Source organism: Bacteroidetes bacterium endosymbiont of Geopemphigus sp., from assembly GCF_002904345.1.
GTDB lineage: Bacteria > Bacteroidota > Bacteroidia > Flavobacteriales > Blattabacteriaceae > GSPS2-BC2016.
Genome location: NZ_PEIH01000005.1, coordinates 593,551 through 708,893 on the forward strand (window position 1 = coordinate 593,551; position 115,343 = coordinate 708,893).

Sequence of the window (115,343 nt, forward strand, 5' to 3'; positions counted from 1 at the left end):
TGTAAAAGGCGGCTCGCTCGAGGTAGGCAAAGCCAGCACACAGGCCGTGGTATGGACCTGCGTTCTTATAATCGTTTTGGATTTGGTTATCACTCAAATGATGCTAAGCTGATGATTAAAGTATGTGATTTAAAGAAATCTTTCCAAGATATAGAAATTCTTAAGGGTATATCAATAGACCTTGAGGAAGGAAAAACCAATCTTATCATCGGACAAAGCGGATCGGGTAAAACGGTATTTGTCAAATGTTTACTTGGACTACTCATTCCCGATTTTGGACAAATCTTTTATAAAGGAATCGATAGCAACGCTATGAATCTTGAAGAGCGGAGGAAACTCCGAGCAAAAATAGGAGTGGTTTTTCAAGGAAGTGCTCTCTTTGATTCGATGAGCGTAGAGGAAAACGTGATGTTTCCTTTAAAGATGTTCACAGAGCAAAGCCCAAAAGAAATGAAAGAAAATGTTAACCGAGTACTTGAGCGAGTGAAACTTGAGAGCGCTCATCAAAAATATCCTTCTGAGCTCTCAGGAGGCATGCAAAAACGCGTAGCTATAGCGCGAGCCATTGTGAACAATCCAGATTTTTTATTCTGTGATGAGCCCAATTCAGGACTGGACCCTAAAACAGCCATCGTTATCGATCAACTTATTCAGGAGCTTACAAAGGAATACAGCACCACCACGGTTATCAACACCCATGATATGAACTCAGTAATGGAGATCGGAGAGAAAATTATCTTTCTTAAAAACGGCTTTAAACAATGGGAAGGTAGTTCTAATAAAATTTTAACAACTACTAATGAATCTGTGTTAGATTTTGTGTACTCTTCTAACTTATTTAAAAAAATTCGTTCAAATATTATTAAAAATAATTAAAATCAATTCTTATGAAAGAAATTAAATGGGGATTGCTCGTCATCTTTATAAGTTTATCAGTGAGCGCGCAGAGGATCTCTTATGGTCTTAAAGGCGGAACGCTTTATAATTTTAAAGGAAAATTAAAAGAAATCGGAAAGCTTTACAGCGATAAAGGCAGCGGTAACATCGGCTGGCAAATCGGAGGTTATGCGCGCATTTCACTACCCTTGCTTCATCTGCAACCGGAACTCTCATTCACAAAATTTTCCCGTAACTACCAAACTTCTTCCAATGAAGCTTTCGAAGAGAAAATTTCCAAACTGGACTTGCCCATGCTTGTAGGTTTTTATCCATTTGTTATGACACGCCTTTATATCGGTCCAGTACTCTCATTCAACTTAAACTCTAAAGCTACTCTTAAAAACATAAGCAATTATAAGGGAAGCGATTTCAATATGGGTTTGCAAGTCGGCGTAGGCATAGATTTCTCAAGATTGAGTTTTTATTTTCGTTGGGAAACGAGCGTGAGTCCTTCAGAAATCAAATTTGTTCAGGAAAGTCTCAATACAAGATTATCTATTGATAATCGACCTTCGATGCTCTTACTTACGGAAAGCTATCGCTTATAGAAAACAAAGCGGCCCACCAGCCGCTTTTATAATCCTATGTCAACAGGTGCTTTTCCTTCTCCTGAGTTAACAGGTTTAAATTCTACTTTTTTAATTTTTCCACCCATGTTATAAAAAAATCCTACAAATATTTCCGGAAACTGCGGAGGACTAAATTTAATTATTTGTCTGTAAGTATGGTCAACTTTAGATCTAAAGCGAAATGTATTAAGTATATAGATTAAACGAAGAGTAAAGTCGCTTTTCCCCTGAAAAACAGAGGCGCGCAGAGTTATATTGACTTGAAAAATAGATTTAAAATAACCCTGCAAAGAAAAGTTTAAATCTGTTTCCAGTATTTAAATCCCATTGGTTAAGCCTTTGAGAGCTTAAGTCGTGAAATCCATCAATATATGAATTATAAAGTTCAAAACCTCCGCTAACAGACTACCATGAAAACGGTTTATAAGTGCCATGATTTTTATACCATAAGACTGCTGCTTTCCATAATTACCCCAACCGATGATAGTCAATATGCCAGGATCAGGTCCAGCAGCACTAGAATTCGCTTTAAATATACGATGCATAGCATGTTTGTATGGCGATAAAATAAGCCAGAGTTAAGATCTCCTTTTTTAAATCGACGCATATAATTCCACTCTATCGAACTTGCATATTGCGACTTAAGATCGGAATTTCCTATAAGTATAATATTTCGTCGGGAAGAGTCCGGTGATGGATTTAACATATCATTATTAGGACGACTCACTCTTCGGGTGTAATTTAAAGAAAACTGGTCTTTATCATTGATATCGTAGATAAGATGCACCGATGGATAAAGAGAAAAAGATTTTTAGCTTTGAAAGATGATTCAAATAATGTATGTTCCTTTGAACTTACTCTTCTCTAAGGCCTAACTGCAATCCCAAGTGCTCCCACTTAGAAGCATAGGTAAGGTATCCCGAATAAATATCCCTGGAGAAATCTAATAAGAAAATAGAGTGTGACGATCATTACTAAAACTATTTCGTCTGTATTGCAAGCCGTTTTCAAGCTTAGCGCCTTTTGAGAGCGGTAAAGTATAATCAAGTTGAGCCTTCCGGTGGTGCGCATTTATTCCCTTGAAATTTCGATTTTCTTTCAGCCAATCGGTAGCTTGTAAATAAATAACGTCGAAAATCAACTCGTGCTCTTCTTTCTCAAAACTATGCTTAAAATTTAAACTGTAGTTCTGATTGTAAGAGTTGTTCTTTTCCGAAAAAGAATGATCTTTTAGCCTACTACCATCTCTGTAAAAAGTAAAAGATTTTTTCTCAGTTCCATCATAAGGCAAAATAGTATGCATACTAGAAAAAGTGAGTTCATTTTTTTCATCTTAATATAATCAAAACCGGCTTTAATAAAATGAAATTCATTTATCAAGGTCGAAAGACTTTCATAAAATTAGTTTCGATCCAGACGCTCACCGGTCATCTTATAATGACGTCGAGCTTTGTTATAGCCGTAATTAGTGAAAAAATTGAATTTTCCTATGTTAAGATTAGTACTTACAGAGGTGTTGTACGACATATGTTTTGAAAGGTCAACCCACTGTTCAAATTAATATGATAGCCTTTTCGTTTGCTCTTTTTTAAGATAATATTAATTATACCATGACACGCCTTCAAAATTATATTTGCTCGAAGGAGAAGTGATAAGCGCTACTTTATTATAGCATCCGAGGAGAGAGGAGAGTTGCTTTAAAAGTTGCTCGGCAGGGTATATTCGAAGGCTTTCTATCAACGAGAACCATAGCATTAGAATCCCCCTGGAGGCTTAAAGCACCAGTTTGTTGGTACTACGTTTACCGAGATGTGTGATATTGTTAAGCACATCAGTTGCTGAAGAACCTGCCGATATAAAGTCTTTTCCAACGTTCACCTACTTTACGGTCTATTTTATTAACTATGGTAGTACGCTCTTCCATCTTAACGACTTCATCAGAGGCGTAGGCCTTTAGAAAAATATCTTTTAAAACAATGGGTTTATTAAAAATCTCTATCTTCTGGCTGTACGACTGAAATCCAGACATTCCAACTTGCAAAACATACGTTCCGTTTGAGAGGTTCTTCAAATGAAAAATGTCCTTTTCATCGCTGAGCGTTTCAGCTGTGATTCGACCATTTAGATCTTTAAGCTCTATGCGAATATATGGAAAGGGATCTGAAAGGGGCTCATCTAATATACGCCCGCTGACTTCTGTCGCGGACTCTTGCGCATAAAAATATAAAAAAGGTAAAAAAATAAAAAGACAAATAATCGCATATAACTTAATAATAAGGTTTTAATGAAACATTGGTGATAATATGCTTTATGATGTCATACCATTACTTAATGAAGAGGCCGTTTTTTTACCATACCCCCACGAATATCTTTGATGCTTTGTGTAATTATAAAAGCTTCGACATCTATGGAGGACACTTCACTTTTAAGCTTAGCGATTTCCAAACGTGTAATAATGGTGGATAAAATTTCCAATTCTTTAAGATTATAACCGCTTTTACCACTGTAAATGGTCACTCCCCAACCGAGTTTTTCAGTAATCATATTGCGTACCTCAACAGGAGAGGCGGTTATAATGGTTACCTCGGTATATTCTTCTATACCGTTAATAATAAAATCTATGGTCTTTGAGGCGATCAGATAAGTAAGAATCGAGTATAGAGCTGATTCAACCGAGAGTATCATGGCAGCTACAAGGAAAATAACTACGTTGATAAGCATGATCACATCGCTTACCGAAAGACTTATGTTACGACTGACATAAACGGCAAATACTTCTGTTCCATCAAGAACACCTCCACCACGTATAGCCAACCCTATACCCGCTCCTAAGAAAAAGCCGCCAAATACCGAGGCCAATAATTTATCCTTTGTTACTAAAGGAAAATCGATAAAAGTCAATACCAGGGCGAGAGCTAGAATGGCAAATAAGGTTCTCAGAGCAAAGCCTTTTCCGATTTGCCTGAGCGCAAGGATAATAAATGGAATATTAAGAATAACTAAAAAAAATTGTAAAGACCAAAAAGGAGGAGTAATTTTATCGAGTAGTAATGAGATTCCGGTAATGCCCCCATCTATAAAGGAATTTGGCAGTAAAAAGCTTTCCATACCGAAAGCCGCACTTACCACACCCAAAGCAATACTGATATATTGTCTTGTAAATTTCATCCCAAGCACCATAATATATTTTTCTTGTAAACGAACAAAATAATTTACGCCAAATTTACATCTACGTTATATAAAAAACTTAGATTTGTGTTCTCTAAACATTATTTATTTTAAGGGGCTGAAACGGATTTGACAGCAAGGTCAATAAATAAGTAAGCATACTGTGCCATGTGAAGCAAGCACGTAAATCTGGCATCACAAAACACAAACGGCAACGAAAACTATGCTCTCGCTGCTTAGTTCTGAAGTTTAGCAAGAATTAAAGCCATGTTGACATTAGATGTCGAGGTGAGATATTCCTCAGAAGCCCTGCCTATCGGCGTCTGATCAAGGAGTACCGTAAAAGAAAGGCTAGGAAAGTTAATTCCTCTGAAACTTTCCAAAATTTTACGAGGATAAGGCCTCTATAGAATGCTCTTCTTCAGTAGATGGTTGAAAATCAATGAAGAGATAAGTATGTAGAAAGCTTGTTAAGTTGCTTGTATGGACGCGGGTTCGAATCCCGCCAGCTCCACCAAATTTAGCCGGGGCAATGAAAAATATAAAGGCTTTTAAAGTACTTTTGGCTGAATTTTCTGATATTTCAGAGCTTGAAATAATATAAAAATATAGGCAAAAAGCTGCTTCTAAGCTCTGAAATAAAATTTACAACATTTTTTAATGATTCTCCTGCTTAAATTAAGTCTCAATATATAGGGTTTACAAGAAGCTTAACGGGAAAAAGACAGATTACCTGCCGTTAAAAAGAAAAAATTCAGGCGTTTTTGAGTAAATCTGCAAAAATATTATATATACTAATCTAGTATTTATTTAGAGTCGTGTTTGAATAAACAAAATTTATTAATCGCGCATACGATTCTTAATCTCTGAAAAATTGAAATAAGAACCCATCAAATAGGCCAGGAACCTAAAACATCTTAATTAAAGGGATAAAAAATTCTAATAGATATCTATATATATAATAATTATTATTTTTAATTTGTTTTTTTATTACTAATTTACTGTGGTAATAATTAAAATGTATTTTTGATGAAACTATTTACTTTTTTACTTCTTCTAGCTACGCTTACGCAGGCACATAGATAGGAATCGGCACCTAAGACTCCAGAGAGCAAGATGGATATCATCGGAGATATCAGAATTGGCAATCAAAGCAGGGAAAATGATCAGTTCAAGCCATAAACTTTGAGATGGAATACAGGTAAAGATTGTTTTGAAGGGGGATCCATGGAAAAGAATAAAAAATACCTTAGAATAAAAGAAAATTACTTCTTCTTCGTAATTTTCTCAGCAAAATATCATGCTTTACATACTTATGGAAAAGGTGGTTGGGAAGACGGAAAATCAATACGCGTTAAATTTACTCCTATAAGAGGGAAATAGTGATATAACGAAAATATCGGAGATTTTACCATACCTGAAGACGACTTTTATAGAATTAACGGAAGAATACGTTTACATGTCACCAATAAGAATAAAGGTTCTTTTAATGAAGACTTTAGTGATTTTATAGTAAGTATAGAAGACAGAAGTACACTATTTGCGCATAAAGTATTTAATATATTATAAAAGAGACTGGGAGAGTATTACCTGTTCCTTGTGAACAAGGAGAGGCTGCCCCTGGAGAGTTTTGTACGCCCTATCTTAGAAAAGGGAAAAAGCTTGGACTATCAATACAGATAAAATGTCTTTGAACCCTAAAAAAAATATTTCGATATAATGAAATTAATTTGAAGCTCAAATTCAATAAAGGCATTATCTCTTTTATAAAGTACATATTTTTGGAAATCTTAAGAGACAAGGCAAAGGCCTTGTCTTAATTATTCAAAATTAGCATGTATCAATTGCAGAATATCATCTCTATGGCAGGTATAATTACAGACTAAGGAGGGATTTAACTTTACAAGGTGTATAAAGAAAAGCTTAGGTTTGTCTTTCTTTAAAAAGAACTCTTTTTTGTGAAGCGGTTATTGAATATCGAGCTAATGTAACTTCTTCGAGCTCCTTAGCCAGACTGTGCAATCCCTCCGTAATTTTCTTTACGCGCTGATCCGATATAGGAACGAGACTCTTGGTGTATTGCCTGAAAAGAATCGGATTGATACCTATATAACGCGCAAAGGCACTTTTATTAATCATTTTGTAGTAACCGAAAAACTGCTCGATATCTATCACAAAGTTCAGTTTTGCTTTTTTCCAGCGACTTACATCCTTACCTGCAGCCTGTAAAGACAAAATATGGTCATTCAAAACTTCCTGAAAACTTGCCTTTATCTGACTTATATTTTGCGCAGCTGTAATGAGATGATCGATTTCTCTAAAATAACCTGTAAATCCCTCAGAGGTCTTTTCTATAATGGCAGTGAGTTTCATATAATAAATAGTTTTTTTTTTAATTTTTTATTGACAAGAAATGCATTTTACATTTTAAGTAAGTCTGTTATTGTCATTTGCGATATCATAATATTACTTTAGGTTATTTACCATCATATCTCATTTTCGTGTGCTTCACATCTCCTCTTAAAAGAGGGCTGTTCTTTGATTGTTTTTAGATTTAGGTCTTTTACATTCCCATTTCTTTTGGATGAGTTTCTCGAAAGAACTGTTAGAAACAGAAGTCATGAGAGGATTTTGATGTCTAAAAGACAAATTTGATAATAACGCTCTTCAATGAAAAAGAACGGTATTTCGAAAGTTGCATTAGCGGACTTCGAAGATCGTAATAGATGGGATATTTTATCATCAGATATTCCGAGCTTTTCTGATAAGTTATGCTCACTTGGACGTATGTCTTCATCCTCTTTATAAACCAAACAGGAAACATCGACATCTGGAACGATCTCATCATAACGTTCTTGAAGAGAGCAATAGGTCCTAAAACCCGGAAGTTCTTTTTTAGCCGTAAAACGCTCTTTAATTTTCCTAATTCCATAAGGAAGAAAGCTTATCCATGAAAAAAAATAAATTTTCTTTTTCTGAGTTCGCCCTGTCCCCTGCGGTGTAAAAACAGGTACGATACTTTTATACCTGATTTGCTTAATTCTAGGTAAAGAAATTTTTGCTTTAAAACGCGAATATTTATCAAGAAAAACTTTCTCTATTAAGAGATATTTTATTTTACTAATTTTATTCATAATATTTTAAAAATAAAAGTTAACAAATATTAAATTAAATCAAAGATACAACTTTAATGAAAATTTTAAAAATAATCTTAAAATTTAATATAAAATACTGATATTCAGAAATTTTAAAACACTATGGTAGGTATAAAAATTAATGTATATTGAAAATATATATTACAAGCAAATATATTTAATAACTATTAATTAATATAAAAAATTATATATAAGATAAATCAAATTGACTTATGAAAGTCTCCTGATAATAAGTTGTTAAAGTTAAAAAACTTATTTTATAGGTTTAAAATTTTTATTTTTAATAATATTCATCGGAATATATTTACTAAAATTTGATAAAAAATTTATTCCCTTTTCTATAAAAGAAGTTTTTTGCATAAAAAGCAATAGTAAAATTCATGAACAAATAGCATTTTAATCAAAAAAAACTTATAAATAAAGTAAATAATATTTATTATATGCAATATAAAATACCATAATTTTTATAAAAAATTTTTTTATACAATAATAAAAAAATGAAACATTATATTTAAATAAATGTTAAAATTTAAATTTTATGAAAAAATGGATATTTTTCTTACTACTCGTTATATCCTTATCATGTGATAATAATTTAACATCAAAACACTTATTCCATTCAGAAAATAAAAGATCTTTGGAGGGATTTATAGAAGAAAACACAGATAAAGAAAATTAAGATTCTCTCCTAAAAAGGACGATACGAATACAGAAGCTGAACTATATGAGGCATGGTTTGAAAGAGAGTATCGATGGTAAAGGGTAAACTTAAGTTATTTCTATTTCGGTTTTAACAAGCGTTAACGCTTGTTACCACTATCATATCATTCTTATAAACTTTCTTATTTTTATTGGTAAAAATAAAAAACTAGAAGCTAAGTTTATCAAACTTCTAAGTTTACGATTATTTTACTTGCGGTAAATTTCTGAGAAATCAGAGATTTCACCCCTGACTATAGATAATTTTTGATATTTTACACAATAAAAAAATATAAATGAAAATTTCTCGCTTTATCAACTTTATAAAAAGATTCAATAATTCTTCTTTAATTTTCTAATACGTTACTTCTAGATCCTATATGGGTCTCTATAATTTTGCAAATATTCACCCGGCGGTATTTAGTCTGGATCAACATTTCTCCCAGAAAACCCGCTAAAAAAAGCTGTGTGCCTATAATCATGCATGCCAATGAAATATAAAACCATGGATTTTCAGTAACTGAAGTTACTTGCTTCCGTAATGAAAGTTTATAAAGATTATGAGTGCCAATATAAAAAGAAGAAAAAAAACCCAGCAGAAAAACAAAGCTTCCTGCTATGCCGAAAAAATGCATAGGACGTTTTCCAAAATGAGAAATGAACCATAAGGTCAAAAGATCTAAAAAACCTTTCAAAAAGCGATCATTACCGAATTTTGACTGGCCATACTTTCTGGGTTGATGCTGAACAATTTTCTCGGTGATTCGTAAAAATCCTGCTTGCTTTACCAAAATCGGAAGATAGCGATGTTGCTCGCCATACACATCGATATGCTTAATCACATTAGACTTATAAGCTTTTATACCGCAGTTAAAGTCATGTAGAGGTAATCCGGAAGTCTTTCGAGCTACCCAATTGAAAAATAAAGAGGGAAGAATTTTAATCAACCATGGATCTTTACGTATTTTTTTCCAGCCGCAGATCAAATCATAATCTTCTCGAGTAATTTTCTCATAAAGCTCAGGAATCTCTTCTGGAAAATCTTGTAAATCAGTATCCATAGTAATTACTACTTGTCCGCGCGCCTCTTGAAAGGCCAATTGTAAGGCATAAGACTTGCCAATATTCTTGCGCAAACGTATAGCGCGCACCTGCTGATCCTGCAAACTCAAGGTCTGGATCTTACACCAGGAACTATCTGTGCTGCCATCATCGATAAAAAGAAGTTCATAGGTGTAATCATGCGCGGAGACTACCTTCTTAAGACGCTCATAGAGCTCCTCTATAGAAGATTCTTCATTAAATAAAGGAAGGATGACCGAGAGATTCATGTGGAATGCTTTCTAAAGAACAGGCCAATCAATAATGAAAGTACAAAGTAATAGAAAAAACAGAAAATCACGTAAAGAAAAAAGCTCCAGATATTAAAAAGAGTATTCCTATCGATGGCTTTAACGCGCTGCTTATACGCTTGCAAACCGTAGGTCTGGACCATTTCGGCTTTATTTCGTTCAAACCAATAGGAAAAAATCCCTTTTTTAAGTAAGTTTTCTGCCTGAGGGTCTATAAAATTGAAAAACAAAAATATAGCAGCTAAAGAAAGTATTCCTCCGGTGCAAAGAGTCAAAAAGGGCCATCCAAAAGACTGCAACAAGGATAATTCTTGATGTTTTGTACTTTGTACATAAGCAACCATTACCGCAAAAATCGCATAGAGCAAAGGCATAATAAAAGCGCTAGAAAGCACCGAGGAATAAAAATAATCCGCTTGCTTGAAAAATGCGTAAGTGACTAAAAAAATGAGGATACTCATGAATGCCAAAACCGCACCGGCCCTTAAGGGAGATGAAATGAATTTATTACCTACAGACATAAAAGACCTTTACTAAAATTACAGATAAAATGACTACCTTTGGACCTGGCAAGTCCCGCACAACCAGCTCCTTTTGAATCCTCCAGGGTGGGAACACAGCAAAGGTAGAAGGTTGTAGCGGTGTGATGCGGGTCGCTTGCCTTTTTCATTTCAATTTTATCCTTTTGATTATTCCCATTCTATGGTAGCCGGAGGTTTGGGGCTGATATCGTAAGTCAGACGATTGATACCTTCTACTTCATTAAGTATCCTGGAGGAGACCTTTTCTAAAAATTCATAAGGCAAATACGACCAACGCGCTGTCATAAAATCACTTGTGTCCACAGAACGCAACACAGCCGTATAAGCATAGGTACGCTCATCACCCATTACCCCTACGGATTTCACCGGTAGTAAAACCACAAAAGCTTGCCCTAGTTGATCGTAGAGCTCATGTGCTTGCAATTCATAGATAAAAATTTGATCAGCTTGTTGTAAAATATTAAGTTTTTCCTGTGTGATCTCACCTAAAATACGCACTGCCAAGCCAGGTCCGGGAAAAGGATGACGATATACCATCTCTTTGGGTATCCCCAAGCTCATTCCTAATTTTCTTACTTCATCTTTAAATAAATCACGTAAAGGCTCGATGAGCTGTAAAGACATCTTCTCAGGTAGACCGCCGACATTGTGATGGGATTTAATGGTTGATGAAGGACCTTTTACGGAAATCGATTCGATCACATCTGGGTAAATGGTTCCCTGGGCTAAAAACTCAACTCCTTTGATCTTCACGGCCTCTTCGTTAAAAATCTCCACAAATTCCTTGCCGATGATCTTGCGTTTGGTCTCAGGATCGGAAATTCCAGCTAAAGCAGATAAAAAGCGCTTGCTCGCATCTATCATATGAATATCCATGTGGAAATGTTTTCCATAGGTATCCATAACTTTTTGCGCTTCATCCTTGCGGAGCAAACCCGTATCAACAAAAATACAGCTTAGTTTTTCACCGATAGCTCGATGGATCAATACAGCTGCTACAGAAGAATCCACACCACCTGACAGGCCTAAAACCACTTTTTTATTCCCCACCTTCGTCCTGATCTGCTCAATAGCAGTTTGAGAAAAATCCCCGATTTTCCAGTTTTTCTCGCAATGACAAATTGCGAAAATAAAATTTTGCAAAATTTCTCCACCATAGGTGGTATGGGCTACTTCGGGATGAAATTGTACCGCATAAATTTTATCGTGCTCATTAGCCAAAGCGGCACTGCAGACAGCGGTATGTCCGATGACATTAAAATTTCCAGGCACATGGTTTACCTCATCGAAATGACTCATCCAAACATTAGATTTCTCAGGCAAGCCTTTTAATAAAGGGCTTTGAGGGTCATCCACAATAAAATCAACCGGGCCATATTCAGCTTGCCTGCCACGCGATACTTCCCCTTTAAAAACGTGTGCTATAAGCTGCATTCCGTAACAAATACCTAAAACAGGTATACCCTGCTTAAACAGGTTTTGAGAGAGTATACAGGCATTTTCTTCATTAATCGAGGAAGGACCTCCCGATAGTATAATTCCACGTGGCGAGTGAGCAAGAATTTCTTCTAGTGGAATATCATAAGGTAATAATTCGGCATATACTCCCATCTCGCGGATACGGCGGGCGATAAGCTGGTTGTATTGTGAACCAAAATCTAGTATCAGTATGGATTTGTGTTTCATAAAATATTTTAAGACAGACCTATGCCCTTTCTATAGAAGGTGTCTGTAAAAGAAATTTTCTTTACTGCTTCGTAGGCGTTTTTATAAACCTCCTGAGCAGAGGTGCCTATACCTATAATATTCAATACACGTCCTGCAGAGGTGATCCAACGATCGTTCTCTTTCTCAGCCCCGGCGATATAATAGGATGTATGTAGTGTCTCGAGACCGGTGATCTCATATTCCTTTCTGTAAGGTCTTGGATAGCCTCCAGAATCCATAACCGCAACACAAGAGTGGGCGGGCTTCGAGGAAATTTCTATGGATTCTCGTTTTATAGCCTTTTGTATCGTCTCCAAAAAATCACTCTCCATAAGAGTAAAAATAGACTGTTTCTCTGGATCTCCCGTACGTAGATTATCTTCCAAAAGATATACCCCTATTTCGGTAATCATCAGTCCAACAAAGATCACACTGGCAAAAGAAAGATTTTCAGCAGATAAACCTTGCAGGATGGGGGTCAAAATATTTTCATCAAAATCCTGCCAGATGGCCTCACTTATATGAGGATTGGTCGCAACTACCCCAATACCTCCTGTATTAGAACCGGTTTCTCCTTCACCGATTTTTTTATGATCTTTAGCAGAGAGAAAAGGGGAAATTTCCTTACCATTAAATACTGATAAAACCGAAGCTTCCTTGCCTTGCAAGCATTCCTCGATAATTACTTCATCCGCGGCACCGGGGCTAAAGATTTTATCTTTCATCATCAACTCTAGAGCTTTAAAAGAAAATTCTTTATCTTGAGTTATAATCACTCCCTTTCCCGAGGCTAAACCACTGGCTTTAATCACTACTGGATAATTCAACTCATCGAGGTAAGCTACGGCATCGGAAAAATAGGCATAAGCTGCCGTGCGCACTCCATATTTTTTCATAAAATCTTTGCAAACACCTTACTGCCTTTAAGCTTCGCTGCCTGTTTATGTGGTCCGCATATGGGCAAACCTCGCTGTAGAAAAACATCTACAATGCCCTCTACCAAAAGCACTTCCGATCTCACTATGGTGAGATCTATACCTTTTTCAAGAGAAAAATCAGCTAATGCCTCAGAATCGCTCAGGAAAACATTTTCACCCATTTGAGCTGTTTCTCCATTGCCGGGAGCAAAATAGAGTCGCTCTAATTGAGGGTTTTCTAGTAATTTTTTCCCGATGGCATGTTCTCGTCCACCACCGCCTATAACAAATACCTTCATGAATAAAAATTGGCAAAAGCGCTCAAATATAAGTAATTCCAAAAGGGAAAATTGCAAGTCACAACAGCTCTTTTTTTATCTTGGTTCTTAATGTTTAAAATGCCGCATGCCACTCATAATCATAGGAAGACCGTAGGCATCACAGGCAGCTATCGAATCGGCATCGCGCAGAGACCCTCCTGGTTGAATAAAAGCTGTAATACCTTTAGAAGCTGCTTGATCTATCACATCCCTGAAAGGGAAAAAAGCATCTGAAGCCAGCACCAGATTTTCAGATGATTTTTCCAAGGCTCGCCCTATCGCCTGAGAGCTTGCCCAAATGCGATTGGTTTGACCACCGGCAATCCCCAGAGCTTGGGTGGAACGAGCTACCACTATAGCATTAGATTTGACATGCTTAACCACTCTCTGCGCAAAACACAAAGCCTTTATCTGATCAACTGTAGGCTTGGCTTTTGTCACTACCGTATAATCGGTAAAAAAGTGCTCATCACGCTCTTGAACGAGAATGCCACCGTCTGTTTTAAAGTATTCGAGCTTATCTGATATGGGGGTTTTTATACGGATAAGACGTAAATTCTTTTTTATCTTAAGTATTTTTAATGCTTCTGCGCTAAACTCAGGCGCTAATATGATCTCTAAAAAAATATCCTTCATCAGCTCAGCGGCAGCTTTATCCAAAGGGCGATTTACCGCTATGATACCTCCAAAAATAGATATCGGATCGCATGCATAAGCTTTTTGATAAGCCTTTGAAATATCTTTACCTAGAGCTACACCGCAAGGTGTAGCATGCTTTAGAGCGCAAGCGGCTGGATCAGAAAATTCCGACATCAGTTTCCAGGCGGCATCCATATCGCGAAGATTATTAAAAGACAATTCCTTACCCTGTATTTGTTCAAAATCACAAAAAGCGCCTGATCCGGTGGTACTGGTATAATAAGCTGCTTTTTGATGAGGATTCTCCCCGTATCGCAAATCAAAACGCTTTTTATAAGAAGCATTGATAAAGACAGGGAAATTCTCTTGTAAAAGCCATTGGGAAACAGCTGCGTCATAGGCAGCGGTAAGATTAAAGACTTTTCCGGCAAGCTTCTTTCGCAGATCTGAAGAGAACTCCTTTTTTTGAGAGAGTTCATCCTGAACGATTTGATAATCTGCTATGTCGGTAATCACTAGCACATCAGAAAAATTCTTTGCCGCGGCGCGCAACATGGTCGGGCCGCCGATATCGATAAATTCAAGCTTTCCATGAAAGGGAAGATTTTCATTAGCTTTCTCAAAAAAAGGATACAAATTGACCACAACCATATCCACAGGAGCGATATGATGCTCAGAGAGCGTATGCATATGATCCTTATTCTTACGCTTAGCCAGAATTCCTGCATGGATAACAGGGTGTAAGCTTTTGACGCGTCCCTCTAAGATTTCCGGAAATTGAGTAAGCTCAGCGATCTCCAAAGGCCGTAATCCAGATTCCTGAAGATATCGAAAAGTTCCGCCTGTAGAGAGGATTTCATACCCCTGGGTCTCTAAAAATCGAGCAAATACAAGTAAACCGGTTTTATCAAATACGCTGATAAGGGCTCTTTTTTTCATATATCTGATGTCTTTTACGAATCATTTTTGCAATGGGCCTTGATTTACCGAAACCTATTCAAGATCTTTGATAAGAAGCTTATGCTCGAGTTAATGGATTTTTTTGGCCAAAGACTCAGGAGTTTCTACGGGATCTATGGTGCAAGATTTTTGAAGAATGATCTCGCTGGCATCGACCTCAGGAATCACATAATGCACTGTAGCTGCTGATTGAGTTTCCTTGTTTTTCAAAACAGCTCGGTAAACTTTCATGTCATACATGTCCATACCTCCGTATTTAGACAAAAGAGACGGATGCAAATTTATGAGCTTTCCGGCCCATTTTTGACAAAAGTCGCCATCTAAAATGGAAAGAAAGCCAGCCATAAGGATCAAGTCAGTATCCTTTTGAAGAATACTATCGATATTTTTACAAAATTCAAGGCTTCGATCAAGACAAAAGTTTGGTATTTCTTCTTTTACATAATGCGCTAAGGCAAAACAATCTCTATCGGAAATCATCTTATAAATATTCAGATATGGAAGACGTCCATCTTCTATAGCCTGCAAAAGATTTAGTAGATTACTCCCTTTTCCCGAAACCAAAACAGCTGTTTTAATCATTTTAAAGTGGATGTTTTTTTGAATAAAGTCTATTTAAATAATCTATAGCCTCTGACCTAGCTTGTTTCCCTGCAATAAGCGTCGGTTTTTTTTCATACTCGGCGTAATGAGCAAAAGCATACAAGTTCCCCCTTGCTTTTTTATCCATTCTATAAACCAGTACGCTTGATAGTAGCCGCTCTACCGGTCTTTACATAGAACTCCCATGCATCGGACAATTCCTCAGAAAAGAGAATATTTTGAGTATGCCTATGAGCCTCTTTGGAAACGTGCAACTGATTCTGTAATAATTTGCTAAGAAAATCCACTTGTTCCATTACAGATATCTGAAGGTTGCTTACAAGCCAGGAACGAGTAAGACCATCATTTTTTCCGGGATTTCGCGAAAGATCGCGATTTCCATAATTCCATTGATTGACATAATTCTGAAATTTCTCCCGGCCAAGCTTTTTAATGATTTCCTGCGAATACCATACGGTACTACGATGCGTCCAAATACCAGGATAAGCCTTCACATGCCACATAGGAAATCTCGCTTTATATTCTTTTTTATAAGACCACTCAGGATGAAATTCATCATAAAGGATACCGTTGTCAAAGCCCATATAAGGCAATAGGAATTTTAAAAATAGAACAAAGCGAATGGAGTATTTGTATATCACCTTTTTCAGTAAGCAATCGCCCGTTTTGATCTTGTAAAAGGAAAGCGCTCCTTTGAGCGAAAAGAACTTCGCTTAATAAGATAACGAGCCAAAGGAAGATGAAATTTTTAATTATAGTTTTTAAATAGTACATCATTTTTTTAAAACTAATCTTCTCAGGACCTTTTTCAATAGATCCTATTACAAAAAACTTCTCACCAAGCGATCTCATATATTGAAAAACACCATTCCGATCCTCAGGAGAAACCACTACAACCATACCTATGCCCATATTAAATGGACCACACATCTCCTCTTGAGGTATTTTACCTATGGATTGAATAAGCTCAAAAACAGGCTGTACCGGAATTTTCAACACATCGATAAGTGCATATAAACCCTCTAGTATAATTCTGGGAATATTTTCAAGAATCCAGCCACCGGTAATATGCGCCAAACCATGAATAGTAAAACGCTCTAAAAGCCTATGGACAATATCGTTATAAAGTCGTGTAGATTTTAGTAGCGCTTCATAAAGAGAATACCCATGAAAATCTTTTAAAAGATCTTCACGTGAAAAAATCTTGCGAATAAGTGAATAGACATTGCTGTGTACCCCTGAGAAAAGCAAGCCTATGAGAATATCCCCTTGCTGAACACTCGCTGTGTCATCAATAATCTTTTCGCGCTCAACCACGGCTACGCAAAAACGGGCCACATCGTAATCGACCGATTAGTACATGCTCGGCTCTCTGAAGTTTCCCCTCCGATAAGGGCTGTACCGGTAGCCTTGCAAGCGCCCGCCATTCCGGAGATGATCTGCACAAGGCGATATCCGCGTTGAGCTTGCTACAAACGGTATAATCCAAAAAAAACAAAGTCTTGGATCCATTACATAAAATATCATTAGCACACATAGCAAAACAGTCAATACCGATAGAGGAGTATTTTTTATAATCCAGAGCAAGACGCAATTTAGTACTTACTCCATCGGCTCCCAAGACCAATACAAGATTTTTGTATCCCGAGAGTTGATAAAAAGCACCAAATCCTCCCAAGCCATTGAGAACATTTACATTGTGTGTCTTTTCTACGGCTTTTTTTTATTTTCGCTACTGTTCGATAGCCTTCTTCTTTATCTACACCGTCCTGCTTGTAAGTACTCATAAAGCCATATTTTCTTTAATAGAATTATTTTTTTGAACAGGATAATTTTCTATAAAAAATCCAAAATAATAATCAGTACCCTGCAATATCTTCTTAAGATTCTTCACGCTCAAAAAAACCAAACTATCTACACCTAATATCTTAGCGATTTGTTTATCGGTTAAACGAGCTGAGATTAAGTGTTTCTTATCAGGGGTGTCTATCCCAAGAAAACAAGGAACTACAATAGGGGGCGAGGCGCTGCGGAAATGGATCTCCAGAGCGCCGGATTTTCGGAAAAAATCCACTAGTCGACAACTGGTAGTAACGAGTACTATGGAATCATCAATGATCACTATGCGTTTACCTTTGACTTCGCTCATTATGGAATTGAGCTTCAAATGTACACTGACAGTTCCCGAAGCTCTTGAGCAGGCGCTATAAAGGAGCGGTTGATAAACTTCTGCCACATGGGTAGTGGCCAGACGAATCTGGTTGTCACAGGTACTATAACCACGGGCGGCCTCGGTGGTTATTTTTCTCTGAGGTAGCTTTCCTGGCAAGGTCTGCTCTAGGGGTTCATTAGGATCAGCCGATCCGATTAATCGCATTGCCTGATAGACAAAAGTCCGTCCTGAAAGTGGATCACATATAGCTCCTCCAAGGCAAGTGGAGGCTCCGCCAAAAGGTTTGATTTCAGTAGGATGGTTATGTATTTCGTTTTTAAAAAGCAGTTGCCATTGCTGGATTTCGTCATCCACCTTGATATCGATATCTAGCGTGCAAGCATTGATCTCATCAGAAATAACCCAGTCTCTCTAGATATCCTTCAGCACGAAGAGTTTTGGAGGTGATAATGACGAGATCCATAAGTGTCACAGGTTTTTCTTCCCTTTTTAATAACGCTTGGGTGTTTTGATAGTTTTGAAAGATATTTTGCAGCGTCTCCTGAAAAATTCCCTCAAAAGCAATATTTTTTAAACAAGTAATAAAGCTCGTATGTCTACAATGGTCGGACCAGTATGTATCGAATACCCGCAATTCTGTCTCAAAAGGATCGCGTCTTTGTTGCTGAAAATAATTTTGGATAAAAGAAAGATCTTCATAGCTCATCACAAAGCAATGGACTTTATAAAAACGCTCCAGTTCATCAGATGAAAATTGCCGAATTTTATCTATAATAGGAATTTTCATAGGAGCCGAATGGACGGGAAGCTCGAGCAATCTCAAGCCCTTCTCACGAGCCTCAACGGCGTTTATACAATATTTTTTGACTTTATCTAAATCTTTATGGAGGTAAGTCTATCAATTCGATAAGGCGTCCGCTACGTACAATAGCATCTGCTTCTGGAGCGATGATTTTGATATATTGCGTAGCGGAATCAGCTCGTTGACCATACTGACCAGGAAGATATTCAATAGTGAAGTAAGGATACGTTGAATAAAAATTTTCATGTACCGTATCGGTGACCTTATCGGAAAAAACGCGATAAAGCACCTTATCATAGTGCGCCTCATCAAGCTGAAAAATATCGTATATGTCGTATATACGAAGATCTTCAAAGTGTTTTCGTGAAGAGACATCAAAAGAAGTTTTTTTTTGAATATAAATTCTTTGATTCATGATGTTTTCGAGAAAATAAGAGGAAGTGTAAATAAAAATCCAAAAATATAGTTCATATCAATATATTAAAAAATAAATTCTTAAAAATTTCAAACACTGAGGTCTTCATTAGGTGTATCGATTAAATCTTTATGTCTTTCCAAGAGCGGATCTACCTGTTCCTCAATAAAATTCACCGTCTGCTCAGAAGCAAAGCCTGTAAAATTTTTTGGATAAAGCAAATCCATTAGTTGCTTTTTATCGATGTTGATTTTGTTATCGTTTACTATTCGCCCAATCAAATCATTTTCTTTCCCCCGAATTTTCACTACCTGAGCAGCTTGCATGGAATGAAGACGAATACGCTCGTGCAGCCATTGACGGTCCCCTCCATTTTTTACGCCTTCCATAATAATATATTCGGTAGCCATGAAAGGAAACTCTTCCTTTATATGTTTTTCAATCATTTTAGGGTAAACCACCAGGCCGTCCATAATATTATTCCAGATTAGCAAAATAGCATCTATAGCGAGAAAAGCTTGAGGTATCACCAAACGTTTATTGGCCGAATCGTCCAGTGTGCGCTCTAACCATTGGCTAGCAGCTACCATAGCCGGGCTCGAAGAAAGCGATATGGCAAATTTCGCCAAAGCTGCGATGCGTTCACTGCGCATGGGATTGCGCTTATAGGCCATAGCACTTGAACCAATCTGATCTTTCTCAAAAGGTTCTTCGATTTCTTTAAGATTTTGCAATAGTCGCAAATCATTGGTAAACTTATGGGCCGATTGAGCGATATTGGATAGTAAATACAATACTTGAGCATCGAGCTTACGGTCATAGGTCTGACCGGTGACGGCAAAACGTTTTTGAAAACCAAAGCGTTTTGAGAGTTGATCATCCAGCTTTTTTACTTTCTCAAAATCGCCATTAAAAAGCTCCTTAAAGCTGGCTGCAGTTCCTGTAGTACCTTTCACACCTCGAAAACGTAAGTTTTCAAAGCAAAACTCACATTCCTCAATATCCAGTAAAAGGCTTTGTAGCCAAAGGCTAGCGCGCTTGCCTACCGTGGTAAGCTGAGCCGGCTGGTAGTGTGTAAAACCCAAAGTGGGAAGTTCTTTATACTCCAAAGCAAAGTCGCGAAGGCGCTTAACAAGTCGTACCATTCTTTTAAAAAGAATCTGCATACCATCACGAATCTGAATCAAATCGGTATTATCTCCTACAAAGGCACTGGTAGCACCCAGGTGAATAACAGGCCGGGCCATGGGAGCCGCATCAGCAAGAGTATGTACATGAGCCATTACATCATGACGAAACTTTTTCTCATAATTCCTTGCTTTTTCAAAATCAATATCCTCAAGATGTGCTCTTAACTCTTGAAGCTGTTCCTCGGAAATATCCAAGCCAAGGGTCTTTTGTATCTCAGCTAAAGCCAGCCAAAGCTTGCGCCAGGTGGTGAATTTTTTGTGTGGGGAAAAATTGTAAAGCATATCTAAACTTGCATAACGCTCTACTAAAGGATTTTCATATCGATTCACAAAGAATGATTTTTGATTTTTGAATTAAAACAAGTCTAATTTTTTGATGATGTTTTGCCGACGCTCTGGCCCTACAGAGATGATGTCTAATTCTATTCCCATAAACTTTTCTATAAATCTCAGGTACTCCTTACAATTTTCAGGAAGCGCTTCATAAGAGGTCACCCGTGAAATGTTCTCTTGCCATCCCGGTAGGTCGATATATACAGGTCGCATCTTTTCAAGGGCCTCGCTTGAAGCAGGAAATTGATCTGTTCGGGAGTGATCTGTTTTTTCATAGGCGATAGCTATGCGAAGTCTTTCAAATCCAGTAAGTACATCGAGCTTGGTCATTACCAGGTGGTTAATACCGTTAATCATACAAGCATAACGCAAGGCCACCAAATCGAGCCATCCGCAACGTCTTGGTCTTTTAGTAGTAGCTCCATACTCATGACCCTTATCTCGAAGTTCCTCTGCTGTACTATCTTTTAATTCAGTAGGAAAAGGACCTGAACCAACACGTGTACAATAGGCCTTAGTTACGCCGATAAAATTTTTTAAAGCCGTAGGCGGTATCCCCGCCCCTGTACATACCCCACCGGTGGAGGGCGAAGAAGTAGTCACATATGGATAAGTGCCATAGGCTATATCTAATAATATAGCCTGTGCGCCCTCAAAAAGAAGTTTCTTCCCACTCTTTAAAGCCTGATGAATCTCGTAAACACTATCAATAATACGGGGGCGTAATTTATCGGCATAGCCCATATATTCTTCATAAATGGGTTGAAAATCCATAGGAGATTTACCGTATACGCAATCTATGATTCGATTTTTATACTCAAGATTGATCTTGAGTTTTTCATAAAAAATTTTTTCATCAAGCAAATCAATAGCTCGGATTCCTATCCGAGCACTCTGGTCTTCATAAGTAGGACCTATACCTCTGCGGGTAGTTCCGATAGATCGTGCTCCACGTAATTCTTCTTTATAATCATCCAAAAGGCGGTGATAAGGCAAGGTAATATGCGCACGATTGGCTAAAAATACTCCCGAGGTATCCAGCCCGCGGCTTTCAAGCATTCCAAGCTCCTCGAGCAAAGCCCTTGGGTCCACTACCACTCCAGATGCAATAAGACATTTTTTTCCCGAATGTACTACCCCTGACGGAATGAGATGCAATACAAAAGATTCCCGATTGATATGTAAAGAATGGCCAGCATTATTGCCACCTTGATAACGAATGATGTAATCAGATTTTTCAGCCAGCAGATCGGTAATCTTTCCTTTACCTTCGTCTCCCCACTGCAGTCCTACGATGATGCTTGAGAACATTTTATTTAGATGCTTAATAAGTTTATTTTGTAAGGCAAAGGTAATTTTTATCGATAAGGGAAAACCACCTTTTATTAAAAAATCTTCCCCCTCTTTTTGAATGGCTTCCCAAAGCAGTAATTTCTTATCGAGTTGCTTGCGCAGATGATCATAAGTGCTCATTTGTTCTGCCTTTGGCGGAACGCAGAGAAAGTTTTTTTCACTCTCGGCAATACTTTTTTCCAGGACCTGAATTTCAACTTCTACTTTGTTGATTTTATTCTTAAGCTTTTTTACCTCTTTTTGATAATACCTCTCTTTGGTAAGGTCCTGCTCTTTGAATTTTGCAAAAACAGGAGTGACTTTTTCGATTTGACGGAAATTTTTCGCTTTTCTCATCTGAAGATACTCCTGGATGCCTCCTAAAAACTCATTGACTTTCCTTTCGCGGAATTCGTACACCTTAGATATAAGGCCTTGTAAAAAATCACGGTCATGGGAAACAAGGATCAGCGTGCCTTCATAATTTATCAAAGCCTTTTTCAGCACCTCTTTTGAAAGCATATCTAAGTGATTAGTCGGTTCGTCCATGATAAACACATTAAAGGGCTGAAATAACAATTTGCAAAGAGCCAAACGGCTGCGATCACCGCCTGATAACATCTTAACTTTCTTTTACACTTGATCACCACTAAATAAAAAAGCACCTAAAAAATCCCTGGTCCACTTGCGCGTTTCTTCCGTAGCAGCTTCCTCAAGCTCTTCCAAAACGGTTTTATTAGCTTCTAAAATATCCGACTGATTTTGAGAAAAATATCCCAGTTTTACATTATGTCCCAATTATACCTCACCGAGATGAGGAAGCTCCCGAACGATAATTTTTGCTAAGGTAGATTTACCTTGCCTGTTTTGTCCGACAAAAGCTATTTTTTCACCCCTTTCCACAGTGAAACTCACATTAGAAAAGATAGTCCTTGTGCCAAACGATTTGGAAACCTTTTTAATTTCAATTACCAACTTTCCAGGATTTAGAAAAGAATTAAAGCGAATGTTCATCAACTTATGATGAATATCTTGAGCTTCAATACGATCCATTTTCTCTAAGCGCTTGATCAGACTCTAAGCAAAAGCAGCCTTTGAAGGGGCTTATAACGAAATTTTTCGATCAACTCCTCTGTATACTTAATATGCTTTTCTTGATTCTTTTTTGATTGCAAGAGTTTTTCATGACGCTCTTGACGAAATTCTAGATACTGTGAATAGAAACATTTATAGTCCTCTATTCCTCCATGAATAATTTCTATAATACGGTTGGTGACTTGATTAAGAAACTGCTTATCGTGAGAAACTAAAACTATAGCACCTGGATAATTTTTTGAAAAATCCTCCAGCCATAAAATACTGTCGATATCCAGATGGTTGGTAGGCTCATCGAGCAATAGTTACCTCATATTTTTGCAATAAGAGCTTAGCGAGTTCTATACGCATGCGCCATCCGCCGGAGAATTACTCGGTGGAGCGCGAAAAATCTTCAGAAGAAAAACCCAATCCCAATAATATTTTCTCGATATTCTCAGCAATAGTATATCCTCCGAGGAGGTGATACTGCTTGGTAAGTTCAGAAAATTCTTCTATGATTTTTTGATAAGCTTTGCTTTCATAATCAGTACGCTCGCTAAGAATTTCATTGATCTCTTGCAAAGACTTCTCTATAGTTTTTATTCTCTCAAAGACGCTTTCGGCCTCCTGCCATACGGTACGATCCTTTTTAAAATCGATGTCCTGTCTCAAAAAACCCACATTAATTTCTCCTTCACGAGAAATTTGTCCCTTTTTAAGAGAGAGTTCCCCGGAAAGGATTTTTAACATAGTAGACTTTCCTGCTCCATTTTTACCAACCAACCCGATACGATCTCCGTAATTAATACGGTAAGAAACATGCTCAAATAAGGTGTCGCCGGCAAAGTCGAAAGAGGCGCGTTATGTAGGTGAATCATTTGTAAACTCTATTCAATTTATTCAGAAGAAACTAAAAACAACAATTTATAAATTTGAGCAATCAATGATCAATATTATTTTGACAGATAGCCTCACTGTGCAGGCGTACATCCCTTGAATTTCCACTTCAAAAGTACCATATTCGAAACTACAAGTGCATATATCGACTTAGAGACACAGGTTACTTAGCAAGTTTACCGTTATTAGAGAAAGCTTATTATCTGGATAATAGATTTCTCACTATAGAGCTTTCTCACAGGTTCTATAAAGTTGATCAAGATCTTAATCAAATTTCTTATCTCAACCTTTGATATCTCTTGATAAGAAGATTCTTATCCTAATTATAGCGTTAACCTTTCTGACGTTAAAAAAACCTAAGGAGATAGGTGAGAAGAATTTTATATACCCAAAATAAGGAAATAAACACTAGCCATAACAAATCAAGCACTGAACAACAAATATGTTGACAGTTTTGATAATATGAAAGCTCAAGAAAAAAATGAATTTTTTAATTTGAGTGTTATGAAACAATACAGAGCTAAGAAGAATTACAATGTGAGGTTCTACATGATAAAATCCCGGGAGAAAGACATTTCAAATAAATAAAAAGTTTTTTTTGAATTCTTAAGATTTAGTAATTAATGTTTATATATAAAATATATGGGTATATAAAAGCCCATAGCACTTAACGCTACGGGCCTCAAAGAAATGATTCATATTTAGAAAACATTACATCATACCTCCCATTCCACCTCCGGGCATCGGAGGCATAGCAGGCTCATCTTTTTTGATTTCGGTAACGACACACTCGGTGGTAAGTAGCATACCTGCCACTGAGGCGGCATTCTCTAAAGCCACACGAGCAACTTTAGTCGGATCAATAATACCAGCGGCGATCATATTTTTATATTCGTCCTCTTTAGCATCATATCCAAAGTCATCTTTACCTTCGGCTACTTTTGATACGATCACAGAGCCTTCTCCACCAGCATTAGCTACGATTTGACGCAATGGCTCCTCGAGGGATCTTCTGACAATCTGTATGCCGGTATCTTGATCAGGGTTATCTCCTTTGAGGTTTTCCAACGCATTAATACTACGTACTAATGCAACGCCCCCTCCGGCGACTATACCTTCTTCAACAGCAGCGCGTGTAGCATGCAAAGCGTCATCCACACGATCTTTTTTCTCTTTCATTTCTACCTCAGAGGCAGCTCCTACGTAAAGTACAGCTACACCTCCAGCTAGTTTAGCTAAACGCTCTTGAAGCTTCTCTTTATCATAATCTGAAGTAGTGTTGTCAATTTGAGACTTGATTTGATGAACACGTGCTTCGATAGATTTTTTATCTCCCGATCCATTAACAATAGTAGTATTGTCCTTATCGATACTTACTCTTTCAGCACGCCCCAATATGTCAATCTTAGCGTCCTCTAATTTTGTACCGGTTTCTTCAGAAATTACCGTACCCCCTGTAAGGATAGCAATATCTTCCAACATAGCTTTCCTTCTGTCTCCAAATCCTGGAGCTTTTACGGCTGCTACCTTCAAGGCGCCGCGAATTTTATTTACTACCAAAGTAGCCAAAGCTTCTCCATCCACTTCTTCAGCGATGATCAATAAAGGCTTGCCAGATTGCGCAACAGGCTCTAGCACCGCAAGCAAATCTTTCATCACGGAAATCTTTTTGTCGCAGAGTAAGATGTAAGGATTATCTAGCTCAGCGATCATCTTTTCAGTGTTAGTCACAAAATAAGGTGATTGATAACCGCGATCAAACTGCATACCCTCCACTACATCTACGTAAGTCTCCGTACCTTTAGCCTCTTCAACAGTGATAACACCCTCTTTACCTACTTTTCCGAAGGCTTCGGCGATAAGTGTACCGGTTATCTTATCATTATTAGCAGATATGGAAGCGACTTGCTCAATCTTCTGGCTGCCCACCTCTACCTGCTGAGATTGTTTCTTAAGATCTGAAACGATATTCTCAACGGCCTTGTCTATTCCTCTTTTGAGGTCCATAGGATTAGCGCCCGCAGCTACGTTTTTAAGTCCTTCACGGACAACCGCCTGAGCTAATACGGTAGCTGTGGTGGTACCGTCTCCGGCCACATCATTGGTCTTAGAGGCGACCTCTTTTACCATTTGCGCGCCAACATTCTCAATAGGATCTTCCAGCTCGATTTCCTTAGCTACGGAAACGCCATCTTTGGTGACATGTGGAGCGCCGAAAGATTTTTGCAATACCACATTGCGCCCTTTGGGCCCGAGAGTAACTCGAACAGCGTTCGCAAGGGCATCGACGCCTTTTTTTAACTTATCTCTTGCTTCGATATCAAATTTGATGTCCTTTGCCATAATTTTTATAATTTTTATTTTTTCTTAGATAATTGCTAATATGTCAGATTCGCGCATGATCAGATAGTCTTCTCCTTCATGCTTCATCTCTGTTCCTGAATATTTTCCGTACAATACTTTATCTCCGACTTTTACAGTCATGGGTTCGTCTTTCTTACCTGCCCCGAGAGCTATTACTGTGCCTTGTTGAGGTTTTTCTTTAGCCGTATCAGGGATAATGATTCCTGAGGCTGTCTTGGTTTCTGCCGCATCGGGCTGAACTAGTACCCTGTCTGCTAGTGGCTTGATTTTTACATTTGCCATAGTTAGTAATTTGATTAGTTGTTTTCTATTAGACTTCTAACGGTAGAGCGAAAAATATGCCAGGTTTTTACAAATTGTAAAACAAGACAAAATTACTTCAGTAAAAAGACAATTTGGCATAAAAAGCAAAAAGCCGAAGATCAGTCTCCAGCTTTTTCATTACAGAATATCGAAAAATTTGTGCACTAAAACTTAAGAAGATAATTGAATATCAAAATCAAAATAAATAAAAGGAAAGAAAGCGTCCAGGTGGCTTTTTCAAGAAAATCGCTGGTACGCTGTACACCAAACATTTGCGATCCCTGGTCCCCAAAAGTTTGCGAAAGACCCCCTCCTTTAGGATTTTGAATCATAATGACTGCCAAGAGCAGGAGTGAAATTACAATAAGAAATACAGCTAATAATACGTACATTCCCATGAATTCAATTTTTATCAATTTTATCCTCTAAAGAACGAATCTTATCGGCAAAGAAACCACTTTTTTCAGGATATTTCAAAATTAATACCTTATATTCTTTTAAAGTCTTGGTATATTTTTTCTGATCTATATAGAGTCGCGCCAAGGTTTCATCCATCAAATCATCCTCATTAACCCAATGAAAATTAAAATGAGTTTTAGAGATTAAAGCATGATCCTTTCAATTAAAAACAGATCCACTATAGTTTCGAAGAAATCGTTCTATAGTTTTAAATTTTTTATTTCCATTTTCAAAAGCTGTTTCTGCAGAGGCAAAGTGTTTTCCTAATGCAAGCCATTGATGAAAAGCATAACGATTTTTCGAAATATTTTTCATCGCTACGGGTTTTTTCCTGAGTTCTGGAAGATATATCAGTGGTAAGTGTCTTTATATCACTCACGAGTGATATAATTAAACAAAAGACTTCAATCTGCAGAATAGAGAGTAGTTATTTTTAGTTGTTCCGAAAAATCGGGCATCGCTTTTGTGAAGAATCTTCAGGTAAAGCATCCGTAAGGGTTGAAAATAAGGAAATTTTCAAAGCTCGCTGCAAAATCGTAGGTCTTTGACCTCTCCCTGAAAAAGTCTGCGGATGAGAAAATCCAGTCGTTCTGTCTCTTTTTTTTCATCACCAATCGTTAGCTACTTTGTTATAAACCTTATCAACAATTTGCTCCACAAGCATGGGTATCAATCTATCTTGAACCGCAACGGAAAAAAGCGTTTCATTTGCTGAATATTCCCCATGAGCTTCAAAATCTTGCTCAAAAGATCGCTTAATCTCTTTGTTATTGGTATAACATAATCGAATCTTTATCGTAAGACGTGTTTTCTGCGCTTTACCAACTTCAATATTTACAGGAATCTCGTTATATTTAAGAAATTCCCCTTCAAGTACGATATCTCCCGCATTTTCTAAGGACTTTAGATTTGTGCGGCTGTTAAAAATGTTTCTCAATTCATCCATAAATTTAGGCGCTAACCCTGTTCCAGGAAAACATGAATTGTCTTTCACCGGGTTAATCTGTATAGTTTTTACCTCTGAATTTAAAGAAGAAGCGCCTCCTGAAAAATTGTAACAACTTGATAAAAGTATCAGAGAAAAAATCGAAAGTCTATGTAAAATACACTTAAAGTCCATACTGTTTGATTTTTCTGTAAAGGGTGCGCTCGGATATACCTAATTCATGAGCAGCCATTTTACGCCTTCCCTCGTTGCGTTTTAAAGCTTTTCGAATAAATTCAATCTCCTTTTCTTGTAAGGAGAGAGATTCAGAAATCAGACGTTGCTCTTGTTCTTCATGAATCTCTTCATAGTCAAATTCTTCTTCCAAAAGATTAAATTCATGGGTATCTTCAATGCGGTAGAGTGGTTCGGAATCTAAAGGTTCAACACTACGTGCAGGTATATCGCCAAAGACTTTTTTCACCAATTTTGGATGGTCCTGTTCAAAGCGATGGGTATCTCCTGGATGGGTACGCATGAGTTCAAGGGTTAATGATTTCAAGTCGTTCAAATCCTTGCGCATATCAAACAAAACCTTGTAGAGCAGATCCCGTTCGTTGCCAAAATCTTGCCGAGGAATCTCTGAGGAAATAGCAGATGAAAGCAATGGAACATGTTCGGGGAGATATTCTTTAATTTTTTCAACTGAAATCTCCCTGTTAGTTTCCACTACGGAAAGCTGCTCGGCAAAATTCCTTAGCTGTCGAATATTTCCCGGCCACGGGTAATTTTCTATATAGGACATGGCCTCAGCGCTCAATCTTATTACAGGCATATGGTACTTTTCCGCAAAGTCCTGAGAAAATTTTCTAAAGAGAAGTGCGATATCACCTCGCCTTGCACGCAGAGAAGGCAAATCAATTTGAATGGTATTAAGTCGATAATAAAGATCCTCGCGAAAACGAGTCTTTTTAATCGCTGCGAGCATATTAACGTTAGTGGCAGCGACGATTCGAACATCTGTTTTCTGAATTTGTGAGGAACCCACCTTTAAAAATTCGCCTGATTCCAAAACACGTAAAAGCCGAACCTGAGTAGTTAAGGGCAATTCGCCTACCTCATCGAGGAATATCGTCCCTTTATCTGCAACCTCAAAATAGCCTTTGCGCAAAGCTGTAGCTCCGGTAAAAGCACCTTTTTCGTGACCAAAAAGCTCACTGTCGATGGTACCTTCAGGGATGGCGCCACAATTCACGGCGATATAAGAATGATGCTTGCGTGAAGAAAGCTGATGAATGATCTTCGGAATAAATTCCTTACCTACGCCACTCTCACCAATAACAAGCACCGAAATATCCGTAGGCGACACCTGTATAGACTTTTCTAAAGCTCGATTCAGCATTGGATCATTACCAATAATTCTAAAACGCTGCTTAATGCTTTGAATACTTTCCATGGTTTTTAAATTGAAACAGCTTTTCCGATAAGCGTAGCGGAGGTACAACGGTCCATATACACCTTTACTAGGTCTCCCATTTTATAAGATTCCTTGGGAAAAACTACTACAGCATTTTGCGAGTTTCTTCCATACCAATATTCAGAATTTTTCTTAGATACTCCTTCTATAAGAACTTCTTGCGTTTTTCCTATATGTCCCTGCATGCGCTCATAAGAATGTCGCTGTTGTAAGGAAACGATCTCTTGAAGACGTCTTTTCTTTTCACTCTCGGGCACATCATCCACTAATTGTCTTTCTGCGGGAGTTCCAGGCCTTACCGAATAAGCAAACATATAGCCGAAATCATAACGCACATATTCCATTAAACTAAGTGTTTGCAGGTGATTTTCTTGAGTCTCGCCGCAAAAACCCGCGATCATATCATAAGATATAGCACAATTGGGTATAAGCTGACGCACTTTGTCAATAAGTTCCATATATTGTTCGCGAGTGTGGCGACGATTCATTTTTTTGAGTATTCGTGTACTTCCAGACTGCACAGGTAAATGGATATATTTGCAAATATTTGAATGACGAGCAATAACTTTAAGTACTTTCTCGGACATATCGTAAGGATTAGAGGTAGAAAATCGAATGCGCATTTCAGGCAACGTGCAAGCCACCAAATCGAGTAAGCCGGCAAAACTAATAGCGGTAGCCTGCTGTATTGAGGAGGCTTTCGAAAAATCTTTTTTCATTCCACCTCCATACCACAGATAGGAATCAACATTTTGCCCTAATAAAGTGACTTCTTTATATCCTTGCTTCCAAAGCTCTTGACATTCATGTACTATACTGTGAGGATCTCGACTTCGTTCTCTGCCACGCGTGAAAGGCACTACACAAAAAGTGCACATATTATCACAACCTCGCATAATAGTTACAAAAGCCGTAATGGCGTTTCCACCGAGACGAACCGGATTAATATCAGCGTAAGTCTCCTCTTTGGAAAGGATCACATTAATGGCGCTTCGACCGTCTTCTACACTGTTAATTAGGTCCGGAAGATCACGATAGGCATCAGGGCCGACTACTAGATCCACTATTTTCTCTTGCTCGAGCCACTGAGATTTAAGGCGCTCGGCCATGCATCCTAAAATACCTATCATAAGACCGGATTTTTTTTTCTTAATCCAGCGAAACTGAATTAAACGTTTGCGAATGGTCTGCTCGGCTTTTTCCCTTATCGAGCAGGTATTGAGTAAAATAAGATCCGCCTGAGCCGGATCTGAGGTGGGCCCGAAACCCTCGTCAGCCAAAATAGAAGCGACAATTTCACTATCAGAAAAATTCATCTGACACCCATAACTCTCTAGATAGAGTTTGCGTTTAACCTCCACAGGAGACAAAGCGCGAATAATTTCTCCCTGACGATCTGTTGACATAGGTTTTTTCTTAAATAAAATCATAAACGGGTTTCAAAGGATTTTCGAAGAATACAAAAATATGAAAAACTGCCATCATGACAGCCTGAAAAAATTAATCTATCGTTTATAAAAAATATATATACTAACATTTTGTTGTATTTTTGAATACATTATGTTAAACAACATAAATGGAATATGAAAGCGACAACTATTTTATGGGATTGCGCAAATTTCTATAAAAAAACTTTTAGATACTTCTTGATTAACTGGACTATATTTTTATTAGGCACCGGAACTCTGGGATGGATCATGTATCAAACCGGACCACACATCCCACTTATGAGGAGATGATTATCGGAAAAAACAGCTGGACTGGCGAATATGAAGGGGCTTATAATCAATTCGGGATTATTATCTATCTCGCCACGGCCTTTGCAGTAGTCATGATCCTTGTTCTCTCCGCTTTTTGGAGGGTATTTTCTAACGCTTTATAAAGCAGATCATGACCAAAGATGCGGTGTAAATACCTTGTTTTCACTTTATTGGTCGAATAAAAAGTATTCTTCTTATCTTTTTAAGTATTATCAAGGCCATGATTATGTTCCTAAATCCTTCTAATCTTGGGAAGACGTTTTTTATGCAATTCCTTCAACCGTTCTGGATATCCTTTTTGACCATCTTTATGAAGATACATCCCAGGATGGGAAATTTCTGGAGAAAACTACTCATGAGGTGGTTTCTTATAATGGATATTTATTTAATGTTCTTATTAGTATGTTCACTTATAATAAGACTTCTTTACCTTATATTCAATGGTATTTCAGAATCTAATGAATGAAACCAGCTTTATGATTTTTATGTGGATATCTCTGATGATCGTAGTAGCTACTATGTATCTGCTAAATCATTTCTATTCTAGCAGAATCTATGTATTTTATGAACAATTCGTATTGGAGAATAAAAACAGACATTCTGCCAGAGCATTTACCGCTCCTTTATAAAAAACAAAAATTCGCACAGCTCATAAAACTGTGCGAATGATTGATTACCTTATTGTAGGTCAAGGTCTTTCGGGAAGTTGTTTCGCACTGGAATGTTTAGAGCATAGCAAATCCTTTCTGATTATCGACAATGACTATATGAGCGCTTCAAAAGTAGCCAGTGGGATTTTTAATCCCGTTGTGCTTAAGCGCTTTAGCCCTGTATGGCGAGCCAAAGAACATCTCAAGCAGATGAATACCACCTTTGCACGCTTTGAACTCTTGCTTAAGAGTAAATACCTAGAATACATGCCTTTGTTCCGGTTGATCCATGATAAGAACGAACTCCATACATGGATTCAAAAATCAAAACTAGAGCACCTTAAAGATTTTCTCGCTTCTGAGTTTTACCTTAACCCTTATCCTTTCGTAAAAACTTTAGAGCCTATGGGCAAGGTAAAGGATTGCGGCCGGATTTTATTAAAATCCCTGTTTAGGGGACTTCAGATCCTATCTTCAAGAGGGAAAGTTGCTTATAAAAGAATCTTTTGATTATACAAAGATTTCCTTTAAAAAGGATACACTTATTTACAAAGGTTTCCAATACAGAAGAATTGTTTTTTGCGAAGGTCATCAGCTTACAGGGAATCCCTATTTTAGAAAGCTTCCGCTAATAGCTAATAAAGGGGAAGTATTGCACATCAGGGCAGAAAAACTCAAATTAAAGGATATTATAAAATCGAAAATTTTTCTCTTACCGCAAGGTGGTGATCATTATCTAGTGGGAGCTACCTACAGCCAAGATTTCAAAACACCTTTACCTACTAAAGAAGGACGGGAATAACTTTTAAAGAAGCTTAAGGAATTTCTGAGATGCAAATTTACAATTATCGATCAACAGGCAGGTTTACGACCTACGGTACTTGATCGACGACCTTTACTTGGATGTCATCCAGAAAAGCCGAGTCTTACCCTTCTAATGGCATGGGTGCACGTGGTACACTCCTGGCGCCAAGCATGGCTATGCTTTTGTTTGAACATATTGAAAATAAACACCCATTACCTTCGGAGGTAAATCTTCAGCGTTTTTGGAATGAAAAGCAAGTAAGTTTTCAGTTTAACAGTAGCGATTAGATTTCAGTTCAAAACAATGGCTCATTGCTCAGATAAGTTATTTTGATTTTATTTCGTTCCGCATCAATATGCAAGTTTTTGTCCAGTCCAGCGTTTTATGTGAAGAAACTGTCCCCAATTAAGCATGCAAGGACTTATTCACCTGCCATAACAGGTCACGGTCTTTACTGAAATATCCGTATTCAACAAGCAAAACTGCTCGTTGTATGCAATGTTTATCATTCAATCAATTCAAAATTATATTTTTCAAATTCATTTCCGTTGACTAGCACAGCAACTTGGTGAAGCCCTAGATAAAATTTCCTTGTTTTCAGTACACGAAAAGAGTGTTTTTGGTTTTTTTGTTGTAAAGTTTTCAGTATATTCAAATCGCTGATTTTATGAACTTTTTTTTTGCCAACGTTCCATTCGCTTTTTGGTAACGAATTCCATATTCAAGTCGTATTTTGTTTTTTCTATCGCTATTATTCAATAGGTTAAAATTGAACTCTAATGAATTTCCAACTTTAACTTTGGGTATTGAAATTTGAAAATTTTCAATGCTGATATTTTTTACAACAGAATCAAATCCAAAAAAAAAACTCTATTACCTCCGAATTGTCTTGTTTTAAGAGTGTCCAAAAGCCGTGTTTAATAATCTAATCAACTTCTTTCGAATTATTTGGGACACAAAATCGCGAGTATCAAAATCGTTGATAACAAGTTTCAAGTCTTTCGTAAATCTATCGAAAAATTGCTCGTTGTATATATTTTAAAAGGTTCTGTTATATTTTTGTTCAATTTCTACTTTATTGTACGGTTACGCTATGATCCATATTGCGCCTAACATACATATTCTCGCAATAGATTATCTCAAAAACGTAATGTAATACGAAAGAAGAATAATCCATTAACCCAATAATTTCCGCCTGCGAGAGTAGCAAAATGATTTATAATTGCTATTTAAAATATACCATTACTATTCCACTAATCCCACACTAAAATATTTTCCGTTATTGCTTAACGCTTTTAAGGCGGTTATTATCTCATTAGGGTCATCGTATTTCAGTACATAGTTTGAAACACCTATTTTTAGCATCTGGTAGCGCTTTCATCATTATAATATGTACTCAAAATTAATACTTTTATAGGGTATTGTTCGAGCAACAGTTTAGCCGTTGCAAAACCTTCCTCTACGATATAGACATCGTGTAAATCATTGCCTGCTATTTTTCGAGGACTTGTTGTTCGTTGTCTTCCTGAAACAGCACCGTAAAACTAGAGCCTATAAGTTGCTTTACTGACATATCCGGAAGCTGCGTATTATTATCTATGACAGGATGTTTAAATTATATTATTACTACCCATAATTGCTATTACATTTTTTTTAAAACAATTCTTTCCAGAATTTACCTGAATTAGTAACAGGAGGTTCTTTCCAGAATTTACCTGAATTAGTAACAGGAGGTTCTTTCCAGAATTTACCTGAATTAGTAACAGGAGGTTCTTTTTTTTGTATGTCTCTCACCTTATAGATTTGTAGGTCAATTATAAAAGTCACCTACATTATCAGGTATGAAATGTATCAATTTTCCGTTTTTGACGGGAATAATAAAGGAGTCAATTCTTAAGGGTGTCGAAGAATATCTTTGCAAGAAAGTACGACTATTCTAAGTTGTTCATTTCTTTTAATGCTTTCATTGTATTGATTTTTTAAAAACGACCACCATTGTAGGCAGTTGTCTGTGATTAATTAAATTGAAAAACGTCTGCTCCGATTTTATAAAATATAATACATAGGACTAAGGTTTTTTGGATCTTTATCTATGCAGTACCACATATTACAATGCTCCGCAATTTGACTTCATTGTCTTTGTAATTTCTTAGGTCCTGAACCTAACCTGTAAAAACATTGTTACGCTCCGAACAATGTTCCTTTAGTAGTGTTCATCTATTGCGTGTCGCTCATCATTTGGTATGAAAAGGCATCATCTACGATATTTTAAACACTTTTGAAACCTTTATATTAAGCACCTTTTTTAAGTAGGTCAGAGGTATTCGCTAATCCCATAACCTTGTCAGCGTTGTCAAGGCGTTGTTTTGCGCCTTCAATGTGTGCCTTAATGTGTACAAAATTGCTCATGCGAAGTAATGCATTTAAGGTGTTTTGGCAAACGATACGGATAAGTATAAACGATGCGATCATACTTCCGCTACCGTCATGCGAAGTGAAACGAAAGATAAGTTGATCTGTAGGAACAGGCTCGTTAAAGTGGCGTATTACCGCCAATGGATATATGTTCTTATAGCTTTGAATGTGGTTTTTGTGGAGTGGAAGCTCAAAAGGTTTTTGAGTTTTTAGATCAGGCACGCCCATCCCCCTACTAGATCTGGTAAACCAAACCTTTAGAGACAAAATATATACTTAAAGAATGTCTTTTGTAATACGTTCGTCCCACAAAACTTTTTGTGAGACACTAAAACGTGAAATTTGGCACGCAAAGATCTCCTGTATGCCGCACACAAAAACACGTGTCCCAGAAATTCATTTTTATAAACAAATACTATAAAGCTCAACTTCAGAAAGCTGAACCATATTCTTAACTTGCTAAGAATAGAAAAAAAAGGAAATAGTAATTGCATGCAATTTGCAGATTAAATCTGTACATTATTTATTCATAATATACTGTAAATGAGTTTTATAAAACTATTACACTTTTTTCTGGGATAAGTAAAAACTTATTAAGAAGAAGTCTGTTCTTGAAAATATGCTTGAAGCATAGTAGCGCGATGGGCGCCTATCAGCTTTTCAAGTGCTTCTCCGGAGGTTTCTTTAACGACCTTTGCTGATTTAAAGTGCTTTAAAAGAAACATTAAGGTTTTTTTCCTATACCAGGGATATGCGCGAGTTCTGTATCAAAACTCTCTCGGCTGCGTCGAGTGCGATGATGTGAAAGTCCAAAACGATGCGCCTCATCTCGCATGTGTTAGATTACTTTTAAAGTTTCAGAATTCTTATCGAGATAAAGTGGCACGGGATCCTCAGGGAAATACAACTCTTCAAAACGTTTGGCTATACTCAATACAGCGATTTTTTCCGTAATCCCAAGATTTCCATACTTTTCAGGGTTGCGCTAAGTTGACCTTTTCCTCCATCAATAACGATAATCTGGGGAAAAGAGGCTCCTTCATCGAGAAGCCTTTGGTAGCGGCGGTATATGATTTCTTCCATGCTAGTAAAATCATCAGGTCCTTAAATGCCTCCGGCGAACTTATAGATTTTCTGTAAGACTGAGGGGCGTATTTTATAAAAATCCATCAATAAGAGTTGATTTTAAAATGATCCGGGAAGCATATGTATGCTTAAGTCTTAATTCTTCGAAATTAAATTCGCATTTTTATATGCCCGCCCGCATAAAAAGCGCTAAAGTGTCCTTTTTGTATCCTGAAGCGTCTTTTGTAGCTCTTTTTAAATCAAATCGATACATTGCATAATCTCTATCGACCTTATGATATTATTATCGTAAATAATATATCATTGATGATTTAAATCGAATTGAATAAAGAATAAATTTAAATAATATACACTATTCATAGTATACTGATCTATTCGTATACCTCCTACGATCATCAAAATCAATGTTAAAGCGCCTTTTCTTTTACTTACAAATTCCTGAAAGATTTTATTTTTTTCAAACAATTAAAAGAAAGCTCTTTTAAGCGAACTTAATTTTAAAAGAGCCCGAGCTTATCGGCACTTCATATGGCGATATATCTCGCACAGAATCTATAAGGTGGTTAAAGGCATTAACAGTTTTGTTTAAGATCCTGCCTTATTAATAACATAAGTGAAGACTTAAATGATTCATTATAATCTAGAGATAAAGAAAAGTTTAGTAAGAAGAAGAAACCTCTTAAGGATATAATAAATATTAATAAAATCTTATGGGGTGATAATCTGAGCAACTATATCAGATAAGAAAGAAATCCGAGGTTCTCAGATAAATACGAAAATTTAAACTACGATTTGCGAGAAAATATCTCACCTAGCTATGGAATCTCATTTGCCCTCTCATATCCCCTAATGTCATCATGTTTCTTGTATTTCTGTGACGGGTATTTCAGAGAGTTAAAATAAATTAGGTAAAAGGAAAGCTCAATTAAAATAAAACTTAAGGAAGAGATCAAACCAATCATGTTTGATTTATATTGATATGAAGGTTGAAAGTGGTTTGTAATTAAAGAGGAACCAAATAGAACGTATACTTATTAGATCTTAAAATAGAGAATTGAGATATCAAGAATATACTATATTGACGCCGTCAAGCAAATACTAAGTTAATTTTTCGGAAAAAAGTAATTTCTACTTGCTTAATATGCATGGATTTATTTACGATTTATAAATTGGTATTTATTAATAATACTCTTTGTAAATATATAATAAAGACTACAATTTCATCTTTTTATTATGTATTCATGAAATTATTTATCGTAAGAGACAAATTATGGAATCGGTACGCAATTGAAGTAAAAAACAAGACGCTGATATTTTACAGATCTATGTTGAAATATTATAAATAAAGTTAGAAATATATTTAAATTATAATGAAGAGAAAAATTTTGATCTATTCGTTACACTTAGGAGCAGGAGGAACAGAAAAAAGGCTTATTGACTTATTGAATAACCTGGATTACTCTAAGTATGAAGTAGATCCTGTTCTTTAGCAAGAAGAAATATTCCTTCTAATTTTCAGCAGTTGCCTAAAGAAGTAGAATTGCTCTATATATGCCATCCTATTTTTTTACATAAAAATGGCCAGGGATGAATTTTATCCACGCTCAAGAAGTTGGAACATTTCTTTTGAAAGATTTTATATAAAATTTATCGCCATTCGAATTACTTGCTTTACAAGGTATAAATTATAGAACATAAAATACGGTATCGAAATTTCTTTTTTTCACACTTTGGTTAGATATCTTGTAGGTGGTCCTCAGAAATCGAAAAAAATAGCATAGGTACATATGAATTTAAAATATGAAATGACTTTTAGTCTTTTAAAAAGATTTTATAAAAGATTGCATAGGTTAAAGAAGATGGACAAAATCATTTCGGTGTCTCATCGAACTAAAGATAGATTATTAACCACTCTTAACGGAAAAGGCATAGAAGAAAAGATTCAGGTAAATTATAACCGTATAAATGTAAATGAGATAATTCAAAAATCTCAGGAGAATATTCCGAAGAAAGTACAAATTTTTTACAGTTAGTATCCATGGGACGATTATGTAATGCAATTAGTTTTGACAGATTTATTAAGGTGTGTCGACGATTAAAACAAGAGAGACTTGACTTTCATCTCTGGATTTTGGATGAAGGGGAAAATTATAATCAACTCACTTTAGAAGTTAAGCAATTAAATCTGGAAGGCACTGTGAAATTTTTAGAACTTAAAAGAGAATCCTCACTATTTAAAGGCTGCCGATCTTTTTATGCTTTCTTCCCATCATGAAACCATGGTTTATGTAGTAGGCTTTGATTTTAAATAGGTCCATTGTTTCTACAAATATTACAGGACTTCGGTAGTTTTTAAAGGATGTCCTCTACGGTTTTTCTTGTAGAAAACTCTGAAGAACGAATTTACAAAGGCTTAAAAAAGATGATCACAGATAAAGAATTCAGGGAATCATTTACAAAAAAATAAAAATGATTTTAGTTCTTTTAATTCTAAAAGAATCGCTCGGCAAGTAGAAGAACTAATTGACGAATTATCCTTTAGCTCAGTGAGAAAGTGATCGTAGATCTTAACTACATCAGAACTAAAAGGGAGAGAGAAAAGATCCCTTTAAAAGCCGTAAGGTTACTGATTCCCACATTATTAACGAAAGCTCCTTAACCTTTGGATGAGAAAGAGAAGATTTACATACCTGTAAGATTATTTGCATTTTAAAAAAAAGGTTTTAGATCTGGAGCATACCGATATATCGAAGGAAGGAAAAATATCCAGAGTAAAAAAAAACGCTGAATGAGAGTTTGAATTTCTTAAATAAAACTCATCTTTCTACATTTTCAAAGTACAAAATAAAAAAAACAGTCTAAAATGGAATTTCTGGAAAGTATAAATAAGTTTTAAGATCAACAAATAACTGAAATAAAATCAAACAAGATTATACCTATGGACACTAGTAAATAGAAACGGAAGAGGTGGAAATATTTCGAAAAGCTTCTTCAACAAGAATTATAAGATAGTCGAATCTCATTTAAAAAAGCGTCCAAAATCAGCCTTCCTTTATCAAGCAATATTATACGATCACAAATATTTTCTACTTCCTGCAAAATATTAGTAGAAAAAATCAAAGTTTTTTACTTTGCAAAACATCGAATAATCGAATGCATTTCAAAGGAATGATAAGAATAAAGCCCCGTACTAAGTTCATCGAGAATCAAAAAGCAGGTTCATGTAGAAGCACTCGAGCAAGACTTACACGCTGTCGATAACTCTTAGAGAGGGAGCTGATTTTATGCCCCTGATCCGAAAGTGCAAGCTGCTCTACAAGCGGTAGTACTTTCTCAAGCGAATTATTATAAAGTAAAGACACGTATTCTAGGAATTCCAACACATATATCTCATCGTAAAGCAAATTATCTTAAGGAAGAAACCTATTCTATGTTGAGTTTCCTTACAAGAATGGATATGACATTCATCAAAAAATTTAATTTTTCCTCCTGATAGAGTATAATTGGTTATGATTTTAAGCAAGGTGGGATTCCCCTGGGGGAATCCCAGAAGATAGCTTATGAATGATATCTTTTCCAATCGTAGTATAAATATTGTAAGAACGAAAAACAATTCTTAGCTTTGTTGCTTACACAAAGCTTGATTGAAGCAATGTTAAGATATTCAATATACAACAATTTTATTTCTTTCTTTTTTAAAATTCGAATAAAGGGCTTTGTGTATTAACTTGATATTTTTTATCGAAATACTTATAAGCCCCGTGAAAAGGGCTTTGTGTATTAACTTGATATTTTTTATCAAAATACTTATAAGCCCCGTGAAAAGGGCTTTTTTATTTTTGAGAACCTAACTTATGAAAAAAATTGCTATCCAGGGTATTAAAGGATGTTTTCATCACATTGCCGCTCTAGAGTATTTTGATAAAGATCCTTTTGAAATCTTAGAGTGCAGCAGTTTTAAAAAATTGATAGAGGCGCTGATTTTAGATAAAGTCAAGCTAGGTATAATGGCTATAGAAAATTCTATAGCAGGCAGTATCCTCTCTAATTACAATTTACTCTCTGATTATAATATTAAGGTTTTAGGAGAGATTTATATGCCCATTGAACAGCATTTAATGGCGCTTCCTGGTCAAAAAATAAATACCATACATGAAGTGTTTTCACATCCTGTGGCGTTACAGCAATGTGCAGAGTTTCTTCACAAATACCCGCACATTAAAATATCCGAATATACAGACACAGCTGAAGCAGCTCATGATATCATGAAAAAACGCTTAACGTGCGTAGGTGCTATAGCATCCCTACAAGCTGCGCAAGAGTACGGTCTGGAAGTTTTAGCTGAAAACATTCATAGTATACCTAACAATTATACACGATTTTTCATCATCGGTCCTCCAAATTTCCGACAAATTACAAATGAATTCGATAAAGCTTCCTTTAAGTTCAATCTTCCAGATAAAACTGGAAGTCTTGCAGGGTTATTAAATATTATTACAGAAGAAAATATGAACATGACCAAAATACAATCGGTTCCCATTATAGAAAAACCTTGGGAGTATTCTTTTTATATAGATTTAATAATCAAAGATAGAGACGCTTATGAACGTATAAAATTCAGATTCAAAAAGCAGATGTGTGAATTTTCAATACTTGGCCAATACAAAAATGGACGCAGCCTATGAAAATTTCTCCAGCTATACGAACGCAATCCATAAGAGAATACTATTTCTCCAAAAAGCTCAGAGAAATCGCTCAGTTTAAATCTGAAGGAAAAGATATCATCAATCTGGGTATAGGCAGCCCAGATGGACTGCCTCCACACAAAGTAATTGAGAAAATGCAGCAAGCTGCGAAGAACGCAGAAGCGAACAGGTATCAAAGTTATATTGGCATAAAAGAACTTCGAGAAGCCTGGTCTCTCTGGTATAAGAAAAACTACCGAGTATCTCTGGATACTAACAAAGAAATCCTTCCACTTATGGGGTCCAAAGAAGGTATTATGCATATCAGCATGGCTTATCTTCAGAAAGGTGATCAAGCGCTGGTGCCTGATCCGGGATATCCTGCTTATACTTCCGTGACACGACTTACAGGAGCGGATGTAATTTATTACTCGCTCACAGAGAAAAACCATTGGATACCGGATTTGCCAAGGCTTGAAAAAGAAAATCTATCGGCGGTAAAAATGATGTGGATCAATTATCCACACATGCCTACTGGAGCCACGATAAGATTAAATGATTTAGAAAAAATTGTCTGTTTTGCTGAAAAACACAAGATATTGCTGGTACATGATAATCCTTATAGTTTTATTCTCAATGAACAACCACTAAGTGTTTTTCAAATAGAAGGCGCAAAAGAGATTTCCTTAGAGTTGCAGTCGCTAAGCAAAAGTCATAATATGGCCGGATGGCGACAAGGCATGCTTGGAGGAAAAAAAGAATATCTTCAGGAAGTACTTAAAGTAAAAAGTCAGATGGACTCAGGAATGTATCTCCCCCTTCAAATAGGGGCTATAGAGGCTTTGCAACATTCCAATGAGTGGTTTGAGTCGCTCAATATGGAATACCAAAAGCGAAGGAATATTATTTGGAATATCTGCAAAGCTCTGGAGCTTACTTATGATGCAAAAAGCACAGGATTATTCGTATGGGCAAAACTACCTCTAAAAGAAGAAGACAAAAGCTGGAGCGATAAACAACTTTATAATAAAAATGTATTCATCACCCCAGGAAGCTTATTCGGTAAAAACGGCCGTGGTTACGTACGCTTTTCTCTTTGCTGTCCACCTACATTGCTTGAAAAAGCTCAAATACAACTCCTGCAGTCATGACTATTGGAATTATAGGACTTGGATTAATCGGCGGATCCATTGCAATGGACCTAAGAATTTCCGATTTTGCTAAACATATAATAGGAAACGACTACAATTCCAAAAATATTCGATATGCCCTGCAGCGAGCGCTGATTGACGAGGTCATGGATATTAAAAACATGATTGAACATGTCGACCTCATCATTTTAGCCGTACCTGTAAATGTCATAAAAAAAATGCTCCCTGATTTGCTGCATCTTATTTATGATAAAACTGTCATACTCGATACCGGTTCAACGAAGCATGAAATATGTCAATCGGTAGTAAAACATCCCAAAAGAAATCAATTTGTAGCCACTCATCCTATAGCTGGCACAGAATATTCAGGACCACAAGCAGCCTTAACAGGGCTTTTTAATAAAAAAACGGTCGTTCTTTGCAATACAGAAGAAAGCGCGCCAGAGGCACTAAAAACTGTAAAAAAACTCTACCGTCAATTGAATGCAGAGTTTATAGAATTGCCTTCAGATGTACATGATAAGCACGCAGCCTATCTTTCTCATTTATCCCATATCATAGCGTTTTCTCTCGCAAAAGTGGCGCTGGGATTTCAAAAAAAGAGTACAGAAAATGTTTTCTATATGGCCGGAAGTGGATTTTCCTCAACCGCTCGGCTAGCCAAGAGTTCCCCAGAAACCTGGCTGCCTATTTTTCAGTCAAACAAAGCTTATCTTCTGGAAGCTATAGAAGGCTACCTACAAAAGTTTATGAAGATACAAAAAACCTTACAAGAAGATGACTTAGAAGCGCTCTGTCAGTATATGGCAGAGGCCAATGATATTAAAAAATATATAAACCCCAACTTAGCTTAAGAAAGTAAAATAAAAAATATGATGACAAAACTTAAAGACCTCTATCAAGAGTGGATTTTTCATTTTGATAAACCACTTATCATATCAGGCCCATGCAGTGCAGAAAGCGAAGAACAAGTGTTAGAAACGGCTAGACGAATGGATAAATCATACGTGCAGGTTTTTCGCGCCGGCATCTGGAAGCCCCGCACCAAGCCTGGGAGCTTTGAAGGAATAGGTGAAGTAGGGCTACAATGGCTTCAAAAAGCAAAAAAAGAAACAGGTATGCTCACTGCCACTGAAATAGCTAATGCCACACATGTAAAGGCCGCCCTTGCGCATGATATTGACATTGTCTGGATCGGCGCTCGAAGCACGGTGAATCCCTTTACGGTGCAAGAAATCGCTGAAGCGCTAAAAAACACCGAAAAAATTATCCTAGTAAAAAACCCTGTGCATCCGGATTTTGATCTCTGGGTGGGAGCCCTGGAGCGACTCGCAGCACAAGGGATAAAGAAATTAGGCGTGATACATCGAGGATTTTCAGCATATAAAAAATCGCAATACCGTAATCAACCCCATTGGCAAATCGCCCTGGATTTTAGGAATCACTATCCCAATATTCCGATCTTATGCGATCCTTCACATATTTGCGGCGAAAGAGAAGGCATTTCGGCGATTGCACAGCAAGCATTTAACTTCGAATACAACGGTTTGATGGTAGAGACACATCGTAAACCTGATGAAGCATGGAGTGACGCCAAGCAACAAATCACACCCGAGCGCCTCTTAGAAATTCTCAATAGAATAAAGCTACGAAAAGAAGATGATACGCAAGATATTGAATATCAAAAGAAATTATCCGGCATACGAACACAAATCGATGAGCTCGACCATAATATCCTTGCCTTACTGACTCAAAGATTACAATTGGCCGAAGAGGTGGGGATGCTCAAGAAAAATCACAACATAGCTATATTTCAACCTAAGCGCTGGGAAAAAATAACAGAAAGATTGGGACACTTTGGGAAAAACTTAGGACTGTCGGCAGAATTCACCGAGACTTTCTTGAAAATGGTTCATCAAGAATCCATAAATATTCAAAATCAGGTTATGCTAAAGGAAGCTAAAAAAGATTGATGAAAGGTACCGTCATTCGATCAACGGGCAGCTGGTATGAGGTACGAACGAATGAGGGAATACTGCAGGCACGCATCAAAGGTCAGTTACGTCTTGAAAATTCTAAAAGCACCAATCCTGTGGCTGTGGGTGATTATGTCGAAGTGCAGAAAAAATCAGACGACAGCATACTCATTGTTAAGATCTGCGAACGTAAAAACTATTTGTTGCGGCGGGCCGTAAATCTTTCAAAACGTACACATATTCTGGCAGCCAACATCGACCAATGCTTCCTGATAGTCACCTTAGAAAATCCCCATACCTCAAGAGAGTTCATAGACCGATTACTGGTCTGCACAGAAGCTTACCGAATCCCGACGATATTGCTTTTTAATAAGATTGATTTACACGATAAAATACAGATCGACAATAGGAAAGCAATGAAAACACTTTACAAAAGCATTGGTTACGAGTGTATGGAAATTTCTGTTAAAACAGGCCGGCAACTTGAAAAAGTAAAAGAAACAATGTTTGGTAAAACAAGCATATTAACAGGACATTCAGGGACAGGAAAAAGTAGCCTAATCAATGCACTGGTTCCCAAGTGGCATTTGCGTACCAATACCCTGTCGGGTTATCACCTAAAAGGACGTCATACTACCACTTTTTCGCAGATGCATCAATGGCCTTTTGGAGGCTATATAATCGATACTCCAGGGATTAAAGGCTTTGGTGTGGTGGATATGAAAAAAGATAAAATTCAAGATTATTTTCCAGAGATCTTCCATCTTCGATCCGAATGTCGCTTTAACAACTGCCTGCATACAGATGAACCGAATTGCAGAATAAAAAAGGCTGTGGAAGAAAAAAAAATAGCCTACTCACGTTATCAAAGTTATTGTGGCCTTCTAAAGATCGATAAGAGCCGTTATCGCATGGAAGATTGGGCTTAAAATAAATCTTCATAAGTCATATAACTTCATAAAAGCATTTATTAATGGTAACGAAATGTCTTTTAAAAGCTTGCCCATCTATAGAATCATTATATCTTTCGAGTCAATTCAATTTCCCTATGAATTTGACAATAAGAAAGAATAAATTAAAACAATTTATTAATTATTTGTTAAATTTTATTTAACAAACTGCATTAGCTACGCAGTAGCACAACATAAAGTCTCAGGTCTTACCTAAAGTTTTAAAATAAACTACCATCATACTTATTACAATAACCGTATAACTAAAAAAGTACTTTTTATCGGAGATAAGTTATAGATAAACAGTAGAATCTATCATGAAGGTACGCTCCGTAGTGGTCACTCCAGGTAAGCTTTATGGATTTTGAATTGCCCATAGATTAAAAATAATAGCTTATGAATGATAAATACCATTGGCTGCGCCAAGTTAAATAGCAACAAATTTATTAACTCAAATTAATATTCCCGGCGCCCATGACTCCGCTTCCTTTCATTCGAAAATTATAGGGCTTGGATTTATGCAAACCCAGTCATGGAATATTGAGTAACAATTAAATAATGACATTAGATTTTCAGATGTAAGATACCGTCTTATTAATGACGTGTTTGCCATGCGTAAAGGTCCGGTGTTTTTACATCAATTCTTCAGCGATATACTTAATACATGCCTGTCTTTTTTAAAGAAAAATGTCCATGAATTTATTATCATTTCTGTAAAAAAAAGAACATTCAACGGAAAATAGCAAAATGGACTTTCCAAAAGTCATGCGTGAGAAATATATTCGGCCCTACGAAAAGTATTTCCTTACATAAAATCGGATTCCGAAACTGGATGAAATCAAAGGGAAAATCGTACTTTTTCGTCGTTATGGAGGCAATTTTCTGGGAAAAAACACGCTACCATGGAAGGACAATGAAACATTTGTTGTAGAAAACGGTGAATTTAATATTCATGTTCAGGATGGATATGATATATATACAACTCTTACGATAATATCAAAAAGAAAACCAGTAGTTCATTTAGTAAAGACGTCGATAAATGGAAGATCCATCGATATGTATATCAACTTTACAAGCCTACCAGGAGCGATTAACCCCTTATAACAGGGCTCATGGAGATCTTTTTACGGATGGCATGAATTTTCTGGTTTCCCAAGCAATATAAACGAAGACATAGCGTAAATGTCATAGTATCTGAATATTAATATCAATAATTCAGCCATGGTAAATATAGTAATTAATTCAAGTTTTTACTGAATCTAAATAGTCGGATAATTTTATGTCCGGTTATTTTTTTTTATAAAATGTAAAATATTGGAATTGTATTTTATAAATAATTCCAGACCCCCTTTTTACAATTCAAGGTTACAAAATTTCAAGAGTTTGTGAAAAAATCGTTAAAGGGTCACCCATTCTTACTTACATTGATGCAAATCAGAAAAACGATATGTCAATCGTTATATTAACGACGAAATAACTATATTTGTCCCTAATAACAAACGAGGAAGGATTTGACTGATTGCAACCTCTTTAAAAATGCTAAAGCAGGATCCTGGGTTATTGCATTAGTATCTATCCTTCTTAAATGCATAAAAATCTCTTAAAGACCCATGTCTCACTTATTTACCAGTGAATCTGTATCTGAAGGACATCCAGATAAAATTGCTGATCAGATATCAGATGCTCTGCTCGATCAATTCCTTGCCTTTGATCCGCAGGCGCGTGTAGCTATCGAAACCCTAGTAACTACAGGTCAGGTGGTGCTTGCCGGAGAAGTATGCTCAAAAACTTGGGTAGACATAGAGCGCATTACTCGAGCGCTCATCAGAAAAATAGGTTATACCAAAAGTGAATATAAATTTGATGCCGATGCTTGTGGTATTTTTTCCGCTATTCATGAACAATCACCCGATATTTTTCAAGGTATAGTTAAACCAAAAAAGGAAGAGCAAGGTGCCGGCGATCAGGGCATGATGTTCGGATACGCTACGAAAGAAACAGAAAATTACATGCCTTTAGCGCTAGATCTTTCCCATAGATTACTGCGAAATCTGTCAGTTTTACGGCGGGAGGAAATCCAAATGCCTTATTTACGGCCGGATGCCAAAGCGCAAGTGACTCTGGAATATGCTGATGATAATATACCCACTGGTATAGATACCATTGTTATCTCCACACAACACGATGAGTTTGACAGCCAAGAGCGCATGCACACTCGAATAAGAGAAGATATCCAAAAGATTCTCATTCCTAAAGTAAAAGCGGAACTGCCAGAACACTTGCAAAGACTTTTCACTAAAGATATTCGCTATTATATAAATCCAACAGGAAAGTTTATCATTGGAGGGCCTCACGGAGATGCTGGTCTTACCGGAAGGAAAATTATCGTGGATACTTATGGAGGGAAAGGCGCGCACGGCGGAGGTGCCTTTTCAGGTAAAGACCCTTCTAAAGTAGACCGCTCTGCATCCTATGCTGCGCGACATATAGCCAAGAATCTCGTAGCCGCGGGAATAGCCGACGAACTTTTATTGCAAATCTCTTATGCTATAGGACACGCAGAACCTACCGGAATTTATATAAACACTTACGGAACTTCCAAGATAGTGATGACCGATAGAGTCATTGCCGAAAAAGTGATGCACTTATTTGATTTGCGCCCCTACGCCATAGAAAAAAACTTAAAGCTACGTACTCCCATCTACGAAGAAACCGCTGTTTACGGGCATATGGGAAGAATGCCACAAATTGTGAGAAAGTCTTTTATTAATAATAAAAATCAAATTATAGAAAAAGAAGTTGAACTCTTCACCTGGGAAAAGCTCGATAAGGTTTCCACAATTCAAAAAGTTTTTAAAATTTAGCTCGTTAAGTTCAAAGACGCACCCTATACCCTTCCAAAGGAACCAAACTATAAACGTAAAGACTCCTGATGAATAAGCTTATCGCATATAAAATTCTTTCGCATTCATTGATATTAAGTAGAAGAAATAGTATCATGTTGTGGAATCGTTCATAAGTTGCCTCATAAACATCTCAGATAAACCCTGACAAGCTCCTTATAATTTTTGCGTTTTCTAGACTTGATTCCAGCAATCAGCTTGTAAAGACGACATATTAGAGCTTTTTTCAAAACGGCTATCTCTTTTACTACTTGCATTTTGAGAGTACCTCAATGGGATCGTTATCAGCTATATCTATTATTTTAACTCTTGCCAGAGAGATTTGACTCTCTAGCGTCGCTTTTTGTAGATGGCTTAGCCATTTCCTCTGCGGTGCCCTAAAAATTGTTTCAAACAATCTTCCTGGAAAGACTTAACCTCTTGCACGTATTGCTTTTGCATTTCTTTGAGTTGAACCTTCTGCTCAGGGGTAAACTCAGTGAGCATTTTTTTAAGCTTATTAGGTTGCCTCTTTCAATGCTTGATCTGCACATGCCCAAAACCGGTAATAAAAAGGCAAATGATACCTGCTAAAAAAGTGGATGTTGTTTTTATTATTTAAGTATATAAATATTTTTATCGCATCGACAATCGATGTTTCTACGATTGCAATTCGGGTTGAGATCAGGATAGAACGTATGAATTCCTTTAGAGGTTCTGATAAAAACCGCTTGATATTTGCCATCCACATTATACAGACACATACCCGATTCTCCTAATTGCTTAAAAGCTTTCGTGGCCCGAGTCAAAATATTGTCAGCATGAAAATCATAAGCATAGCCGTTGGGGCACTTTACGGAGAAGCTGCCTCTGTTATTTCTAAATCTTATGCCGAAAGTATAGACCGGATGGCTAATTTCCAGCTGATCACATAATATTTTATCTCCCCACAAAGCCCCCGCCCATCCATTGTTTTGTGCCTGTAAATATCTGCCCACAAAATGCATGCCTCCTAAGGTTTTTTTCATAGGCTCACCGCAAAAAACATGTCTAAAACCCGTACTTATTTCACTGGAAGATTTAGATTTTTTACTCTTAACGGACGTAAACCATATATTGGTTAACTCATCTTTAAATAATTTTAAATCGGCGTTCGCGGTAATTACCTGATGATTTAGCTCATTATAAAATCGTCCTATTAAATCTTTATGCTCAGGTTTATCTAAAAGCGCTCTAAAATCAGAACGCTTGGGATAAGTACCCCAATAGCCACAAACATCCAATATATCTTTATCAAAAGGAGTCAGCACAGGTTTGGGAGGTATAAATTCTGAATCGGAAGGGCTTTCCCGAAAGAAAGGAGCTAAGTGAGTGCGAGAAGCTTGTCCACGTATAGGCTTTTCCTGGGAAAACACCCAAAGGAAAGAACACATGCAAAAAACCAACCTCAGAGCTTTCATATTTTTACTACAGAATCTGAATCATACAAATTTATCCTTTTACGGTAAAGAAATCTTAAAAATTTGTTATCTGAAGATTATTTTATTGTAAAATTTCCTTACAGACCTCTTCTGCCATGGATAAAGTAAAATCGAGATCCTCAAAACTCAGAGAATCGGAAAGAAACCAACTCTCAAAAGCCGAAGGCGGAAAATAAACACCTTTCTTAAACAAGGCATGAAAAAAATTTCTAAAAATTTTCTGATCAGCCTTCAGAGTTCGCTGAAAGTCTTTCACCTGATGAGATGTAAAAAACACAGAAAGCATGGAACCGCAAAAGTTGATACTGCATGAAATACCTGCTGAGTAAAATATCTCTTTGAGTTCTTCGTGGTAAACACAATCTTACGGAACTAAAAAGACATAATCTCTTTACGTGCGGAAAAGGCGCCCACAGGCAAGTCTCCCCAGATAATTTTTCCAGAGGTAGTGATATCCGCCCCCTGACGTTGAAGTATTCCTGAGTCCCGCTGATACCCAGACGAAACGCGGTCATCACCTCATTGAAAATAAGAAGTGCCCCAAATTGATCACAAAGACCTCTTAGCTCCTGAAGAAAAGCGGACTCAGGCGGAATACAGTCCATATTTCCGATCACCGAACTCTACCAGTCGCTTATTAAGCCTCTGTGTATGAAGTTTTAACATCTTTTAGGTCATTATAATGAGCCAAAAAGGTATCCCCGGGTTATTTAGGTGTGCCGAAAGTAGCCGCGCCACTCTCTGCCTGCCATAACCAAGAAAGCATTGGCATACCCGTGATAACCCCGTATAAATTTGATGATTTTTTTACGATCTGTATAAGCCTTGGAAAGGCAAAGCGGTTCATACAAGCTTCCGTTCCGGAGTTCACCATTCGAATCTGATCTATATAAGGATCAATTTTTAACAATAAGCCGTATAATGCTTGTCTCCAGAGTCGTGGGAACTCCAAAGGTCCCTTCTTTAAGTTGCTTTTCAATTACGTCTATTACAGTAGGATAAGAATGTCCTAGAATCATGGGATCCCATGAATTGATAGTAATCTATATAACGATGACCATCTTCATCCCATAGATAATCCCCATGAGCTTTGTTTAATAAACAAAGGCGTACCTCATACACTCTTAAACGCTCTAACAGGAGAATTTACTCCTCCGGGTATACATTCTTGAGTCTCTTTAAAAAGTATGCTGCTGTGCTGGTGAATCATTGCTATCTTTTTTTTCTTCCTTTCAGCCATAAAATCTGACTACCCTGGGGTTCCTCAGGAGGTTCCATCTGATTACGATAATACAATTTTTCCAGTTTTATACCGAGTTTTTGTGAAATAAAGTACATAGTCTCTCCCTGCGATACCTGATAAAAATCCCGGACTCCAGAGGTTTTTTTTCGCTCAAGAAAAAAGTACTGCCCTGGCAAAAGCGCGCTTTTCTGATAAAGATCATTATAATGCGCTAGATGTCTGGTTGAGATAGCATAGAGTCCGGAGATTTTCTCGATGCTTTCACCTTTTTCTACAATGATATACTTAAGACCATCGTTTTCATGATATAATATGCGTGCATCCCGGGAGAGTTTCTCGGAGATAGGTTGATAAACAGGGAGAGCAGAAGGCAGTGGATTCGAATTTCGTTGCTGAACGGGAATTGAAGCATACTCCAGTCCTATAGCCACCAGATGTTCCCGAATACGATTTTCAAGTCCTTGCGAGCGCTCGCTGTCAAAACGCCAAAGTTGATATTGCTCTATTCGCGTAATCAAACGCTGAGCGTAATCCGCTGCTGTAGCATAACCGGCGGATTTAAGTCCTCTTGCCCAGGCTTTATAATCGGTGCGCGGAAGATGAAAAAGTTTTTGATAACGAGGTTTTTGAAGAAATTTAGAATGGTCCCTAAAGGACTGCCAAGGGGAAAGGTATTTTCTGAAACATTCCTGCAAAAGATCATCATCATAATAATAGACATCGCCCATCCAGTCCTTTCCACATTTGATTCCGAAATGATTATTAGCTATTGAGGCCAGCGGGCTATTCCCGGATGAAGATTCCAAAATACCCTGTCCAAGTTTAATGCTGGCCGGAATGCCGAAGGCTTCCATTTCCTTAACAGCTGATTGAGCATATTTCTGAAGGTAATCATATACAGAAAGCTTATTGCCTTGAGCATGCAGAAAAAAAGGATTTAAAAAAGTAAAAAATATACAAAAGAGAAGTCTCATAATATAAGGGAATAATTTGTTTTTTCAATCGTTCATCCATCGCTGCTATTCCATCCTGCAAACTACCGGTATGTACTACCAGTAAACGCATCCCGTAGGGGAATAGATCTTTTTGAATCATATCGCTGAGTCCAAATATCATTTTTGACGTGTAGACAGGATCCATAGGAGTAGCGCTCTCTTGTTTAAAAAACTACGAATTTAATTAATTCATCAGAAATTTTAGCGTATCACTCCGAAGTGATAGCGGTTTATTATCACGTAGTTTTTTGAAGTAGGACTTATTTGAATTTTATCCTCTAAAAAAGAAGCGTTTTTCAAAGCAGGAAACCCAATAAACGATGATTTTGAGAAAGCCTTCTGAGCAGACCACAAAAAGTTCCGCCCATACCCGATGGGGATTTCTATATAATCAAACGCGATCTGTCTCATCGAATATTTCTTCGCAACCCTTTATCGCCTATGAGTTGGCGGCCTCCCTTGGAAAGTATATAAAACTTTGGACACCTACGTTGCAATACCTCTGTAAAACCCAATGTTTCTTTAAAACGATAGCTTTGTCTGTCAAGAAATTTAAAAAGCATACCCAGCCGGGAAGTATTCCTGAGAGTGTAGTTATTCAAAAGCGTTCGGGAAAGAACTTTTCCGAGTTCTTCTCCGCGCAAACTCAGCGTAAGCCATCGCAACAGATCTCCTGCCTGATCTACGGCTAAAATATGATTGGAATAAGCTCAGTCGAAAGTGATCAACATTTCAGCGCATTCTGTCTAAACGCGCTGCAAATTGTATTTAAGTTTATAATATTTATTTCCTCTGATAGGTGTGTGAGCCAGATCAAGACGTTTTATAGAAAGATGAATACTTTTTTCATGGCTTTTGGGAAGAAAAAATTTTTGACCGGAGCCCTCCGAAATTTTAAAAAAATCCCTGCTTCTTAAATTAAGTAAGGAGATTCCATAAAAGACCCAAGCGTAAAATAAAATCTGTACTCGGATAAGCAGGTGCGCTGAAATAATTATGATTTCCCAGGCGTGCGCTAAAATGCTGCGCGCGTATATAAAATTGCATGCGAAATACCTTGAAATTCAAAAAATAATCCAGAAAAGGATAGCCCCCTATAGGCTGAACCTCTCCCGAGGAAGGCAAAACAAATTCATTAAGAACAGGAAAAAACTCCGCGGATCTGAATTTAGAAAAATAATTTAAACTAACGCCCGTCTGTAAAGACAAGGATTTTTCAAAAAACACATCTTCATAGTATAAAGAAGCGCGTGCGATGAAATCCGGAAGCAAAAGCACCTCATTTCCTGAGGTCACGCGCTGATATTGTAGATGATTTTCCAGCGCGAATTTGCCAAATTTAATTACAGAGCGCGTCTGTATATCAAAAAGTTTCATCCGCTGGTCGTATTGCGAAGGATAGGCGCTCTGATTAAAATAGGTATACCAACCTACATCATAGAGGTTAAAATAAAGATCGAGGTATTTTTCAGAGAGCAAGTATACATGCAAAGAGCGGCTATCTACGGCTTTAAAATCCAGAAAACTATAATTATAATTTTCATAAAAACTCCTGTGAAGCATTGTATTAAAATCCGGATGGGTAGTGCTGAGTGAAGCCTGAAGTCTGCATTTAATTTTTTCTAAAACAGGTATTTCGGCCCTTGCGTTGAAAAGGAAATCACGTGCGAATTTTCCACTTAAAGCGTAAAGACCATCCGCCTTGAAAAGCCATTTCCTATCATAGTGGTACTGAAGACCCGCCCTAAGAGAAAGTACATCGGTTTGAATTTTTGAAGGATAGGTTCGCCCGCCTAAGGGCAAGCGGTATGCCAGATGATCATGATGGAGGCCGCCCTCGAGATGCCATTTTTCTCTTTTCAAAGCAAGAGTTAATTCATTGCCTAGATGTTCATAATCAGCTTTATCGAGACGAGCTTCTCCTGGATATACCTTTGAGCGAAAAAAGTTTTGTTCTTTTTTTTCCCGATACAGGTGATTTTTGGTTTCAAAATGAAACTCATGTTTCAGAACAAAAGGATGGCAAAAGGAAATATTTTCCTTGATCGAAGGAAAAAGCGCCCACGAGTGCTTCAGATAATAACGCTTTGCCCTGAATCGACTCTCAGCCTCTGATAAATTCACGGGAATATTCTTTCGATTTTTAAATTCAGGCCGGTTATCGCGAAAGCCCTGTATATCCTGTATTCCTCCGTTTTCCTGGTTATTGATATCTTGATCGAAAAAATGAATCCATAACTTATAGCACTCCTCCGGGGTTTTATAGTTGAAAGTAGCCAAATAGATATGGCCGACTGATAATTCCCTCGAGTAGTAACCTAAAGAGCGCAAACCGCTGTATTGCAAGGAATAATTCATTCGTTTGCGGGGGCTCTGAGTGAAAAGCGCCTGAAGCATCTGCCCTTGATCCATGCCGCTTTCGTAAAAAAGCTCAGTTATTGGGGTCTTCACATCAAAATAACGCACCTCATCAGAACTTATCAAAGGATATTGCTTGGCTGAAAAACCCATATCGGGTAACAAACGAGATTTGGGACGGTAAAGCAAAGGATTCAGGGGACGGCCCATATTGGAAAAAGCTATGAAACCAAAATAATCCTTCCTCAGAAAATTATGCTTATAATATTTTTCCAGGGAAAGGGGAGTATCTAAGACTTCAATCGCTTGTTCTCCATTGCTATAGAGGTAGTCCTCTGGGATCGGCTTATAGATCTCTATAGAATCTTTTTCCGGTTTTTCGCCCTTTTTCTCAATCTCTTGCTCAACTTTCTGAGCGCAAATCGATAAATAAAAGAAAAAAAATAAAACACAGCCCCCCTTGTTCCCATTCATAACTTCGGCGTTCTTGAGCGCAAAGGTAATTTTTTATACCCTGAGAATCACACAGGCTTAATAGCCCAAATTTTGAACCAAACTTGAATTCTTATCTATCTCAGTCTGAGGAATAGGGAATACCACTCTATGGTCTGTATAGGGGATATTTAAAGGCTCGGAAGAAAGTGCTCCATCAAGAGAGTTTCTATCGATATCTTTTCTGTTTCTCTCATCAGATCCCATAAACGATGGTCCTTCTAACGAACTCTTTAGCACGATCCTCAAGTATGTCTCAAGTGTAAGGGTTACTTATTTTGGCAGATTTAGGATTGGCAATCTCTACAATGAGATTCAAATAGGCAGATGTGGGAGATGGATTTGCTAGCTGATCGGCCTCGGCCGCGATAAGATATACCTCTGAGAGTCGCAGAACACCAACCTGGCTGACCATACCGTTGTTGGGTTCGAGATATTTTTCAATAAAGCGATCGCTTTTAAAACTATCCGCCTTAAAAAGTTGATTTCTTATATCTTCAGGAACTAAGGCGATAAGAGCACGTAATTTTTTAGTGACGAGTATCGCGTGATAGCCCCTAGGATTCAATAAACTACCGATTCCCTAAAACGGTATGCATTATCATTTGAGGTATTGGCCATCTCAAAAAGGCTCTCGAAATTGTCTTTTTCATTAAAAGAAGACACGTATGTATTCCGTGGATCCAACTAATAAGCACCTCATTTAATAACCTACTCTGATAAATCAAAAGTCAGATCGTTTTTTTTCTCATAGAGGTATATTTTGACCAAAAGAGCTTTGGCCGCCTACTGATTGATCTGAGGGATCGCTTTTGGATGGGGAGCCAATCAATGGCATCCTTTAAATCTTTCTCTATTTGCTCATATACTTGAGATACATTCTAGCGCACGCAGGTTTATCGGAGGTTTGCACCGTGGTAATGAGAGGGATTCCGGAGGTACCTTTATCGAGGTTAGCGATATTATTTACGTAATAAATCTTGCGAAAGGTATTGTAGCGGTATTCGTGCAATTCTGGTAATAATTGTAAAAGATCTCCGATCGGACCCCCGGCCTGAAGGTTTGCACAAAATCGGATATCACCTCCTCATGAGGGTACATCATCACCGCTCCGTATAATCCAGCGAGACGTTCTAAGGAAGTAAGGTTGTCATAGACCTGCTCCGGGAAGAGCTCCAGAGGAGGTTGGGTATCTAAATAATCGGAACAATTTCTTAAAAAGAATAAACTAAAAAATAGTAGAATTTTTTTATAAAACGAGCATTTTAAAAGTCCAGCTGCAAACCGCAGCATAAAAGTTTTGATGGAGAGAAAGGTTATAAGCGATATAAAGTTTCTTTAAACAGACATAGGTAGCCGAATAAAGATACTTGTCAGAGGCTGATAAAGACTGATAACCACGGCCGTTCTGAAATAACGGATTTTTAACGCAATCTCCCTGGTTTCCAGTGATCGATCCCTTTTTCAGAAATAGGCGTATTTGGGTCTTCACCATCATTTATAAGGTATCTGGAAACATCATCATAGATTTTTCCGTCGAACTGGAAACGAAAATTAAAGCCCAACTCAAAGTCTTTGTATTTAAAATCGCTGCCAAAAGATCCGATAAGGTCGGGTTCAAATTTCCCGACAATCGTTCGCTCGGCTTGATTATAGTCTTCCGTGAACTCCACCGATTCGGCTGTTTTTTTTTACCATCTAAGACGCCCGGTTTGCGAGTTCACCCCAGCTACTCTGGACAGATAGAAGGAATAAAAAGAATGACCTTCTCTTAAACAATCTGGAAAATTCGATGATTTGCTCGCCATTATAAAGCTTTTTAATTTTGTTCCGATTGGAAAAATCGCTGAACGTGGCTGCTCCAGCTAAAGTTTTTATTTTTAACCAACCTGATAAGATTAGGAAATCTCCTAGCCGGTATTGGACATCTCGCCGGAATTCTGTAGCTGCTCTTTAAAGCCAGTTGTGGAAGAAATAGATACCTGCTTAAAAGATTTGTGGTGTATTTGCGATAAAACTCGATTTTACCCGTAAGTTTTCTTAGAATACCGAATTCTATTCCGGCATTGAAATTCGCGATTTTCTCCCAGGAGAGATCCTATCTTCCCAATTGTGAAGGACAAACCCACACGGCTGATCGTTGTATTTTTTATTGAATTTATAATAACTACGACTGCCGTAAAGGGACGTAGGATAATTCCCGGTGGTGTCTAAGAAAATTTGATCTTGAACAAATCTATAGCGTCGCTTTTGAAAAAGTCCTCTTTAGAGAGCATCCAGGTATCGGAAACTGCCCAAAAATGGCCCGGCGACTTGGGTAGTACAAACGTAAGCTGCGATCCATTCTTACTGAAGACGAGAGGTAATAGTAGCTTGAGATAATAGTTCTCGCTTAATTGTTTGCCGTAATTGAACGTATTGGACGAAGTTAAGGGTATAGAATTGATTAGGCAAGCTTTTTCCCCAATCCTTCATAGACTCGCCCGTTATTGGTGTTATAAGAATAATATAATTGCGAGAACGAGTTAAGAAAATCGAGCTGATTGTTGCTTTCAAAAGAAATACTCCTCCACTTAAATTCTACCCAGAGATTCAACAAAAGTCGGTATTGCTTTTGACTATTGACATTCATCTCGCGATCACGCACCAGACTAGAGTATTGATTGTTAATGCGCTCCTATAATTTCCGTCAGCCTCATAAAGCGCAGAAGTGGGATTTAATACCCTATTGACCACCATCCAGGGATTAAGCGTAATAAAAGCTTTGATCTGATATGCCATTTCTATCGGCAAAGGAAAAGGAAGTGTTCACACCGAAGCTGAAATTCTTGGTGGTTTTATGATCTACGTTCACTCGCATAGAAGCGCGCTTAAAATCCGAATCGTATACGATGAACTTTTTCCTTATTAAAAACCCAGATTGGTAAGTACGCGGGTTTTGTTCGTACCGTACGTTAGAGTAAATTGATAATTTCGAAGGCTTCCTTTTTTAAAAAGCAGATCCTGCCAGTTAGCATAACCGCCTGCGGGGCACAGGGTATAGATTCTCTAAATCTTCACTCACTTTCCTTTCGGCTTCTTCGGGAGCTATCCACCTCTGGAGTGGAGGTATTGGTTTTTAAGACCTTCTTTGCGGAGTTTTCGAAATTCTTCTCCGCTGATCTTTTTGTAACTATCATAAGCCATATCGCTAAAGTTGCTTTTCGCCTTTAGCAAAATTTGATCCAGCCTAGTTTTTTTTTCTTAGTGGTGATGACACCACTACCCGGTTGGCCGCGCGCGATCCGTATAATAAGGCGGCGACTGCAGCACCGTCATTGATTCTATATCCCCTTGGGATTGATTAGTGAGGTAATTATTAGAAGAGATTGCTGAGTTACCGGAAAAAATCTCCAGAGGCTACCGGAACGCCATCGATGACATAGAGCGCGGATCCTTCGAGCCGTTAAGCGAGGCTACTCTCCGCAAAACGCGTACATTGAAACCCAAACCAGTCTGTCCGCTACTCTAATTGACGATGACCACGCGGCATTCTCTAGAGTGGACTGCGTCGAACTTCCCGAATTGTGAGCGATCACTTCTTTTTTCATTTCATTCAAAGAACCAATAAACTCTTAGGTTTTGATCTTTCGGTAGGCCGCGTTTACCACAACATCTTGTAACTCCTGAGTTTTTTTTGCGTGGGTAGCTTGACATTTATGACATTAGAATCTGCTACTTTTCTAACCACCGACTCAAAGGCACCCATAGAAAATTCCAAGGGATCTCCTTATTGATTCTCAATGCTATAGTTTCCCTTTTCATCGCTGAGCGTTATCAGGGATTTTCCTGTCAATATTACAAGTGGCACCTAGAAAAGGGTTGCCCTGAGGGCTGCTGATATTCCCCGATAACTTAACTCAGAAAAGTTGCCAGAGAAATAAGAAAAATTCAATAAAATGTAAACGTTTAGTAAAAACATAACCCATATAATAAATATTATCTATGATAACGGCAAATATACATCATAAAAAAAGAATCTATACTAAAAAATTAACATATATCAATAATTTGACGCATTATTAAAGGCTTCTTTTAACCGAGACCTCCTCGTAAGCTTCAACAAAATCTCCGGTCTGTATATCGTTGTAGTTTTTAATATTCAAACCACATTCATAACCTTTGGAGACTTCTTTAACGTCTTCTTTGAAACGCTTGAGAGAGGCAAGCTCTCCATCATGAATGACAATACCATCTCGGATCAATCTTATCTTAACACTTCGCAACATTTTACCATCGGTAACCATACAACCGGCGATAGTGCCTATTTTGGTGATCTTAAATACATTTCGGATTTCAGCGGCACCGCAAATCTGTTCGCGTATCTCAGGAGAGTGCATACCTTCTATGGCTTCCTTAATTTCATTAATAGCGTCATAAATAATAGAATAAGTTCGAATTTCGATATCTTCTTTTTCAGCAATGGTTCGAGCATTAAGCGCTGGACGAACATTAAATCCTATGATGATCGCATCCGATGCGCTTGCCAGCAACACATCCGATTCGGTGATTTGTCCCACTCCTTTATGAATGACACTTACCGCCACCTCCTGAGTAGAGAGTCTTTCAAGCGCATCTATAAGCGCTTCCACAGAACCATCTACATCTCCTTTTAAAATGATTTTAAGCTCTTTGAAGTCACCCAGCGCAATACGACGACCGATTTCATCAAGGGTAAGATGTTTCTGAGTACGAATGTTTTGTTCGCGTTGTAGCTGCTGTCGTCTCGAGGCGATTTGCTTAGCTTCTTTTTCCTCGATAAACACTTTGAATTTATCACCTGCTGCAGGGGCGCTTCCAAGGCCTAATATGGCCACTGGTTTCGAAGGGCCTGCTTCTTGAATGGAGTGGCCACGCTCATCCAAAAGCGCCTTAGCTTTGCCGTGATGCGATCCTGCCAATATATAATCCCCGAGTCTAAGCGTTCCGGCCTGCACGAGTATGGTAGTGACATAGCCGCGACCCTTATCAAGGGTAGCTTCTATCACTGTACCTGAGGCGGGCTTACCCGGATTGGCTTTTAATCCCAAAACTTCGGCTTCTAGCCAGACTTTCTCAAGTAATTGTTCAAGACCGATGCCTGTTTTCGCGGAAATCTCCTGAGATTGGTACTTACCTCCCCATTCTTCCACCAAGAAATTCATATTGGCCAGCTGCTCACGAATTTTATCAGGTTGCGCCGTAGGCTTATCTATTTTGTTCAAGGCAAATATTATAGGAACACCTGCTGCTTGGGCATGACTGATCGCCTCTTTGGTTTGGGGCATTACCTCATCGTCAACGGCTATAACGACAATAACGATATCGGTTATCTGTGTGCCCCTGGCACGCATAGCGGTAAAAGCTTCATGTCCCGGGGTATCGAGAAAAGTAATCCGTTGCCCAGCTTTGAATTCAACGCTATAGGCTCCGATGTGCTGGGTGATTCCCCCAGACTCTCCGGCGATGACATTGGTTTTTCTGATATAATCGAGCAAAGAAGTCTTTCCATGATCCACATGCCCCATCACAGTAACTATAGGAGCGCGCGCGCACAAGCTCTCCTTTGGATCTTCCTCTTCTTGAATGGACTCATCGATATCGGCTCCCACAAAATCCATACTATAGCCGAATTCATCGGCTACAAGGGTAAGCACCTCGGCATCTAAGCGCTGATTCAGTGTCACCATGACCCCAAGAGACATACAAGTGGTGATGAGTTGCGTGGCGGGCACTTCCATCATAGCGGCCAATTCGTTGACCGTGGCAAATTCAGCTACTTTCAGGACTTTACTTTCTTGATCTTGTAAATCGCTTTCAAAGGCCTGCTGATCTTTTCTGAATTGACGCTTTTCACGGCGAAATTTAGAAGTTTTGGATTTACCTCCTTTTGAAGTGAGTTTCTCAAGGGTTTCCTTGATTTGTTTGCCGATCTGCTCATCCGTTAACTCAGCTTGCTGGTTGTCTCTTCTGGCTTTGCGCTGACCTGCTTTCAGAGCAGTTGAACGCTGCGCGCTTGAGGAATTTTTAGATTTTTCCGCTGTACGCAAAGGACGTTGCGCACCTATCGTTTTAACATCTTCGGCGGTAATCTCTTTATTAATACGCCTGCGTTTTTTCTTATTCGAATCCGTTACGGGAGGTTTACGCCTTTCAAACTGGGAAAGATCAATTTTATCGCCTGTAAAAGCAGGTCCTTCAAGTTTTTGATAATGGGTTTTGATATGATCTGAAGGAACCATAAGATCCGGAACTTTTACCTGATTCTCTGTAATCAAAGGCAGAGAGGAATTTATTTGCGTAGAGGGTTCCCTTTCTTTTTTAGATTCGATCTCTTCCTTTGAGGAACGCTCCTGAGCCTGAATTGGGACGGAAGGCTCTTTTTTTATTTGAGGCACCAAAGAAGAACGTAGCTCATTTTTCCCAGAAATCGATGAATATTCTTTTTTTCTGGGACCTAAGGAATCTAAATCTATTTTTCCTATGGTACGAGGACCATGAGGAGGCTCAATACGCTTAGGGATATCTTGTGTGAGCATTTGCTCAGAAGGTTCATTTGCTTTTCCTTTTTGAAGGATTTCCTCACGGATCTGTTCTTTTTCTATCTTTTTTTGCAAAGAGATTTTTTCAGAGGCATCTCTTGCTTTTTTATCTGACTGGAATTCACGTACCAAAAGTTGATAAACTTCTTGTTTAATTTTTGCGTTAGGATTGCTTTCCAGCTCTATTTCTTTGCTTTGCAAAAAATCCACTACCCTTTTCAGGGAAATATTCAATTCCTTCAGTATTGTCCTCAATCTGATCTTACCAGTCATAAAAAACTCTCTATTGCGAAAAAAATCGCTTTAACCTTTACAAAAATAGTCGTTTCAATATTTATATAGGAAAAGGGATCATCTCTTTCTATTATTTTATCTCGTTGAATTCCTCTTTTAATACCCTGCAGACATCTAAAATAGTCTCTTCTTCTAAATCGGTACGCCTGATGAGATCTTCTAGATCACAATCCAGTATGGCGCGAGCTGTATCAAGACCTGCATTTCGGAACTGTTCTATAATCCAAGGTTCTATTTCATCACCAAATTCGGTAAGCTCCACATCATCTTCATAAGGTGAATCTCTGAAAATATTAATTTTATAACCGGTCAACTGACTTGCCAACCGGATATTTTGCCCATTACGACCAATAGCTTTTGATACCTGATCAGGCTTTACCGAAACCATAGCAGTTTTATTCTCTTGATCAATCTTTATCATCGATATCTTTGCCGGGTTTATAGCCCGGGTAATGTATAATTGATGGTTGGTAGTATAATTGATAACGTCTATGTTTTCGTTTCTTAATTCTTTAACTATAGAATGTATACGCGTACCTTTTACACCCACACAAGCTCCCACAGGATCTATCCTATCGTCATAAGATTCTACCGCCACCTTGGCTTTTTCTCCGGGGATACGAACTACATTCTTTACGATAATGAGTCCGTCAACGACCTCAGGAATCTCCTGTTCAAAAAGCTTTTTTAGAAACTCCGGATCGCTGCGTGAAAGAATAACCACCGGCTTGATGCCTTCAAGACGTACTTCTTTGATTACTGCTCGCAAGCTATCGCCTTTGCGGCTAAAATCATTTGGAATTTGCTCTTCCTTAGGCAAAATCATTTCATTATGATTGTCATCGCGAATAATAAGGTGTTTATTATAACGGACATAATGAATCTCTCCAACGACAATCTCTCCTATACGATCTTTAAAATTTTTATAAATTACCGTATTGTAATATTCCTTGCTCTTGGAAAAAAGATTTTGTTTGAGAGACAAAATAGATCTGCGTCCGAGGTCTTTAAGCTCAACTTTCTCCGAAACTTCTTCTCCAATCTCAAAATCAGGCTCTATTTTCTTGGCTTCCGAGAGCTCGATCTGCTCATTATCCTCCTGAACCACTCCATCTTCTACCACTGTGCGATTGCGCCAGATCTCAAGATCACCTTTATCAGGATTTACAATGATGTCGAAATTATCTGCCGATCCATATCTTTTACGTAAAACAGCCCTGATGGACTCTTCCAATATGGCCATAAGAGTGGAGCGGTCTATATTTTTCTCCTCTTTAAAATCCGCAAACGATTCAATCAGAGCCAGATTATCCATGGTATATCATTTTTTTCAAAATTTGATTTTTATTTTTACCTCCTTAATTTTTTCATAATGGATCTTCTAAGGTTATAACATTCTTTCTTTTCCCTTTTCTTTTCAGTGGAAATTAAAGCCGCTGAAAAGAAATAGCGTATTGATCAGATTTCTTAAACATACCCAGATAACAGATAACTTCCAAAATCATCACAGAGAGTTGCGTGACACTTAACGATTTGCTTAAAGTGGCTAGAAGATACTCTTCAAGAGTATAATCAACTTTTTATCTCTTAAATACCCTTGCAAATGATGAAGAATTCATACGCGCTTCTTTAATAAAACATCTTGACCTCCATCGATAGGTACGCGAATATGATGGCTAGATGATAATGATACATCTACCAGAAAAAGACCAACTCTTTCGGTCAAAATTTCCTGAATCAGATGCGCGACCTATTCTTTTTTAGGGTACTAGGGTTATAAAAATAAGGGCTTTTACAGCCCTTATTTTGTTTTCTATTTCTTTTGCTACGCGACAAATATATATAAATATATATAAGAATTTATTTAAGCCTCTGCTGTATTGAAATTTTACATTTTTAAATAACTTCCTAATCATTTTTATTGATTTTTGAAAGAAGATTCAATATTTCAATATACAACCATATCAATGTAATCATCAAGGCCATTGCAGAAAACCATTCCATATATTTTGGGGCACGCTGCGCTAACTGACGTTCTATAAAATCAAAATCCACGGCAAGGTTCAGTGCCGCTATGATGATGACAAACACACTAAAGGCAATGCTTATCCAAGAATCGCCGAAATTGAAAGGAATTACCTGAAAAAAAGAGCTAGCCACCCATGCTATAAGGTAATAGGTAGCGATAGCTAATGCAGCTCCGAAAAGAACCGAACGAAACCTTTCAGTAACCCTTATGATCTTCATTCGGTAAAGCGAGAGCATCAATAAAAAAGTAACGAAAGTAGCCAAAACCGCCTGCAAGGGCAAACCCGGATAGCGAGCATGAACCACAGCAGAAAAGGCTCCTAAGAAAACCCCCTCAGCCAGGGAATAAACAGGCGCTAAATAAGGGCTCCATTTCGGCTTAAAACTCGCCGTCAGCGCCATTGCAAAACCTAGTAAACCCCCTGTCAACGCATAAGATGATGGGTTTATTCCGCGAAAAACCACACCCCAAGTAGCCGATGCGCTTAGCAAGGTAAGGACAAATAGAAAAATGCTTTTATTGAGCACCCCTGCACGTGTCATAATTTCATGATTGTTAAATATAACTGTGGGAGACTTTGAGAAGCTCTTATTTAAAAATGGATTGGCCATTTCAAATGAATTTTTTGAATATATTACAGGCAAATATAATACTTCTCTCTCACTTGATTAAATTTGTGTTCTCAATTTAAAAATTCAAAGAATATTTTTAATGCAGTTACTTCTGTATTTCGATCAGCAAAGTGAATGGCTTCACAACTTGCTCATCAGTTTTGATCTGGGTGAATGGACTTCCATAAACTTAACACTGGGGGCTAAACTATTGACACTGGGTCTTGTTATAGTGACACTTGAATTGTTATTCAATCGATTAGTACGCTTTGTAAGTAAGCGCATTGTGAACTCTACGCACTTTAGCTGGGATGATATTCTTTATAAGAATAAAGTCTTTGACAGTCTGGGGCATTTTTTTCCAGTGGCTCTAGGCTTCATACTGGTAGAAGGTCTGTTTAAATCTCATCCAGACTTTATCGGTCATGTACAAAAAGTTTTCTATGCTCTTTTTGTTCTGATATTCCTGCAATTCTCTATACGGATGATCAATTCCGTCATGCAAATCGCCACCAGTGAAAATAATCATCAGACCATTGCAGTACGCTCTTTTTCTCAATTATTGAAAATACTTTCGGTTATAATATGCGTATTGATGATCATATCGATCATTTTTGGTGTGTCTTTCTCTTCCATTATTACAAGCCTGGGAACGGCCACAGCGGTAATCGTTCTCATTTTTCGCGATACCATATTAGGATTCATCTCGGGAGTACAAATGGCTACTACTAGAATGATTAAAGTGGGAGACTGGATTACCATACCTAAACATACTATAGAAGGGATCGTTATCGAAATCAATCTGATATCGGCCAAAATCGAAAATTTTGATAAAACAATAACTACAGTTCCAACTTACGATTTGATTTCAACAGCTGTCACCAATTTCGAAGTGATGCGTCAGAAAAATATTCGTCGCATTAAACGCTCGATACTTTTTAACACACTTTCCTTTAAATTTTTAGAGATAGAAGATTTGAAAAGATTCAAGAATTCCTGCCTGATTGGAAAATATATTGAGGAAAAGGAAAAAGAGATAAGTATCTATAATGAAGAGGAAAAATATGAAATTAATTATCGAAAGCTTAGTAACATAGGACTTTTCAGAGAGTATGCCTTACATTATTTAAAAGCACATCCAATGATCTCAAACTCTCAAACTCTCATAGTACGCCATCTTGAGCCTACACAGTATGGATTACCATTACAACTTTACTGCTTTACAAAAACATCCCTTTTGGTAGACTATGAAAGGATTCAGGCGGATGTATTTGACCATCTGTTTGCAGTGGCTTATATCTTTGATTTGGAACTTACCCAGGTAAGCATTCATTAAATATCACTTTTTATGACAAAACTAAGCGTAAATATCAATAAAATAGCTACTATTCGCAACGCACGGGGGGGAGATTTTCCCAATCTCATTCAAGTGGCTAAAGATATACAAAAATTTGGCGCGCAGGGAATTACCGTTCACCCACGTCCCGATGAAAGACATATACGTTATCAGGATGCACGCGATCTCAAGGGAATCGTGTGCACAGAATTCAACATCGAAGGAAATCCAAATGCTAAATTTATCGAATTGGTTAAACAAGTAAAACCTGAGCAAGTGACTCTTGTGCCCGACGCACAAGATGCGATTACCTCCAACGCTGGCTGGAACACCATTGAGCATGAATCCTTTCTTAAAGAGGTAATCAGCGAGTTTAAATCTTATGGAATTCGAACGTCAATATTTCTGGATCCAGATCCTAGATATATTAAAAGTGCCGTTCGCAGCGGCGCTGATCGTATAGAACTTTATACCGAAGCTTATGCGAGAGATTTCGCTGATAAAAACCTCGATTCTATAAAGCCTTATTTATTAACTACAAAGGAGGCTATCGAAAATGGTTTGGGCGTTAACGCGGGGCATGATTTAAGTCTGGAAAATATCGAGCACTTTATAGAAAAAGTGCCGGATATTCTGGAGGTGTCCATCGGGCATGCCCTTATAGTAGAGGCTCTTTACTTAGGTATAGAAAACACCATACAATCTTATCTCAGGCGCATAGAGAACGCCTGTAGAAAAGCGAGCCAGCGATGATCATGCATTCTAAAATCTACGGAAAAGGACAGCCTTTGCTCATACTACACGGACTTTTTGGCATGGGAGACAACTGGACCACCTTAGGAAAAAAATGGGCGGGAGATCATCAAGAAGTTCATTTACTAGATCTCCGAAATCATGGAAAGAGTTTTCATAGCGGAGCCATGAGTTATGATCTCTTAAGCGAGGATCTCTTAAATTACATGGAACGCCATGGACTTTCAAAGCCGGTATTGCTTGGCCATTCTATGGGAGGTAAAGCTGCCATGCATTTTAGTCTGCATTATCCTGAGAATGCTAGAGCCCTTGTAGTTGCCGATATCGCTCCACGATCATATCCAGCGCATCATCAGAAAATAATAACGAGCATAAAACATGTTCCTATAAACACTCTGAAGAGTCGCGGAGCTTTAAACGAATTTTTACAAGAAAATATAGACGATCCTGCAATCCGCGAATTACTTTCTAAAAATAGTTACCGTACCGAAGAAGACCACTTCGCTTTTCGCTTTTATCTTCCGGGAATTGAAAACAATTATGAGGGATTAATATCAGCACAAAGCACTGAGAAAACTTATCATGGGAAAGCGCTTTTTCTTTGTGGAGATGAATCGGACTATATCGTTCGGGAAGACTTTTCAGAGATTCAAAAAATATTTCCAGGATCGGAAATAATAACTATACCTAAAGCGGGTCATTGGATTCATTTGGATAATCCACAGGCGGTTTATGAAAAAGTCGATCGATTTTTAAAAGCTTATCAAGAATAAATATAAATAAATAAGATCTGAAATTCTTAGCTATTCTAATGTTTATATTTGAAAAAAGCTGCGTTTAACGCGATATATTTCTATAAGACTATGGCATTCGATTTACACATGATTAAGCAGGTATATGAAAGGATAAAAGAACGCGTACCACAAGCGAGATCACTTATAGGAAAACCTCTTACTTGTACAGAAAAAATACTTTACAGCCACCTCTTTGATGAAACATCCAAAAGCGTTTACTTACGAGGAGAATCCTACGTAGATTTCGCTCCTGATCGCGTGGCCATGCAAGATGCTACAGCGCAGATGGCTCTTCTGCAATTTATGCAGGCAGGTCAAAATAAAACCGTTGCACCCTCCACAGTGCATTGTGACCATCTCATACAAGCAAAATCAGGGGCAAATAAAGACCTCCAGGAGTCAATCAATAAAAATAATGAAGTTTTTAATTTTCTGCAATCCGTATCGAACAAGTATGGTATTGGTTTTTGGGCACCAGGAGCCGGTATTATCCATCAGGTGGTTTTGGAGAATTATGCCTTTCCCGGTGGGATGATGATAGGCACCGACTCGCATACGCCCAACGCAGGAGGTTTAAGCATGATGGCTATAGGTGTTGGAGGATCTGATGCTGTGGATGTTATGGCGGGCATGCCCTGGGAGTTAAAATTTCCTAAAATTATAGGAGTTCATCTCAAAGGGAAGCTTAGCGGATGGACTTCGGCTAAGGATATCGTCCTAAAAGTGGCAGCTATACTGAACGTGAAAGGCGGTACAGGTGCCATTGTGGAGTATTTCGGCGAAGGAGCGGAAAGTCTTTCCTGTACAGGGAAAGGCACTATATGTAATATGGGCGCTGAAATTGGAGCAACTACCTCCCTTTTTGCCTACGACAATAAATCGGAAGATTATTTGAGAAATACAGAACGAGCAGATATAGCTGAGATGGCTTCCAATGTAAAAGAGCATCTCAAAGCAGATTCGGAAGTATACGCGAATCCAAAAAAATATTTCGATCAACTTATCACTATAGACCTAAACAAACTAGAACCTCATATCAACGGACCCTTCACACCTGATCTGGCCTGGCCTATTTCAAAATTCGCCCAGGCAGTTAAGGAAAACCATTGGCCGGAAAAACTCGAAGTGGGCCTGATCGGCTCATGTACAAATTCCTCTTATGAAGACATCAGTCGCTCAGCTTCAATTGTAAAACAAGGAATAGAAAAAGGCTTAAAATTTCAATCGGAATTCACGGTAACTCCCGGCTCCGAGCAAGTTCGTTATACCGTAGCGCGTGACGGCTATCTGGCGTTGTTTGAAAAGATAGGTGGAACAGTGTTGGCCAATGCTTGCGGCCCTTGTATAGGGCAATGGGCAAGGCATACGAATGATCCGAATCGTAAAAATTCTATACTCACTTCTTTCAACAGAAATTTTTCCAAGCGTAATGACGGCAATGTAAATACGCATGCTTTTATATCCTCCCCTGAAATTGTAACGGCTATAGCTTTGGCGGGAAGATTGAGTTTTAACCCGATTACCGATACAATACAAAATGAAAAGGGTGAACATGTAAAACTTGCCGAGCCTCAAGGTTCTGAATTACCCCTTAAAGGATTTTCGGTGGAGGATCACGGTTATCATGCCCCGATAGAGGACGGAAAAAATATAGTTATCAGCATTTCCAAAGACTCAGATCGATTGCAACTTCTCGAGCCTTTTGCGGCATGGAACGGGGAAAATCTCATAGGGGTAAGACTTTTGATCAAGGCTGAGGGGAAATGTACCACTGACCATATTTCAATGGCCGGACCATGGCTGAAATACCGTGGACACCTAGATAACATTTCTGAAAATATGCTTATTGGTGCGATTAACGCCTTTAACGGAAAAGCCAACTCCGTAAAAAATATGCTCGATGGTGTTTACGGAGCTGTTCCGGATACAGCAAGAGCTTACAAAGCTGCAGGTGTTCCCAGTATAGTGGTAGGCGATGAGAATTATGGCGAGGGTTCTTCACGAGAGCACGCCGCAATGGAGCCGCGTCATTTGGGCGTTCGTACGGTATTGGTTCGATCATTTGCGAGGATTCATGAAACAAATCTTAAAAAACAAGGAGTGTTGGCACTGACTTTTGCTGATAAGAGCGATTATGGTAAGATTCAAGAAGAAGATCTATTTAACTTCACGGATCTGAAATATTTTTCGCCGGAAAAACCACTAAGCATTGAAATTGTTCATAAAAACGGAGAAAAAGATGTCATAAAGGCTCTTCATTCTTATAATGAAAATCAAGTTCAATGGTTTCAAGCCGGCTCGGCGCTCAATCTCATCAAAGTGCGAGAAAATATTTAAAATTTGTTAAGAAATATGTAATTTCATAATTTCCTCTGGAATTCCGGAGGTTTAATTTTGACCTATTAAAAAGAGATTTTGATTGTCTATAACTTCAGTATGTAGAAATTTTGATCATTCATTAGGCATTTTCGATGTTGTTTACTTCCCATAAGTACTTTGAAACAGATTTTTATTAATTGTTAAATTAATGTTAATAAAAGATAATAGATACAAAAAAAAACAGATAGAATAGCTCAGTATATTTACACATATGCAAGAAAATATCCTATGAAAAAATTACTGCTTCTCTTCGTACTTACTATTTCCTGCGCTTGTAATGATAGCAATAACAACTATGATGACCCTATGGAAACAGAAAGTGATTCTTCTCTTGAGAATACTCGTGAGCTTCTTAAGCGAAAGTGGGCACAGAAAAATCCAAAATTCAGTAAAGAAACACTAGAGAATCGCCTTGACATAGAGAGTACATGTGAAATAAATCCTTCAGGGGAAATAAAAGACCTCTATAAAATAATCCTCAGGCAATACAAGGGTGAGGAAAAAGCCAAAATCGTCACGAATGCTAGCTATAAAATAGATGCGAAAGGCGGGCTTATTATTGAAGGTCCTAAAGAGGATTACCCGCAAAGGATTCATCTAAAAATGATAAACGAAAATCATATGGCTATACAATGGGGAAAGGGAAAAGATGAGCAAATGGAAATGTTTGAAAGACCCCGAGTGGCATCGGATATCTTCAAAGAGTGGGTCCCTGTAACTGAAGAAGGAGATCAATTATCTTTATCTTATGATAATCAAATATGGAGAAGCATAAAAAAAGAATCTGGTGACCATTCGCCGACTGGCGAAGTACATTTTTATACGGATGGGGTTTATAAATTGAATCTTTCCTCTTTTGGCTACTGGAATTTTTGGCGCAAAGGTTATCCTTCTAAGGTAGAATTAGATATAAATTCACCGAAAATGAATCCGATGAATACTGCTGTAGACGTTATAACACGTGTTATAAACAAAAAGGAATCAGAACCTCATAGCATTGTATATAAGAACGTTAAAGTAAAATTTTATATCTTGGATTATGATAATAAAAACTATAGGCTCGTAACGCTTTCTTCGTTTAAGAACGAAGATATCAAAGATGAAGATAGTAGCATTTTTTATAAAATCTACTGGAAGATGCTAAAATAGAAAAGTTTTGGGCTTGGCATATAGAAAAATTAAAGCGCCATTTCGAGGCGCTTTGGCCACCCAATTGATAAAGTTTTGCCTAAATTTTTTAGGATGAGAAAGAGATCGCTCTTTAATAAAACTATTCTCGAATAGTATGTTTGTAAAAACGCTCCTGAGCATCGTTCATTAAGAACTCAAAATTCTTCTACACACGCGATAAAAAAGATGGATCGTTACATTTTAATCAGGATTAAAATCGTACCAGGATGGGCATCTTTTATCGCGAAGCTCAGCGAAAATGGGACGCTCAAAGTCAAAATAAGCTTGCTTTTCTCATACGGATTCATTAGCCTTATTTTTAACTCCTTTGATGACTTTAATGCGCTTAAGACGTTTTTTATCGAGCGCTTCCACGATAAAAGTATAGTTTAGAAAACGGATTTTCTGATGTCTTCTAGGAAACGAACGGTGAATTTCCATCACAAAACCACCTAGAGTATCAGCTTCTCCCTTTCTTTTCTCAAACCTGTCTTCTTCCTTAATCTCCATAATTCGGTAAAAATCGATCAGAGGGGTTTTCCCTTCGAAAATAAAAGTATTTGTATCTAACTTAAAATGATAAGCTTGATCATCATCATATTCATCAGCGATTTCTCCTACAATTTCTTCAATGACGTCTTCAAGGGTGATCAACCCACAGGTGCCTCCATATTCATCTACAACAATAGCCAAGTGCACACGCCTGGATTTAAATTCAGTTAGCAAATTATCTATTTTCTTGTTTTCAGGTACGAAAAAAGGCGCATGTAATAAATTCGTCCACCTATAATGGGGCTCATTAATAAAAGGGAGCAAATCTTTGGCAAATAAAATACCTTCTATATCATCTATACGTTCACGATAGACAGGAATTCGAGAGTATCCCTCTGCAATTACTTGCTGGACTACTTCAATAAAAGGCGTATCATAATTTAGCGCAAACATATCTACACGGGGTGTCATAGCTTGACGCGCTTCAATGCTTCCAAAATGTACAATACCTTCAAGAAATTCTCGATCCTTACTATTTTTCTGACCTTTCGAGCTGATCTCAAGGGCTTGAGATAGTTGATCCACAGAGAAATGTTTTCTGGGAGCACCTAAATAGCGTTCGATAAAAGTAAAAGTATGTATCATTAAAGCCGAAAAGGGACTCAAGAGCCAATTAAGCAACTCTAAAGGTGCGGATACCGATGCAGCAAATCGCATGCTGTGCTTACTAGCATAGATCTTAGGAATAATCTCTCCGAAAAGGAGTAGAAAAAAGCTGATTCCGAAAACCTCTGTAATAAATTTTAGTGAGAAATTGATTCCAAAAATCTGGAAATGAGGAAATTTTCCAAATTTTGATAAAAGTGAAGAGGTGAGCAATACAATAGCGATGTTTATAAAATTCAGTGAAACTAGAATAGTAGCTAATAACTTTTTAGGATGATTAAGAATCTTCAATATTGAAGATATTTTTGAAAAATGATGCTTTTGTTGTTTTTTAAGCATCTTTTGATCTAATGAAAAATAAGCTATCTCAGCACCTGATATAACAGCGGAGCAGAACAAAAGAAAAATAAGAAGTAATAAATAAAAAGCTGCTTGCAAGTACACAAAATGTACCGGCACAAAGTTTTCCTCCGGAATTATTGTTTCCAAAAATTTATGTTTAATTAAGCATCCTATACTTTTTCTTCAGAAAACAAACTACCGGAGGTGTCAGAGTTGTTAGATTTCCTTTCGAGCTGTATAACGCGATCTGCATGGATCTCCACGAAAGAGCGTACCTGGCCTTGTTCATTCCATTTTTTATTGCGAATGCTTCCTTCGAGGTAAATCTTATCTCCTTTTTTTAATCGTTTCTGACAACGCTCGGCAAGATCGTTTCTCACGAAGATATCATGCCATTCGCGATGGACAAAATGCTTATTTTTATCAGTACTGTAAAAAGTCTCGACAGTCATCAAATGAAAGCGCGCAACGGGCTGCTTTGCATTGATATAATGCGTTTTTACCTCATCAGTTATCTCTCCAATGAGCATCGCTCTATTTAACGTCTTATCCATCAGAACTTATTGGATATCTATTGTAAAAATTATGTAAATTTAGGCACAATCCTCTCTTTCTAAGAAACTCTTTATGGGACGGGAAAACGGATAGAGAACAATTTTTTTAGTCTGTATAAATCCTCTGTTTTTTAATTTTTCGGCGCAAGACATCTTTGGTGTTGCCTGCCAAAATTCGATTTTCAAATGTTGATGGGTAAGTTTGTGTATTACACTTGCTAAAAATATCCCGGATAAACCGAATTCATTTAAAAAGCCTTTACGAATTTGATCGTCAGAGAGCCTTTCATCCGATTCAATACATGGAAATTCATATAATCCCTGCCATATATCTTTTTTTTCTCTTTTTTTAATCCATATTCCTTGTGGTAATTTGATGTGAAGATAATAAAAAAACCTTTCACGTTTATAGAGCTTTTTCTCTTTAAAAGGCAAATTATTTACCTCTCCATAAATGAAGGCAAAGCATGATGACATTAAAGGACAACAGTAGCATTCAGGGCTTTTTGGTGTACAAATCAAAGCGCCGATTTCCATGACTGCTTGATTAAAATCTCCTGGATGATCCTTTGAAATGAATTTAAGAGCTAGTTCAAAGAACTCTGAAGCAGCTTTACTTAATGCAATATTAATTTTGATACCGAAATAGCGCGCAAAAAGTCTATAGGCATTTCCATCTATAGCCGGAACAGGTTCCTTAAAACATATGGAGGCGATAGCTGCTGCCGTATAAGGACCAATCCCTTTAAGTTGTAGCAAAGATTTATAAGTGTCAGGAAAAACACCTCCTCTTTCTTGAACAATTAAACGCGCACTAAAATGAATATTACGCGCACGACTATAATATCCTAAACCTTCCCAAATCTTAAGAATTTCTTCTTCTTGAGCATTGGCAAGCGTTTCTATGTCAGGAAATCTTTTGATAAAATTCAGGTAATAATTATAACCTTGTGCTACCCTAGTTTGTTGTAAAATAATTTCTGAAATCCAAATATGATAAGGATCAGAGGTAGATCTCCAGGGAAGCTCTCGTTTACATTTTTCATACCAATTAAGCAAAATTTTTACAAAATTTAAATACATGCAACTTTAAAACGGTTTATAAAAATTTGGTATATTTGGTATCATAATTTCAGTATGTTTCCTGTACAAAGGTGAACAAAGCAATTGACTATCCAAATGAATTTTTTATTAATTGACCAGATATGACAAAAGCAGATATAATTGACGTAGTTTCAGAAAAAGTTGGTCTTGGGAAACATGAAGTAAAAATCGTCATAGAAACTTTTATCGAAGAAACTAAAAATTGCCTTAATTCGGGAGAGAATTTTTATTACAGAGGTTTCGGTTCATTCATCGTTAAAGAACGTGCTGAGAAAACCGCACGTAACATCTCAAAAGGAGTGGCTATTACTATCCCAGCTTATAACACCCCTGTTTTCAAGCCTGCTAAAGAGCTGAAAGAGTTCGTAAAAAATAACGTACCTGTCAAAAAATAAACTATTATAACCGATAAATTCCTATCCATGCCTAACGGAAAGAAAAGAAAAAAGCACAAAATTGCCACACATAAAAGAAAGAAAAGAAGTAGGCAAAACAGGCATAAAAAGAAATAAACCGACCGTTGTTAATAAAAAACCAGTTTCCTCACTTGGGTACTGGTTTTTTTTCTTAATTCACGGGCTAAAAAAAACAATGAGTAAAGAATTAGTTGTACAAACAAATGATAAAGAGGTAGTTGTTACCATTCTTGAAAACGGAAAATTATTAGAAATACATCGTCAGAGCAATGATCAGAATTTTCTGGTAGGAGACATTTACCTTGGAAGGATAAAAAAAATAGCAGAAGGTCTCAACGCAGCTTTTGTAAATATTGGATGTACAAAAGATGCCTTTCTTCATTACCACGATCTAGGCCCTCAGCTTAAGTCGTTTTTAAAGTTCTTATCACTTAACAAAAGTGCACAACAATCATATGATAATCAAGATTATACACCGGAAGAACAAATCAATAAAGATGGCTACATAGGAGAGGTACTACAGAGTGGGCAAAAAATATTGATTCAGATTACTAAAGAATCTATCTCAAACAAGGGACCCAGACTGACTTCAGAGATTTCATTAGCAGGACGATATCTTATTCTGATAGCTTTCGCCGATAAGATTTCTGTTTCGCAGAAAATAAAAGACCGTAAAGAAAGAGAGCGTCTTATTTCTCTTATGCAGAGAATAAAACCTAAAGGCTTCGGTATAATCATTCGAACTGTAGCGAGCAATAAAAAAACTGAAGCGCTTGAAGCTGATTTACTTTATTTAATCAATAAGTGGAAAAATACGCTCAAGAATCTAAGAAAAAAGAATCCGCCAGCCAGGGTAATGCGTGAAATGGACAAAGCTTCGTTGATTTTGAGAGATCTTTTTAACGATGACTTCACTTCCATTATTTGTGATGATGAAGATCTTTGTGATGAAATGACCGATTATCTCTCCACCATAGCTCCCGATAAGATTGATATTGTAAAACATTATCGTGATAAAGATCTGCCTATTTTCGAGAAATTTGGCATTGAACGACAGATGAAAGTTTTACTTGGAAAAAATGTTCCGTTAGCTAAAGGTGCTTATCTGGTAATAGAGCATACTGAGGCTTTACATGTAATCGATGTGAACAGCGGGATGGGGGCACATATCAAAAACAAACAGGAAAACGTGGCATTAGACGTCAACATTCTAGCAGCTAGTGAAATTGCCAGGCAATTGCGTTTAAGGGATATGGGTGGGATTATCGTAATAGACTTTATCGATATGTCTGAGGCCGAGCACCGAAAAAAACTCTACGAGCATCTCAAAGAGGAAATGAAAAATGAACGGGCTAAATATAAAATTTTACCGCCGAGCAAATTTGGATTGATACAATTGACCCGACAAAGAGTGCGACCGGAGTTAAACATAGAGACTTCCGAGGAGAATCCTAATAAAAACGATGAGGTAGAGGCTCCAACAGCACATATTTATCGCTTAGAATTCATTCTCGAGAATTTTATAAAGGAAAAGCATAAAAGTATTATCTTGTATACACATCCATTCATAGCTGCCTATCTCAAGCAAGGCTGGCCCTCGAGACGACAAAAATGGTTTTTAAAACACAAAAAATGGATCAAAATTATTCCCAGAGACTCGTTTAAATATCTTGAATATCAAATAGTTGATAGAGATAATAAGATACTATCCGCTTATAAAAATTAATCATCTCTTACAGATAGAAAAAACTTTCTATATTTACAGCGATTTCAGCGGGTGTGGTGGAATTGGTAGACACGCCAGACTTAGGATCTGGTGCCGTAAGGTGTGGGGGTTCGAGTCCCTTCACCCGCACTTGGTATGAAATTTTTACAGAGGTAAAAAGAACAAAAAAAAATTAGAAGTTAAGGTGAAATTTTTACTCATCAAGACCTAGTCGTATTTCTTTTTTGCGAATTACCTCATCATTAAAATCTTTTTTAAGTAACTGAAGTTCTTATCGCTGAACAGAAATCAGCTCAATATATCTCTTGGTACAATTTTATCTCCTTCTTACGATTTTCTGAAGAATTGAGTTGATTATCTATGTAAAATGATTCATTTTTCAGGTGATTCTTCAAATTCTTAATCAATGGATTACGTGTTATTTCTAAAGAATATTTCTCATGCAAATAAAGGAGATAAAAAGTATAAGATCTCGCTGCTGAAATTTCGCTTCAGCGCTTAATACAAAAGGAACAGATAAAGCGGTATCTAAAGACACTTACCCTACACATACCAGCCCAACCAACGATATATAAGCCCGCGCCAGCCGACAAATTCGGTTCTGTGGAACGTATTTTATCACTCAGCCTTCGCGTGAGAAGGATAATAGAGAAAACATAAAGAATACGAATGAAGATGATCACCAGGCTGATAAGTAGCCCGTAACCTAAGCTTGAATTATGGAATGGCTCTTTAACTCTTTTATAATGAAAGGCCAGCTCCAAACCTATGAGTATAAAAATCAAACCATTTAAAAGAAAAATCAAAGTATCCCAAACGCCTAAAACTTGTATACATGTGCTGTGATCGAAAAATTCGTTAATGTGGTAAGAAATAAACCTCCACTTACTGGCCGCCATAGCTCCTGAATAGTAAGTAATTGCTCGGAAGCAAGATACATAGCGTAAGGGGTTACTAATGTAAAAGCTGTATTAATACCCGGCCTGGTAGGCAAACATCGATGAACGATATAGAAGATAACCCAAAACTACCCTAAGAAATATTCCCATAAAAGTCACCATGAAAAATCTACCACTGCTTTATGAAAAATAAAAGTTCCTGATAAGCTCGCTATCAAGGCAAATTGAAAAACAATCAAGCTTGAGGCATCATTTACAAGACTCTCCTCCTTGAGGTATAGCATTGATTCGCTTTGGTATTCTTAAATTTTTAAGACATAAGCAGCTCTACTACAGCATCTGGAAGAGAAACAATAGCACCTAATAAAAACTCCAACGCCACAGTAAAACTGGTATGAGAAGGTATGAAATATAAGCAACGATCAATGATGTAAAAAAACCAAACCAGAAGCAAGAAAAAGTATTGGGCGGCTTCCATTTTCAAAAATCTTTCCATAAAAAAAACCCAGGTAGCCTCGTAAAGCAAAGGAAGAAGAAAAATAAGGAAAATCCATATCGGAACTGATCTCAATAAGAGGAATACCTGGAATAAGACTTACAATTAGTCCACTAAGAACAAAAAATATCGGATAAGAGATACGAAGCTTTTCGCCAAGCATTACCAGCAAAAAGACGGCTACGAAAAGCCTTATTAAAATCAGAAGATTTCATGAAACATAGAATTCTTTTTAAATTTTCATCTTCAGTATCATATAAATTTATAAGAATCAGTAGCTTTTTGTCAATATACACTTTGTAAGAGATTTAATATTTGGGGTAACATTCTACACCCGAATAAGTTAAAATTTATAATAAAAGCCATTTTACATTTTCTATATTTTTGTTCTATGAACTAGTTATATTGATATATACAATAACTCACACTAGATACTGTTTTTTTTAAATAATTAACACTAAAAGTTACACTAATATAAGTCAAATGCTAAAAATATATTCTTATTTCCTTTAAAGAAAGTCGCTTGAAAGCGAAGGTCATTTTAGTATTTAGTCATCAAAAAAAAGGACACTTCTGTAGAAGAAAATATTTTGAAAGAGATTTATAAGAGCAAATGAAAAGACTATCATCTAGAAAAAAACACCTTAAAAAAGACTCGGGAGAATATTTCCTGAGGCTGTAAACTTAGGAATTAAATAGCGACTTTAAAAAAGCATTGATTTTTTTGGTCTATAAAACAAGTCTTCCGAGTACGGAAATATTTTATACATTTGTTCTTAAAAAATGACGAAACAAAGCTACATCTACCAACACACATGATCATTTCACCAAAATCATCGGTAAGCACTTGTAATGTAGTTTTTTGTTAACTGAATATTTTAGAGAAGTTTGCGCAAAAAGGCAAGCTTTTATTGTTTTTAATAACTTATGGAGCATCTCAGAATAGCCTTACAAAAATCCGGTCGTCTGCACGAGGATTCGATTAGACTTCTTAAAGATTGCGGAATCGATATGAATTTAAGCCAACGACTTAAGAGTAGCGCCTTAAATTTTCCTTTGGAAATATTTTTTCTACGTGATGACGATATTCCTCAATATCTAGAAGAGAATATTATCGATCTGGGTATTGTTGGAGAAAACTTGATCCTAGAAAAAGAGAGAAAACTCAAGATCAAAGAAAAACTCGGTTTTGGACGTTGTAGATTATCTATCGCCGTACCAAAAAACTCTGATTATCAAACTATTGAAGATCTTTCCGAGAAATGCATCGCTACGAGCTATCCTAACATCCTGAAAAAATTTTTAGATAAACAGCAAATTCAAGCAGATATCCACACTATCAGCGGAGCTGTGGAAATTGCACCGGGTATCGGTTTATCTGATGCGATTTGTGATTTGGTAAGCAGTGGTGGAACGCTCTTTATAAACGGTCTTCGTGAAATAGAAACAATTCTAAAATCTGAAGCTCTATTGGTGGCCTCTCAAAATATAAAATTTCCAAGAAAATCCCTGGCAGAGCGGCTGTACTTTCGCATTCAAGCTGTTAAGAGAGCCAGAAATAATAAATATGTGATGCTAAATGTATCTAATAAATATTTAGAAAATATCTTGAATTTCCTTTCCGGTGAAAAAAGTCCCACTGTGTTGCCGCTAGCTGATCCGAATTGGACGGCAGTACATGCTGTGATTGAAGAAAAAAACCTCTGGAATAGCATAGAAAGACTTAAAGCATATGGTGCGCAAGATTTATTAGTTTTACCGATTAAAAAAATGATTCCGTAAACATATGATGCTCCATGGAAATTCCGTTTTATCTGCATCCTGCTAAGGAAAAATGGCTTGAACTCATCAAAAGACCCAATCAAACAACTATAGAGCTTGCCAAAAAAGTGCAGCCTATACTTAAAGATGTAAAAACTTACGGCAATAAGGCGCTAAGAAAGTATACTGAGCAATGGGATAGAATATACTTAAAAGATTTTCAAATCAGCAAAGAAGAAATCGACGAAGCTCAAAAAAAGACACCAGAAACGCTCAAAAAAGCGCTCTTCGAGGCATCCGAGAATATCAAGTGCTTTCATCAGAGTCAAATCTACAAAGAATCAGTTGTAGAAACTATGGATGGCGTGCGATGTTGGAGAAAAAGCCTACCGATTGAAAAAGTAGGTTTATATATTCCCGGAGGGTCTGCGCCTCTTTTTTCTACCGTACTCATGTTAGGAATTCCTGCGCAATTGGCAGGCTGTCAAGACATCGTGCTATGCAGTCCACCAGATGAACAAGGAAAACTCTCCCCGGTTATTTTATATGCCGCTGAGATGTTAGGGATTAAAAAAATATACAAAGTAGGAGGTGCGCAAGCTATTGCTGCGATGGCTTATGGAACTGAAAGTATTCCGTCTGTATATAAGATTTTTGGCCCGGGAAATACCTATGTAACTAAAGCTAAAGAGCTTATCGCACAAGAAGGTGTAGCTATAGATATGCCTGCCGGCCCTTCGGAACTAGCCATACTAGCCGATGCCACTGCTACGCCTGCTTACGTTGCTGCTGATCTGCTCTCGCAAGCTGAACATGGAAAAGACAGCCAGGTATTACTGATAAGTGATCAAAAGAAGTGGTCTGAGCAAGTAGTCGATCATCTAAAAGAACAAATAGCAGCACTTCCAAGAAAATCCATAGCTTCAGAAGCGCTAAAGAATAGCTGTGTCCTCATTGTGAAAGATTTAGAAGAAGGTATGGAGTTGATCAATACATATGCTCCGGAACATTTGATTATCAATTGTAAAAATTCTCAAGAATGGACTGATAAAGTCAAAAATGCAGGTTCAGTTTTTTTGGGAAATTTTTCACCTGAAAGTGCCGGAGATTATGCTTCAGGCACCAATCACACTCTACCTACCAGCGGCCATGCCAGGGCATATAGCGGTTTATCGGTAGAGAGTTTTGTTAAAAAAATCACCTTCCAGGAACTCTCAAAAAAAGGATTGCAAAACCTTTCAGAAACGATAGAAATCATGGCTCAGGCCGAAAGATTAATAGCTCATCAACAGTCCGTAACACGACGTTTAAAATCATGAAATCTTTAGAATCGAAGAGAAAAAAAAAATCTATCAGGAATTTTAATATTGAAAGACTTGTGCGTAAAAATATTCGCGCACTAAAATCTTATAGTTCCGCAAGAGAAGAATTCACAGCAGTAGGCTCCATCCACCTCGATGCCAACGAAAATTCCTATGGAGGGCCTCTAGAATACAACTATCATCGTTATCCAGATCCTCTTCAGAAAGAGCTCAAAAAAAAAATAAGTACCCTTAAAGAGCTTTCTTTAAAACAAATATTTTTGGGAAATGGCAGTGACGAGGTAATCGACTTACTCTACCGAGTTTTTTGCAGACCCGGAAAAGACCATGTTATTATATGTCCTCCCACCTATGGAATGTATGAAGTTTGTGCAAAAATAAACGATGTAGAGGTGAAGCGTATACCACTTCAAGAGAATTTTCAATTAGATATTTCTTCTATATTAGCAGGCATTGATAATTACAGTCGTTTAATTTTTATATGCTCGCCCAATAATCCCACAGGAAATGATTTTACCAGAGAAAACGTTAATGAGATTTTAGAGCATTTTCCCGGGATTATGATCATCGATGAAGCCTACGGCGATTTTTCTAAGCAACCTTCTTTTATTGATATGCTGGGTGACCACCCGAATCTTGTCGTAGTACAAACCCTTTCTAAAGCGTGGGGATTGGCTGCTTTGCGAGTGGGTATGGCCTTTGCAGGTGAAACCATCATCCAATGGATAAACAAGATAAAACCACCTTATAATATCAGCGGCTCTACGCAAGAATTAACGCTGAGAGGTCTTGAGGCAAAATATTCGGTAGATCAAAAAATCCGAGCCCTGCAAAAAGAAAGAAATTTTTTAACCTGTTCGTTTTTAAAATTTCCTGATATAATCGAAAAAACATACCCTAGTTCAGCCAATTTTTTGCTTGTCAAAACCAAAGCTCCGAAAAAGATTTACAGTTATTTAATTCAAAAAGGCATTGTCCTGAGAGACCGTTCGGCAGAGGAACTTTGTGAGGGATGTTTACGGATTACTGTAGGTACCCATAAAGAAAATCAATTACTCATAGAAGCTCTTGAAAATTATCAGAAATCATGAAAAAAAAGCTTTTGTTCATCGATAGAGATGGCACTTTAGTTAAGGAAATTCCTCCGAAATATCAGATTGATTCACTCGATAAAGTTATCTTCTACCCTGGGGCGATCTCTTATATGGCACGTATTGCTTCTGAGCTGGATTACGAATTGGTAATGGTGACTAATCAAGATGGTTTGGGAACAGAAAGCTTTCCCGAGGAGCGCTTTACAGTAGCGCATGAATATATTATTCAAACTTTTAAGAGAGAAGGCGTTCATTTTTCAGCCGTTCACATAGACCGCAGCTTTGCCAAAGAGAATATTCCTACGCGTAAACCAGACATAGGAATGCTTTCGGCTTATTTTTCACCGGCTTATGATCTGACTAATTCCTTTGTCATCGGCGATAGAATTACCGATGTGCTTTTAGCTAAAAATATAGGATGCAAAGCTATATGGCTAAACCAGGGAAATAACCTTGGACAACACGAGGCTACAAGAACGGCAGAGGAACTCGCGATTTTCATTGCTTTAGAGACCATTCACTGGAAGAAAATTTATGAATATCTCAAATTTAGTCTTCGCTACTGCCAACATAGACGACATACTCGGGAAACAGATATACAAATCGAGCTTCAACTCGACGGCACAGGAATATATGATATCCATACAGGATTATTTTTTTTTGATCATATGCTTGAGCAGATCAGCCGTCATGGAGGACTAGATCTCCATATCAAAGCACAAGGGGATTTATCTGTTGATGAACACCACACCATTGAAGATACAGGCATTGCGCTTGGTGAAGCTTTTACAAAAGCACTGGGAGACAAACGAGGCATAGCACGCTATGGCTTCCTTTTGCCCATGGATGACGCTTTGGCTCAATTAGCATTAGATTTAGGAGGAAGAAGTCAGTTGGTATGGAACGTTGATTTTCATCGCGAGATGATAGGAGATGTGCCGACAGAAATGTTTTCGCATTTTTTCAAGTCTTTTGCAGATGCAGCCGAGTGTAATCTCAACATACGGGCCGAGGGCACAAATGAACATCACAAAATAGAGTCTATATTTAAGGCTTTCGCTCGCAGCCTTAAAATGGCCGCGTGCCGTGATCCTTATAACGATCAATTGCCCTCTACTAAAGGAAAACTATGAAGACCGTTATTGTAAAATATCCTGCAGGGAACGTACAGTCGATAGTATTTGCTCTAGAGCGTATTGGATTACAGTCGATTATCAGCGATAAAAAAGAAGCTATTCAAGGTGCTGATAAGGTAATTATTCCAGGGGTAGGCGAAGCAAGATCAGCCATGGAATATTTTCGTAAAACAGGACTTGATCAACTGATTCCAAATTTAAAACAACCTGTTTTAGGCATCTGCCTGGGTATGCAGCTTCTTTGCCTTCACTCGGAAGAAAACAACACCCCTTGTCTGGGAATTTTTGATCTACCAGTAAAAAAATTTGTCCCCTCTGATGATTCCATGCTTAAAGTTCCACATATGGGATGGAACAAACTTTTCAATACTCAGGGAGTACTTTTTAAAGAGATAGAAAAAGACACTTATCAATATTTCGTACACAGCTATTATGTACCATTAAGCTTACATACCACTGCTTTGTCGGAGTATTTTTTGCCTTACAGCGCAGCTTTGCAGAAAGATAATTTTTATGCCTTGCAGTTTCATCCTGAAAAATCAGGAAAGCAAGGGCAAAGAATTATCCATAGCTTCCTCAAATTATGAAACTTTAGAACATGCAAATCATACCAGCTATAGATCTTATCGACGGAAAATGCGTACGTCTTATTCAGGGAGACTATACCCAAAAGAAAATATATAGTCATCACCCGCTGGAAGTAGCATTGCGCTTTGAAGAGGCCGGTATTTCACGATTGCACCTGGTGGATCTTGATGGAGCTAAAAATGGCAAGCTTATTCATTGGAATATCTTAGAGCAATTGACTACCCATACGCGATTGCTCATCGACTTTGGAGGAGGCATTCAGAGCGATCAAGACCTAAAAGCTGTCTTTGAAAGCGGAGCCTACATGGCTACTATAGGCAGTATCGCTGTAAAAAAACCAGAGCTGTTTAAAAACTGGATCGGGCGCTATGGTAGTGAAAAAATCCTCCTGGGCGCTGATGTAAAAGATGAGAAAATTCTGATACACGGCTGGAAACAAGTTACTGAGATTTCGATGTGGGAATTTATTAAAAAAAAAATAGCTGAAGGTGTGGAGCAACTTTTTTGTACTGATATCGCCAAAGATGGCCTCTTATCAGGCCCTTCTGTAAATCTCTACCGAAAAATCATTCAGAGATTTCCCAATCTAAAATTAATCGCCAGCGGTGGCATAAATCAACTAAAAGATTTGAAAGAATTGCAAGCTCTAGGTTGTAAAGGAGCAATTATCGGAAAAGCGCTATACGAGAATAAAATTCAGCTCTCGGAGCTGAAAAATTTTACAAATCCCATATAAATGCTTACCAAGCGTATTATTCCCTGCCTGGACATCAAAGGTAGAAGGACCGTTAAAGGTATCCGTTTTAAACATCTTCAAGATGCCGGAGATCCAGTAGAGCTGGCTGCGCGATACGCCCAAGAAGGTGCAGATGAACTTGTTTTTCTCGATATCAGCGCTACAGAGGAAAGACGAAAAACATTAGCGCCATTAGTTAAAGAAATCGCACGAGAACTTTATATTCCCTTCACTATCGGAGGAGGTGTAGGATCGATAAGGGATGTAGAAATTTTGCTGAGTGCAGGAGCAGATAAAATATCTCTCAACACTTGCGCTTTCCAGAGACCTCAATTGCTCGATGAGCTCGTCCAGCGCTTTGGAAGTCAATGCGTAGTTTTGGCTATAGATATACAATATGAAGAGGAAGAATGGTGGGTTTACCTCAATGGTGGTCGCCTGAAAACTACAAGAAAGGCAATGGATTGGGCTCGAGAGGCTATCGATCGCGGTATTGGAGAGATTCTCTTAACTTCCATGGACCAAGATGGTACCAAGAAAGGATTTGCCTTAGATATTACCTGTGAGTTCTCTGAAAAACTTTCCGTACCTATCATCGCTTCCGGAGGAGCGGGAAAAGTAGAAGATTTTTATAATGTTTTTCAAAAAGGTAAGGCTGATGCAGCTCTAGCCGCCAGCGTTTTCCATTATAGAGAAATTGAAATTCCGACCTTAAAAAAATACCTAAGTCAACAAGGTATTACCGTTCGCCCTACTAAAACTTGTATAAAATGATATTACCTTCTATAGAATCCATTGATTTTCAAAAATTCCCTGAGGAGCTTATCCCGGCGATTATTCAGGACAAACACACCTCAAAAGTTCTTATGCTAGGCTACATGGACAAAGCCGCTTATCAAGAAACGTTGCGAAAACTTCGCGTAACTTTTTATAGCCGATCTAAAAAAAGACTCTGGACCAAGGGCGAGAAAAGCGGAGATTATTTGATGGTTCGTGAAATCCGAATCGATTGTGATAAAGATGCTTTATTGATTAAAGCCCAGCCACTAGGCCCTACTTGTCATACCGGAGCTGATAGCTGCTGGAGTGAAGAAAATGAAGAAACTTATGGGTTTCTAAGTCAACTTGAAGAAGTTATATCTCATCGAAGAAAGCAAAAATCTGAACGCTCTTATATCAGCAAACTCTTTGAAAAAGGAATAAATAAGATCGCGCAAAAATTCGGAGAAGAAGCTGTGGAGCTCATCATAGAATCGAAAGATGAAAGTAAAAAACTTTTCTTAAACGAAGCGGCGGATCTATTGTTTCATTACCTGATTTTACTACAAGCCAAGAATTATATCCTTAAAGAAGTAGTGGAAGTTCTCAAAGAGCGGAATAAGTCTCATCAATAGTAAAAATCAAGTATTCCCTCTGTCAGTTGATTTCCATCAATTTATGAGTCTGTGAAGACATCCACCAACGCGAATATCGCTTGATATATTCAATAATCTTCGGAATCATCTCCTTCGAGCGACTCCATTTGGGTTGCAATAAAAGGAAATAATCATCACTTATACGAGCGTCGTGATCTTCAGCAAAGAAGAAATCGTTCCGGTTGTGAATAACGATCTTCAACTCATGGACTTTTAAATAAATATGTTGAATTGGAAGTTTTTTCACTTAGATAGAAAGGTAAATCCAATCAAAAAAATCACTTAAAGGATAGGTTACCGGATGAAGATAATAACCTTTAGCCTTCCTTCCGGCATAGATTCCCTCACCCTGAAGAGAATAAAAATCTCCATAACAGATAATTTACCTATGGTAGTTTTTCCGGGATTTTTAGCTGCTTGTTAAAAATTGTACTCAAAACTTCCTTCTCTTTACAGCCCACAGAGTATTTTTCAGAAGCATCGCGCGTGTCAAAGGACCTACTCCTCCCGGCACCGGAGTAAGATAAGAAGCCTTACCGTAAACACTTTCAAAATCAACATCTCCTGCCAAACGATAACCTCTAGATGAAGAGTTATCCTTCACGCGAGTAACTCCTACGTCAATCACTACGGCATTCTTTCGAATCATATCGGCTTTCAAAAATCCCGGAACGCCCAAAGCGGTGATAACGATATCGGCCTGACGTGTAAATTTTATCACATCAGGGGTAAAACTATGGGCAAGCGTAACGGTACTGTTTCCGGGCAAGGCTTTGCGAGCCATAAGAATGCTCATAGGTTTTCCCACAATGGCGCTTCGTCCGATGATAACCGTATGTTTACCTTGTGTATCAATCAAATATCGCTTAAGCAAGCTAAGGATTCCGGAAGGAGTGGCGGGAAGAAAAGTTTCTATATCAAGCGCCATCTTTCCTACATTCATCGGATGAAAACCATCCACATCCTTATCCGGATGAATAGCTAGTATTACTTCTTGCGCATCGATATGAGGGGGTAAGGGTAGTTGCACGATAAAACCATCTACCGAAGTATAACGATTAAGTCTATGAATCAATTCCAGGAGTTCCTCCTGGGAAGCGTTGTGAGGTAATTGTTCTAGCGAAGAACGAAAGCCTACGTTTTGACAGTCTTTTACCTTATTACGAACATAAGCTTGACTGGCCGGATCTTCACCCACTAAAACCGCTGCCAAATGTGGAGCATCATAGCCTGCTTTCTTGAGTTGATTCACTTCAGTCGTTATTTCCTTACGAAACTCATAGGCTAAGGCATTCCCATCGAGAAGCTGTGTCATATAAAAGAAAGTTTTTACAGTGGTAAAGGTACAGAGAGTTTATTTCTTTAAAAAAGACTTATTTAAAAAATTATATTTTTTGGCTCAGTTCAATAAATTCTCCTACCGAAAGTTGCTCCGCTCTCTGATCAAGAACAGGAATTTTGTAAAATGAATCCGACAATTTCAAAGGTTTAAGCGCATTACGGAGAGTTTTTCGTCTTTGATTGAAAGCACTCTTAACAAGCTTAAAAAAAAAGCCTTCCTCTAGTTTTGGCATATGAGATTTCCTGCGAAGACGAATCACAGCAGATTTTACTTTTGGTGGCGGTGAAAAAACCTGCTCATTAACTGTAAAAAGATAATCAACTTCATAAAAAGTCTGTACTAAAACCGAAAGAATACCATAAATTTTATTGCCACATTTAGCCGCTATACGCTCAGCCACTTCCTTTTGGAACATACCTACGCACTCAGGAATAGAATTCCGATATTCTAAAACGCGAAAGAGGATTTGTGAGGAAATATTATAGGGAAAATTACCAATTAGGGCAAAAGAAGAAAACAAAGGTTCCCATTTTAAAAAATCCGCTTGCACTATATACTCTTTTAAAGAGGGAAATTCTTCCCGAAGGTAATTTACAGATTCTCTATCGAGTTCTACCAAAAAAAAATTTGAGGTATTCTTAAGAAGATAGCGCGTAAGAACACCCGTACCTGGTCCTACTTCCACTACAAAAGAATAATTCCGAAAAGAAAGGCTTTTGAAAATTTTTTCGGCAATATTATGATCGGTAAGAAAATGCTGACCCAAATGCTTTTTAGGACGAATTTTTAACATACTTATTCAACAGAACAAATATAGACAGAGAAGAAAGTAAAAGAATGAATAACAAAAACTAAATTTGTAAAACATCGGTAAAAACATGCCCGAACAATCTCTTTCAAAAGCCAAACAATCGAGCAACGCTATTGAACGCTTGCAAGTGACCATGCGCTACCTTTTTAATAGAGGTGCTTATAAGCCAAATGGTCCTTCAGGACAAACGTTAAAAGAGCTTTTACTATTGTTGCGACCTGAAATCTATGGAGATATGGTCGATAAAGAAAAGGTAGAGCTCAAGGGGTTGATCTATATAATGGACCGCTTGCCCAATGGCATAGAAGGTTGTCGCTACATTCATTTAACCACAGACGAGGGTTATTTGCGAGCAAATTTCCATTCAATCATACCACCCAAAAGGCGAAGGAATTGCTATCGTATTGATGATTATCAGATGAATATTGAAATTACTCGTGGTCGCTCAGAGGTATATGATTTGCTCACTCACTTGACTTTTTTATTTATCGAAGGACAGAAAATCATGGATAAAGCCTATACAAAAAGTACTAAAAAGATTTCTCGCGAATGGAAATTTCTTGAACACATCGCCCTAAGCGATGAAACACTAACTTCCCAGGAGAGAAAAATAGGCCTCATTCATTTATCTACCTTACTTGGACGTACTTTTCAAGAGACCCTTGAAGCGGAAGCGCGTTTTTCTAAGGATCACGATAAAAAACAATTTTTTAAAATTATCTATCATTTAGGTCAACTTAGTATAGATGAATTATTGCGCGGTGAAAAGCGGGTGATTTCATTTAGCCCTACGCTTCGCGAGCGCATTGGGCATCATTTTTACGGTGAGACATGGGCACATAATATTAAAAAAACACTTATAAAAAAACAACAACTATCAAGAGGACTCCATATTATAAGTGCCAATATGCACGGAGCGCTTAACAGCTTTTACGCTCGTAAAGCTCTGGGAAAAGATTTCAAAGACAAAAATGATCTGGAAATCTACAAAAAGCTTAGTCAACCAGGAAGTCATAGCCTGCGCGAGATCGTTTCACAATATGCAAGAGCAAATGGTACAGTTATGATCGATGACCACTCTGGAGCCAATATCAATGTTCAAATCATCGATTTGAAAAAAGTTGATCTCTCAGAAACTGCCTTTGAATCGATAGAAAAACCTCATCAAAAAGATCTGCTCATCGTTATGGACTATGCCTTTGGTGAGCAAGCCTATGAAGTAATGGATGAACTGTTAAAACCTTGTAAGGACGAAAAGCAATTATATAAAATGAATATCAAATCCATTTCCATCATGGGCAAGGCAGGTATATTAGATGGAAAAAAGGGAGATATCATGGTGCCTGATGCACATATTTTTGAAGGGTCAGCAGATAATTACCCGATAAAAAACGCCCTCTCGGGCGATGATTTTAGAGGCGCTCGTCTTGGAGTTTGTGAGGGTTTAATGGTAACCGTATTAGGAACCTCTTTGCAAAATAAAGACTTATTGAAATATTTCAAGAACTCCAGCTGGGGAGCTATAGGTCTGGAAATGGAGGGCGCTCATTATCAAAAAGCCATCCAATCTGCGGTAAATATTCGCAGACATCTCTCTGAAGATATCGTATTGCGATATGCTTACTATGCCTCGGACAATCCGCTCGAGAGCGGTAGCACCTTAGCCTCAGGAGGATTAGGATTGAGTGGCGTGAAACCTACCTATCTAATCACGCAGAGAATCCTCGAGCAAATTCTTTCTGGAAAATAAAGTTTATGAAAATTATCAGTTACAACATCAATGGCATCCGCGCAGCGATTAAAAAAGGTTTGCTCAACTGGATAGAGAAAGCGCAACCCGATGTGCTTTGTTTACAAGAGATCAAAGCAAATATTTCTCAGATTGAGACCAAAGCTTTTGAGGATTTAGGCTATTATCATCACTGGTTTCCTGCGCAAAAGAAGGGATACAGCGGCGTGGCCATCCTTTCGAAAGAATCACCTTTGCACGTGGAATATGGAGCAGGAATGAACTATATGGATAGCGAAGGACGCATATTGCGCGCGGATTTTGAATATTGCTCCATCATAAGTCTTTATATTCCTTCAGGTTCAAATATGGAGGCTCGTTTAGATTTCAAACTGCAATTTTTGAAAGATTTTTACAATTATATTCAAAAAATTAAGAAAAATTATCCTAGACTGATCATTTGCGGAGATTATAACATTTGCCATGAGGCCATAGATATTCATGATCCGGTAAGAAATGCTAAGAATTCAGGGTTTTTACCTGTTGAGCGTAAATGGATAAGTCGATTTATCGAATTAGGTTTTATAGATAGCTTTCGGCATTTCATCAGCACGCCCTTCCATTACAGCTGGTGGAGCTATAGGGCCAACGCACGAGATAAAAATAAAGGTTGGCGCATCGACTATCAAATGGTCAGTGAGCCGATAAAAGAGCACATGCAAAGGGCTTTTATTCTACCCGAAGCCAGGCATTCAGACCATTGCCCTGTTGGTTTGCATATGAAATTTTAACCTAAGGAAATAATATTTTGAGCACCTTAGCAGAAGAGGCATTGGGAAAAGTAATTTGAAGTTTTTTTTAGAGAGCGTAGGCGCTATTTGAGAGATGCTTACCCTCTCCTTAGTGTTTCTCCTAGAAATTCCGTGTCCATACCAAATCAACGGGCACATGTGTGTCATAAGTATAGAGGGCGAGCCATGTGTGGAACCTTTTAAATGTTCGGAATAAAGAACGTCCGGCTTTAAAATATCATCAAATCACCACTGCGTTGCGGATCTATGGTCCATGAAATCATTTTTCCGTATGAATCTCTCTATGTGTAGTAAATTTCCTTGTGCTCTAGCGGATCATACCAATCATTGGTCAGGATACCATGTGAGGAAGGATCACCACCCGTAAAGATTGAGGAATGACCTACAGATCTATAAGTGGGCATATAATCATAATGAGTATTTTGAAAAGTATAACCTTTGTTCATAAGAGGTTTGAATCCTACATATGAAAATTGCTTTTCAAAGCGATAAAGGTATTCTTTCCGCATCTGATTAATAACAATACCCACTACCAGAACAGGATGCTCTAAAGGGATTTGGGCAAAAAAGGAGAAAGAAAAAAAGAGTAAATAAATAGCGTATAAATGTTGATTTTTTATAGCATATAATTATGTTGTTATTGAACTGCAAGTATATGCGACATGTGAATTATTTCAATAAGAATGTTTTGCTAAATTTGAGATCTTATGAATTAATTCATTTCATGAATAGTAAAGCTAAGCGCTATACTGTTAGCGCCGCCTTTCCCTATGCCAATGGCCCGGTTCATATTGGACATCTGGCAGGAGTTTATATACCGGCAGATATTTTTGTACGTTATCTCCGCTCTAAAAAAAAAGAAGTGGTATTTATCTGCGGCTCTGATGAGCACGGCGTTCCCATTACTTTGCGTGCCAAAGAAGAGGGAATCAACCCCAAGGAGGCAGTGGACAAATATCATTTTATGATTAAGGAGAGTTTCGAAAAATTCGGCATCTCTTTCGATCATTATTCAAGGACCTCATCATCCACGCATTACCGTACGGCCAGCGATTTCTTTAAAAAACTTTATCAGGAAAGAGTTTTTATCGAGGAGGTTTCCCAGCAATATTATGATGAGAAAGCCTCTGAGTTTCTGTCTGATAGATATATATCGGGAACTTGTCCGAGTTGTCAAAATCCGAACGCCTACGGGGATCAGTGTGAAAAATGCGGGAGCACACTTAGCCCAAAAGAACTTATCAAACCGCGATCAGCGCTCAGCGGCAACCGACCTGTACTTAAGGATACCAGGCATTGGTACTTGCCATTGGATCGCTATGAAGACTTTCTTAAGCAATGGATTCTGATGGATCATAAAACAGACTGGAAAATCAATGTATATGGACAGGCCAAATCTTGGCTTGATGAAGGATTAAAACCTCGTGCGGTCACTCGCGATCTGAAATGGGGCATTCCTGTTCCGGTTAAAGGAGCTGAAGGCAAAGTATTATATGTATGGTTTGACGCGCCTATAGGCTATATTTCCTCCACCATTGAATGGGCTGAAAGCCAGGGAAAAAATTGGGAGTCTTACTGGAAGAATAAAGACACTTCATTAATTCACTTTATCGGAAAGGACAATATTGTATTTCATTGCATTATTTTTCCCGTCATGCTCAAAGCGCATGGTGATTATATACTTCCAAAAAACATTCCTGCCAACGAGTTCCTTAATTTGGAAAACAAAAAAATTTCCACCTCAAGAAACTGGGCGGTATGGTTGCATGAATATCTAGAAGATTTTCCCGGTCAGGAAGATGTCCTTCGGTATGTATTGACCGCTAATATGCCTGAAAATAAAGATAATAATTTTACCTGGAAAGATTTCCAGGGACACAACAATTCTGAATTGGTCGGAATCTTAGGGAATTTCATCAATCGCATCAGTGTACTTACCGAAAAGTATTTCTCTAAAAAAGTACCCATACCTAAAATATTTACAGAAAATGATTGTCAAAAACTTAAAGAATTGCAAAGATTTCCTGAACGTATAGGAAATTTAATAGAAGCTTACAGGTTTCGAGAAGCTTTGAGCGAGTTCATGAAAATCGCTCGAATGGGAAATAAATATCTGGCCGATCAAGCACCATGGAAAACACATGATCAAGATCCTGAGCGAACGTCAACTGTGATATATATATCCTTACAAATCGCCGGAATGCTTACCCATCTATCTGAGCCTCTTCTGCCTAAAACTTCTGAAAAATTAATGAAAATGCTCAGAATTTCCCCCATTTCATGGGATAATTTACAAGATATAGAATTATTAAAACCTGGACATCTGTTGGGAAAAACAGACTTATTATTTGAAAAAATTGAAACCCCAACTATTAATAAACAACGAAAAAAACTGATAAAAGATTCTGTTGATTCAGAAAAAAATCATCCTGCTCAAGAAAAGTAGGATTTTTTAAAAAAAAAGCTCTGTACAGGAACTATAATAGAAGCTGGAAAAATAGCTCAAGCCGACACCGACTGCTCAAGCTTCAGGTAGATATGGGAACTCAGGTGCGAACCATTGTATCAGGTATTTCCGAGAGCTATTCCGCGCAGGAAATTATCGGAAAACAAGTAACCATAGTAGCGAATCTCGCACCGCGTAAAATCTGGGGAATCGAAAGCAATGGCACACGCTATTGATGACCGAGAATTCCGATAAAGAACTCGTATTTGTAAGCCCGGAAGAAAAAGTAAAAAATGAAATTTCTATAGCTTAATTCATCTTTCTCTAAAAATATTTTTTAGAAATGAAAAACGATGAAATAACAAAGCAGCTGTTAGAAAAAGTAAAGAGATAAGCATCTCTTGTTTTATTCCTCTAAAGAGATCATAAGTTTGATTTCGTATCAATCTTAAGTCAGAAATAGGTTCAATAGAATAATAAAAAAGAACGAAAGTTCAAGCTTTTGGATGGGCGTCTTGACTGATGTAAAAGCTCGTGGAGTAAGAGAGAGTAAAGAGTTCTCTTCTGATATGAGGCAGATTAACACTCCCGCTAAAGAACCTGCCCAGGGCGCTTTAAATGATTTTCATAAGTGGGAAGCTAAATATTCTTATGCCGTTAGATATTGGAAAGATAATTAGTGGGAACTTATTGTATTTTTTGAGTTTTTCCTTTTTCAGATTAGAAAAATCATTTATACCACCAATATAATTGAAAATCTAAATGGAAAAATCAGAAAGCACACACAAAATTAAGATGTCCTTTCCTATTTTATGAGGCTGTCCCCAAATTAAGTGGGAGGCTACCAAAAAATGGTCTATCCCTATTCAAAACTGGGGGATTATTTTAGGCCAATTTATGGAGATCTTTCAATAAAGAATTAAATTATGAATTTTCAGCCTAACTTTTCTCTTTACTCACTTTACGCGGTAGTATCAGACATTCCGGCTTTGTATTTTACAAATTACAAACTTCTCATCCTATTTTATTAATCACACAGCCTCTTCTCATAAAGTTTTAAGCTTTTCGGCGTGTTCTCTCGGAGAGACCTTGATATACTCTAAAAACTCCTTTTCCGTTTTATGTCCCGTGATCGCCACGATCGATAAGTTGAGCAGCTTGCCGTAAAGGTTTATGGCGAAGGATCTTCGTCAGGTGTGAGAGCTTACCAATCGGTATTTGGAAAATGCGCCCTCTTCCTTGTATCTTGTTTCGGGGTTCATCAAAACTCCTCGGTTCGTTGTGTAATACTGGAGAGCCGGAAGATCTCCTTAAAATAGAGGTTAAACTTATTATTTGCTATCTCTATTCGCAATCCGCCTCTTTTATCTAATACCGCTTTAAGCTGTGGACGTAGTGGTATAATGATTTTATGATCTTTCTTTTGCGTTTACGACTCTATATAGCCTACACTGATATTCTTTACATCGAGCTTTAAAAAGTCGCAGCCTCACTATAAAGCAGTCTCCAGCTTTATCTGGCCTCTCATTTTCAAAGAGATCCAGATCGTAAATCTTCTTCAATCTAATCATCGCTTAAGTAAACGCTCTCACTCTTTACCGAAGAACCTTTAGGAACAAAACTCAGGATTCTCAAACTCTTCATGTAGTCTGGACCTTTAAAGTTTAACTATCCTACCTAAGGGTTTTGATGCCTTTCATAACGACCCATACACTTGCGTCTCTAAGTTATTCAAGCCTGCTTAATGTTCTATAAACTCCTTATTAAAACTAAGGTTTATATCAGTGAACTTTACTATCGCATTCTCTTATATTCATTCAAAAGCTTTAAGCTTGCTTAAGGCAGTTTTGTATGTTTTTATTGTGTTTTGAGAAAGGAATTTTCTTTATTCTTCTTGATCAGGTTAAGAGCTTTCTTTATATAATCATTAGTCCGTTTCGCTACAGAGACAGCTTTGTCCTTTTCATGAGTTCCGCCAAAAAATTCGGCTATCTTTTTTCTTAACCACGCTTTATCGATAATACGCCCCACTATATGATCGTAACTCATTTGCTCAATGATATAAACTGAGAGCTTTTTAGGTAATTAACGATATTATGAAAGTAATCATAAATACACGGTAAATTCACTAAAATCTTTCTAAAATCCTTTTGAAAATTGCATTTAAGGGATATAATTGCAATGTAAGTATTTTACTGAATTACAATTTATTTCTTCATTTCAGAAGGAATATTCCCTCAATACTTTCAAGAAAGTAGATTATCGAAGTGTTTCCTACTCCTCATCCTTATGAGGAGATTGATAGCCCTTTCCATAATTTAATTCTTTCATAAAAGTGGTAGATGGGGTTCCTCAAATGTAAAAGAACCGGTAAATCTCCTGTATGTCTCAAATATTCCTGTGCAGTGTTGATCGCCTTATAAGAAAGATTCCCATTTGGGAGCTTGCGCGGGGTACACTGCGCACTGACTTAGTAAAAGTCTGCTCTCAGGATAACCGACAACGTTTATTGCCTGGAATCTACTATTAGACGGTACAAAGAATCATAGGATCAGCATTCCCAATATCCTCAGAGGACAAAATAAGCATGAACCGGGCAATAAATTTTACCTCCTCTCTGCCTTCGATCATCCGGTCCAACCAATAAAGAGCAGCATCTTCCTGCGATGCGCGAAGCGATTTAATAAAAGCTGAGGAACTATCATATGTATTGCTCCTGCCTTATCATAACAAACAGATTTTTGGGCAAGAGATTTCCTAACAAGCGTATCATCTACCTCAATGACAGATTGCTCCGAAAGCATGCTCACCACGAACTCAAGGGTATTGAGTAATTCTCGATCGTCTCCATTAAAATAAGACAATAAGGAACCGGATTGTCTAAAGAGAATTTTCTTTTTGGAAAGCGCCATAGATCTTTTTCAATGGCTTGCCTTCCCAGATCTTTAAGTTCCGCTATGGGTTAATAGGCAAAGTGTGTAAATTGAGCACGCGAAATCAAAGCGGTTACCACCTCAAAGCCAGAATTTTCAGTTGTAGCGCCAATCACAAGCTGAGCCAACCCCTCTTTTTCACCACCTCCAGTAAAGAGTTCTTGTTAGGATTTATTAAAACGATGAATCTCATCGATAAAAAGCACCGGGACGTTAGCGGAAAAAGGTCAGATGTTTTAATTTTTTCAATTAGTTCGCAAACCTCTTTCAAACCCGAGCTTACTGCGCTTAACTGATGAAAAGACCTTTTTAAAACCTGAGCCAACAAACGCTCCAGAGTAGGACTGTACCAGGAGACTCCATAAGACCTTCTACGGCAGGTAATTAGCATGAAGCATCGTAATAATCCCCTCAGGTCCCATAAGCTTGAGGCTGACCTATATAATCCTCCAGGGATTTAGGTCGCATGCGCTCAACTAAAGGAATTTCTCATATAATTTCTTAATGATTTTCAAAGATACTAATTGCAAAATCATTATTTTTGCTAGGCCATGAAAGTTCTTAGAAAGATCACCATCTGGCCTTTTATAATCTTAATCAGAGTGTATCAACGAGCAGTTTCTCCGTGGCTTGGAGAGAATTGTCGTTTTGTGCCGAGTTGTTCAGCCTATGTTATGGAAGCCTTAAAAACATATGGACTTTTTTATGGAAGTTTTCTGGGTTTAAAGAGAATTCTTCGTTGCCATCCATGGAGCAAAGATGGTTATGATCCACTGACGAAAGAAAATACTTGATGAATAGATTGAAATACATCCTATGGGACCCGATCAAGGGTATAGAGCTTGGTTTTTTTACGATCCATTTTTATAGTCTCATGTTTGTTTTAGCGTTTTTATGCGGATGGGGCATCATGAATCAGATTTATGATACAGAAAAAGTAGATAAAAAACATCTCGACTCTTTGCTGCTTTATACTGTGCTAGGCACACTTATAGGCGCGCGTTTGGGACAAGTCTTCTTCTATGATTTGCCTTACTTCAAAAATCATTGGATGGAAGCTTTATTACCTATAAGAGAAAGGCAAGATACTTATTTTATGGGTATTTTTAAAGACTATGAATTCATAGGCTACCGTGGTCTGGCCAGTCATGGGGCCACTCTGGGTTTGATCCTCTCAAGCTGGCTCTATAGCAAACGCATTCTTCATAAACCATTTTTATGGATATGCGATAGAATTTGCATACCCGTTGCTTTAGGAGGAATGTTCGTGCGCATCGGCAATTTTTTCAACTCTGAAATCGTTGGCAAACCTAAGGATTTGCCATGGGCAGTGAAATTCATGCAAATGGACGAAGAATATGGCGAAATAGTTCCCCGGCACCCGGCCCAACTTTACGAATCATTAGGGTATTTATGTATTTTTCTTATCATTTATTTCATCTACCGAAAAACGAATAAGAAATACTATTTAGGCTATATGTTCGGTCTATTCTTTACGCTGTTATGGTCTGTGAGGTTTTTAACAGAATTCATTAAAGAACCACAGGGGCATGAAATACTTTATACAAGCATGCTTAATACCGGTCAGCTTCTTAGTATTCCTTTTATAATTATAGGGCTTTTCCTCATGGCCACAGGCGGGAAAAGAAAATTTAATCTACCATGAAACGAATCTTTTTTAATGTACTGCTTGTGGGGCTGATTTTTATGGCTTGCGAAAGCAAAAGCACCTCAGATGTATCGACAACGAAAGAAGATCAAAATATTGAAATAGAGTTTATCAAACAGGGGGAACTCTGGTTAAAAAATGGCGATAAAGTCCTTAAGAAACTAGATATAGAGCTCGCCACTACAGAAATTCAGCATTCCCAGGGCTTGATGTACCGCTCCTTTATGAACGAGAATCGCGGAATGCTATTTATCTTTGAACAATCTGAACAGAGAAGTTTTTGGATGAAAAACACACGCATTCCGTTAGATATAATTTATATAAAAGAAGACGGTACGGTATTGAACATCGCAAAGAACGCAACAGCATTTACAGAAATTGGGATAGACTCTTCTAAAGGTCCAACAAAATTTGTACTTGAAGTAAATGCCGGAATGGCTGATAAATGGAGAGTAAAAGAAGGTGAAACAAAGGCGTATTTTGAAAAAATCGCTCAATAACGTGGCTTTATAGATATTATTTATAGTTTAGACATATGCATTACCGTAAAATTATCAAGAAACTTTCTTCAGATGTAAGTCTTGGAAGCCCTGCGTTACTTGTGTTGATAAGTATAATAATTTCCAGTATACTGCTTTCCTTACTATAGAATATTATTATACTCTTAGTTCAATATGTTTTGAACATTACAAGCCTTCGGGATCTAAAATCGTATTAATAGAAAAAATTCCTAAAACGAGCTCAGTTCCTTATAGAAGAGAAGTAGCCATAGAATATGGATTATTCATATCCATTTTTACTATCGTAATTGTTATATCTTTTTCCGTTCTTGCAGGAATGCATATCCTAAATAATACTCGAAATTCAAAAGAAAAAATACCTGTAAAATACAGCTGTCTAAAGTACATTGGTAAAATTGTGCTGATAAAAAAAAGAGTAAACATGTTATGAAAATATTTGATGAGTTCAAACAATTCATCTCCCGTGGTAATCCCTTAGATTTAGCTATAGAGGTGATCATCGGAGGAGCGTTTGGGAAATTGGTTAATTCAATAGCAGATAATCTTTTAATGCTACCCCTGGTATATATTACCAGCGATAAACGTTTTAACAGTTTAAAATTTGTGCTCAAGAAGAAGATTTGACCTTCAATCCGAAAACTCAAACACCTGGGTATTGAATGAATTAGCCATCCATTATGGAGATTTTATACAAGATTTCATTAGTTTTTGATCATATCTGCTTGTATATTTTTAATCGTAAAGGGCCTTAACCGCCTTCACAAAAAGCATGTGGAAAATACTCCACCCAGTCTTAAGGAAAACCTTTTAACGAAGATTCGAGATGCGCTAAAAATCCGTGGATTAAAAACCTTATTGAAATACCAAAACATTATTGGTAATAATGTTATTTACACCAGATTAATCAGAGTAATACTTAAAGTGCTTTTTTACAATGCGTAATTTATACTATTAGTCTAATTTTTAAGTTGATTTAAGTTAGTTTATGAGACAAAGTGATCGCTTAATTTCTATCGTGCGCCTCTGGAGTTAATTTCAATCTTTTTATCGAAGCTATTATTTTTTTCTATCCAGAAAAACATTTTAAAAATAAAAAGTCTTTCAGAAATATATTCTAATAGCTTACTCCAAATCCAAAGCTAAACCCATAGATATTCTAGTATATTTATCTATATATCTTATAATCTCTACTCTAGAGGAAAAAATACTGATAAAGAGAACATGTATGAGCATACACATGATAAAGAAGTCAGTAGTCTTTACCAGTGGATATTAACTTTGGGGAGTTTTCTTACATTGATCTTAAGCATTTACTTAGATCACGATCTAAAAAGCAATTTTCTTAAAGAGAAAATACATTTGCTCTGGTATTTGATAGCTTACCTTCTCATAGCTTTTCCAGTTTTAGTACAAGCAGTCAGATATACTAAAAAAGGAAGCTTTTTTAATGAATTTTCTCTGATTCTTATGGCAACTCTTGGAGTATTCTATCAAGAGGCTGCCGTAAACAGAGCTAAAAGAAATATTAAGACCCTTCTGGACTATTCGACCTAAGACAGTTGAAGTGTTTAGAAATGATGTTTTCTCAAAAACCCATCCGGAGAATTTCCGTATTATTCAAGTGCGTGCCGGAGGAAAGGTTCCGCTTGACGGATTACTACGTAAAGGTTTTGAATCTTCCTTTAATACAGCAGCTCTTACTGGAGAGAGCCGTCCCCAAAGACTAAAGAGCGGTAAAAACGTTCTAGCCAGAATGATTAATCTTCAAAAAACTATAGAAATCGAGGTTATCCAGATTTTTAAAGAGAGTTCTTTAGCTCGCGTTCTCGATCTGGTATAAAACGCCTCGTCTAAAAAAGCGCGTACTGAACAACTCATCAGTCGATTGGCAAAAATCAATACATCAATTGTAACAAGCATTGCGTTCTTATTTTATTTTTTTCCTTTTTTTTCCTTATTTTTTTGTAAAAAATTATGTGTTCGATGAGTGGTTTCATCTCTCGCTGATCTTTTTAGTGATTTCATGTTTGTGCCTTGGTCATTTCGATTCCACTGGACTATACCGGCGGGATAGGAGCGACTTCGCGTATGGGAATTTTATTTAACGGTTCAAATTATCTTGATATAATGAGTCGGTTTAATACGGTAATTATGGACAAGACCGGTACCTTAACTAAAGGCGTATTTAATGTACGAGAAAATCGTATTGGGAGAAAAATATAACTCTGAGGAGGAATTTGGCACGTTAGCGGCAGCTCTGGAATCGAAATCCACACATCTGGTGGCGCAGGTCATTTGTCGTTGGATCGCTGAAAAAAAATATAGACATGCAAACTACTTCTATAAAAGAAATAGAAGTAATTTCAGGTTACGGTCTTACAAGAAAGGTTAATGATCGAAAAGTGCTTGCCGGAAACCGAAAATTGCTAAAGCGGTACGCTATAGACTATCCTCTCATTCTTGATCAAAAGACAGATACCTTAGTAATGATAGCTCTAGATGATCGTTTCACAGGATGTTTCGTGATCGCCGATGAACTTAAAAAAGATACCGCCCAGGCGATTGCGAATATGCAAGAGATATGTATAGAAAGAATTCTCTGCCTATCAGGAGATAAAAATTCCGTAGTACAAAAAACAACGCAATCACTAAACATTGGAGAAGCCTATGGAGAGTTGCTTCCTGAAGAAGGAAGGAACAGTGGAAGATATTAAAAAAAAGACTCCTATGTGCTTGCTTTTGCAGGAGATAGCATCAATGATACGCCAGTATTAGCTCTAAGTGACGTAGGTATCGTTATGGTGGGTCTTAGGTAGCGATGTAGCCATAGAAACAGCCGATGTGGTCATTCAAACAGATCAACCCTAACGAATTGTTACAGCTGTAAAATAGGGAAAGACACTAAAAAAATAATATGGCAAAACATTAGCCTGGCTTTCATCATAAAAGGAATTGTATTAATCTTAGGAGTCGGAAATTTAGCAAATATGTGGGAAGCTGTTTTTGCCGATGTAGGTGTTTCACTTATAGCTATTATGAATGCCATGCGGATTCATAGAATAAATTTTTAAAAATAAGATTCAGTTCTAAAAAATGTATAGTCATCATTTATTTTATGTATTTTCTTGGCATATATGTGGATTGCTTATATATGAGTTGGTTAATTGATTAAAAAAACCATTATACTGGCATATAAGCAAAAATATCAAGAAAATTTAGTAAATGAATTGTTGATAAACCAAGAAATAAATCTAACAGATCAGTATTATTATTTTTGAATTAAGCAATAAATTTGTTTTACTCTTTTCTTGGCGCGTTTTAAAAATTTTAATCATAAATGAAATGCTGCGCGCAAGAAAATTTGTCCTGTACAAAAAATTCAATAAAATAGTTAAATATTTATTAAAACATTATGAGCATTACCCAAGAACGATTGGCCTTTAAGCCTTTTGAGTATCAGTGGGCCTATGATTACTGGTTCAAACAACAAAATGCTCACTGGCTGCATACAGAAATCAATATGCAATCTGATGTAAAAGACTGGAATGAAAATCTTTCTGAAGAGGAAAAATCTGTGATTGGCGAAATCTTAAAAGGCTTCACACAAACCGAAACTGAAGTAGGAAACTATTGGTCTACAATGGTACCTGAGTGGTTCCCTGTTCCTGAAATTAAAATCATGGCGCAGACCTTTGGCGCTTTCGAGACCATACACGCTACAGCTTACTCTTATTTGAATGACACCTTGGGTCTAGATGATTTTGAAGCTTTTCTTAAGGATGAAGCCACGATGAATAAACTCCGTACGCTAATGGACGTACGTTATGATCAGAATAAAGATTATCCGTTGGAGAACATCGCTCGAAGTTTAGCTCTATTTTCAGCTGCTGCCGAGGGCATTCAACTTTTTTCCTCTTTCGCCGTACTTCTTTCCTTTAGAAGGTCAAATCGTTTAAAAGGAATTGGGCAACAAATGATTTTTTCCATACGCGATGAATCGTTGCATTCAGAGGCTGGCTGCAAAATATTTCGCGTCCTCTGCGGGGAAAATCCCGACTTATTAATATCTATAGAAAAATTAATTTATGAAGGTATTGAATTAGCATTAAATAACGAATTCATATTTATAGATCGAATATTTGAAAAAGGAGATTTACTCACCGTAAGCAAAGCGCAGCTTAAAAATTTCATGAAAGATCGAGCCAACAGAAAACTGTTAGAACTAGGTCTTAACGAAAAATATGAGGTAGATCATGATCTATTGGAAGAAATGAGTTGGTTTTACATCACCGTATCGGGTGAGCAGCAAACCGACTTTTTTGACAACAGAGAAACAGGTTATAGCAAGCCAAATACGGACTGGAATACAGCAAATCTTTTTTAAAATTTTATGAAAACACACCCTATCGCTAAAAAAATGGGATGGCGAGTTGAAAAAGACTTTCCACTTTGGGGAAACAATGAGCTTTATCTAACTACCATAAAAGGCGGCTACCTGTTAAAAGATGAAACTCCTTTTGAAGCCTATAAGAGAATGGCAAGGACCGCTGTGAGAATTCATAAAAATCCTTCTCTTGAGGAAAAATTTTTTGATATTTTTTGGAAAGGCTGGCTGATTCCTTCTACCCCTGTAATGGTTAATCTTGGAACAGAAAAAGGCTTACCCATTAGTTGCTTTTCAAGTCGTGTAGGGGATAGTATGTATGACATTTACCGTAAAAACCTTGAAATGGCTATACTAAGTAAGCATGGAGGGGGAACAGCCTACGATTTCAGCAAAGTACGTCCAGCTGGAGCTCTGATTAAAGAAGGGGCTCTAGGTACTTCTGATGGAATTATTCCGTTTATCAAATCTTATGATAGTACTATCATTGCCAGCAAACAAGGTCGTACGCGCAGAGGAGCCGTAGCAATTTATCTGGATATAGAACATAAAGAATACCCTCAGTTTCTGGAAATAAGAGAGCCAAAAGGCGATGTGAATCGTCAATGTCATAATATTCATCAGGGAGCTGTGATTTCCGATAAATTCATGCGGAAAGTACTTCAAAAAGAAGGTGATGAAAGGGAATTATGGCTTGATACACTTAAAAAGCGTGTGAAAACAGGTGAACCATATCTTTTTTTTATTGATAACACTAACAAAAATCTTTCAAAAAATTGGAAAGAAAACGATCTTAGAATATGGCATAGTAACCTTTGTTCAGAAATCATGCTTCCTACTGATGAAAATCATACGCTGGTTTGCTGTCTTTCTTCAATGAATTTATATAAATATGACGAGTGGAAAGATACGGATGCAATATTTTACGCTATACTATTTCTTGATGCCGTAATTCAGGAATTTATTGAAAAGGGACGCTGTATAAAAGGGATAGAGGACGCTGTTCGTTTTGCTGAAAAAAGCAGAGCTCTCGGATTAGGTTCACTAGGCTGGCATTCTTATTTACAGTCAAAAATGGTTCCTTTTATTTCTTTACAGGCCAATACCTTAACCAGAGTAGTTTTTGGAAAAATTCAAACAGAAGCTCAAAGAGCTACCTATCACCTCGCTAAGGTATATGGTGAATCTGAATGGACCAAGGACACAGGCAGACGCAATCTAACGTTAACGGCGATTGCGCCTAATCGAAGCTCCGCCAAGCTTGGCGGAGGCCTTTCACAAGGCATAGAACCTATCGCAGCAAATATTTATGTGGATGATGATGCTAAGGGAATGCATATTCGAAAAAATCCTCAACTAGAAACCTTACTCAGAAAAAAAGATCTTAACACTCCTGAAATATGGGACCATATTGCTAATGAAAAAGGATCTTGTCAAAACATAGAAGCACTTAGTGAAGAGGAAAGAAACGTTTTTAAATGCTTTAAGGAGATTAATCAATTGGAATTGATACGACAAGCTGCTATTCGTCAAACCTACATAGATCAGGCTCAAAGTATTAATTTAGCTTTTCCTCAAGATGCGCCAGCAAAATTTATTAATCAAGTACATATAGAAGCCTGGAAAAACGGTTTAAAAAGTCTTTACTATTATAGAAGTGAAAGCATTTTACGTGCGGAAACCAAGATGCGGGATTTATACTCAGAGTGCTTATTATGTGAGGGTTGATAAAGAAAAAAGCCTCCAAATAGAGGCTTTTTTACTAAAAAGAAATGGGCAACTACCTACTCTCCCGGTTCTACCCAGTACCATCAGCGCTAACGGGCTTAACTTCTCTGTTCGGAATGGGAAGAGGTGATCACCGTCGCATTAGTCACCCAAAGCTTTGTATATTTTTAACACACGAGTTAACAAATAAAAACTATACTTTCATAGCAGAAACTTATGAGAGATTAGTACTACTTGGCTATGACATTACTGTCTTTACACCTATAGCCTATCAACGTCGTGATCTTCAACGTCTCTTATAAAGAAGCCTCATCTTGTGGTGAGCTTCGCACTTATATGCTTTCAGTGCTTATCTCATCCGAACATAGCTACTCAGCGATGCACTTGGCAACACAACTGATACACCAGAGGTTCATCCAACTCGGTCCTCTCGTACTAGAGTTAGCTCCACTCAAGCTTCTAACGCTCGCAATAGATAGAAACCGAACTGTCTCACGACGTTCTGAACCCAGCTCGCGTGCCACTTTAATGGGCGAACAGCCCAACCCTTGGGACCTTCTCCAGCCCCAGGATGTGACGAGCCGACATCGAGGTGCCGAACCTCCCCGTCGATATGAGCTCTTGGGGGAGACTAGCCTGTTATCCCCGGAGTACCTTTTATCCTTTGAGCGATGGCCCTTCCATCCGGAACCACCGGATCACTATATCCTACTTTCGTACCTGATCGACTTGTGGGTCTCACAGTCAAGCACCCTTATGCTATTACACTCTATGCACGGTTACCAAGCGTGCTGAGGGTACCTTTGAAAGCCTCCGTTACTTTTTTGGAGGCGACCACCCCAGTCAAACTACCCACCACGCACTGTTCTCGTTACCGAGTTAGGCTTCAGACAAACAAAGGGTGGTATTTCAAGGACGACTCCACATCACCTGGCGATGATGCTTCAAAGGCTCCCACCTATCCTACACATTGTTTATCCAAAGTCAATACGAAGCTATAGTAAAGGTTCACAGGGTCTTTTCGTCCCATTGCGAGTAATCGGCATCTTCACCGATACTACAATTTCACCGAGCTCACGGCCGAGACAGTATCCAGATCGTTACACCATTCGTGCAGGTCGGAACTTACCCGACAAGGAATTTCGCTACCTTAGGACCGTTATAGTTACGGCCGCCGTTTACTGGGGCTTCAGTCAAGAGCTTCGCTCGAAAGCTGACTCTCTTCCTTAACCTTCCAGCACCGGGCAGGTGTCAGACCCTATACATCATCTTTCGATTTAGCAGAGTCCTGTGTTTTTGATAAACAGTCGCCTGGATCTCTTTACTGCAGCCTTCCTTTTGGAAGGCGACCTTTCTCCCGAAGTTACAGGTCGATTTTGCCTAGTTCCTTAGCCGTGATTCACTCGAGCACCTTAGGATTCTCTCCTCGACCACCTGTGTCGGTTTTGGTACGAGTTGCTTATATCTGAAGCTTAGAGGTTTTTCTTGGAAGTCTTTAGTCGTACTATCCACGCACCCAAAGGCTTGTGGTACTATCGTAACTGAGCAATACATACGGATTTACCTATATACATTATACCCGATTACTTCAACGTGCACTTCCGTCCGCACGCGACGATTTCATTACTTCGTCACCCCATCGCAATAAAAGCAAGTAGCGGAATATTAACCGCTTGTCCATCGACTATACCTTTCGGTTTCGCCTTAGGTCCCGACTAACCCTCAGCTGATTAACATAGCTGAGGAAACCTTGGTCTTTCGGTGTGCGGATTTCTCATCCGCATTATCGTTACTTATACCTACATTTTCTTTTGTAAAAACTCCACCGCTCTTCACAAAACGGCTTCTACATCATTTACAATGCTCCCCTACCGACCTTTCGATCCCATAGCTTCGGCGATATAGCTTATGCCCGATTATTATCCACGCTCGGTCGCTCGACTAGTGAGCTGTTACGCACTCTTTAAATGAATAGCTGCTTCCAAGCTAACATCCTAGCTGTCTGTGCAACCGAACCTCGTTTGGTCAACTTAGCATATACTTAGGGGCCTTAGCTGTTGGTCTGGGTTCTTTCCCTCTCGGACATGGACCTTAGCACCCATGCCCTCACTACTGTGAAACATATTATAGCATTCGGAGTTTGTCAGGAATTGGTAGGCGGTGAAACCCCCGCATCCAATCAGTAGCTCTACCTCTATAATACTTAACACAATGCTGCACCTAAATGCATTTCGGGGAGTACGAGCTATCTCCGAGTTTGATTAGCCTTTCACCCCTACCCACAGGTCATCCGAAGACTTTTCAACGTCAACCGGTTCGGTCCTCCACTGTGTATTACCACAGCTTCAACCTGCCCATGGGTAGATCACTCGGTTTCGCGTCTAATCCCACTGACTGTACGCCCTATTAAGACTCGCTTTCGCTTCGACTTCACAGCTGAACTGCTTAACCTTGCCAGAGGGATTAACTCGTAGGTTCATTATGCAAAAGGCACGCCGTCACCCCACGAAAGGGCTCCGACCGCTTGTAAGCGCATGGTTTCAGGTTCTATTTCACCCTTCTACTCGAAGTACTTTTCACCTTTCCCTCACGGTACTGGTTCGCTATCGGTCTCTGAGGAGTATTTAGCCTTACCGGATGGTCCCGGCAGATTCAGACAGGATTTCACGTGCCCCGCCCTACTCAGGATACTATTAGGTAGAAATTATGTTTCGTATACAGGATTTTCACCTTCTATGATTGATCTTTCCAGATCATTCTACTACAAAATCTCATTCCATATTATAGTCCTACAACCCCATCAAGGCCGAAACTTTGATGGTTTGGGCTTTTCCGCGTTCGCTCGCCACTACTTGCGGAATCACTTTTGTTTTCTCTTCCTCCAGGTACTTAGATGTTTCAGTTCCCTGGGTTTGCTTCATCAACAAAGATGATGCTATATCTTTAATATAGCAGGTTGCCCCATTCGGAAATCTGCAGATCAAATCGTGTGTGCCGATCCCTGCAGCTTATCGCAGCTTACCACGTCCTTCATCGCCTCTCAGAGCCAAGGCATCCACCATGCGCTCTTATCTGTTTCTTACTACTTTCAGTAAAGTATAGATTTTATTTGTTATGATTCGTATGTCAAAGAACTTTTCAAAAAGTGGAGAATATCGGATTCGAACCGATGGCCTCCTGCGTGCAAAGCAGGCGCTCTAGCCAGCTGAGCTAATCCCCCTTCTCTTTCACGTAGTCTCGCGCGGATTTGAACCGCGGACCTCTACATTATCAGTGTAGCGCTCTAACCAACTGAGCTACGAGACTATTAAAAAAGAAGTCGAACGGCTTCGTTTTGTTTGGGAAATATATTATAAAAAAATAAAAGCTTTGCGTATTCCCTCGAGAAAAAAACTTCTCTGAAAAAGGAGATGTTCCAGCCACACCTTCCGGTACGGCTACCTTGTTACGACTTAGCCCTAGTTATCGATTTTACCCTAGGCAGCTCCTGTAACGGTCACTGACTTCAGGCACTTCCGACTTCCATGGCTTGACGGGCGGTGTGTACAAGGCCCGGGAACGTATTCACCGCGCCATGGCTGATGCGCGATTACTAGCGATTCCAGCTTCATAGAGTCGAGTTGCAGACTCCAATCCGAACTGAGACCGGTTTTAGAGATTGGCTCCTGGTCACCCAGTGGCAGCCCTCTGTACCGGCCATTGTAGCACGTGTGTGGCCCAAGACGTAAGGGCCGTGATGATTTGACGTCATCCCCACCTTCCTCTCGACTTACGTCGGCAGTTTTGTCAGAGTCCCCGGCATAACCCGCTGGCAACTAACAATAGGGGTTGCGCTCGTTGCGGGACTTAACCCAACACCTCACGGCACGAGCTGACGACAACCATGCAGCACCTTGCACCCCGTCCGAAGACTAAGCTGTTTCCAACTTATTCGTGGCACATTTAAGCCTTGGTAAGGTTCCTCGCGTATCATCGAATTAAACCACGTGCTCCACCGCTTGTGCGGACCCCCGTCAATTCCTTTGAGTTTCAATCTTGCGATCGTACTCCCCAGGTGGATCACTTATCACTTTCGCTTGGCCGCTGAATAAATAAATATCCAACAGCTAGTGATCATCGTTTACGGCGTGGACTACCAGGGTATCTAATCCTGTTTGCTCCCCACGCTTTCGTGCCTCAGCGTCAGTAAAGATTTAGCAACTTGCCTTCGCGATCGGTGTTCTGTGTGATATCTATGCATTTCACCGCTACACCACACATTCCAGCTGCTCCAATCTTACTCAAGCTTGCTAGTATCAATAGCCATTTTACAGTTGAGCTGCAAGATTTCACTACTGACTTAACAAACCGCCTACGCACTCTTTAAACCCAATAAATCCGGATAACGCTCGTGTCCTCCGTATTACCGCGGCTGCTGGCACGGAGTTAGCCGACACTTATTCATATGATACCTTCAATTTCTTACACGTAAGAATTTTTATTTTCATACAAAAGCAGTTTACAACCCATAAGGCCGTCGTCCTGCACGCGGCGTGGCTGGTTCAGAGTTTCCTCCATTGACCAATATTCCTCACTGCTGCCTCCCGCAGGAGTCTGGTCCGTGTCTCAGTACCAGTGTGGGGGATCACCCTCTCAGGCCCCCTACCGATCGTGGTCTTGGTAAGCCGTTACCTTACCAACTAACTAATCGGGCGCACGCTCATCTTTTGCCGTAAAAAAACTTTAATAAAATATTCATGTGAATACCTTATACTATGGGGTATTAATTCGAATTTCTTCGAGCTATGCCCCAGCAAAAGGTAGATTGCGTACGTGTTACGCACCCGTTCGCCGGTCGCCGCCAAATAAGCAAGCTTACTTTGCGCTGCCCCTCGACTTGCATGTGTTAGGCCCGCCGCTAGCGTTCATCCTGAGCTAGGATCAAACTCTTCGTTGTTGCTATATTTGAAGTGTTAATCTTTCTCTAGGGAAAACACAAGGCTTTTACTCTTATTTTATCTTTTTAAATGAACGTCCTGAGATCAAAACTATTCCTTTTAACAGGGAATGCAAATGTAAAACAATTTTATTTTCGACAAAATAATTTTTAAAGTTTTATATTCGAAATATTTGTATAATACAAATCGAAAAACTATTTAATAGAACTTCTTATTACCTTATTAGGCTTTTCGGTTGCAAACATACAATAATATTTCTGATTGCAAAAAAATCTACAAAATATTTTCACAAAAAGTGTTTTAATATTTTCATATACCTGAGCTGAAGTTTTCAAAATCAAACTTTTTTATTCTCGCGCCGTAGGGTTGTATATTTGCCAAGGAAATAATTCATATACAACTAGATGAAAACTTCGGATTTTGATTTTGAGTTACCGGAAAAACTCCTTGCAGAACGACCTTCCCAAGAAAGGGATGAGGCACGGTTGATGGTGGTTCACAGAAAAACAGGAGAAATCGAACATAAATTATTTAAGGACCTTATCAATTATTTTGACGAGAGAGATGTTATGATTCTCAACAACACTAAGGTGTTTCCGGCAAGATTGTATGGAAATAAAGAAAAAACGGGAGCAAGAATCGAAGTTTTTCTCTTAAGAGAATTGGATCATGAAAACAAAGTACTGGATGTACTTGTAGATCCGGCCAGAAAAATACGGATTGGTAATAAAATTTATTTTGGCGAGAATACCGAAGATGACAATGCTCTAGTAGCGGAAGTCATAGATAATACCACCTCAAGAGGAAGAACACTGCGCTTTCTTTCAGATAGTTCGTATGAAGAATTTCAGGCACAACTCAGAACTCTGGGACAAACTCCGCTTCCAAAATATATTAAAAGATCTGTGGACAAAAATGACGCTGAACGCTATCAAACTATTTACGCTAAAGAAGAAGGTGCAGTAGCAGCCCCTACAGCTGGTCTGCATTTCTCCAAACATTTATTAAAAAGACTGGAAATTAAAGGAGTTTCGCTTGCTGAGATTACTTTACATATAGGACTAGGGACTTTTGCCACGGTTGAGGTTGAAGATCTTTCCAAACATAAAATGGATTCTGAGGAATGCCATATCCAATCCAAAGCTTGTGAGATCATCAATGTAGGTATTGAACGAAAAAAACGAGTTTGCGCAGTAGGAACTACTGCTATGCGTGCCATAGAAACCTCGGTATCAGTGGGCAATCGTCTGAATACATTTGATGGTTGGACAAATAAATTTATTTTTCCGCCTTATGAATTTCGCATCGCCAATTGTATGATCACTAATTTTCATATGCCCAAATCCACTTTACTAATTATGATTTCAGCCTTTACAGGTTATGATTTAACGATGAAAGCCTATGAAACAGCCATAAAAGAAAAGTATCAGTTTTATTCCTATGGAGATGCCATGCTTATACTATAGATGATTTTTTTAAATGTCTGATCGTTTAAAAAAAGACCTTCGAAACTTATCACTCGAGAAAATCCAAACGACGCTCAAAGAGCTCGAGGAAAAAACTTTTCGAGCCAGGCAAATCTACTATTGGATTTGGCATCAAGGTGTTAAAGAATTTCATCAAATGAGCAATCTTCCAAAAGATTTGCAGGCAAAACTTAAAGAGCGATTTTACATAAGATCTGTTGAATTAAAAGAAGTTCAATATAGCTCGGACGGAACATTAAAGAATGGACTTAAACTATACGACGGAAAAAATATAGAATCGGTCTTAATTCCTTCGCTCAAGCGTTCTACCGGCTGCATATCTTCACAAGTAGGTTGCAGCTTAGATTGTGCTTTCTGCGCTACATCACAATTACCTCGCATGCGGAATCTGGAAGTGGGCGAAATATATGATCAGGTCCAAATTCTTGATAGTCAAAGTAGAAAGAATTTTAAAAAATCTTTAAATAATATCGTATTTATGGGAATGGGTGAGCCTTTGTTGAATTATAAAAATGTAATGAAAGCCATCGAGAGAATTATTACTTCTAGAAACCTACAAATCAGCGCGCGACGCATTACTTTATCCACCTCAGGTATCCCCAAGATGATTCGAAGGTTAGCTGATGACGAGCCACGTTTTAAACTAGCCCTTTCTTTACACGCAGTCCGGGAAGAAATAAGAAATAGTATTATGCCTTTTAGCAAAAACTTTCCACTTACAGAATTACTCGATTCCTTAAAGTATTGGTATTCAAAAACAAAAGATCGCATTACTATTGAATATATCATATGGGAAGGCATTAATGATCAGCAAGAAGATATTAGAGCGCTGGTGAAATTCTGCAAGGCAGTTCCCTCTAAAGTAAATCTCATAGAGTACAACCCTATTGGAAAATCACAATTTAGACAAGTCAATGAGAAAAAGCTACAGGAATATTTACATACCCTTGAAAAAAATGGCATTGTAGGAAAGATACGTCATAGCAGGGGCAAAGACATTGATGCGGCGTGTGGACAGCTCGCTAATAAGAATAGCCTGATACCATCAGGATCTAACGAAGTGTTTATTTCATGAAGATTTTTCTGCTTAATAAGTTTTGCTCTGGTAGGTCTGTATCGCTTAGAAGTCAAGAAATTTCACGAAATCCTTAAAAAATGAATCTGGTAGCTGTACTTCCAAATAAGCTAAAGAAAAGCTCAAGTCCGAAATATATCCGAGATGCTCTGTAACCCTTTTAATGACAGTGACGGAAACGCAGAAATATATAAACTGGACAAACCATCAGGGAATATTACTCAATCCGTTCATTTGATCAATGCTAAAAGTAAAGACTTGGAAAACATTGCCTGTGAAGTAAGATCTCTTTATATTTCCGATAAAGGAAATAATCTTAGCTATCGAAAAGATCTGGCGATTTATAAAATGGATACACTTACAGCTGCGTAGGCAAACTAAAACGGACGTCTCTGCTAAAAAATCTATTTTTATTTTCTTGAGTAAAAAAGTCTTGAGTAAAACAGCTACCCTACCAGATCAAAACACCAAGATAGATAAACATCAATGAGTAAAATCATCAAAAAAATTCGTGCGCCTATTGCCGAAGAAATGCATTCCTTCGAGAAAAAATTTTATCAAGCTATACAGAGTAAAGTAGCACTTTTAGACCGAATAACTCATTATATTATTCATAGAAAAGGCAAACAAATGCGTCCTATGTTGGTGTTTCTTACAGCCAAAATGCTAGGAAGACCTGTAGAAAAGACGCATCATGCAGCCACACTTATAGAGTTAATTCACACCGCTACCCTGGTACATGATGATGTAGTAGATGACAGTCATATGCGACGCAGTTTTTTTTCAATTAATGCTCTCTGGAAAAACAAGATTGCCGTATTGGTAGGTGATTATCTACTTTCTCGAAGTCTTATGATTGCCACAGAAAAAAATCATTCAGACTTATTAGAGATCATCTCAAGAACCATAAAACAAATGAGCGAAGGTGAGCTGCTTCAAATAGAAAAATCCAGAAGACTAGACATCAATGAAAAAATTTATGAAGAAATTATACTAGATAAAACCGCCAGCCTAATCAGTGCTTGTTGTGAGGGAGGTGCAAGCTCGGTAGAAGCTGATAAAGAAACCTGCATTCAAATGCGACGCTTTGGAGAGCTTGCTGGATTAGCATTTCAGATTAAGGATGACCTATTTGACTATGAACAAAACCCTCTCATCGGGAAACCTTCTGGCCTTGATATCAAAGAACGTAAAATGACCCTACCATTGATTCATGTTATAGAAAAAAGCGACTCGAAAACCCGAAAATGGCTTATAAATTCTATAAAAAATCATAATGAAGATAAAAAACGTATACAAGAGATCATATCGTTTGTTCGCAAAGAGGGTGGACTCGACTATGCTATAGAGCGGATGAGTCAATTACGTAAAGAAGCTTTAGAAATACTTAAGAATTATCCAGAAAATTCTTCAAAAGAAGCCTTGAGTTTGATGGTAAATTATGTGATAGAGCGTCGAATTTAAAATATCGGGATAATCTTAACAAAGCCAATTACGATAAAGATTAAAAATCTCAGAGAGATATTTTTTTAGAATAATACATAATTTTCAAGGCTTTGATCATACAGTTGATTTATATAGAGCAGCAGAGTGCCGATTTTTAAATTATATTTTTGTAAATATATTTAAATCGAAATGGCAAAAAATCTGGTTATCGTCGAATCTCCGGCCAAGGCCAAAACTATACAGGGTTATTTGGGTAAAGACTTTGAGGTAGCATCAAGCTTTGGGCATATTGCCGACTTGCCTGAAAAAGGAATGGGCGTAGATATTCAAAATAATTTTGAGCCCGTTTATGTGGTGCCGCCTGATAAAAAGAGCACTGTAAAGAAACTTCAATCTATGGCTAGTAAATCTGATACCATATGGCTAGCTTCTGATGAGGATCGTGAAGGAGAGGCTATCGCCTGGCATCTTTACAAAGAGCTAAAAATACCTGAAAATAAGCTTCGTCGCATTGTTTTTCATGAGATTACGAAAAAGGCCATTATGCAAGCGATAGAAAAGCCGCGCGCCATCAATCAAGATTTAGTAGATGCGCAACAAGCGCGCAGAGTACTTGATCGTTTGGTGGGTTTTGAACTCTCTCCAGTGCTATGGAAAAAGATCAAAACCGGTCTTTCAGCCGGGCGTGTCCAATCCGTGGCAGTGCGCTTGATCGTGGAACGTGAAAAAGATATACGAGCTTTTAAAGCGGCAGAATTCTACAAAGTAGCCGCTCTGTTTCTCTCAGAAAAAGGAGAGGAATTTAAAGCGCAATTGGAAAACACCTTTGAAAACAAAGAGCAAGCAGAAGCGTTTCTAAAAAAATGTATGCATACACAATTCAGTGCTTACAAAATTGTAATAAAGCCTGGGAAAAAGAGTCCTTCTGCGCCTTTTACTACCTCAAGTCTTCAACAAGAGACCTCAAAGAAATTAGGTTATTCCGTAGCACGTACCATGCGTCTGGCACAACAATTATATGAAGAAGGGTATATCACCTATATGCGTACCGATAGTCTAAATCTCTCAGAAGATGCCATTACTGCAGTTAAAGATCATATCATTACACAATTCGGGGAAAAATATGCCTGTCCCAGGAGATATACTACCAAAAATAAATCTGCACAAGAAGCGCACGAAGCCATCCGTCCTACAGATATAAACAAACTCCAGGTAGGCCAGGAGATAGCACAACAGCGCCTTTACGAGCTAATATGGAAGCGCACCCTTGCCGGGCAGATGTCTGAAGCGATTTTGGAAAGAACAATCTTATACATTCGTACGCCTGATCAAAGCGATTTTATTGCAAAAGGACAAGTGATCACCTTTGATGGTTTTTTAAAACTATACAAAGAAAATAGTGAGATTATTAATAAAGGAGAATTTAAAGATCAATTACCAAAAATCAAAGAAGGAGAATTGTTAAAAAACGAAAAAATCACTTCTATGCAGCGCTTTACTAAACATCCTCCACGTTATAGCGAAGCCTCATTAGTAAAAACTTTAGAAGAACTTGGTATAGGACGTCCTTCCACTTATGTACCTACCATCTCAACCATTCAAAGGCGAAATTATGTGGAGCTTATGGATCTTGAAGGCAGCGAACGCTCTTATGAAATCATGACACTTACCCAAGGAGACATTTTAAAAAAGCAAGAAAAAGAAATCATAGGTGCAGATAAGAAAAAGCTCATTCCCACTGATGTGGGAATAGTGGTAAACGATTTCCTGGTAGGAAACTTTCAACATATTCTCGATTACGGATTCACCGCCAAGGTAGAAGAGAGCTTCGATGAAATCGCTAAAGGCAAAGAAGTTTGGAATACATTGATTAAAAGATTTTATAGCGATTTTCACCCAAAAGTAGAGGACGCTACTAAAAGCAGTGCAAAAAGTCATGGAGAACGATTGCTTGGTACCGACTCTAAATCTGGCAAAAGAGTTTTTGCCAGAATCGGCCGTTTTGGCCCGATGATCCAAATGGGTGAGGTAGAGAACGAAGAAAAGCCCAGGTTCGCATCTTTATTAAAAGATCAACATATAGACAGTATTTCTTTAGAAGAGGCCTTACAATTATTTGAACTTCCAAGGAAGTTAGGAACTTTTGAAGAAAATGAAATCAACGTAAGTATTGGACGCTTTGGTCCCTACATTAAGCATGATGGAAAATTCATCTCAATTAAAGAAGAAAGCGGCTACTCCCCTTATAAAATTACCTTAGAGCAAGCCATAGAGCTTATTGAGCGAAATCGAGAAGAAAGCGCTAAAAATCTTATTCGATGTTTTGAAGAAGTTGATCCACCTATAGAGGTGATCAATGGACGTTTTGGTCCCTATATCCGACAGAGGAAGGCTAATTATAAAATCCCAAAAAATCTGCAACTTGAAAAGCTTAATGTTGAAGTATGTAAAAAGATTATTTCACAACCGAAACCCAAGGAAAAAAGAAAAAAATTTAAGGAGTGATTCAAGATTTCTTAGATTCAAAAAGTCAGGTTTTACAGGCTAGGAAAGAAAGTTTACATCCTTTTTCATTGTGCCATTCATTTAAAGCTTTTAGTGGAGACTGGAGAGTTCATAACGAAAAATTGGCTTTGGTTACCGTGAATGAAAATAGAAATTCTGAGCAGGAAATTGCCATATCTACCGATATAAATAATATCAGAGAGGCTCTTTATACTTTATATACCGGTCAATGGAAAGAAAAACTATTGGATATAGGTAACATCCTTCAGGGTGCCTCTTTAGGAGATAGTATATACGCTTTGCGGCAAGTAAGCGGGGCCTTGCTAAAAAAAAATATCTTGCCTATAATTATTGGAGGAAATGATTTACTGACCTATGCTCAATACAGATCTCATGATGAAATTCATCAGGTTATGGAAGTGGTGCGTGTAGATAGTCGCTTTGATTTAGGTATAGATCAAAGTCCTTTTTTGACCTCACAAACTCACTTGAATCATATGATAGTTCAGGAGCCGCAAAAACTTTTCAATTATTACCATCTAGCTTACCAGAGCTATTTAATAGCACCGCAAGAGGCAGATCTGATGATTTCAAAATTA

At 37.9% G+C, this 115,343-nt stretch carries 110 protein-coding genes, 3 tRNA genes, 3 rRNA genes, 2 other RNA genes and 7 pseudogenes (2 of these 125 only partly in view); 53 read left to right on the top strand and 72 right to left on the bottom strand.

Going from position 1 to position 115,343, the window contains the following annotated elements:
• The 3 genes in view from CS842_RS04190 to CS842_RS04200 are tightly spaced (at most 11 nt apart) and all read left to right on the top strand, a layout consistent with a single transcriptional unit that may run on beyond the window.
• A protein-coding gene (locus CS842_RS04190; protein WP_103328031.1) for an MlaE family ABC transporter permease crosses the window boundary here: on the top strand, positions 1-112 show its end. 635 nt of this gene lie to the left of the window's left edge; 112 of the gene's 747 nt are visible here — the last part of the coding sequence; the start codon falls outside the window, past its left edge; its stop codon occupies positions 110-112.
• Positions 112-876: an ABC transporter ATP-binding protein gene (locus CS842_RS04195; RefSeq protein ID WP_103327620.1), complete on the top strand. Its 765-nt coding sequence runs from the start codon at positions 112-114 to the stop codon at positions 874-876. Before CS842_RS04190 ends, CS842_RS04195 begins: the two co-directional genes overlap by 1 nt.
• A gap of 11 nt (positions 877-887) precedes the next feature.
• Positions 888-1,487 carry an outer membrane beta-barrel protein gene (locus CS842_RS04200; RefSeq protein ID WP_103327621.1) on the top strand — a complete coding sequence of 200 codons (600 nt, stop codon included), beginning with the start codon at positions 888-890 and terminating at the stop codon, positions 1,485-1,487.
• Positions 1,488-1,855: 368 nt separating this feature from the next.
• On the opposite strand, the gene CS842_RS06870 is transcribed toward CS842_RS04200, so the two are convergent.
• The 6 genes from CS842_RS06870 to CS842_RS04225 form a co-directional block, all read right to left on the bottom strand.
• Entirely contained in the window at positions 1,856-2,053 is a 198-nt protein-coding gene (locus CS842_RS06870) for a hypothetical protein (RefSeq protein WP_195909928.1), read from the bottom strand.
• Positions 1,996-2,295 carry an outer membrane beta-barrel protein gene (locus tag CS842_RS07940; RefSeq protein WP_103327623.1) on the bottom strand — a complete coding sequence of 100 codons (300 nt, stop codon included), beginning with the start codon at positions 2,293-2,295 and terminating at the stop codon, positions 1,996-1,998. The genes CS842_RS06870 and CS842_RS07940 overlap by 58 nt, the downstream gene beginning before the upstream one ends.
• A gap of 156 nt (positions 2,296-2,451) precedes the next feature.
• Positions 2,452-2,811 carry a porin family protein gene (locus CS842_RS04215; RefSeq protein WP_103327624.1) on the bottom strand — a complete coding sequence of 120 codons (360 nt, stop codon included), beginning with the start codon at positions 2,809-2,811 and terminating at the stop codon, positions 2,452-2,454.
• 98 nt (positions 2,812-2,909) lie between these two features.
• A complete protein-coding gene (locus CS842_RS07470; protein WP_265614154.1) occupies positions 2,910-3,035 on the bottom strand; it encodes a hypothetical protein in 126 nt (41 codons plus the stop codon).
• 304 nt (positions 3,036-3,339) lie between these two features.
• Positions 3,340-3,783: a carboxypeptidase regulatory-like domain-containing protein gene (locus tag CS842_RS04220; RefSeq protein WP_103327625.1), complete on the bottom strand. Its 444-nt coding sequence runs from the start codon at positions 3,781-3,783 to the stop codon at positions 3,340-3,342.
• Between the two features lie 53 nt (positions 3,784-3,836).
• Positions 3,837-4,676, bottom strand: a complete 840-nt coding sequence (locus CS842_RS04225; protein WP_241518449.1) for a YitT family protein — start codon at positions 4,674-4,676, stop codon at positions 3,837-3,839.
• Between the two features lie 114 nt (positions 4,677-4,790).
• Between CS842_RS04225 and ssrA the strand changes: the two genes are divergently transcribed.
• Positions 4,791-5,193, top strand: a transfer-messenger RNA (tmRNA) gene (ssrA, locus tag CS842_RS04230).
• Between the two features lie 1,406 nt (positions 5,194-6,599).
• Here the strand turns inward: ssrA and CS842_RS04235 are convergent.
• The 4 genes from CS842_RS04235 to CS842_RS04250 all read right to left on the bottom strand — a co-directional run bounded on the left by CS842_RS04235 (position 6,600) and on the right by CS842_RS04250 (position 10,403).
• The gene (locus CS842_RS04235; RefSeq protein ID WP_103327627.1) at positions 6,600-7,049 is read right to left on the bottom strand and encodes a hypothetical protein; all 450 of its coding nucleotides are present in this window, start codon (positions 7,047-7,049) and stop codon (positions 6,600-6,602) included.
• Between the two features lie 245 nt (positions 7,050-7,294).
• Positions 7,295-7,810, bottom strand: a complete 516-nt coding sequence (locus tag CS842_RS04240; protein ID WP_103327628.1) for a hypothetical protein — start codon at positions 7,808-7,810, stop codon at positions 7,295-7,297.
• A gap of 1,067 nt (positions 7,811-8,877) precedes the next feature.
• Positions 8,878-9,861 (bottom strand): glycosyltransferase family 2 protein, encoded by a 984-nt coding sequence (locus tag CS842_RS04245; protein WP_103327629.1) that lies wholly within the window; start codon positions 9,859-9,861, stop codon positions 8,878-8,880.
• Positions 9,858-10,403, bottom strand: coding sequence for a DUF4199 domain-containing protein (locus CS842_RS04250; protein WP_103327630.1), 546 nt, complete (start codon positions 10,401-10,403; stop codon positions 9,858-9,860). The genes CS842_RS04245 and CS842_RS04250 overlap by 4 nt, the downstream gene beginning before the upstream one ends.
• Positions 10,404-10,449: 46 nt before the next feature.
• Here CS842_RS04250 and ffs point away from each other — a divergent pair.
• Positions 10,450-10,548, top strand: an RNA gene (gene ffs / locus CS842_RS04255) — signal recognition particle sRNA small type.
• Between the two features lie 23 nt (positions 10,549-10,571).
• Here ffs and guaA read toward each other — a convergent pair.
• The 26 genes and pseudogenes from guaA to miaB all read right to left on the bottom strand — a co-directional run bounded on the left by guaA (position 10,572) and on the right by miaB (position 30,723).
• Positions 10,572-12,110, bottom strand: a complete 1,539-nt coding sequence (gene guaA, locus CS842_RS04260; RefSeq protein ID WP_103327631.1) for a glutamine-hydrolyzing GMP synthase — start codon at positions 12,108-12,110, stop codon at positions 10,572-10,574.
• Positions 12,111-12,118: 8 nt separating this feature from the next.
• The gene (locus CS842_RS04265; RefSeq protein WP_322746648.1) at positions 12,119-13,027 is read right to left on the bottom strand and encodes a phosphoribosylamine--glycine ligase; all 909 of its coding nucleotides are present in this window, start codon (positions 13,025-13,027) and stop codon (positions 12,119-12,121) included.
• Complete coding sequence (locus CS842_RS07595) at positions 13,024-13,404, bottom strand: phosphoribosylamine--glycine ligase N-terminal domain-containing protein (RefSeq protein ID WP_322746647.1); 381 nt, start codon at positions 13,402-13,404, stop codon at positions 13,024-13,026. Before CS842_RS07595 ends, CS842_RS04265 begins: the two co-directional genes overlap by 4 nt.
• 30 nt (positions 13,405-13,434) lie before the next feature.
• A complete protein-coding gene (gene purH / locus CS842_RS04270) occupies positions 13,435-14,946 on the bottom strand; it encodes a bifunctional phosphoribosylaminoimidazolecarboxamide formyltransferase/IMP cyclohydrolase (protein ID WP_103327632.1) in 1,512 nt (503 codons plus the stop codon).
• 90 nt (positions 14,947-15,036) lie between these two features.
• Complete coding sequence (locus CS842_RS04275; protein ID WP_103327633.1) at positions 15,037-15,549, bottom strand: formyltransferase family protein; 513 nt, start codon at positions 15,547-15,549, stop codon at positions 15,037-15,039.
• Positions 15,550-15,698: 149 nt separating this feature from the next.
• Positions 15,699-16,154 (bottom strand): penicillin-binding transpeptidase domain-containing protein, encoded by a 456-nt coding sequence (locus tag CS842_RS04280; protein ID WP_103327634.1) that lies wholly within the window; start codon positions 16,152-16,154, stop codon positions 15,699-15,701.
• Positions 16,144-16,908, bottom strand: coding sequence for an AIR synthase-related protein (locus CS842_RS07945; protein ID WP_410468501.1), 765 nt, complete (start codon positions 16,906-16,908; stop codon positions 16,144-16,146). The genes CS842_RS04280 and CS842_RS07945 overlap by 11 nt, the downstream gene beginning before the upstream one ends.
• Positions 16,890-16,997 (bottom strand): hypothetical protein, encoded by a 108-nt coding sequence (locus tag CS842_RS07950; RefSeq protein WP_410468518.1) that lies wholly within the window; start codon positions 16,995-16,997, stop codon positions 16,890-16,892. Before CS842_RS07950 ends, CS842_RS07945 begins: the two co-directional genes overlap by 19 nt.
• Before the next feature lie 92 nt (positions 16,998-17,089).
• Positions 17,090-17,248: pseudogene (locus tag CS842_RS07955) on the bottom strand (phosphoribosylformylglycinamidine cyclo-ligase); the annotation flags it as partial.
• A 105-nt stretch (positions 17,249-17,353) separates the two neighbouring features.
• A complete protein-coding gene (locus tag CS842_RS04290) occupies positions 17,354-18,097 on the bottom strand; it encodes an amidophosphoribosyltransferase (RefSeq protein WP_103327635.1) in 744 nt (247 codons plus the stop codon).
• A gap of 37 nt (positions 18,098-18,134) precedes the next feature.
• Positions 18,135-18,566 (bottom strand): hypothetical protein, encoded by a 432-nt coding sequence (locus tag CS842_RS04295; RefSeq protein ID WP_195909873.1) that lies wholly within the window; start codon positions 18,564-18,566, stop codon positions 18,135-18,137.
• 58 nt (positions 18,567-18,624) lie between these two features.
• Positions 18,625-18,960: a hypothetical protein gene (locus CS842_RS04300; RefSeq protein WP_103327637.1), complete on the bottom strand. Its 336-nt coding sequence runs from the start codon at positions 18,958-18,960 to the stop codon at positions 18,625-18,627.
• Positions 18,961-19,049: 89 nt separating this feature from the next.
• Entirely contained in the window at positions 19,050-20,480 is a 1,431-nt protein-coding gene (purB, locus tag CS842_RS04305) for an adenylosuccinate lyase (protein ID WP_103327638.1), read from the bottom strand.
• A gap of 24 nt (positions 20,481-20,504) precedes the next feature.
• The gene (locus tag CS842_RS04310) at positions 20,505-21,794 is read right to left on the bottom strand and encodes an adenylosuccinate synthase (RefSeq protein ID WP_103328032.1); all 1,290 of its coding nucleotides are present in this window, start codon (positions 21,792-21,794) and stop codon (positions 20,505-20,507) included.
• A gap of 654 nt (positions 21,795-22,448) precedes the next feature.
• Complete coding sequence (locus CS842_RS07600) at positions 22,449-22,613, bottom strand: hypothetical protein (protein WP_322746646.1); 165 nt, start codon at positions 22,611-22,613, stop codon at positions 22,449-22,451.
• Positions 22,614-22,868 carry an ATP-binding cassette domain-containing protein gene (locus CS842_RS07605; RefSeq protein ID WP_322746645.1) on the bottom strand — a complete coding sequence of 85 codons (255 nt, stop codon included), beginning with the start codon at positions 22,866-22,868 and terminating at the stop codon, positions 22,614-22,616.
• 17 nt (positions 22,869-22,885) lie between these two features.
• Positions 22,886-23,212 (bottom strand): hypothetical protein, encoded by a 327-nt coding sequence (locus CS842_RS07610; protein WP_322746644.1) that lies wholly within the window; start codon positions 23,210-23,212, stop codon positions 22,886-22,888.
• Positions 23,213-23,279: 67 nt separating this feature from the next.
• A pseudogene (locus CS842_RS07615) lies at positions 23,280-23,705 on the bottom strand (ATP-binding cassette domain-containing protein); the annotation flags it as partial.
• Between the two features lie 795 nt (positions 23,706-24,500).
• On the bottom strand, positions 24,501-26,132 hold the full coding sequence (groL, locus tag CS842_RS04320) for a chaperonin GroEL (RefSeq protein ID WP_103327639.1): 1,632 nt from the start codon (positions 26,130-26,132) through the stop codon (positions 24,501-24,503).
• 24 nt (positions 26,133-26,156) lie between these two features.
• Entirely contained in the window at positions 26,157-26,435 is a 279-nt protein-coding gene (locus CS842_RS04325) for a co-chaperone GroES (protein ID WP_103327640.1), read from the bottom strand.
• 185 nt (positions 26,436-26,620) lie between these two features.
• Entirely contained in the window at positions 26,621-26,854 is a 234-nt protein-coding gene (gene secG, locus CS842_RS04330; RefSeq protein WP_103327641.1) for a preprotein translocase subunit SecG, read from the bottom strand.
• A 4-nt stretch (positions 26,855-26,858) separates the two neighbouring features.
• Positions 26,859-27,011, bottom strand: a complete 153-nt coding sequence (locus CS842_RS06875) for a hypothetical protein (protein ID WP_195909874.1) — start codon at positions 27,009-27,011, stop codon at positions 26,859-26,861.
• A 63-nt stretch (positions 27,012-27,074) separates the two neighbouring features.
• Positions 27,075-27,230: a hypothetical protein gene (locus tag CS842_RS06880; RefSeq protein WP_195909875.1), complete on the bottom strand. Its 156-nt coding sequence runs from the start codon at positions 27,228-27,230 to the stop codon at positions 27,075-27,077.
• Between the two features lie 292 nt (positions 27,231-27,522).
• Positions 27,523-28,035, bottom strand: coding sequence for an LPS assembly lipoprotein LptE (gene lptE / locus CS842_RS04335; protein ID WP_103327642.1), 513 nt, complete (start codon positions 28,033-28,035; stop codon positions 27,523-27,525).
• A complete protein-coding gene (locus tag CS842_RS04340) occupies positions 28,025-29,296 on the bottom strand; it encodes a sigma 54-interacting transcriptional regulator (RefSeq protein WP_103327643.1) in 1,272 nt (423 codons plus the stop codon). Before CS842_RS04340 ends, lptE begins: the two co-directional genes overlap by 11 nt.
• A 5-nt stretch (positions 29,297-29,301) precedes the next feature.
• Complete coding sequence (miaB, locus tag CS842_RS04345; protein ID WP_103327644.1) at positions 29,302-30,723, bottom strand: tRNA (N6-isopentenyl adenosine(37)-C2)-methylthiotransferase MiaB; 1,422 nt, start codon at positions 30,721-30,723, stop codon at positions 29,302-29,304.
• A gap of 284 nt (positions 30,724-31,007) precedes the next feature.
• On the opposite strand from miaB, the gene CS842_RS04350 reads away from it, so the two are divergent.
• From CS842_RS04350 to CS842_RS06555, 4 genes are all read left to right on the top strand, one after another.
• Complete coding sequence (locus tag CS842_RS04350; protein ID WP_103327645.1) at positions 31,008-31,199, top strand: hypothetical protein; 192 nt, start codon at positions 31,008-31,010, stop codon at positions 31,197-31,199.
• 543 nt (positions 31,200-31,742) lie between these two features.
• On the top strand, positions 31,743-32,237 hold the full coding sequence (locus CS842_RS04355; protein ID WP_103327646.1) for a hypothetical protein: 495 nt from the start codon (positions 31,743-31,745) through the stop codon (positions 32,235-32,237).
• The gene (locus tag CS842_RS04360; protein WP_103327647.1) at positions 32,215-32,529 is read left to right on the top strand and encodes an FAD-binding oxidoreductase/lyase; all 315 of its coding nucleotides are present in this window, start codon (positions 32,215-32,217) and stop codon (positions 32,527-32,529) included. Before CS842_RS04355 ends, CS842_RS04360 begins: the two co-directional genes overlap by 23 nt.
• Positions 32,530-32,630: 101 nt before the next feature.
• Positions 32,631-32,819: a hypothetical protein gene (locus CS842_RS06555; protein ID WP_146037452.1), complete on the top strand. Its 189-nt coding sequence runs from the start codon at positions 32,631-32,633 to the stop codon at positions 32,817-32,819.
• A gap of 218 nt (positions 32,820-33,037) precedes the next feature.
• On the opposite strand, the gene CS842_RS08155 is transcribed toward CS842_RS06555, so the two are convergent.
• The 6 genes and pseudogenes from CS842_RS08155 to CS842_RS07625 all read right to left on the bottom strand — a co-directional run bounded on the left by CS842_RS08155 (position 33,038) and on the right by CS842_RS07625 (position 36,030).
• Positions 33,038-33,187, bottom strand: a complete 150-nt coding sequence (locus tag CS842_RS08155) for a hypothetical protein (protein WP_488192424.1) — start codon at positions 33,185-33,187, stop codon at positions 33,038-33,040.
• The gene (locus tag CS842_RS08160) at positions 33,184-33,366 is read right to left on the bottom strand and encodes a hypothetical protein (RefSeq protein ID WP_488192426.1); all 183 of its coding nucleotides are present in this window, start codon (positions 33,364-33,366) and stop codon (positions 33,184-33,186) included. The genes CS842_RS08155 and CS842_RS08160 overlap by 4 nt, the downstream gene beginning before the upstream one ends.
• A gap of 819 nt (positions 33,367-34,185) precedes the next feature.
• Complete coding sequence (locus CS842_RS06885; RefSeq protein WP_195909876.1) at positions 34,186-34,326, bottom strand: hypothetical protein; 141 nt, start codon at positions 34,324-34,326, stop codon at positions 34,186-34,188.
• Between the two features lie 221 nt (positions 34,327-34,547).
• A pseudogene (locus CS842_RS07215) lies at positions 34,548-35,079 on the bottom strand (DUF932 domain-containing protein); the annotation flags it as partial.
• Positions 35,080-35,540: 461 nt separating this feature from the next.
• Positions 35,541-35,672: a hypothetical protein gene (locus CS842_RS07620; protein ID WP_322746642.1), complete on the bottom strand. Its 132-nt coding sequence runs from the start codon at positions 35,670-35,672 to the stop codon at positions 35,541-35,543.
• Positions 35,673-35,877: 205 nt separating this feature from the next.
• Positions 35,878-36,030 (bottom strand): hypothetical protein, encoded by a 153-nt coding sequence (locus CS842_RS07625; RefSeq protein ID WP_322746641.1) that lies wholly within the window; start codon positions 36,028-36,030, stop codon positions 35,878-35,880.
• 1,790 nt (positions 36,031-37,820) lie between these two features.
• Here CS842_RS07625 and CS842_RS04375 point away from each other — a divergent pair.
• Positions 37,821-38,066 carry a hypothetical protein gene (locus CS842_RS04375; protein ID WP_103327648.1) on the top strand — a complete coding sequence of 82 codons (246 nt, stop codon included), beginning with the start codon at positions 37,821-37,823 and terminating at the stop codon, positions 38,064-38,066.
• A gap of 5 nt (positions 38,067-38,071) precedes the next feature.
• Positions 38,072-38,308, top strand: a complete 237-nt coding sequence (locus CS842_RS07960; RefSeq protein WP_103327649.1) for a hypothetical protein — start codon at positions 38,072-38,074, stop codon at positions 38,306-38,308.
• A 931-nt stretch (positions 38,309-39,239) separates the two neighbouring features.
• On the opposite strand, the gene CS842_RS06890 is transcribed toward CS842_RS07960, so the two are convergent.
• Complete coding sequence (locus CS842_RS06890; RefSeq protein WP_195909877.1) at positions 39,240-39,395, bottom strand: hypothetical protein; 156 nt, start codon at positions 39,393-39,395, stop codon at positions 39,240-39,242.
• A gap of 492 nt (positions 39,396-39,887) precedes the next feature.
• Between CS842_RS06890 and CS842_RS04390 the strand changes: the two genes are divergently transcribed.
• From CS842_RS04390 to metK, 6 genes are all read left to right on the top strand, one after another.
• Positions 39,888-40,718 carry a prephenate dehydratase gene (locus CS842_RS04390; protein ID WP_103327651.1) on the top strand — a complete coding sequence of 277 codons (831 nt, stop codon included), beginning with the start codon at positions 39,888-39,890 and terminating at the stop codon, positions 40,716-40,718.
• Positions 40,715-41,869, top strand: a complete 1,155-nt coding sequence (locus CS842_RS04395) for a pyridoxal phosphate-dependent aminotransferase (protein ID WP_103327652.1) — start codon at positions 40,715-40,717, stop codon at positions 41,867-41,869. Before CS842_RS04390 ends, CS842_RS04395 begins: the two co-directional genes overlap by 4 nt.
• Entirely contained in the window at positions 41,866-42,723 is an 858-nt protein-coding gene (locus tag CS842_RS04400; protein WP_103327653.1) for a prephenate dehydrogenase, read from the top strand. Before CS842_RS04395 ends, CS842_RS04400 begins: the two co-directional genes overlap by 4 nt.
• 21 nt (positions 42,724-42,744) lie before the next feature.
• Entirely contained in the window at positions 42,745-43,842 is a 1,098-nt protein-coding gene (locus tag CS842_RS04405) for a chorismate mutase (RefSeq protein WP_195909925.1), read from the top strand.
• Positions 43,842-44,774, top strand: coding sequence for a ribosome small subunit-dependent GTPase A (rsgA, locus tag CS842_RS04410; RefSeq protein ID WP_103327655.1), 933 nt, complete (start codon positions 43,842-43,844; stop codon positions 44,772-44,774). Before CS842_RS04405 ends, rsgA begins: the two co-directional genes overlap by 1 nt.
• Positions 44,775-46,405: 1,631 nt before the next feature.
• On the top strand, positions 46,406-47,659 hold the full coding sequence (metK, locus tag CS842_RS04415; protein WP_103327656.1) for a methionine adenosyltransferase: 1,254 nt from the start codon (positions 46,406-46,408) through the stop codon (positions 47,657-47,659).
• Between the two features lie 393 nt (positions 47,660-48,052).
• Here metK and CS842_RS07475 read toward each other — a convergent pair whose 3' ends face one another.
• The 4 genes and pseudogenes from CS842_RS07475 to CS842_RS04430 all read right to left on the bottom strand — a co-directional run bounded on the left by CS842_RS07475 (position 48,053) and on the right by CS842_RS04430 (position 51,375).
• Positions 48,053-48,184 carry a hypothetical protein gene (locus CS842_RS07475; RefSeq protein ID WP_265614149.1) on the bottom strand — a complete coding sequence of 44 codons (132 nt, stop codon included), beginning with the start codon at positions 48,182-48,184 and terminating at the stop codon, positions 48,053-48,055.
• Between the two features lie 107 nt (positions 48,185-48,291).
• Positions 48,292-49,137, bottom strand: coding sequence for an EndoU domain-containing protein (locus tag CS842_RS04420; protein WP_103327657.1), 846 nt, complete (start codon positions 49,135-49,137; stop codon positions 48,292-48,294).
• Positions 49,138-49,219: 82 nt separating this feature from the next.
• Positions 49,220-50,368 (bottom strand): annotated as a pseudogene (locus CS842_RS04425) (aminotransferase class III-fold pyridoxal phosphate-dependent enzyme).
• A 2-nt stretch (positions 50,369-50,370) separates the two neighbouring features.
• The gene (locus CS842_RS04430; protein WP_103327658.1) at positions 50,371-51,375 is read right to left on the bottom strand and encodes a glycoside hydrolase family 73 protein; all 1,005 of its coding nucleotides are present in this window, start codon (positions 51,373-51,375) and stop codon (positions 50,371-50,373) included.
• A 347-nt stretch (positions 51,376-51,722) separates the two neighbouring features.
• Between CS842_RS04430 and CS842_RS04435 the strand changes: the two genes are divergently transcribed.
• The gene (locus tag CS842_RS04435; RefSeq protein ID WP_195909878.1) at positions 51,723-52,088 is read left to right on the top strand and encodes a hypothetical protein; all 366 of its coding nucleotides are present in this window, start codon (positions 51,723-51,725) and stop codon (positions 52,086-52,088) included.
• 226 nt (positions 52,089-52,314) lie between these two features.
• Here the strand turns inward: CS842_RS04435 and CS842_RS04440 are convergent, their stop codons facing one another.
• The 8 genes from CS842_RS04440 to CS842_RS04475 form a co-directional block, all read right to left on the bottom strand.
• Positions 52,315-54,228 carry a putative porin gene (locus CS842_RS04440; protein ID WP_103327660.1) on the bottom strand — a complete coding sequence of 638 codons (1,914 nt, stop codon included), beginning with the start codon at positions 54,226-54,228 and terminating at the stop codon, positions 52,315-52,317.
• A 57-nt stretch (positions 54,229-54,285) separates the two neighbouring features.
• Positions 54,286-54,486, bottom strand: coding sequence for a RagB/SusD family nutrient uptake outer membrane protein (locus CS842_RS06565; RefSeq protein ID WP_146037454.1), 201 nt, complete (start codon positions 54,484-54,486; stop codon positions 54,286-54,288).
• Positions 54,487-54,502: 16 nt separating this feature from the next.
• A complete protein-coding gene (locus tag CS842_RS04445; RefSeq protein ID WP_103327661.1) occupies positions 54,503-54,814 on the bottom strand; it encodes a hypothetical protein in 312 nt (103 codons plus the stop codon).
• An 856-nt stretch (positions 54,815-55,670) separates the two neighbouring features.
• Positions 55,671-55,919 carry a hypothetical protein gene (locus CS842_RS04455; protein WP_103327663.1) on the bottom strand — a complete coding sequence of 83 codons (249 nt, stop codon included), beginning with the start codon at positions 55,917-55,919 and terminating at the stop codon, positions 55,671-55,673.
• Between the two features lie 1,414 nt (positions 55,920-57,333).
• A complete protein-coding gene (locus CS842_RS07480) occupies positions 57,334-57,462 on the bottom strand; it encodes a hypothetical protein (RefSeq protein WP_265614148.1) in 129 nt (42 codons plus the stop codon).
• 845 nt (positions 57,463-58,307) lie between these two features.
• Positions 58,308-61,079 (bottom strand): translation initiation factor IF-2, encoded by a 2,772-nt coding sequence (gene infB, locus CS842_RS04465; protein WP_103327665.1) that lies wholly within the window; start codon positions 61,077-61,079, stop codon positions 58,308-58,310.
• Positions 61,080-61,170: 91 nt separating this feature from the next.
• Positions 61,171-62,415 carry a transcription termination factor NusA gene (nusA, locus tag CS842_RS04470; protein WP_103327666.1) on the bottom strand — a complete coding sequence of 415 codons (1,245 nt, stop codon included), beginning with the start codon at positions 62,413-62,415 and terminating at the stop codon, positions 61,171-61,173.
• Between the two features lie 593 nt (positions 62,416-63,008).
• A complete protein-coding gene (locus CS842_RS04475) occupies positions 63,009-63,740 on the bottom strand; it encodes a Bax inhibitor-1/YccA family protein (protein WP_103327667.1) in 732 nt (243 codons plus the stop codon).
• Positions 63,741-63,840: 100 nt separating this feature from the next.
• Here CS842_RS04475 and CS842_RS04480 point away from each other — a divergent pair, with 100 nt between their 5' ends.
• From CS842_RS04480 to CS842_RS04500, 5 genes are all read left to right on the top strand, one after another.
• A complete protein-coding gene (locus tag CS842_RS04480; protein WP_103327668.1) occupies positions 63,841-65,076 on the top strand; it encodes a mechanosensitive ion channel family protein in 1,236 nt (411 codons plus the stop codon).
• A 12-nt stretch (positions 65,077-65,088) separates the two neighbouring features.
• Complete coding sequence (locus CS842_RS04485) at positions 65,089-65,829, top strand: pyridoxine 5'-phosphate synthase (protein WP_103327669.1); 741 nt, start codon at positions 65,089-65,091, stop codon at positions 65,827-65,829.
• Positions 65,826-66,602, top strand: a complete 777-nt coding sequence (locus CS842_RS04490) for an alpha/beta fold hydrolase (protein ID WP_103327670.1) — start codon at positions 65,826-65,828, stop codon at positions 66,600-66,602. Before CS842_RS04485 ends, CS842_RS04490 begins: the two co-directional genes overlap by 4 nt.
• 90 nt (positions 66,603-66,692) lie before the next feature.
• Positions 66,693-68,960: an aconitate hydratase gene (locus CS842_RS04495; RefSeq protein WP_103327671.1), complete on the top strand. Its 2,268-nt coding sequence runs from the start codon at positions 66,693-66,695 to the stop codon at positions 68,958-68,960.
• 270 nt (positions 68,961-69,230) lie between these two features.
• On the top strand, positions 69,231-70,151 hold the full coding sequence (locus CS842_RS04500) for a hypothetical protein (protein WP_103327672.1): 921 nt from the start codon (positions 69,231-69,233) through the stop codon (positions 70,149-70,151).
• A gap of 315 nt (positions 70,152-70,466) precedes the next feature.
• Here CS842_RS04500 and gldE read toward each other — a convergent pair whose 3' ends face one another.
• The 3 genes from gldE to mutY are packed head-to-tail and all read right to left on the bottom strand — an operon-like array spanning position 70,467 to position 73,309.
• A complete protein-coding gene (gldE, locus tag CS842_RS04505; protein ID WP_322746640.1) occupies positions 70,467-71,819 on the bottom strand; it encodes a gliding motility-associated protein GldE in 1,353 nt (450 codons plus the stop codon).
• A gap of 23 nt (positions 71,820-71,842) precedes the next feature.
• Positions 71,843-72,226, bottom strand: coding sequence for a single-stranded DNA-binding protein (locus CS842_RS04510; RefSeq protein ID WP_103327673.1), 384 nt, complete (start codon positions 72,224-72,226; stop codon positions 71,843-71,845).
• 39 nt (positions 72,227-72,265) lie between these two features.
• Complete coding sequence (gene mutY / locus CS842_RS04515) at positions 72,266-73,309, bottom strand: A/G-specific adenine glycosylase (protein ID WP_103327674.1); 1,044 nt, start codon at positions 73,307-73,309, stop codon at positions 72,266-72,268.
• Positions 73,310-73,431: 122 nt separating this feature from the next.
• Between mutY and CS842_RS04520 the strand changes: the two genes are divergently transcribed.
• The 3 genes from CS842_RS04520 to CS842_RS04530 all read left to right on the top strand — a co-directional run bounded on the left by CS842_RS04520 (position 73,432) and on the right by CS842_RS04530 (position 75,601).
• Positions 73,432-73,725, top strand: coding sequence for an HU family DNA-binding protein (locus CS842_RS04520; protein WP_103327675.1), 294 nt, complete (start codon positions 73,432-73,434; stop codon positions 73,723-73,725).
• A 196-nt stretch (positions 73,726-73,921) separates the two neighbouring features.
• Complete coding sequence (locus CS842_RS04525; protein ID WP_103327676.1) at positions 73,922-75,472, top strand: Rne/Rng family ribonuclease; 1,551 nt, start codon at positions 73,922-73,924, stop codon at positions 75,470-75,472.
• 47 nt (positions 75,473-75,519) lie between these two features.
• A tRNA-Leu gene (locus tag CS842_RS04530) sits at positions 75,520-75,601 on the top strand.
• Positions 75,602-75,963: 362 nt separating this feature from the next.
• Here the strand turns inward: CS842_RS04530 and CS842_RS04535 are convergent.
• Together CS842_RS04535 and CS842_RS06895 are read right to left on the bottom strand one after the other, a co-directional pair.
• Complete coding sequence (locus tag CS842_RS04535) at positions 75,964-76,371, bottom strand: cation:proton antiporter (protein ID WP_103327677.1); 408 nt, start codon at positions 76,369-76,371, stop codon at positions 75,964-75,966.
• Positions 76,372-76,793: 422 nt separating this feature from the next.
• Positions 76,794-77,030 (bottom strand): hypothetical protein, encoded by a 237-nt coding sequence (locus CS842_RS06895; protein ID WP_103327678.1) that lies wholly within the window; start codon positions 77,028-77,030, stop codon positions 76,794-76,796.
• Positions 77,031-77,794: 764 nt separating this feature from the next.
• Between CS842_RS06895 and hisG the strand changes: the two genes are divergently transcribed.
• From hisG to hisIE, 8 genes are read left to right on the top strand one after another with little or no spacing between them, the layout of a single operon-like run.
• Positions 77,795-78,649, top strand: coding sequence for an ATP phosphoribosyltransferase (gene hisG / locus CS842_RS04545; protein WP_103327679.1), 855 nt, complete (start codon positions 77,795-77,797; stop codon positions 78,647-78,649).
• A 14-nt stretch (positions 78,650-78,663) separates the two neighbouring features.
• Positions 78,664-79,947 (top strand): histidinol dehydrogenase, encoded by a 1,284-nt coding sequence (hisD, locus tag CS842_RS04550; protein WP_103327680.1) that lies wholly within the window; start codon positions 78,664-78,666, stop codon positions 79,945-79,947.
• A complete protein-coding gene (gene hisC / locus CS842_RS04555) occupies positions 79,944-81,041 on the top strand; it encodes a histidinol-phosphate transaminase (protein WP_103327681.1) in 1,098 nt (365 codons plus the stop codon). The genes hisD and hisC overlap by 4 nt, the downstream gene beginning before the upstream one ends.
• The gene (hisB, locus tag CS842_RS04560) at positions 81,038-82,177 is read left to right on the top strand and encodes a bifunctional histidinol-phosphatase/imidazoleglycerol-phosphate dehydratase HisB (RefSeq protein ID WP_103327682.1); all 1,140 of its coding nucleotides are present in this window, start codon (positions 81,038-81,040) and stop codon (positions 82,175-82,177) included. Before hisC ends, hisB begins: the two co-directional genes overlap by 4 nt.
• The gene (gene hisH / locus CS842_RS04565; RefSeq protein ID WP_103327683.1) at positions 82,174-82,767 is read left to right on the top strand and encodes an imidazole glycerol phosphate synthase subunit HisH; all 594 of its coding nucleotides are present in this window, start codon (positions 82,174-82,176) and stop codon (positions 82,765-82,767) included. Before hisB ends, hisH begins: the two co-directional genes overlap by 4 nt.
• Positions 82,768-82,778: 11 nt before the next feature.
• Entirely contained in the window at positions 82,779-83,504 is a 726-nt protein-coding gene (gene hisA, locus CS842_RS04570) for a 1-(5-phosphoribosyl)-5-[(5-phosphoribosylamino)methylideneamino]imidazole-4-carboxamide isomerase (RefSeq protein WP_103327684.1), read from the top strand.
• On the top strand, positions 83,505-84,278 hold the full coding sequence (gene hisF, locus CS842_RS04575; protein ID WP_103327685.1) for an imidazole glycerol phosphate synthase subunit HisF: 774 nt from the start codon (positions 83,505-83,507) through the stop codon (positions 84,276-84,278).
• The gene (gene hisIE, locus CS842_RS04580; protein WP_103327686.1) at positions 84,275-84,898 is read left to right on the top strand and encodes a bifunctional phosphoribosyl-AMP cyclohydrolase/phosphoribosyl-ATP diphosphatase HisIE; all 624 of its coding nucleotides are present in this window, start codon (positions 84,275-84,277) and stop codon (positions 84,896-84,898) included. The genes hisF and hisIE overlap by 4 nt, the downstream gene beginning before the upstream one ends.
• Before the next feature lie 22 nt (positions 84,899-84,920).
• On the opposite strand, the gene CS842_RS06570 is transcribed toward hisIE, so the two are convergent.
• The 3 genes from CS842_RS06570 to rsmA all read right to left on the bottom strand — a co-directional run bounded on the left by CS842_RS06570 (position 84,921) and on the right by rsmA (position 87,054).
• Positions 84,921-85,166, bottom strand: coding sequence for a hypothetical protein (locus tag CS842_RS06570; protein WP_146037455.1), 246 nt, complete (start codon positions 85,164-85,166; stop codon positions 84,921-84,923).
• Positions 85,167-85,352: 186 nt separating this feature from the next.
• On the bottom strand, positions 85,353-86,234 hold the full coding sequence (locus tag CS842_RS04585) for a bifunctional 5,10-methylenetetrahydrofolate dehydrogenase/5,10-methenyltetrahydrofolate cyclohydrolase (protein WP_103327687.1): 882 nt from the start codon (positions 86,232-86,234) through the stop codon (positions 85,353-85,355).
• A gap of 70 nt (positions 86,235-86,304) precedes the next feature.
• Entirely contained in the window at positions 86,305-87,054 is a 750-nt protein-coding gene (rsmA, locus tag CS842_RS04590) for a 16S rRNA (adenine(1518)-N(6)/adenine(1519)-N(6))-dimethyltransferase RsmA (protein ID WP_103327688.1), read from the bottom strand.
• An 85-nt stretch (positions 87,055-87,139) separates the two neighbouring features.
• Here rsmA and CS842_RS04595 point away from each other — a divergent pair, with 85 nt between their 5' ends.
• Both CS842_RS04595 and CS842_RS04600 read left to right on the top strand, forming a co-directional pair.
• Positions 87,140-88,822, top strand: coding sequence for a DUF6909 family protein (locus tag CS842_RS04595; protein WP_103327689.1), 1,683 nt, complete (start codon positions 87,140-87,142; stop codon positions 88,820-88,822).
• 5 nt (positions 88,823-88,827) lie between these two features.
• Positions 88,828-89,592, top strand: coding sequence for an exodeoxyribonuclease III (locus CS842_RS04600; protein WP_103327690.1), 765 nt, complete (start codon positions 88,828-88,830; stop codon positions 89,590-89,592).
• Between the two features lie 302 nt (positions 89,593-89,894).
• Here the strand turns inward: CS842_RS04600 and CS842_RS04605 are convergent, their stop codons facing one another.
• Entirely contained in the window at positions 89,895-90,143 is a 249-nt protein-coding gene (locus tag CS842_RS04605) for an alkaline phosphatase family protein (RefSeq protein ID WP_265614145.1), read from the bottom strand.
• Between the two features lie 194 nt (positions 90,144-90,337).
• Here CS842_RS04605 and metG point away from each other — a divergent pair.
• Both metG and CS842_RS07965 read left to right on the top strand, forming a co-directional pair.
• Positions 90,338-92,372: pseudogene (gene metG, locus CS842_RS04610) on the top strand (methionine--tRNA ligase).
• A gap of 169 nt (positions 92,373-92,541) precedes the next feature.
• Positions 92,542-92,974 (top strand): annotated as a pseudogene (locus CS842_RS07965) (transposase); the annotation flags it as partial.
• Between the two features lie 942 nt (positions 92,975-93,916).
• Here CS842_RS07965 and CS842_RS06905 read toward each other — a convergent pair.
• The 3 genes from CS842_RS06905 to CS842_RS04630 form a co-directional block, all read right to left on the bottom strand.
• On the bottom strand, positions 93,917-94,108 hold the full coding sequence (locus tag CS842_RS06905) for a hypothetical protein (protein WP_103327691.1): 192 nt from the start codon (positions 94,106-94,108) through the stop codon (positions 93,917-93,919).
• A 477-nt stretch (positions 94,109-94,585) separates the two neighbouring features.
• A complete protein-coding gene (locus tag CS842_RS07975) occupies positions 94,586-94,690 on the bottom strand; it encodes an AAA family ATPase (protein WP_103327692.1) in 105 nt (34 codons plus the stop codon).
• On the bottom strand, positions 94,687-94,971 hold the full coding sequence (locus tag CS842_RS04630; RefSeq protein ID WP_103327693.1) for a hypothetical protein: 285 nt from the start codon (positions 94,969-94,971) through the stop codon (positions 94,687-94,689). The genes CS842_RS07975 and CS842_RS04630 overlap by 4 nt, the downstream gene beginning before the upstream one ends.
• Positions 94,972-95,543: 572 nt before the next feature.
• Here CS842_RS04630 and yidD point away from each other — a divergent pair.
• The 9 genes and pseudogenes from yidD to CS842_RS04675 all read left to right on the top strand — a co-directional run bounded on the left by yidD (position 95,544) and on the right by CS842_RS04675 (position 103,294).
• Positions 95,544-95,786 (top strand): membrane protein insertion efficiency factor YidD, encoded by a 243-nt coding sequence (yidD, locus tag CS842_RS04635; RefSeq protein WP_103327694.1) that lies wholly within the window; start codon positions 95,544-95,546, stop codon positions 95,784-95,786.
• Positions 95,786-96,658, top strand: coding sequence for a prolipoprotein diacylglyceryl transferase (gene lgt, locus CS842_RS04640; RefSeq protein WP_103327695.1), 873 nt, complete (start codon positions 95,786-95,788; stop codon positions 96,656-96,658). Before yidD ends, lgt begins: the two co-directional genes overlap by 1 nt.
• The gene (locus tag CS842_RS04645) at positions 96,655-97,161 is read left to right on the top strand and encodes a DUF192 domain-containing protein (RefSeq protein WP_103327696.1); all 507 of its coding nucleotides are present in this window, start codon (positions 96,655-96,657) and stop codon (positions 97,159-97,161) included. The genes lgt and CS842_RS04645 overlap by 4 nt, the downstream gene beginning before the upstream one ends.
• Before the next feature lie 447 nt (positions 97,162-97,608).
• Positions 97,609-98,124: pseudogene (gene mscL / locus CS842_RS07630) on the top strand (large conductance mechanosensitive channel protein MscL).
• Positions 98,125-98,403: 279 nt separating this feature from the next.
• Entirely contained in the window at positions 98,404-98,736 is a 333-nt protein-coding gene (locus tag CS842_RS04655; RefSeq protein ID WP_103327698.1) for a hypothetical protein, read from the top strand.
• A gap of 10 nt (positions 98,737-98,746) precedes the next feature.
• A complete protein-coding gene (locus CS842_RS04660) occupies positions 98,747-99,022 on the top strand; it encodes a P-type ATPase actuator domain-containing protein (RefSeq protein WP_195909880.1) in 276 nt (91 codons plus the stop codon).
• 487 nt (positions 99,023-99,509) lie between these two features.
• Complete coding sequence (locus CS842_RS04665; RefSeq protein ID WP_103327700.1) at positions 99,510-99,896, top strand: hypothetical protein; 387 nt, start codon at positions 99,510-99,512, stop codon at positions 99,894-99,896.
• A gap of 698 nt (positions 99,897-100,594) precedes the next feature.
• Positions 100,595-101,566, top strand: coding sequence for a ribonucleotide-diphosphate reductase subunit beta (locus CS842_RS04670; RefSeq protein ID WP_103327701.1), 972 nt, complete (start codon positions 100,595-100,597; stop codon positions 101,564-101,566).
• Positions 101,567-101,572: 6 nt separating this feature from the next.
• On the top strand, positions 101,573-103,294 hold the full coding sequence (locus tag CS842_RS04675) for a ribonucleoside-diphosphate reductase subunit alpha (protein ID WP_103327702.1): 1,722 nt from the start codon (positions 101,573-101,575) through the stop codon (positions 103,292-103,294).
• A gap of 43 nt (positions 103,295-103,337) precedes the next feature.
• On the opposite strand, the gene rrf is transcribed toward CS842_RS04675, so the two are convergent.
• From rrf to CS842_RS04700, 5 genes are all read right to left on the bottom strand, one after another.
• Positions 103,338-103,447, bottom strand: a 5S ribosomal RNA gene (rrf, locus tag CS842_RS04680).
• 51 nt (positions 103,448-103,498) lie between these two features.
• Positions 103,499-106,376: ribosomal RNA gene (locus CS842_RS04685) — 23S ribosomal RNA — on the bottom strand.
• 64 nt (positions 106,377-106,440) lie between these two features.
• Positions 106,441-106,514, bottom strand: a tRNA-Ala gene (locus CS842_RS04690).
• 12 nt (positions 106,515-106,526) lie between these two features.
• A tRNA-Ile gene (locus CS842_RS04695) sits at positions 106,527-106,600 on the bottom strand.
• A gap of 97 nt (positions 106,601-106,697) precedes the next feature.
• Positions 106,698-108,230 (bottom strand): 16S ribosomal RNA (locus tag CS842_RS04700).
• Together the 16S, 23S and 5S rRNA genes with 2 tRNA genes alongside form the textbook arrangement of a ribosomal RNA operon.
• Positions 108,231-108,635: 405 nt before the next feature.
• Between CS842_RS04700 and queA the strand changes: the two genes are divergently transcribed.
• The 6 genes from queA to CS842_RS04730 form a co-directional block, all read left to right on the top strand.
• Entirely contained in the window at positions 108,636-109,697 is a 1,062-nt protein-coding gene (gene queA, locus CS842_RS04705) for a tRNA preQ1(34) S-adenosylmethionine ribosyltransferase-isomerase QueA (protein WP_103327703.1), read from the top strand.
• 13 nt (positions 109,698-109,710) lie between these two features.
• Positions 109,711-110,793: a dual-specificity RNA methyltransferase RlmN gene (gene rlmN / locus CS842_RS04710; RefSeq protein WP_103327704.1), complete on the top strand. Its 1,083-nt coding sequence runs from the start codon at positions 109,711-109,713 to the stop codon at positions 110,791-110,793.
• A gap of 144 nt (positions 110,794-110,937) precedes the next feature.
• The gene (locus CS842_RS04715; protein WP_103327705.1) at positions 110,938-111,165 is read left to right on the top strand and encodes a hypothetical protein; all 228 of its coding nucleotides are present in this window, start codon (positions 110,938-110,940) and stop codon (positions 111,163-111,165) included.
• A gap of 114 nt (positions 111,166-111,279) precedes the next feature.
• Positions 111,280-112,257, top strand: a complete 978-nt coding sequence (locus tag CS842_RS04720; RefSeq protein WP_103327706.1) for a polyprenyl synthetase family protein — start codon at positions 111,280-111,282, stop codon at positions 112,255-112,257.
• A 171-nt stretch (positions 112,258-112,428) separates the two neighbouring features.
• Positions 112,429-114,744: a type I DNA topoisomerase gene (gene topA / locus CS842_RS04725; protein ID WP_103327707.1), complete on the top strand. Its 2,316-nt coding sequence runs from the start codon at positions 112,429-112,431 to the stop codon at positions 114,742-114,744.
• Positions 114,741-115,343, top strand: partial view of a formimidoylglutamase gene (locus CS842_RS04730; RefSeq protein WP_103327708.1) — the 5' portion only. The gene runs 555 nt beyond the window's last position; only the first 603 of its 1,158 coding nucleotides appear in the window; it begins with the start codon at positions 114,741-114,743; its stop codon lies beyond the right edge, outside the window. The genes topA and CS842_RS04730 overlap by 4 nt, the downstream gene beginning before the upstream one ends.

Bases quoted from the DNA above. Each gene is read 5' to 3' on its own strand.
- CS842_RS04195 (WP_103327620.1), top strand. From the start codon at position 112: ATGATTAAAGTATGTGATTTAAAGAAATCTTTCCAAGATATAGAAATT.
- CS842_RS04200 (WP_103327621.1), top strand. From the start codon at position 888: ATGAAAGAAATTAAATGGGGATTGCTCGTCATCTTTATAAGTTTATCA.
- CS842_RS06870 (WP_195909928.1), bottom strand. From the start codon at position 2,053: ATGCATCGTATATTTAAAGCGAATTCTAGTGCTGCTGGACCTGATCCT.
- CS842_RS04215 (WP_103327624.1), bottom strand. From the start codon at position 2,811: ATGCATACTATTTTGCCTTATGATGGAACTGAGAAAAAATCTTTTACT.
- CS842_RS07470 (WP_265614154.1), bottom strand. From the start codon at position 3,035: ATGTCGTACAACACCTCTGTAAGTACTAATCTTAACATAGGAAAATTC.
- CS842_RS04225 (WP_241518449.1), bottom strand. From the start codon at position 4,676: ATGAAATTTACAAGACAATATATCAGTATTGCTTTGGGTGTGGTAAGT.
- CS842_RS04235 (WP_103327627.1), bottom strand. From the start codon at position 7,049: ATGAAACTCACTGCCATTATAGAAAAGACCTCTGAGGGATTTACAGGT.
- CS842_RS04240 (WP_103327628.1), bottom strand. From the start codon at position 7,810: ATGAATAAAATTAGTAAAATAAAATATCTCTTAATAGAGAAAGTTTTT.
- CS842_RS04245 (WP_103327629.1), bottom strand. From the start codon at position 9,861: ATGAATCTCTCGGTCATCCTTCCTTTATTTAATGAAGAATCTTCTATA.
- CS842_RS04250 (WP_103327630.1), bottom strand. From the start codon at position 10,403: ATGTCTGTAGGTAATAAATTCATTTCATCTCCCTTAAGGGCCGGTGCG.
- guaA (WP_103327631.1), bottom strand. From the start codon at position 12,110: ATGAAACACAAATCCATACTGATACTAGATTTTGGTTCACAATACAAC.
- CS842_RS04265 (WP_322746648.1), bottom strand. From the start codon at position 13,027: ATGAAAAAATATGGAGTGCGCACGGCAGCTTATGCCTATTTTTCCGAT.
- purH (WP_103327632.1), bottom strand. From the start codon at position 14,946: ATGAAAAAAAGAGCCCTTATCAGCGTATTTGATAAAACCGGTTTACTT.
- CS842_RS04275 (WP_103327633.1), bottom strand. From the start codon at position 15,549: ATGATTAAAACAGCTGTTTTGGTTTCGGGAAAAGGGAGTAATCTACTA.
- CS842_RS04280 (WP_103327634.1), bottom strand. From the start codon at position 16,154: ATGGGCTTTGACAACGGTATCCTTTATGATGAATTTCATCCTGAGTGG.
- CS842_RS07950 (WP_410468518.1), bottom strand. From the start codon at position 16,997: ATGGCGGGCGCTTGCAAGGCTACCGGTACAGCCCTTATCGGAGGGGAA.
- CS842_RS04300 (WP_103327637.1), bottom strand. From the start codon at position 18,960: ATGAATCAAAGAATTTATATTCAAAAAAAAACTTCTTTTGATGTCTCT.
- CS842_RS04310 (WP_103328032.1), bottom strand. From the start codon at position 21,794: ATGTTCTCAAGCATCATCGTAGGACTGCAGTGGGGAGACGAAGGTAAA.
- CS842_RS07605 (WP_322746645.1), bottom strand. From the start codon at position 22,868: ATGGATCGTATTGAAGCTCAAGATATTCATCATAAGTTGATGAACATT.
- groL (WP_103327639.1), bottom strand. From the start codon at position 26,132: ATGGCAAAGGACATCAAATTTGATATCGAAGCAAGAGATAAGTTAAAA.
- CS842_RS04325 (WP_103327640.1), bottom strand. From the start codon at position 26,435: ATGGCAAATGTAAAAATCAAGCCACTAGCAGACAGGGTACTAGTTCAG.
- secG (WP_103327641.1), bottom strand. From the start codon at position 26,854: ATGGGAATGTACGTATTATTAGCTGTATTTCTTATTGTAATTTCACTC.
- CS842_RS06875 (WP_195909874.1), bottom strand. From the start codon at position 27,011: ATGGATGAAACCTTGGCGCGACTCTATATAGATCAGAAAAAATATACC.
- CS842_RS06880 (WP_195909875.1), bottom strand. From the start codon at position 27,230: ATGAAAAATATTTCGAAAAATCGTTATGCTTTTCATCAATGGCTTGCA.
- lptE (WP_103327642.1), bottom strand. From the start codon at position 28,035: ATGGACTTTAAGTGTATTTTACATAGACTTTCGATTTTTTCTCTGATA.
- CS842_RS04340 (WP_103327643.1), bottom strand. From the start codon at position 29,296: ATGGAAAGTATTCAAAGCATTAAGCAGCGTTTTAGAATTATTGGTAAT.
- miaB (WP_103327644.1), bottom strand. From the start codon at position 30,723: ATGTCAACAGATCGTCAGGGAGAAATTATTCGCGCTTTGTCTCCTGTG.
- CS842_RS04350 (WP_103327645.1), top strand. From the start codon at position 31,008: ATGGATCATGTATCAAACCGGACCACACATCCCACTTATGAGGAGATG.
- CS842_RS04355 (WP_103327646.1), top strand. From the start codon at position 31,743: ATGATTGATTACCTTATTGTAGGTCAAGGTCTTTCGGGAAGTTGTTTC.
- CS842_RS06555 (WP_146037452.1), top strand. From the start codon at position 32,631: ATGTCATCCAGAAAAGCCGAGTCTTACCCTTCTAATGGCATGGGTGCA.
- CS842_RS07620 (WP_322746642.1), bottom strand. From the start codon at position 35,672: ATGTTTCTTTTAAAGCACTTTAAATCAGCAAAGGTCGTTAAAGAAACC.
- CS842_RS07625 (WP_322746641.1), bottom strand. From the start codon at position 36,030: ATGGAAGAAATCATATACCGCCGCTACCAAAGGCTTCTCGATGAAGGA.
- CS842_RS04375 (WP_103327648.1), top strand. From the start codon at position 37,821: ATGAATTTAAAATATGAAATGACTTTTAGTCTTTTAAAAAGATTTTAT.
- CS842_RS07960 (WP_103327649.1), top strand. From the start codon at position 38,072: ATGGGACGATTATGTAATGCAATTAGTTTTGACAGATTTATTAAGGTG.
- CS842_RS04390 (WP_103327651.1), top strand. From the start codon at position 39,888: ATGAAAAAAATTGCTATCCAGGGTATTAAAGGATGTTTTCATCACATT.
- CS842_RS04395 (WP_103327652.1), top strand. From the start codon at position 40,715: ATGAAAATTTCTCCAGCTATACGAACGCAATCCATAAGAGAATACTAT.
- CS842_RS04400 (WP_103327653.1), top strand. From the start codon at position 41,866: ATGACTATTGGAATTATAGGACTTGGATTAATCGGCGGATCCATTGCA.
- CS842_RS04405 (WP_195909925.1), top strand. From the start codon at position 42,745: ATGACAAAACTTAAAGACCTCTATCAAGAGTGGATTTTTCATTTTGAT.
- rsgA (WP_103327655.1), top strand. From the start codon at position 43,842: ATGAAAGGTACCGTCATTCGATCAACGGGCAGCTGGTATGAGGTACGA.
- metK (WP_103327656.1), top strand. From the start codon at position 46,406: ATGTCTCACTTATTTACCAGTGAATCTGTATCTGAAGGACATCCAGAT.
- CS842_RS07475 (WP_265614149.1), bottom strand. From the start codon at position 48,184: ATGCTCACTGAGTTTACCCCTGAGCAGAAGGTTCAACTCAAAGAAATG.
- CS842_RS04420 (WP_103327657.1), bottom strand. From the start codon at position 49,137: ATGAAAGCTCTGAGGTTGGTTTTTTGCATGTGTTCTTTCCTTTGGGTG.
- CS842_RS04430 (WP_103327658.1), bottom strand. From the start codon at position 51,375: ATGAGACTTCTCTTTTGTATATTTTTTACTTTTTTAAATCCTTTTTTT.
- CS842_RS04440 (WP_103327660.1), bottom strand. From the start codon at position 54,228: ATGAATGGGAACAAGGGGGGCTGTGTTTTATTTTTTTTCTTTTATTTA.
- infB (WP_103327665.1), bottom strand. From the start codon at position 61,079: ATGACTGGTAAGATCAGATTGAGGACAATACTGAAGGAATTGAATATT.
- nusA (WP_103327666.1), bottom strand. From the start codon at position 62,415: ATGGATAATCTGGCTCTGATTGAATCGTTTGCGGATTTTAAAGAGGAG.
- CS842_RS04475 (WP_103327667.1), bottom strand. From the start codon at position 63,740: ATGGCCAATCCATTTTTAAATAAGAGCTTCTCAAAGTCTCCCACAGTT.
- CS842_RS04480 (WP_103327668.1), top strand. From the start codon at position 63,841: ATGCAGTTACTTCTGTATTTCGATCAGCAAAGTGAATGGCTTCACAAC.
- CS842_RS04485 (WP_103327669.1), top strand. From the start codon at position 65,089: ATGACAAAACTAAGCGTAAATATCAATAAAATAGCTACTATTCGCAAC.
- CS842_RS04490 (WP_103327670.1), top strand. From the start codon at position 65,826: ATGATCATGCATTCTAAAATCTACGGAAAAGGACAGCCTTTGCTCATA.
- CS842_RS04495 (WP_103327671.1), top strand. From the start codon at position 66,693: ATGGCATTCGATTTACACATGATTAAGCAGGTATATGAAAGGATAAAA.
- CS842_RS04500 (WP_103327672.1), top strand. From the start codon at position 69,231: ATGAAAAAATTACTGCTTCTCTTCGTACTTACTATTTCCTGCGCTTGT.
- CS842_RS04510 (WP_103327673.1), bottom strand. From the start codon at position 72,226: ATGGATAAGACGTTAAATAGAGCGATGCTCATTGGAGAGATAACTGAT.
- mutY (WP_103327674.1), bottom strand. From the start codon at position 73,309: ATGTATTTAAATTTTGTAAAAATTTTGCTTAATTGGTATGAAAAATGT.
- CS842_RS04520 (WP_103327675.1), top strand. From the start codon at position 73,432: ATGACAAAAGCAGATATAATTGACGTAGTTTCAGAAAAAGTTGGTCTT.
- CS842_RS04525 (WP_103327676.1), top strand. From the start codon at position 73,922: ATGAGTAAAGAATTAGTTGTACAAACAAATGATAAAGAGGTAGTTGTT.
- CS842_RS04535 (WP_103327677.1), bottom strand. From the start codon at position 76,371: ATGGCGGCCAGTAAGTGGAGGTTTATTTCTTACCACATTAACGAATTT.
- CS842_RS06895 (WP_103327678.1), bottom strand. From the start codon at position 77,030: ATGCTTGGCGAAAAGCTTCGTATCTCTTATCCGATATTTTTTGTTCTT.
- hisG (WP_103327679.1), top strand. From the start codon at position 77,795: ATGGAGCATCTCAGAATAGCCTTACAAAAATCCGGTCGTCTGCACGAG.
- hisD (WP_103327680.1), top strand. From the start codon at position 78,664: ATGGAAATTCCGTTTTATCTGCATCCTGCTAAGGAAAAATGGCTTGAA.
- hisC (WP_103327681.1), top strand. From the start codon at position 79,944: ATGAAATCTTTAGAATCGAAGAGAAAAAAAAAATCTATCAGGAATTTT.
- hisB (WP_103327682.1), top strand. From the start codon at position 81,038: ATGAAAAAAAAGCTTTTGTTCATCGATAGAGATGGCACTTTAGTTAAG.
- hisH (WP_103327683.1), top strand. From the start codon at position 82,174: ATGAAGACCGTTATTGTAAAATATCCTGCAGGGAACGTACAGTCGATA.
- hisA (WP_103327684.1), top strand. From the start codon at position 82,779: ATGCAAATCATACCAGCTATAGATCTTATCGACGGAAAATGCGTACGT.
- hisF (WP_103327685.1), top strand. From the start codon at position 83,505: ATGCTTACCAAGCGTATTATTCCCTGCCTGGACATCAAAGGTAGAAGG.
- hisIE (WP_103327686.1), top strand. From the start codon at position 84,275: ATGATATTACCTTCTATAGAATCCATTGATTTTCAAAAATTCCCTGAG.
- CS842_RS04585 (WP_103327687.1), bottom strand. From the start codon at position 86,234: ATGACACAGCTTCTCGATGGGAATGCCTTAGCCTATGAGTTTCGTAAG.
- rsmA (WP_103327688.1), bottom strand. From the start codon at position 87,054: ATGTTAAAAATTCGTCCTAAAAAGCATTTGGGTCAGCATTTTCTTACC.
- CS842_RS04595 (WP_103327689.1), top strand. From the start codon at position 87,140: ATGCCCGAACAATCTCTTTCAAAAGCCAAACAATCGAGCAACGCTATT.
- CS842_RS04600 (WP_103327690.1), top strand. From the start codon at position 88,828: ATGAAAATTATCAGTTACAACATCAATGGCATCCGCGCAGCGATTAAA.
- CS842_RS06905 (WP_103327691.1), bottom strand. From the start codon at position 94,108: ATGAGTTACGATCATATAGTGGGGCGTATTATCGATAAAGCGTGGTTA.
- CS842_RS07975 (WP_103327692.1), bottom strand. From the start codon at position 94,690: ATGATCGAAGGCAGAGAGGAGGTAAAATTTATTGCCCGGTTCATGCTT.
- CS842_RS04630 (WP_103327693.1), bottom strand. From the start codon at position 94,971: ATGGCGCTTTCCAAAAAGAAAATTCTCTTTAGACAATCCGGTTCCTTA.
- yidD (WP_103327694.1), top strand. From the start codon at position 95,544: ATGAAAGTTCTTAGAAAGATCACCATCTGGCCTTTTATAATCTTAATC.
- lgt (WP_103327695.1), top strand. From the start codon at position 95,786: ATGAATAGATTGAAATACATCCTATGGGACCCGATCAAGGGTATAGAG.
- CS842_RS04645 (WP_103327696.1), top strand. From the start codon at position 96,655: ATGAAACGAATCTTTTTTAATGTACTGCTTGTGGGGCTGATTTTTATG.
- CS842_RS04655 (WP_103327698.1), top strand. From the start codon at position 98,404: ATGTATGAGCATACACATGATAAAGAAGTCAGTAGTCTTTACCAGTGG.
- CS842_RS04665 (WP_103327700.1), top strand. From the start codon at position 99,510: ATGCAAACTACTTCTATAAAAGAAATAGAAGTAATTTCAGGTTACGGT.
- CS842_RS04670 (WP_103327701.1), top strand. From the start codon at position 100,595: ATGAGCATTACCCAAGAACGATTGGCCTTTAAGCCTTTTGAGTATCAG.
- CS842_RS04675 (WP_103327702.1), top strand. From the start codon at position 101,573: ATGAAAACACACCCTATCGCTAAAAAAATGGGATGGCGAGTTGAAAAA.
- queA (WP_103327703.1), top strand. From the start codon at position 108,636: ATGAAAACTTCGGATTTTGATTTTGAGTTACCGGAAAAACTCCTTGCA.
- rlmN (WP_103327704.1), top strand. From the start codon at position 109,711: ATGTCTGATCGTTTAAAAAAAGACCTTCGAAACTTATCACTCGAGAAA.
- CS842_RS04715 (WP_103327705.1), top strand. From the start codon at position 110,938: ATGCTCTGTAACCCTTTTAATGACAGTGACGGAAACGCAGAAATATAT.
- CS842_RS04720 (WP_103327706.1), top strand. From the start codon at position 111,280: ATGAGTAAAATCATCAAAAAAATTCGTGCGCCTATTGCCGAAGAAATG.
- topA (WP_103327707.1), top strand. From the start codon at position 112,429: ATGGCAAAAAATCTGGTTATCGTCGAATCTCCGGCCAAGGCCAAAACT.